Origin of the sequence: Micromonospora sp. NPDC049047 (assembly GCF_040649135.1) — a bacterium.
Classification (GTDB): domain Bacteria; phylum Actinomycetota; class Actinomycetes; order Mycobacteriales; family Micromonosporaceae; genus Micromonospora.
Window position 1 is genome coordinate 225,523 of sequence record NZ_JBEZEY010000006.1, and the last position, 109,503, is coordinate 335,025.

Here is a 109,503-nt window from a genome sequence, read left to right on the forward strand (position 1 = left end):
GGTCCGTGGGGAAGCCGCCGGGAGCCGGGTCGTAGTCGACCACCGGCAGCCCCGCCGGGGCGGGCGCGGCCGGCGGGATCGACTCCTCGGGGCTCTGGTCGACGCTGCTCGGCGTGGGGTCGGCCGCCGCGATCTGTTGGTCGGGGGCCGCCGTGCCAGGCGTCAGGGCCTGCCCCACCAGCAGTGCGGCCACCAGTAGGGCCGGTACGGCGACGGCGGCGACCAACCAGGGGCCACGGCGGCGGTACGGAGACTTTCGGTCAAACGGCACCAAACCACTCTAAGGTGGCGGACGCGTCGAAGCTCCCGGTTCGGTGAGACCCGCCGACCGAACGTCGCGGGCGCGGGCGACCAGGGCGCCCGATGTGGACGCAAACGCACGTCGGCGCCGTTCGGTTCGATCGCGGCCGAGAAATTTTCCGGACTGGTGATCCGCGCGCCCCGTCGGTCCGTACTGGATGGGGGAGCAGGGGTCGGCCGGTGGTACGCCGCCGCGAGACGATCGAGGAGCAGATGGCCCGGGCACAGCAGAACGAGAAGGCGGCCACCGTCCGGACCAGCGCCAGCAGTCGGGGGGTGCGCACACGGTCACGGTCGGCGGCGACCCTGCTGATCGCGTCGGTGCTCGCCGCACTGTGGGCGGCGATCATGTTGACGGGCGCCGGGCAGACGGCGTACGCGTACGGTTTCTTCTTCACCGAGTTCTTCGCCGGGGTGGTCTCGCTTGTCGCGTTGAGCCTGACCGTGATGCTCGGCCTGCTCGCCACCGACCGGCTGGTGCTGGGCATCGCGCACCGGGTGCTGGTGCAGTCGGCCCACCGGGCCACCGGTGTGCTGGGCGTGGCCGGGCTCGGTTTCCACGTCCTAACCAAGATCGCCACCGGGCGGGCCGGCGCGACAGACGCCCTGGTGCCGTTCGTCGGCGGCCGAGGGCTCTACGTCGGGCTCGGGACCGTGGCCGCCCTGCTGATGGTCAGCGTGATCTGGACCGGCATCATCCGGGCCCGCTTCGCCGGCGTCGGTCCGAAGTGGCTGTGGCGCACGCTGCACTCCACCGCGTACCTGGCCTGGCCGTTCGCCGTGTTCCACGGCCTCAACGCCGGTCGGGTCGCGGCGCCCTGGGTGATTTTCAGCTACCTCGGCTGCATCCTGCTGGTGGTGCTGGCCCTGCTGGTGCGGCTGTCGGTAAGCATCGGTCGTCGCAGCCGCGAACAGCACCAGGCGGCGGTGCGCAACGCGGTGATGGTCGGTCGGGCCGACGACGCGAAGACCGTTCGGGTGCTGTTGGGCGGGTTGGGTCGTCGCGGCAAGTCCGCCGCGGAGAAGCGTCCCGCCTGGGCGGAGACCACCACCGCCACCTGGGCCGCGCCGGCCGCGCGGCGGGACTCCGAGCGCTTCACCGTCCCGGTGGTGCCCGAGCCGGGCTCCCTCGTCGAGTCGGCCCGGCCCAGCCGCCGCCGACGTGTCGAGGAGCCCGCCGTCCGCGACACCGACCGGCCGTCGCGGAGCCGGCGGGACGAGGTGGAGCCCGCGACCCGCAGGTCCCGGCGCAGCGTCGAGGAGACCGTCACCCGCGCGCGCGACGAGGAGGAGTCGGCGCCGGTGACCCGGCGGCGCGGCTCGCGTACCCGGGACGAGGCGGTGCCGGCCGGGCGGCGACGCGTCGAGGAACCCGCCGCCGAGCGGTCCAGCCGCCGGAGCCGGGACGAGGACGAGGGCAGCCGGTACTCGGCGCCGCCACTGCCGGCGGCCGAACCGGAGGAGCCGTGGGACAGTCCGCGCCGCTGGCAGGCCGGCGAGCCGGTCTCCGCCGAGCCGATCTCCGCCGGTCCGATCTCGGCGAGCCCCATCTCGGCGACGCCGCGCAGCGGCAGCGGCCGGCACAGCGCCGACGACGACGTGCCGGAGGAGCCGGACTACTGGCGCCCGCCGGCCCGGTACGTGCCGGACGAGGTGCCGCCCGTCGACGACACCCCGACCCTTGTCGACCTGGCCTCGCGCCGCGCCAAGCGGGCCGCCGGCGAGGGCCGCTCCGCCAAACGCCGCAAGGCCAGCGCCGACGCGGTGGACGGGGCGTACTGGGCTGGGCTGCGGGGTGAGGCGAAGTGATGCGGACGGCAGTGCCACCGGTCGCCTGCGTGGGCGAGCCCCGGCTCACTGCCGGCTTCGCCGAGTACGGTCGGCTCGACCTGGCCGCGCACGAGGAGGTGCACGGCCCGATCGGCCCGATGGAACCGGCGCAACTGCTCCGGCTCGCCGAGGGCATGCAGCTCAAGGGCAAGGGCGGAGCGGGTTTCCCGTTCGCCCGCAAACTTCGCGCGGTGCTGGAGTCCTGCGAACGGCAGGACCTCGCCGCCGTCGTGGTGGTCAACGCCACCGAGGGGGAGCCGGCCAGCTGGAAGGACAAGGTGCTGCTCACCCGGGCCCCGCACCTGATCCTGGACGGCGCGGCGCTTGCCGCGTACGCGTTGGACGCCGACGAGATCGTCATCGGGGTGGCCGACGACGGGGTCGGCCGGGACTCGCTGATGGAGGCCCTCGAAGAGCGCCGGATGCCGGTGCTGACCACCATCGTCACAGTGCCGCACCGGTTCATCTCCGGCGAGGGCGGAGCACTCGTCAACGGGATCAACGGGCTGCCGCACATCCCGCCCGGCACCAAGAAGCGGTCAAGCGACTCCGGGGTCAGCGGCCTGCCCACCCTGCTGTCGAACGCCGAGACGTACGCGCAGCTCGCCATCGGCGCGCGCCTCGGCCCGTACGAGTACGCGGCCCTCGGCACCGACGACGAGCCGGGCACCGTGCTGCTCACCGTGACCGGCGCGGCGGGCCGCCCGGCAGTTGTGGAGTGCACCGCCGGCATGCCGCTGCGCGACGTCCTCGACCTGTGCGAGGTCCCGGACGTGCAGGGCATCCTGATGGGCGGCTACCACGGCAAGTGGATCACCCCGGAGGCGGCGGAGACGGCCGAGGTGTCCCGCAAGGGCCTGGCCGCCGTCGGTGGCACCCTCGGCGCGGGCATCATCATCCCGCTCGGCGTCGACACCTGCCCACTCGGTGAGGCCGCCCAGGTGGTGCGCTATCTCGCCGGGGAGTCCGCCGGCCAGTGCGGACCGTGCAAGATGGGCCTGCCGGACCTGGCCCGAGCGGTGGACCTGGCCGTGGCCGGCAGCCAACCGGCCGACGTGGTGCGGGCCGCCGCCGGTGAGGTGAAGGGTCGGGGCGCGTGCAGCCACCCGGACGGCACCGCCCGGTTCGCGCTCTCCGCGATCGAGGTCTTCGCCGACGACCTGCGGCTGCACAGCACCGGCGACGGCTGTGGGCGGCGGGTCAAGGGCACGATGGGGCTGCCGGGCGCACCCGACGCGAACCCGCAGAAGCTCACCCTGGACTGGTCGCGCTGTGACGGGCACGGCCTGTGCGCGCACGTCGTACCGGACTTCATCCGGCTGGACGCGAACGGATATCCCGCCTTCCCCGCCACCCCCGTGCCGACGTGGCTGCGGGAGGGCGCGCTGAAGGCGGTCAAGGTGTGCCCGGAGTTGGCTCTGCGCCTCGCCAAGGCCGAGTAGGGAAAGCCCCGACGCCGCAGGCACAGGAAGGTGTCCCTTCCTGACGAGAACGGAGAAGCGGATGCCCAGTGGCATGGCATGGACGGCAGCCGGGCATCTGCGCCGCGCCGCCACCGCCGGAGCGCTCGCCGTGGCGCTGCTCGGGGCTGCGGCCTGCACCGGCACCGCGCCGGGTGGGCCGGCCGTCGCCGGAGCGGCCCCGACCCCGACCGGTGGACCGACGGGCGCGGCGACGAGCGTGCCGCCCGGCACGGTGCCGGCGCAGGTCCCGGACGTCCTGCGCTTCAGCGGGACCACCCTCACCGGTACGGCGTTCGACGCGGCGCAGCTCGCCGGCAAGCCTGTGGTGCTGTGGTTCTGGGCGCCGTGGTGCGCCACCTGCGCCAGTCAGGCCTGGACGGTGGCGGAGATCGCACCCCGCTACCGGGACACCGTGCCGATCATCGGCGTCGCCGGTCTCGGTGAGCAGCGGGCCATGAAGGAGTTCGTCACCGAGTTCGACCTCGCCGGGACGCCGCAGATCGAGGACCGCAAGGGCGCGCTCTGGAAGCGGTTCAAGGTGACCGAGCAGAGCATCTTCGTGATCATCGACCGGAGCGGCGCGATAGTGCACCAGGGCTTCCTGGACGGTGAGGCGCTCACCGCCAAGGTCGCCGCACTGGCCGGGGCGTGACCGCGGCACTGCTGCTCGCGCTGACCGCCGGCATGCTCGGCGCGGTCAACCCGTGCGGCTTCGCGTTGCTGCCCGCGTACCTCTCGCTGTTGGTCGCCGGGACGTCGGACACCCGCGGCGCGGTCGGCCGTGCGCTCACCGCGGCGGCCGGGCTGACAGTGGGGTACGTGCTGGTGTTCGGCGCGTTCGGTCTGGCGCTCGCGCCGCTGGCCGGCTGGCTGCGGCCCCGGCTGCCGTGGCTGACAGTGGTGCTCGGCGTGCTGCTGGTCCTGGCCGGTTGTTGGCTGCTCGCCGGGCGGCGGCTGCCCGCCCCCGGCTGGTCGGCCCGGGCGCCCCGGCTGACCCGGTCCTGGCCGTCGATGGCGCTGTTCGGCGCGGCGTACGCGTTGGCGTCGCTCGGCTGCGCCATCGCGCCGTTCCTGGCCATCGTGGTGACCAGCCTCCAGGCCGGCTCGACCGGGCGCGGGTTGGCGCTGTTCGGCGCGTACGCGATCGGGATGGGTCTGGTGGTCGCGGTCGCCGCGCTCGGGGTGGCGCTGCTGCGCGACGGCCTGGTGGCCCGGCTGCGCGTCGCCGGCGCGCTGGTGCCCCGCCTCAGCGGCCTGGTGCTGCTGGTGACCGGTGGTTACGTCGCCTGGTACGGCCGGTACGAGCTAAGGCTGGCCGCCGGCCACCGAGACGCGTTGCGCGACCCGGTCATCCAGGCGGCGTCCCGACTACAACACACAGTGGCCAACGCGCTGGACACCGTCGGCCCAACCCTGCTCCTGGCCGCCCTAACCGCCCTCCTGCTCCTGACCGCCCTCCTCCGCAAACGCCCCCACCCCACCCACCCCACCCGCCCCGCCCCCACCCCCCGACGCCCCACCCCGTTGATCATGAAGTTATTGCTACGACACGCCGAGGCGACGGGCAATAACTTCATGATCAACCAGGCGGGCGACCCGAGGGCGGGGGGCCGGGGGGCGGGGGGCCGGGGGGGCGGGGGGGCGGGGGCGGGGGGTCAGCGGGGGGTTAGGCGGTTGGTGCCTAGGCGGTCTTGGAGGACCTCGGGGATCAGGACGCTGCCGTCGGGCTGCTGGTACTGCTCAAGGATCGCCGGGAAGAGCCGGCTGGTGGCCAGCGCCGAACCGTTGAGGGTGTGCACGAAGCGCGTCTGCTTGGCACCGGGCTCGCGGTAGCGGATGGCCGCCCGACGCGCCTGGTAGTCGCCGGCCCAGGAGACCGACGACACCTCCTTGTACTTGCCGGTGCTCGGCATCCACACCTCGATGTCGAGGGTCTTCTTCATCGACGCGCTGGCGTCACCGGCCGAGAGCAGGCTGCGCTGGTAGTGCAGGCCCAGCCCCTCGACCAGGCTCTCGGCGTGGGCGAGCATCTCGGCCAGCGCCGCGTCGGCCTGCTCCGGCAGGGTGAACTGGAAGATCTCCACCTTGTTGAACTGGTGGCCCCGCACAGTGCCGCGCTCGTCCGAATGTGAGCCGGCCGCCTCCCGGCGGTAGCACGGCGTGTACGCGAAGGCCTTCAGCGGCAGCTTCGGGGTCTCCAGGATCTCGTCCTGGTACGCGCCGAGGATCGCCGTCTCGGAGGTGGGCAGCAGGAACTGCCCACGTGGGGCGGACGCCGAATCCAGGTGGTAGACGTCGTCGTAGAACTTGGGGAACTGCCCGGCGGCGAAGCCGGCCGAGTCCAGCAGCAGGTGCGGCGGGAGCAGGAACTCGTAGCCGGCCTTGATGTGCTGGTCGACGAAGTAGTTCAGCAGCGCCCACTCCAGGCGCGCACCGATGCCCGTGTAGATCCAGAAACCGGACCCGCCGAGCTTGACGCCGCGCTCGTAGTCGACAAGGCCCAGCGCGCGGCTCAACTCCACGTGGTCGCGGACCTTCTCGATCACCGGCGGCTCACCGAAGGTCTTGACCACCCGGTTGGCTTCCTTGCCGCCGGCGACGACATCGTCGGCGGGCAGGTTGGGCAGCTCGCTCATCGCGGTGCGCAACCGCCCCTGCACCTCGTCCAGCTCGGACTCCAGCTCGGCGAGCTGCTTGCGACCGGCCTCCGGCGTGACGACCTCCGGCTCGCGGCCGGCGCGCTTCGCCTCCGCGTACGCCCGCGCCTCCGCCTTGCGGCGCTGGCGATCGGCGTCGATCTCCGTGATCAGGGCGCGGCGTTCCTGGTCGAGCCGCTGGATCTCGTCCAGTGCCCGGGTGACCTCGGCGGGATCCAGACGCTTCGCCAACGCGGTCGCCACCGCCTCGCGATCCTTCCGGATCAACTCCATGTCGAGCATGCTGCTCCGTACGCCTCCGTCCGGGGTCACTGGTGAACCACCAGATGCTACCGTCGCGGGCTTTTCCTCCCGGAACGGGGAGTGCGGACGGTCAGCTCAGAGTCGGATCGGCATCAACACCGAATAGGTGTCCACGTCGTCGGTCCGGCGTACGGCCAGCGGGGCGATCGGTCCGTCCAGCTCCAACACGAGCTGCGCCGCGCCGGCCGCGGTCAACGCGTCGAGCAGGTAGCCGCCGTCCACCCCGACCCGCAACGCGTCGGTGCTCAGGTCGGCGGCGGGGAGCAGCCGCAGCCCGCCCTGGTCGTCGACGCCGAGCACGGTGACCTCCCGGGTCGTGCCGTCGTGTTCCCGGGCGACAGTGGGTGCCGCCGGATCGGCAAGCGCCGCGCGCAACGTCGCCACGTCCACCGGGATCCGGCGCGCGGTGGGCCGCTCCCCGACGGCCTTGCGCAGCAGCCGGCGGTAGTCCGGGAAGTCGTACGGCAGCGCGCTGCCGGTCACCGTGCGACCGGCCACCAACACCCGCAGTCGCGCGCCGGTCACGCTCAACCACACCGGCCGGGCGTCGGAGGCGTCGAGTAGCGGCCGGAGCTTGTCGACGAGGGCCACCGGGACGAACACCCGGGCCGGCGGACCGTCGACGTCCGCCGTGGCGCGGGCGAGCGCGAGCCGGTACCGGTCGGTGGCGACGAGCCGCACGCCGTCCGGCTCCACGTCGAGCAGTACGCCGGAGAGCATCGGCAGCTCGGGGTCGACGCCGACGGCGAAGCGCACCGCGTCGAGCGCGGCGGCCAGGTCACCGGGGGAGAGCAGCAGCGTGGTGGTGGCCGGCTGGGCCGGGTCGACCAGGGCCCGGAGTCGGGCGGCCTCCCGGCGGGCGTCGGTGAGCCCGTCGGCCAACCGGCGCAGGTGCGCGTCGAGCAACTGGTGCACCGCCGCCGGCTCGGCGCGGACCGCGGCGGCGATCTCCGGCACCGGCATCCCGATCCGGCGCAGCCCGGCCACCAACCGGGCCGGCGTGACCTGTTCGTCGGTGTACCAGCGGTAGCCGGTCACCGGGTCGACAAGGGCCGGCTCCAGCACCCCCGCCGAGTCGTAGAAGCGCAGCGCGCTGACGGTCAGGCCGCTGGCCCGGGCCAGCTCGCCGATGCTGTGCAGGTCACTCACGCCAGGCATCCTGCCCCCTCGACCGGGTCGAGGGTCAAGCCGAGGGCTCCCGCGTCTCCTGGCTGAGCACCCGGAAGGTGAGCCCGGCCCGGATGAGCCGGTCGAGCAGCGCGTCGCCCATCGCGGCGACCGGGGTGAGCTGGCCGGCGGTCGGTGGCAGCTCGTCGAGCGCCAGGCAGAGCGCCGACTCGGCGAGCATCTTGGCCGTCTCGTCGTAACCCGGGTCGCCGCCGGCCACCTCGGTGACCACCCGCTGCCCGCCGCCGGTGCCCACGAAGCGGATCCGGAACCAGGACGCCGCCCGTTGCTCGGGGGTGGGCCCCTGCCCGGAGGCGAGCCGGCCGAGCAGCCAGCGTCGGGTGGGCGGCAGCCGCACCAGCCCGACGAGCGCACCGAGCCCGACCGCGGCGGCCAGCACGGTGGGCAGCCGCTTCACTGCGGCGAAGTGCCGGTACCGGAAGTCCGGGCCGTACTCCGGGCGGGCCGCCGCCGACCGGCGGACCACCTGCGGGTCGATGGTCGGCAGCGGGACGGTCCAGATGCCCAGCTCGGACGAGCGGGCCAGCCGGCCGGGGACCGCCCGGACCCGGCGGTCGGTGGGGCGCGGCTCGACCGCCCGGCGGTCCCGGGCGGCCCGGCTGGCCGGCCCGGTACGGGAGAACGCGGTGAGCGCCGAATGGTAGGTGCCGGCGGAGAACCGGCCACCGGCGCGGACGTAACCGTCCACTGTGATCGGCGCGTCGGCGGGCAACTGCTTGACGGTGAACCAGACGCCCAGGTCGTGCGGGACGGAGTCGAACCCGCAGGAGTGCACAAGCCGCGCGCCGGTGCGGGTCGCCTCGGCGTGGTGACGCACGTACGTCAGGTCGACGAACTCCGGCTCGCCGGTGATGTCCAGATAGTCGGTGCCGGCCGCCGCGCAGGCAGCGACGAGCGGCTCGCCGTGGTGGACGTACGGGCCGACGGTGCTCGCCACCACCCGGGCGCTGCCCGCCACCGCCCGCAGGGAGTCGGCGTCGGTGACGTCGGCGGTGAGCAGCGGCAGGTCGGCAAGTTTCGGGTCGACCCCGGCGAGCCGGTCCCGGACGGCGGCGAGGCGGTCCGGGTTGCGCCCGGCCAGCGCCCAGCGCAGCCCGACCGGCGCGTGCCGGGCCAGGTAGTCGGCGGTCAGGCCACCGGTGAACCCGGTCGCCCCGAACAACACCACGTCGTACGTTCGCTCCCCAGCCATGCCCAGAGTGTGTCATTCGGGGTCCCCGATGGCAGGTCGCCAGGAGGGCGTCAGGGCGTGAACACGGCTCGCACGCACCCGTCGGCCCGGTCCCGGAACAGCGCGTACCCCTGCGGGGCGTGCGTCAACGGCAGCCGGTGGGTGGCCAGGTGTTCGGTGCGCAGCTCACCGCGGGCCATCCGGTCCAGCAGCATCGGTACGTCCCGCAGGTCCGCCCGACCGGCCCCGCGCAGCGTCAGCCGTCGGTCGGTCACCGCGCCCAACGGGAACGCGTCGACGAATCCGTCCGACCCGCCGAGCAGCACCACCACACCGCCCTTGCGGCACGCGTGCACGGCCTCACGGCTGGCGTCCGGACGGTCGGCCGGGCCACCGAACCGCTCGGACGGCGGCGCGCCGACCGCCACCACGCAGACGTCCGGGCCCCGCCCACCGCTGCGGTCGCGCAACTCGGCCGCGACGTCGGTGCGGCGGTAGTCGAGCGGCTCCGCGCCGGCGTGCCGCTCGGCCATCCGCAACCGCTCCTCGTACCCGTCGACGACAAGCACCCGGGCGGCCCCGCGCAGCACCGCAGCCCGAGCGGTCAACTGGCCCACCGCCCCCGCACCCCAGATCGCCACCACGTCGCCGGGACCCACCGCACCCAACTCGGCGGCCAGCCACCCGGTCGGCGCCGCGTCGGCGGCGAACAACGCCCGGTCGTCGTCGACCGCGTCCGGCACCCGAAACGCGCCCACGTCGGCGTACGGCACCCGCACGTACTCGGCGTGACCGCCGGCGAACCCGCCCGCCGCCCGGGGACGGCCGAAGCAGCCGGCGTCCGAGTGTTCCCATCCGGGGTCGACGCTCGCCGGGTCGGCGCTGCCGTTGTCGCAGCAGGAGTGCAGGCCCTGGCGGCAGTACCAGCAGCCGCCGCAGGCGATGCTCGCGCCGACGACCACCCGATCGCCGTCACGGTGCCGGCGGACAGCGGGACCGACCTCGACCACCTCGCCCAGGAACTCGGCCCCGAGCACGTCGCCGGCCCGCAGCAGCGGGTTACGGCCGGCCAGCAGCGGCAGGTCCGCGCCGGAGGTGGCGCTGCGGCGGACCCGGACGATGACGTCCCGCTCGTTGCGCAGCTCCGGGTCGGGCACCTCGCGTACCGCCAGCTCGCCGGCGGCCACCCAGCACAGCGCCCTCACCTGCGGACCTCGGGGCGGTCCAGCGCGGACCGGTCGGCGCGCAGCACCTCGCCGGCCTCGGCCCGTTGCTTGATCTGGCGCAGCGCCCGGCGGACCAGCAGGCCCGGGTCGTCGCCGACCAGGTGCGCGGCCAACCCGACCGGCGGGGTGGCGCCGGCAAGCGGTCGGGCGGCCAGCTCGGTGCCCCGGTCGCCGGGCGCGGGCCGCACCCGCACCTCGACCGCCCCGTCCAGGCGGCGCAACGGCTCCGGCCACCGGCCACCGGGAAGCACCTGCTCGGGCGGTCGGTCGACGGTCACCACCTCCCACCCGGGCGGGGCGACCGGGTGGCGGTCCGCGCCACCGCGCCCGCGCCACCGGGGTACGCGCCACCGGCGCACCCCGGCCAGCGCCGCGCCGCCGAGGGCGGGTCCCGCCCGCACCAGCCGTCCCATCGCTGCCACCGGTCCCACGTCCTCCCCGTCCACGTCCCCCGATCGTCGGTCGCGGACGGGTGAAGCGTGCTCGCCCGGAAGGGGTGAACCGGCCCGCGCCGGGTAACCGCTCGCCGACCGGGGGCGGAGCGCGTGGTGGGGGTGGGGCCGGGTGCCGGAACAGCAGAGTCGCGTACGCGTCGACACGATGGTGGAGCAGCCACCGCTGCTCGCGTCCCGGCTGACCCCGGCCGTGCCACCGCAGCCGGTGCTGGCCCGGCCCCGGCTGCTGCGCCGGCTCGACGAGGGCACCGCCGGACCGGTCACCCTGGTCGCCGCCCCCGCCGGTTGGGGCAAGACCACGCTGCTCGCCACCTGGGCGCGGCTCGACAGCGCGACGCCCGACGTCGAGCCGGGCGCGGTCGTGCCCGACTCCGGCGAACTGTCCGTGTCGCAGGCGGCCATCCCGGTCCCGGCCTGGGTGTCGGTGGAGGTCGGCGACGACGCCGACCGGCTCTGGGCGTACCTCGCGGCGGCGTTGCGCACGGCGACCGGGTCGGCGGAGGCGGGCCCGGTGCCCGACCGGCCGCCCCGCCCCGACCAGTTGGAGCTGTTGGCCGCCACCCTCGCCGACGCGGACCGGCCGGTGCTGCTGATCCTGGACGACCTGCACCGGGTCACCGACCCGGCGGCGCTCAGCGGCGTGGAGTTCCTGCTGCGGCATTCCGGTCCGGGACTGCGCCTGGTGATCGGGGCGCGGGCCGGGCTGCACCTGCCCCTGCACCGGCTCCGCCTCGCCGGCGAGCTTACCGAGATCGGCCCGGACGAGCTGGCGTTCACCGGCGACGAGGTGGCCGACCTGCTCACCGCGCACGGCGCGGCCCTGCCGGCGGCCGACGTGCACCTGCTGCGCGAACGCACCGGGGGCTGGCCGGCCGCGCTGCGCATCGCCGCTTTGGCGGTACGCGGGCAGCCCGACCCGGGGCGCTGGGTGGGGCAGTTCGGGGGTGACCTGCCGGAGATCGCCGGGTACCTACGCGAGGAGGTGCTGGCGTCGCTCGACGCGGCTGAGGAGGAACTGCTGCGCCGGACCGCCGTCGTCGAGAGCGTCTGCGCCGACCTGGCCGGGGCGCTCACCGGCCGGGCCGACGCCGGGCAGGCCCTTGCCGACCTGGCCCGCACGGGTGGTCTGCTGCACCGGGAGGACACCCGACCGCCGTGGTACCGCTGCGACCCGCTGCTGGCTGACCTGCTCCGCGCCGACCTGGCCCGCCTGCCCGGCCCCGAGCTGCGCGACCTGCACGTGCGGGCGGCCGACTGGTACGCGGGCGACGGTCGGCCGGCCGACGCGCTGCGGCACGCGCTCACCGCCGGCCGGTGGGACCTGGCCGGCGACCTGTTCGTCGCGCACTGGCCGGAGCTGACCCGCTACGACAGTGACCCGGTGCACGCCCCGGCACCGCTCGCCCCGCCGGTGGAGGTGATCCGGGCCGACCCGGAGGTGGCCCTGGCCTACGCCGCCGAGCGCGCGTACGCCGGAGACCTTCCGGCCGCCACCGGTCAGCTGCGCGCCGCCGCCGGGCACGCCGCGGCCCTGCCGGTGCCTCGCCGGCAACGGTTCCTGCGGTTGGTCACCGCGCTGGAGTTGACTGTGGCCCGGCTCGCCGACGACCCGGTGGAGGTGCGGGCCGCCGCCGCCCGGATGCTGCGGACCCGCTCGCCGGGCGCCACACCGACCCGACCGCCGGACCCGGGGTCGACTGGCGGTTCCGCGCCGACGTCCGGTGCGGGTGCCGCCGACGACGCCGACCTGCGGGCGTTCACCGGCACCGCCCTGGGGCTTGTCGAGTTGGCCGCTGGCGCGTTGCCGACCGCCCGGTTCGTGCGGGCCCGGGCGGCCGCGCGGGAGGCGGGCCGGCCGCGTACCGAGCTGGTCGACGCCAGCCGCGCCGCGCTGCTGCTCGCGGTACGCGGTGAGCTGCGGGCAGCCGAGCAGGCGGCCCGGGAGGCGTTGGGCCTGCCGCCCTGTCGGGGCTGGTCCTGCCGGCTCGACTGCGCCTACGCGTACCTGGCGTTGGCGCAGGTGGCGCTGCTGCGTGACCAGCCCGACGAGGCCACCGCGAACCTCAACCTCGCCGCACCGGCACTCGGCGTCGACGGCGGCCGGGGCGACGGCTCAGCGGAAGCTGCGGGCGACGGCTGGCTTGCCGCCGCGCGCGGCGAACCGGTGGCCGCGGCGGTGGCCGCGCTGTGCCGGGCGCAGCTGCACCGCGACCGCGGCGACCCGGCGGCCGGCCAACGACTTCTCGTCCGGGCCCGGGAAGCGCTCGTCGACAAGCCGTCCGCCGCCGAGCTGACAGGTCTGCTGCGCGCCGCCGAGGCCGAACTGCGCGCCGAGCGCGGCGACCTGGACGCCGCCCGCGAGCTGCTTGCCGATCCGGCCGACGCGGACACCGACCCGGTGCTGGCGGTGGCGGCGGCGAAGGTGGCGCTGCTGGCCGGCGACGCCGCTGCCGCCGGTCGCGGGCTGCCCGGCTGGCAGGCGCCGTCTGCCACCGCCTGGCCCCTGCCGGTACGCCTGGACGCGGGCCTGCTCGACGCGGTGCTGGCCCAGCGGGCCGGGGACGGGAGGCGGGCCGGCCGGCTCCTGGAGCAGGTGCTGGATCTGGCCGGGCCGCAGGGTTGTCGGCGGGTCTTCACCCACGCCGGACCGCCGGTGCGGGACCTACTGGCCGCGCACCTGGACGCGGGCACCGCCCACTTCGCCCTGGTCAGTGACCTGGTACGCGGGGCCGGACCGAGCACCACCCGGCCGGACGTCGAGCCGAGGGGACCGCTCGACGAGCCGCTCACCGAGCGGGAGTTGACCATCCTGCGCTATCTGCAGAGCATCCTGTCCAACGTGGAGATCGCCAGCGAGCTGTCCCTGTCGGTGAACACGGTGAAGACCCACGTCCGCAACATCTACCGCAAACTCGACGCGACCCGCCGGCGCGAGGCGGTCCGGCGGGCGCGCGAGTTGCGGCTGATCTGAGCGGGTCGACGGTCAGGCGTTGCTCGCGGCGTCCACGGCGGCCAGCAGCTCGGGCAGGTCGTACCCGCCCTCGTGGCGGACGCCGTTGATGAACAGGGTGGGGGTGCCGTTCACCCCGCTGCGGATGCCGCCGACGAAGTCCCGGCGCACCCGGTCCGCGTGCGCCCGGTTCTCCACCTCGGCGTTCAACTCGTCCGGCGGCAGCCCGACCTGCTCGACGCCGAGCGAGAGGTGCACCGGGTCGAGTTGGTCCTGGTGCTCGTAGAGCCAGTCGTGCATCTCCCAGAACCGGCCGCGGACCGCTGCGGCCTCGGCCGTCTCGGCGGCGCGTTCGGCGTACGGGTGCACGTTGGCGATGGGGAAGTAGCGGTAGACCAGCCGGACGGTGTCGGCGCGCTGCCGCAGCATCTCGTGCAGGTTCGGATAGGCCGCACCGCAGAACTGGCACTGGAAGTCGCCGTACTCGACGACTGTCACCGCCGCGTCGGCCGGCCCCCGGACATGGTCCTCGGTGGTGACCGGGTCCCGGAGCCGGGCGGTCACCTGCAGTGGCGTGGTCATCCGGTCGTCACCTTCCGATCGGCGGCGAGTTGGTCGAGGGCGTCGAAGATGCCGTCGGCACCCGGGTTGACGTCGGGCGGCGAGACGTAGCTCCAGGTCACCTGCCCGGCTGGGTCGAGCACCACGAGGGCCCGGTCCGCCTCACCCTGCGAGTTGTACACGCCGTAGCGGCGGGCCACCTCGCCCTTCGGCTCGAAGTCGGCGAGCAGTGGGAACTCGATACCCCGGCTCTCCGCGAACGCCCGGTGGGACCAGATGCTGTCCACCGAGATGCCGAGCACCACCGCCCGGTACTGATCGAACACGGGTGCCGCCGACTGGTAGAGCGACATCTGGTCGCCGCACACCGGACTCCAGTCGGCCGGATAGAACGCGAGCACCACCGGTCGTCCCCGGAACTGCCCGGGCCCGGTCAGGGCCCCGTCCGGGGTGGCCGGAAGGGTGAAATCGGGCGCGGGGCGTCCCGGTTGAATCAGCCCGTTCGGATCACTCATGCCCCCAGCCTGCTCCAGGGGTGGGTGAGGTCGGCTCACCCACCCCGGGTGGTTTCGCGCTCGCTCAGCGCAGCACCGGCGCGACAGCGATGTGGTTCTGCACCTCCCGGATACCGGGGGCGGACCAGGCCACCTGCTCGACCTCGGCCCGTTCGGGCATCGAGTGGACAAGTCCGGCGAGCACCGCTGTGTCGCCGTGCACCCGGACGCTGATCCGTTCGGCCTCGGTCGCTCCGGCGCGGGCCAGGGCGTCGACGATCCGATCGGCCAGGTTCCGGCCGTCCGGTGGGGCGGCCGGCCGCACAGTGATGCCGTTACTCATCCCGCGTACGCCGGTGAGCCTTCCCACCGCCCGCTCCGCCGCCCGGCGCTGGTATTCCCACTCGACCTCGCCGTGCAGCGTCACCCAACCGGCCGAGACGGTGACCTGGAGCTTCTCGATGGGCACGAACGCGTCCCATTCCAGCGCGTGGCTGGCCGCGGCGGCCAGGTCGGGATCGGCGCGCTCGGTGCCGGCGGCCAGTCGGACGGCCAGGTCGTTGGCGACCGCCCGGACCCGGGCGACCCGGTGGGCGGCCCGTTCGGCTGCCCACTTCTTGGCGTAGCTGTCCACCCGGCCGGTGAGCGTGACGACGGCCTCGGCGACTGTCACGCCGATCTCGTGCGGCTGCACCCGCGGTTCCCAGGTCAGCTCGTCGAGTACGGCGGACTGGATGTCCTGGTCGGTGCGGTCGATCTCGGCGATCGCCATCTGGGCCTCCTCCCTGCGTGGGTGGCGGACCGGTGGCGGCTGCGGCCGGAGGTCCGCCGGGATCCGAGCCTGCCGCCGGCCCGGGTGAATCGTCCTCACCCGCGTCGGGTGAGGAGCCGCAGCTCCGGGTGCGGCGGGGCGGTCCCGAAGGAGACAATGGGAGCGCTTCCAAAGCGAGCGCTTTTCGGTTACCGTAATCGCAGTCCTCGATCGCAGGAGCCGTTGCGTCGGGTGGTGGAAGCCAGGGCAAGCTCCACCTCGTCCCCGTCGTCGTGCTCGTCCCCCGGGCCACGACGTCACCACCGGATCAGCCCCGTCCCCCGTGGCTGCATCCCGCGAGGAAACCGCAGATGCCCGACCACCTCCCGGGCATGGTCCGGTCCGTGCTGGTCACCGCCGCCGCCTCGGGGCGGGGACGCGCTTTGCCCCGGCTTCCGCCCCGGCCACGGCGGATGGCCACCCTCGCCTGCGCCGGTCGCGAGCGGGCGGCGCGGGCGACCATCACCCGAACACCGGTCCGCCGGGCTGCCTGAGGGGTCCGGCACCCGGCGGGCCGGCCCACCGCCCGGCGCCGATCAGCAGCGCCACCGGACCTCGACGCAACTCCATAATGTGATGCGGCGCAGGTCTGCGGCCCCGACCCCGCTACGGCGCGGGTCTGCGGCACGGCGACGGACCCCGCTCGACTGCTTGTGAGCGGGGCCCGCTGTGGTGGTTGTGGACGGGTCGGTCACACCGCCGGAGAGTTGGGCCGGTCCACGTCGACGAACTCCACGTCGTCGACGGCGCGGTCGTCCCGGCTGCCGGCGGCCCGCGCGGCGGAGCCGACGGCCCAGCCAACGGCGACGCCCACCAGCGCGGCGCCGATCAGCAGGGTCCAGGGCAGTGCCGGCTGCCGTCCGGCGAGCGCGTCGAAGGCCAACGAGGCGCGACGTCGCGCCTCCTCGGCGGCGGAGCCCACCAGGTCACCCGCACCGTCGGCGAGGTCGCCGCTGTTGCGACGCGCCGAGCGGGCGGTGTCGCGCACGCTGTCTCCGGCCGAGTTCACGGCGGAGAGCAGCTGCTCCCAGGCATGGTCCGCAATCCGTTCCGGCCTGCTCCGGCGGTCCAGCACGTTGGTTCCGAACATCGTGGTTACCTCCTCGGGTGCCGAAGCCGCCGGCCACTTCGGACTTCGGCGTCTGTTCAGCGCGTCACGGTTCGCCTACCCCGCCAGTGCCCCGGGCCGCCCGGGCGCAAACCCGGTCGGCTGCGGGCCGCCGCCGCAACTCAGCGCAGCACCACCACGGCGACGCCGCGGGCGAAGTCGTCGTCATCGTCGTCATCGTCGTCTCCACCGCCGAAACCGCAGGCCAGTACGAGAGCGAGCAGAACGCCGACGCCGGCCAGGCCGGCAAGTCGTTTGAGCATCGAAGATCCTCTCCGTAGCTGGGGGTGTCCCAGCCCGATGCTAGGTGGCGTCGGCAACAGGGGCGCCGGGGTCGGACGGGTGTCCGTGGCCGACACGCCGGTGGCACGGGGTGAGCCGTCGGTCGGGGGCCGGTTGTCGGGCGCGTCGGGCCCGGGCCGCTACCCTGGTCCGCGGCGTGCCGGTCGCGACCGGTTCGTCGGAGGTCGAATAACAAAAAGTCTTGAGCAATCAGTTACTCAAAAGTACGGATATGGGTGCCTTTGTGGGTGCGGATCCGTGAATTGCTCATCCCGAGGGGTGGCGACCGAGGCCGTCAGAGGAATACTCTCGGTCGCGGCCCGCGTACTGATGAGGCGCCCGGGGGACGGGCGGGTGGAGGTGCTCGCGTGAGCCTGTCGATCGTGAAGTCGGTTTTGTCCGGTGGAGTCGTGGAGATCGCCCCCCGTGGCGAGATCGACGTCGACACAGCGTACGAGGTGCGCGAGGCGATCGCGGAGGTGCTGGCCAAGGGTCGGCCGCTGCGCATCGAGCTGAACATGAGGCTGGTCACCTTCATCGACTCCGTCGGCATCAGCGCCATGGTTGCCGGCTTCCAGACGGCCGAGGTCAGCAACGTCAAGCTGGTGGTCACCGAGCCGAGCCGGTTCGTGCACCGGCAGCTCTGGGTGACCGGCCTGCTCGGCCTGTTCGGTGCCCCCGAGCCCTACTTCGCCGGCGCGGTCACCCCCGAGGTGCTGCCCGGCGCCTGAGCGCCAGCGGGCCGCCGGTCACTGCTGCTCGTCCAGCCCGGTCAGGTCGATGTCCGTCGCCTCGGTGACTGCTCGGATGGCCGTCACCGAGGCGTACCCGGCGGCCAGCAACGCCACGTCCGTGCCGGGCTGCGCCGCCTGCCCCGGCTCCTCGAGTGAGGTACGGACGAACCCGTGGCCGGATTCGGCCACCGTCATCTGCACCTGACCGAAGCTCGCCAGCGTGCCGCGTCGCACCCCGCGCAGCCGCCCGTGCGGCAGGTCCGGGGCGTTTACGTTGAGCACGCTCTCCAGCGGGCCGGAGGTCAGGCGGGGGAGCAGGTCCAGGGCGACGCGCGCCGCGGTGCTCCAGTGCCGCTCGGCGTCGCGTACCCGGGCGGCGGCGTCCACCGCGGCACCGCCGCTGGCTGCCGTCGCCTCGCCCGCGGAGAGTACGTCGAGGGACACCGCCATCGCCCGGCACCCGTTCGTGGCGGCGGTGAAGGCGGCACCCACCGTTCCGGAGTGCAACACGGCCCGCCCCGCGTTGGCACCCCGGTTGATGCCGGAGAGCACCACCGAGGGCGGTGGACCGAACGCGCCGTGCAGCGCGATCAGGGTGATGAAGCCGGGGGAGCCACCCACCCCGTACGCCGGCACGCCCGTCAGGTCCGGCAGCGGGTGGTCGTTCACGACGACCCGCCCGTCGCGCTCCACAGCGCTCATCGCGGCGCTCGTGCCGCTCGCCTCCTCCAGCGGCGCGGCGACCACCACGTCCAGGCCCCGCTGCACCGCCGCCCAGGCCAGGGCCTGAATGCCGGGCGCGGCGATCCCGTCGTCGTTGGTGATCAGCACCCGCAGCATCATCACTCCACCACCCGGTCGGCCAACTCGTCAGGGGTGGTCCGCTCCTGGGGTCGGCTGTCCGCTGGCACCAGCCGGACCCGGTCGACCAGGCCGGTGATCGAGTCCAGTCGTCCGGTGCCGAGACCGTGCCGGGTCACGTTCAGCGCCCCGGCGGCGGCGCCGGTGCGGATGGCGGTCCGGATGTCCCCGCCGCGGGCCACGACGGCGGCCACCCCGGCGGTCATCGAGTCGCCCGCGCCGCGGGGGTCGGCGGCCTCCAGGCGGGGCATCTCGACCTCGAACAGTTCCCCGTCGATGAGCGCCAGCGCTGGCTGCTCGGCCCGGCTCACCACCACCGTCTCGGCGCCGGCGGCGTGGAGTTCGTACATGGTCCGGGTCAGCTCCAGGCTGTCGTCGCTGCGGGCGCGGCCGTCGCGGATCAGCTCCTCGTGACTCACCTTGAGGAAGAACACGCCGCTCTCCAGCACCGCGCCGAGGTGATCACCGGAGAGGTCGACGACCACCCGGCCGCCGTTGGCGGCGAGGTCGGCGGCGAAGCGCCGGTACAGGTCGGCCGGGACCAGCCACGGCTCGTTCGGCCCACTGAGGACGCTCACCGCGGCCTGTAGGCCCTCGCCGAGGGCCAGGTTGTACAGCTCGTCCAACTCGTGCCGGCTCAGCGGCTGCCCGGGTACGTCGGCGATCTCCTGGCGCGAGCCGCCCCGGCGGTCGTGCACGTACCCGCCGCTGCCGGAGTCACGGACCACCACCTTGAGGTCCACTCCCTCGCTCACCAGGAGCGGCTCCAGCACCTGCCCGATCTCGCCGCCGAGGGCGGCGCAGAGCACCACGTCGACACCGAGTGACATGACCATCCGGGCCTGCCAGACGCCCTGCCCGCCGGGGTGCAGGTGCAGCTCGGGGTGGTCGTTCGGCTGGTCCACGGTGACCGTGAGCTGCGGGGTGGGCGCGAAGACCATCACGTGCCCGCTCATCCGTCGTCGCCACTCATGCTGTCGCCCTTCAGTCGGTCGGGTGAATCCTCACCAACCGACCCTAATGGGACAACTGGGGACGCGGCCTCCCATCGACAGGTGTTGGCCCGACATCGGCGGCCGTCGGGCGTTGCCAGCCAGACATCGGTACGGGACGATCGTGCGACAACGACGGTGGGAGACGTGTGCTCAGCAGCGATACCTTCGGCTACACCGTCCAGGCCCGGTGCTCGCCGGACGAGGCGGCGGCGTTGCTCAGCGACCTGACCCGACAGGGCGAGCTGCATCCGCTGATCGTGCGGGTCCGGGAACTGCCGCCCCGACCCGGTGCCCGGGCCAGCTACACGATCAACGACAGGCTGGTGGCCGGCCCGCTCCGCTTCCGGACCACGTACCACGCGGACGTGCTGATCAGCGAGGCCGACGAGATCGTCACGGTGGCCCGCCAGTGGCCCGCCACCACGGTGCGCAACCACACCCGACTGCGCGCCGAGTCGGAAGGCCTGGTCCGGATCGATGTCGAGATCACCCTGACCGCGCCGACGCCACTGTTCCGGTACGCGTTCCGCCAGGCGCGCTCCGCGCACCTCGCCCTCGCCGCCCGGCTCGGCCCGGCCCTCGACCGCGCCGGCGACCCCCCACCCTCGTCCTGACCCCACCCCGCCTCGACCAGCCCACCCCCGCCCTCGCGGCCCAGCTCATGATCGTGCTCGATCGTGGATGTAGTGGCCTGTGGGCGGGAGGATGCCACCGGATCCAGGTTCTAGCGCGGTCGTCGCAGCGCGGTCGTGGCAGCGCGGTCGTCGCAGCATGGACATCGCGGCGCGGCCGGGGCAGCGCGATCGTCGCGCCATCGGCATCGCGGCGCGGGTCAGTGCGGCGTGGTCACCGGGGTGCTCTCACGGGCGGGGCGGGCGACGGGACGTCGGCCCCAGGGCTTGTAGGTGGACAGCACCGTCGCAATGATCATCAGGCTGGTCGAGACGGCGGGGGCGATCACCAGGTCGGCGCGGTCTCGGGTGGGAAGGGCGGCGCCCACCGCACCGGCGTGCCGCAGGTTCGGCGTGAGCAGGAACAGCACCAGTCCGACCATCACGGTGGTGAGCACGAGCTTGGCCAGCACCCAGCGATAGCGCCACAGGCCCCACGGGGTGAGGAGCGCGCTGGCGACCCCGACCAGCCAGACCAGGACGCTCAGCGGCGCGAACAGCACAGTGCCGACCAGCGCCATGACCGGGTAGACCACCGCCGGGTCGGCGCCACGCTGCACGGCGATGCCGAGGGTGAGGAGCACGAGGTCGGCACCGAGCCAGCCGAGCGAGGTGACCAGATGCAGTGCGAGCAGGCCCTTGCGGGTGGTGGGTGGGATCCGAGGCATACCGCGATGCTGCCCGCCGACCCGGGCCGGGTCGTCCGACCGCCGACGTCATCCAGGGTACGCCCGGCGACGTAGCCGGCCCCGGCGACGGCATCGCCCGCCCGCAAGGGTCAACACGACATCACCGACTCCGGGGTATCCCGTTGACCGGATACCCCGGAGTCGGCGAACACGAGCGGATCACCCGCCGGACACCGGGGGTCAGTAGACCGACAGGTGTACGTGGTTGGTGTGGTCGGTGGACGGGGTGCCGCCCGCGCCGCTGTACGACTTCCACCCACTGCTGGGCAGCCAGATCTGCCGGTACCAGATCACGTACAGCACGGCGAGCTGGTCGGCGTTGCGGATGAAGTACGCGGCCAGGTTGTTGCCGTACGTCTTGTCGCCGCCGGTGGCGTTGCCGCCGAAGCCATCCTTCTGGGCCGCGAAGTCGCAGGCCCGGCCCTTGGGGTGTTCGCCGGAGCCGCTGGGGCGGTGGCAGGAGACGTACCTGGTGAAGCCGGCGGCCTTGGCCTGGTTGAGCGCGTGCAGGGTGCGCGGGGTGATGCAGCCGCTGGCGGGGGTGGGGTCGTTGACGCTGCACGATTCGGATGGCCAGGAGCCGTCGGAGTTGCGGGGTGCGGCCTTCGCGTTCGCCGTGGAGGTGCCCCGGTTGGAACCGCTGTCGGCGGTGGTCTGCGGCTTGGGGGCGTTGGCCACGGCCAGCGCCCGTTCGGCCTGGTCCTTGCGCTTGGCCATCACCGCTACCTGCTTGCGCTCTTCGACGATCTCGCCGTTCAGGGCGGCCCGGGTGCGATTGGCCTGGTCCTTGGTGGCGAGTAGATCGCGCAGCACCCGGTCCTCGTTGGCGGCCACCGCCTCCAGCGCGGCGGCCCGGTCCATGAAGCCCTCCGGGCTGTTGCTGTTGAGCAGCGCCGACACCGTGCCGAGCCGGCCGGTGCGGTACGCCACGTCGGCGATCTGGCCGACCTTGCCGTCGCGCTGGGCGAGCTCGACCTCGATGGTCTTCAGCTGGGTGGCGAGCTGCTGTTGCCGCTGCACGGAGGTGTCCAGCGCGCGTTTCGCGTCCAGGTAGCCCTTGCTGGCGGCCTCAAGTTGGGCGCGTAGCGAGGGGGTGCCGCCCTCCTCGTCGGAGTCGGGGGCGGCGGCGGCCCGCAGGCCGGTCGGGGGAGCGGCCGAGGCGGTGCCGGCCGGGAGCGCGACGCCGAGGGCGAACATCGCGACGATCAGGGCCGCCAGTCGGGCGGCGGGTGGTCGTGCTGGTGCCACTGCGCATGTCCTTCCGTCAGCCGCCGACCGGGTTAGCTGTCGGGTTCGGGACGGAAGATCCCTACCGCTGACGCGGATGCACCCCAGGAACGTGGTTCCCCGGTTCGCCCGGCTGGGCGATTAGGCGGCGACCGCCACCGGCGCCTGGAGGGCGCCGCCTGGTGGAGGCCGGGACCGAGCCTACCGGTGCCGGTGGGGCGGCTGCAGCCGTTGTGACGGACGGTGCGTGCGTCGTCACGAACGAATTGTCACCACTCGATCGAGCCGCACGCTCCGGTGGCGGCGCCGGGCTCGATCTGCAACGTCGCGTGTTCGATCCGGAAGTCGTCGTGCAGGGCGGTACGCGCCGCGGTGAGCACCGCGCCGACCTCCGCGTCGGGTGCCATGGTCAGGTGCGCGGACGCCACGTCCATGCCCGAGGTGAGCGTCCAGACGTGCAGGTCGTGCACCTCGACCACGCCGGGGACCGCGGCCAGTCGGTCATGCACGGCGGTCACCTGGAGGTGCTTCGGGGCGGCCTGGACCAGAATCCGGACGGCGGCGCGGGCCAGCCGCCAGGTGCGCGGCAGGATGAACGCGCCGATGGCGACCGCGACGAGTGGATCGGCCCACCACCAGTCGGTGCCGGCGATGAGCAGCGCCGCGCCGATCACGCCCAACGAGCCGAGCAGGTCGCCGAGCACCTCCAGGTAGGCGCCCTGGAGGTTGATGCTCTCCCGGGCGCCGGCGCGAAGCAGGGCGAAGGCGACGATGTTCGCGAGCAGGCCGAGGACGGCCACCGCGAGCATTGGTCCGGTGACGACCTCGTGCGGGTCCCCGAATCGGCGGATCGCCTCGATCAGCACGTAGACGGCGACGCCGGAGAGCAGGACGGCGTTGGCGAGCGCGGCGAGCACCTCGAGTCGGTAGAGCCCGAAGGTGCGCTGCGGGTCGCCGGTGGCCCGCCGGGTCGCGGTGATCGCGGCGAGTGCCATGCCGATGCCGAGCACGTCGGTGAACATGTGCCCGGCGTCGGAGAGCAGGGCGAGCGAGCCGGTGTGCAGGGCGGCCACCGCCTCGACCACCATCAGGGTGGCGAGCAGCCCGAACGCCGCCCAGAGTCGGCCCCTGTGCTGGTGTGCGGCATTGGCGACCGACCCATGGTGGTGGTCATGACCTGCGCCCACGAGATCCACCTTCCGCCGCCGGTCGGGGCCCGGTCAAATGTATGTTCACATCGCTATGTATGCAACTATGAGGTAGACCACCGGCCCAGCAGGCAGGTTTGCCCCGGATCAGTCGGTCGGATCGATTGTGGTGAGCCGCTGCGTGGCCCGGGAAAGCGCCACGTACAGGGTGCGTACCCCCGCGCCCGGATCGGCCCGGATCTCGCTCGGGGCGACGAGCACGACCCCGTCGTACTCCATGCCCTTGGCCTCCAGGCTGGTCACCACCTGCAGGCGCGGCGCGTCGAGCGCGTCGAGCCAACCGGCGACCTCGTCGCGGCGGGGGACCGGAGTGATCACCCCGACCGTGCCCTCCACCTCGGCCAGCAGCCCGGCGGCCGCCTTCACGACGGCGGTCTCCAACCCGGTCGCGGGCACCACCAGCTCGACCGGATCGACCCCGGTGGAGCGCACGGCGGTCGGTAGCGGCAGGTCAGGGTAGAGCCGGCGGATCTCCGCCGCCGCCACCGCGAAGATCTCCGCCGAGTTGCGGTAGTTGGTGGTGAGCGTGAAGTCGTGTCGCTTACGCCGGCCCAGGGCCTGGTCCCGAGCCCGGGTCAGCTCCTCCGGATCACCGGTCCACGCGGTCTGCGCGGGGTCACCCACCACCGTCCAGGAGGCCAGCCGGCCACGCCGCCCGACCATCCGCCACTGCATCGGTGAGACGTCCTGCGCCTCGTCCACCACCACGTGCGCGTACTCCCGGTAGTCCTCCGGGCGCTCCCGGGCCGCCGCTCGGGCCGCGCGCTGCCTGTCGCTCGCGGTGCTCAGCTCGCGTACGCCGCCAGCGAGTTGGAACGGGTCGCGGCGGGCCTTGGCCGGCTGCGCCGGCTTGCCGAGCAACGCGTCCAACTCGTCGAGCAGCGCGATGTCGGCGATGGTCAACCCGGCGGAGTCCAGACTCCGGTACGCCGCGCCGAGCAGCCGGATCTCGTCGGTGGAGAGAATCCCGGCAGCGTACCGGCGCAGCCGCTCCGGCCGGGCCAGCCAACCCAGCACGTGCCGCGGGTGCAGCCGGGGCCACCACGCCTTGAGAAACTCCCGGAACTCGGCCCGCTCGGCGATCTCCGCCTCGAAGGTCCGCTGCTCCGGCAGGCGAACGCCCACCTCGCGGGCCTGCGCCCAGAGCGCGCCGAACACGCCGTCGAAGCCGGCCCGGCGCACCTCGTTGCGGCGGGCGCCGCGGTGCAGCGCGCGGTCCCGGATCCGGTCCAGCTCGTCCCGGTTCAACCGCAGCAGCGTGCCCCGGTAGAGCAGTCGCAGCTCACCCGGGCCGCCCGGCACCGCGTCCCGGACCGCGCGTTCCAGCACCCGGCGCATCCGCAGCGAGCCCTTCACCGCTGCCACCTCGGGCGGGTCGGTACGGGTGGCGGTCATCCCCGGAAAGAGAGTGCCGAGCGAGTGCAGGGTGGCGGTGTCCTCGCCGAGCGACGGCAACACCGAGGCGATGTACTCGACGAACACCCCCGACGGGCCGACCACCAGGATCCCGCCACCGGCGTAGCGGCTGCGGTCGGAGTAGAGCAGGAACGCCGCCCGGTGCAGGGCGACGGCGGTCTTACCGGTGCCCGGACCGCCCGCGACGATCGTCACCCCGGAGCCGGGCGAACGGATCGCCTCGTCCTGCTCCCGTTGGATGGTCGCCACGATGTCCCGCATGCCCCGGCCGGTCGCCTTGGACAGGGTGGCCAGCAGCGCGCCGTCGCCGACGACTGTCATCCCCTCCGGGGCCGCGCTCGGGTCCAGCAGGTCATCCTCGATCCGGGTGACCCGCTCGGCCCGGGACTGGATCGTGCGGCGACGCACCACGTCCAGCGGCTGCGCCGGGGTGGCCTGGTAGAAGGCGGCGGCGGCGGGCGCCCGCCAGTCGACGACGAGCGTGCTGGCGTCCTCGTCGCGGATCCCGAGCCGCCCCACGTGCAGCACCTGCCGGTCGCGCAGGTCCAGCCGGCCGAAGACCAACCCCTCGTACTCGGCGTCCAGGACGTGCCGCCGTTGCGCCGCGTGGAAGACCATCGCGTCGCGCTCGACCAACGCGCCGAACGTGCCCACCCGGGCCATCCGGTAGCCGTCACGCTCGGCCCGGACCGCCGAGCGCCGCAGTTCGGCCAATCGGGCGTACACCCGGTCAAGGTGTCGTTGCTCGACGGCAATCTCCTGCTCAAGGCCGGTCTGGTCGGTCAACGCACGCTCCTTCGAAGGTCGCCGGCAGGGGGCGGGAACCGCGCAAGCCAACCGCAGAAGGGTACGGCCCCAGGCCGGGCCCGCGACGCGCGAGGTGCGCGAACGCGCTCAGACACCCGTTCCGGCGGCGGTCGTGCCGTGCCGGCGGGGCGTCGGTTCGGCGAGCACCCGGCGCAGGACGCCGGTCAGTGCCGCGGTCACCTCGTCCGGCCGCTCCATCATCAACATGTGCCCGGCGCCCGGGCAGACGGTCAGTTCGGTGGCCGGCAGGGCCGCCGCGATCGACTCGGCACACGGCGGCGGGGTCAGCCGGTCCCGGTCGCCGACCAGGGCGGCGGCCGGCAGGTGCGCCAACGCGGCGAGGGTGTCCAGTCGGTGCTGGGTGCCGATGGAGGCCCGGAACCCGCCGATCGACCGCAGCGAGGCCCGAGCCACCGCGGACGTCACCAGCCGGATGTCCGCCGGCTCGCAGCGGTCGCCGAAGAGCATCCACCGGATGCTCGGTTGCAGGGCGTTGAGCAGCGCCCGGGGCGCTCGCCACGAGCCGCAGCGGGCCAGCACTCCGGCACCTGTCGTCTCGGCCAGCCGGATCAGTCGGGCAATCCGGGGCGAGAGCCCGTAGACGGTGTGGGTGTGCCCCTCGGCGGTGGTCGACACGAAGACCAGACCGGCCGCCCGGGCGGCGAAGTGGGCGGGGTGGCGGTGGGCGTACTCCATGATCGTCATGCCGCCCATCGAGTGCCCGACCAGGACCACCGGCCCGACCGGCGCCACCGTGTCGAGCACCGCGGCCAGGTCGTCGCCGAGTTGGGCCAGGGTGGCCGTGGGCAACGCCATGCAACTGGACCGGCCGTGCCCCCGGGCGTCGTAGGTGACCACCCGCACCGACCCGCCGACCGATGCCCCGGTGAGCGCGTCGACCTGCCGGTGCCAGGCCCGCCCGTCCAACGTCCAGCCATGCAGCAGGACGGCGGTGACCTGGGCATCTGGTGGCCCGCTCGCCTCGACGTTCAGCCGTACGCCGTCGGCCAGGGCGACCTCGAACCGATCCGGCATCGCCACCTCCCCAGGGCCGCCCGGCACCACCAGCACCTCCGATACCCGGTGGTAACACCGGCTACCCACCAGGACAGCCCGCCAATCGCGCCGCGGTCAACATTCCCGACCCGACCCGTGGTGGCCGGTGGCGGGCCAAGCTGGACGGCATGGGGTCGTCGGGAGCGCCGATGGGCGACACGTCGGGGCAGCGGCGGCAGGCCGGGGGCACTCCTCGCGCCGCCCTGGCCGACCTGCTCGCCGGCAACCGGCGGTTCGTGAGCGGGCAGCCGATCCACGGGCACGACGTCACGGCCGCCGCGGCCGCCTCGGGCGACCAGCAGCCGTACGCCGTGGTGCTCGGCTGCATCGACTCGCGGGTGCCGCTGGAGGCGATCTTCGACCAGACCTTCGGCGCGATCTGCGTGATCCGTACCGGTGGGCACGTCCTCGACCGGGCGGTGCGCGGGTCGATCGAGTACGTGGTCGGCCAGCTGGGCGTACCGCTGGTGATGGTCCTCGGGCACGAGCGGTGCGGGGCCGTCGGCGCCACAGTGGACGCGGTGCGTGCCGGGGAACGGCCCGGTGGCTCACTGTCGTACCTGGTGGACGAGATCGCTCCGGCGGTGACCGGGGTGGGGATCGACGACCCGGCGGTGCTGCCGCTCGCGATCCGCCGGCACGTAAGGCGGACGGTGGGCACGCTGCGCGCGGACGACCTGCTGGCCGGGCCGGTCGCCGCCGGTCGGGTGGCAGTGGTCGGTGGGCTCTACGACCTGGCCACCGGCGAGGTCGCCCTACTCGACCCGGCCTGAGCCCGGCTCGGCCCGGCGTCCGAGGGCGTGGATCACGCGAACCACCGAGGGCGTGGACCGGCGAAACCGCCGAGGGCGGGCACAACGCGAAACCGCCCGCCGGGAACTGCCGGCGGGCGGTTGGCGATGATGCGGTGAAGCGGGGCTCAGCCCTCGAAGACGCCGGCCGCGACCAGGCGCTTCTCGGTGGCCTCCCAGCCGTCACCCGGGTGGGCGGCAGCCAGGTTGTTGATCTCGGCCCGGATCTTGGCGGCGTGGCCGGCCGCGGCCAGCACGCGGATCTCCTCGACGAAGGCGTCGGAGTCCGTGCGCAGGTGCGCGGTCTTGCCGTTGGTCAGGTTCCGCACGTAGGCGTGCTTGCCGCCGTTGAGCGGGATCAGGTACTTGAACTCGCCCAGCACGCTGAGGGCGCCACCCTGGCCAGCCTGGCCGGCCCGGACGGACGCGCGCGCGGTCTTAGAGGTGTTGCTCGCCACGGAGGTACTCCTTGCAAGACGTACGGGAGGACTGGACGTCCGGGGGCTGTGTGCGGGCCACACTGCGCTCGGCCCGCGAAGATGTAACGCGGCATAAGCCGCCGGTGGAACTGTACAGGACCACGACATCATGCTGGTCGTCGCGGTGTCCTGAGGGGTAACCGCAGCCACCCGTCCGGCTATTCCACCCGGCGTTTTTTCCGATTCCCTGGCGCACCACTGGCCACACAAGTCATCATGTGTTGCAGCAACCACCCGGGTGGACGAGGTCGTAGGGGAAGACGCACCTCGCTCTCCGGGAGGTCACCGTGCCAACGCGTGGCGTCGTATACGTCCACTCGACCCCGCTCGCCGTGTGCTCGCACGTCGAGTGGGCGATCGCGCGCGTCCTAGCCGCGCCGGTCAACCTGCAGTGGACGGCTCAGCCCGTCGACCCCGGCGCACGCCGGGCCGAGTGCGGGTGGACCGGTCGTCCGGGGACGGGCGCCGAGCTGGCTGCTGCCCTACGGCAGTGGCCCATGATCCGTTTCGAGGTCACCGAGGAGCCGAGTCCCGGTGTCGACGGCGAGCGGTTCATGTACGTGCCGGCCCGGGGGCTGTTCCGGGCCACCGTCGGCGTGGCGGGTGACATCCAGCTCGGCGAGGATCGGCTGCGCGCCCTGATGGTCGCCTCCCGGGCGCCCGAGGCGTTGGCGCACGCCCTGGACAAGGCGCTCGGCACCGCGTGGGACACCGACCTGGAGCCCTACCGGTATGCCGGCGACGGGGCCCCGGTGACCTTGCTCACCCGCGTCGGCTGACCTGGTCGCCGGTCCGCTGGCCGTACGCCGTCGGGCCGACCACGACCGGTAAGGTCAAGTTGCCCCGATAAGGGGGAAGCTGGTGGGATGGACGGCGTGTCGAATCGCCCCTGGCGCGCCACCGTCGCAGTCGCCGCCCTGACCGCCCTGCTCCTTTCCGGCTGCTCAGGTGGCCCCGAGCGCCCCGCGCCGACGACCAGTCCGGTCGGCGCGTCCGCCGCCCCGAGCGGCCCCGCCCCGACACCGGCCACCGACCCGGCTGCCCGTGCCGCGACGTTGGTCGCCACGCTGGCCGACGAAGATCTCGTTGGCCAGGTCCTGATGCCGTACGCCTACGGCGACTCGGCGACGAAGGTCTCCGCCGGCTCGGCAGCCGGTAACCAGGCCCTGGCCGGGGTCGACACCCCCGCCGACATGATCAAGAAGTACCGGCTCGGCGGTCTGATCCTGGTCGGCTTCAGCGCCGACGACCCGACCAAGGGCAACCAGGAGACCACGAACGTCGACAACCCGAAGCAGGTGCACGAGCTCACCACCGGGCTGCGTGCCGCCGCCGGTCAGCTCGCCGCCGGCCCCGCGCCACTGCTGATCGGCACCGACCAGGAGTACGGCGTCGTCACCCGGGTGACAGACGGGGTCACCGTGCTGCCCAGCGCCCTCGCGGCGGGCGCGGCCGGCGACCCGAAGCTGACCGAGGCCGCCTGGCGGGCCGCCGGCGCCGAACTGGCGGCGATGGGCATCAACGTCGACTTCGCCCCGGTGGCCGACGTGCTGGCCACCCACAGCACCGTGATCGGCTCCCGTTCCTACGGCGCCGACCCGAAGCAGGCCGCGGCGCAGGTGGGGGGCGCCGTCCGTGGCCTCCAGGCGGAGGGTGTCGCGGCCACCCTGAAGCACTTCCCCGGGCACGGCCACAGCGCCGACGACTCGCACCAGGACCTGCCGGTGCTCACCCAGTCTGCCGCGGCGTTGCAGAGCGGCGCCTGGCCGCCGTTCACCGCCGGCATCGACGCCGGGGCGATGGCGGTGATGTCCGGGCACCTGGACGCCCACGCGATCGACCCGGGGACCCCGGCGACCTTCTCCCACAAGCTGCTCACCGACGTGCTGCGCGGTCAGCTCGGTTTCCAGGGCGTGGTGATCACCGACGGGATGAACATGCCGCCAGCGAAGCGCTGGGCTCCCGGCGAGGCGGCGGTCCGGGCGCTCAACGCCGGCAACGACCTCATCCTGATGACCCCGAACGTCGGTCAGGCGTACGACGGGCTGCTCGCCGCGCTGCGCGACGGGTCGCTGCCCCGCACCCGGCTGGTCGAGGCGGTCACCCGGGTGTTGACCATGAAGTTCCGGCTCGCCCAGACCCCGGCCGCGCAGATGGCCACGCTCAACGCCCCGGCTCACCGCGCCGCGGCCGACGCGCTTGCCGCCGCCGCCGTCACAGTGCTGCGCGGCACCTGCGGTGGCCCGGTACGCGGGCCGGTCACCGTCACCGCCTCCGGCGGCCGGGACGGCACCCGGGCCGCGCTCACCGCCGCGTTGACCGCCGCCGGGGTGAAGGTAAAGGCCAGCGGGGGCACGATCGTGCACCTGGTGGGCTACGGCGACGGCGCCAAGGACCTGCGCGCCGACGCGGCGGTGACGGTCGCCATGGACACCCCGTACGTGCTGAGCGGGGCGAAGTCACCGACGCTGCTCGCCACGTACTCCTCCAGCCGGGCGTCGATGACCGCGCTGGCCGCCGTGCTGGCCGGCAAGGCCCGGCCGGGCGGCCGATCCCCGGTGGCCGTGCCCGGCCTGCCGGCCACCACCTGCGGCAGTTGACCGCTCGCTCCCGACAGGTCAGCGCTCGCCGCCTCTAAGCCCTCAGGTACGTGAGGACCGCTAGCACACGCCGGTGGCTGTCCTCGGTCTGTGGCAGCTGGAGCTTGTAGAGGATGCTGCGGATGTGCTTGGCCACGGACGCCTCGGCCAGACTCAGACCGGTCGCGATGGCAAGGTTCGACCTGCCCTCCGCGACCAGCGCGAGCACTTCGCGCTCGCGGACGGTCAACGCCTCGAGAGGGTCCCGGTGTCGGCGCAGCATCTGACGGACGACCTCGGGGTCGACGACGGTGCCGCCCTCCACCACCCGACCCAGCGCCTCGACAAAATCACCGACGTGACCGATCCGGTCCTTGAGCAGATAACCGACGTGGGTGCCCTCGCCGACGTTCAGCAGCTCCGTCGCGTACCGCGTCTCGACGTACTGGCTCAGCACCAGAATCGGCAGCCGCGGACGGGTCTGTCGCAGCTCCACCGCCGCACGCAGGCCCTCGTCGGTGAAGCCCGGGGGCATCCGGACGTCGGTGACCACCACGTCCGGATCGTGCTCGGCGACCGCCTCCCGCAGGCTGTCGCTGTCGGAGACCCCGGCGACCACCTCGTGGCCGAATCTGCCCAACAGGCCCACCAGCCCATCGCGCAGCAGGACGCTGTCCTCGGCCAGGACTACGCGGAATCGGGAAGGGTCTGACAAGGGATCTCCACAACTACTCGTGTCGGCCCGCCGGGCGGGCTGGACAGGGAAAGTCTGCCGTCCACGACGGACACCCGATCGGCCAGCCTGATCAGCCCGGTGCCGGTTCCGATGTCGGCGCCGCCGCGCCCGTCGTCGTGCACCTGGACCGTCAGGATCCCCTTCGCGTAGGCGCCGAAGATCCGTCCGCGGTCGGCGCCGGAGTGCTTGGCCATGTTGGCGAGGGCCTCGGAGACGACGAAGTAGGCGGCCGACTCGACAGGCCGGGGGAAGCGTTGCGTGACGCCGAAGTCGACGTCGACGCGAATCGCGGACCGGGTCGCCAGGTCGGTGACTGCCGCCTCCAGCCCGAAGTCGGTGAGCAGCGGCGGATAGACGCCACGAATCAGCTCACGCAGCTCGATCAGCGCCCGGCCCGCCTCGTCCTGCGCGCGGGAGAGCTGGTCGGCCAGCGGGCCGGGCGGGACGTCCAGGCGCGCGACGCCCAGCATCATGGTGAGGGCCACCAGCCGTTGCTGCGCGCCGTCGTGCAGGTCGCGCTCGATGCGGCTGCGCTCGGCCTCGAAGGCGTCGGTGAGGCGGACCCGCGAGCGGGTCAGCTCGACGACCTGCCGGTCGAGCCAGCCGGCGGCCGGAGCGAGGATGGCCCGGGCCAGCTCGGCGCGGAGCCCGGCGAGCATGCCCAGCCCGTAGGCACACACGGCCAGCGCCGCGACGCCCGCCAGACAACTGGCCCAGGCGCCCGGCCAGGAGGTCACCGCGTACGCCTTGAGGACGTTGACCTGATCCTCGTCGCCGATCGTGGCGAACAGCACCGGGGTGGCGAGCAGCGCCAGTGGCACGGTGACCCCGAGGACGAACGCGAGCAGATCGAGCGGCCAGAGCACCAGGGCGCACAGAGACACGTAGCCGAACTCCCGCCAGGTGCCCGGCTCGGTGTAGCGGGTCCGCAGCCAGGATCTGAGGCCGGGACGTGGCGGAACCCGATGACCGTGCGGCACCGGCTGCCCGTCGACCAGCCTCAGGAGACGGCGTTCGAGCCCGGCGGCCGGCAGGCCGATCAGCGGCAGGGCGGCCAGCAGCGGAATCCCTATCACCACTACGGTAAGCAGCCCGCCGACCGCGATCACGAGCAGCGCGGCCACCAGTACCAGCAGGCCCAGCACCCCGGTGCCGAGCAGGTAGGCGGCCGACCGCACGGGCCACCAGGACCATACGAAGCCGAGCCGGGCAAGGGCTTGCCAGACATTGCGGGGTCGCACCGGACCACCGTAGAGGACAACCGGTGCGGGAAGCCCGGGGCCCGTGGCAGCCGGTCAGCGGTGACCCGCCCGGTTGAAGGCCGCGAAGGTATCCCTAGCACTACCGGAAAGACACCATCTCGCGGGGATGTGGCCGGCCCTGCCCTCCGACAGGCTGCACATATGACCCGGGACGCCATTCGCCTGCGCCGTGTCGTCCGGACCTTCGGTTCCGGCGACCCGGCGATCACCGCGCTGCACGACCTCTCGTTGTCCTTCGCGGAAGGCACCTTCACCGCCGTCATGGGACCATCCGGATCCGGCAAGTCGACGCTGCTGCAGTGCGCCGCTGGCCTCGACCGGCCCACGTCCGGCTCGGTGCTGCTCGGCGACACCGACCTGACCACGCTCAACGAGCACAAGCTGACGCTGCTGCGGCGCGAGCGGATCGGCTTCGTCTTCCAGTCCTTCAATCTGCTGCCCACCCTGACCGCCGAGCAGAACGTGGCGTTGCCGCTGCGGCTAGCTGGGCGCCGGCAGTCCCGCGGCGAGGTCCGCGACGTGCTGGCGCGGGTCGGGCTGAGCGGCCGGGCCGGGCACCGCCCGAGCGAGCTGTCCGGCGGCCAGCAGCAGCGGGTCGCTATCGCCCGCGCCCTGATCACCCGCCCCGACGTGTTGTTCGGCGACGAGCCGACCGGCGCGCTCGACTCGTCGACCAGCCGGGAGGTGCTGCGGATGCTGCGCGGAATGGTCGACGACGAGCGGCAGACCATCGTGATGGTCACCCACGACCCAGTCGCCGCCGCCTACGCGGACCGGGTCGTGTTCCTGGCCGACGGCCGGCTCAACGGCGCCCTGGACGCGCCGTCGGCCGAGGCGGTCGCGAACCGGATGACCCAGATGGAGCAGACCGCATGCTGATCGTGACGCTCAGCAGCCTGCGGGCCCGCTGGGTGAGCCTGGTCGGCACGTTCGTCGCGCTGGGCCTTGGTGTCGCGCTTATCGCCACGATGGGGCTCGGGCTGGCGTCTACCCTGGCGGCTCCACAGCAGCACCCCGAGCGGCTCGCCGGCGCGGTGGTCGTGGTCCGCGGTGCCGACGAGCTGCGGGTGCCGTCCCGGATCGGTGTCCGGGTCCAGCCGCTCACGCAGCCGCAGGCGGTTCCGGAGGCCCTCGCCAAGAACCTGGCGAACCTCGGGACGGTTGTCGCGGACCGGTCGTTCCCGGTCCGGGTCGACGGCAAGGACGCCGAGCTGGTCGGGCATCCGTGGCCCGTCGCCGGTTTCGGCGGCAACCGGATCGTCGCCGGCCACGAGCCGCGCACGGCCACGGAGATCGCGATGGTGGCGGATCCGGCCCTGGTCGGCCGTCAGATCGAGGTCCGTACACCGACTGGGCGGGCGGTCTTCACCCTGGCCGCGGCGCTGGCACCGGTCTCGTACGAGAAAGCGGTCTTCTTCAGTGAAAATGCCGCGGCGGAGATATCACCGCGGATCGACAACCTCGTCGTGCATGCTCCGGCGGAGGCCGTTCAGGCCGCGGTCGCCGGCACACCCGGAATCCAGGTGCTCACCGGCGACGACCGGCGACGCGCGGACCCCGACCCGGATCGCGACCGGGAGGCGCTGATCGCGATGAACGCCCTGCTCGGCACGGCCGGCGGGGTGACCACCTTCGTGTCAGTGTTCGTGGTCGCCTCCACGTTCGCGTACGCGGTCGCCCAGCGTCGCCGCGAGATCGGCCTGATGCGCACCGCCGGCGCCACCCCACGCCAGGTCCGGCGGACGATGCTCGCCGAGGCGGGGGCGGTCGGCGTGGTGGCGTCGGCAGCCGGCTGCGCGCTGGGCTCCCACGGGGCGCCGTGGCTCGGAGAGATCCTGGTCGACGAACGGCTGGCGCCGAGCTGGTTCACCATCGGCGACTACCAGTGGCCCTACCACGTGGCGTTCTGGACCGGTCTGATCGTGGCGCTGGCCGGGGTCGCCGTCTCGACGGTCCGGGCCGGCCGGATCCGCCCGACCGAGGCACTGCGGGAGGCGTCGGTCGACACCCGGGCGATGACCCTGGGTCGCTGGATCTTCGGTGCCGGGCTGCTCGCCACCGGGCTGGGCATGCTCTGCTGGCGGCTGCTCAGCGACCCCGGCGACGCGTTGCACCGCAAGACGTACACCACCCAGCCGATGCTGCTGATCACCGCGATCGCGCTGCTGGCGCCGATCCTGGTGGGGCCGCTGACCCGGCTGATCGCCTGGCTACCGGCTCAGCTGTCGGGCGCGACCGGCATGCTGATGCGTGAGAACGCAAGCGCCGGGGTGCGGCGCACGGCCGCTGTCGCCGCGCCGGTGCTGGTCACCGTCGCGCTGGCCGGCTCCCTGCTGGGCGCTACCGCGACGATCAACGCGGCGAAGGCGGCCGAGATCCGTACACAGATCGCCGCCGACCTGATCGTCGACGGCACCAGTTTGGACGAGTCTGCCGTGGCCGCCGTCCGGAGGGTTCCCGGCGCGAAGGTGATGACCAGCGCCTCCAGCGCGTTATACACGCTGGAGGAGGGCGTCGCGCTGATCCGCTCGGATGCCCAGGCGGTCGACCCGGAGACGCTGGCCGCGGTGCGCCACCTGCCGGTCCGGGCCGGCCGGATCAGTGACCTCGACGACCAGAGCATTGTCGTCAACGAGGAGTGGGCCGTGCACACCGTTGGCCGGCAGGTCACGGTCTGGCTCGGCGACGGGACCGAGCGCTCGCTGCGCGTCGTGGCGGTCCTGGCTACCGGCACCGGGAGCAACGGCGTCTACGTGACCGGGCACAACGCGGGCGGCGCGGTGGTGGACCACATCGAGTTGTCGTGGCGGCCGGGCACGGACGTCTCCGCCGGCGAGGCCGCCGTCCGCTCCGCGCTGCGCTCCTCCGGCGCCCAGGTGCAGACCCGCGCCGAGTGGCTCACCGAGCAGCTGCCTGCCAGCGGCCGACAGACCACTGTGGGCTATCTGGTCGTGCTCGGCATCGCGTTGACCTACACCGGAATCGCGGTGGCCAATACGATGGTGATGGCCACCTCGGACCGGGTGCGGGACCTGGCCGTGCTCCGGCTCGCCGGGGCCACGAAGCGGCAGGTGCTGCTGTTGGTGATGGCCGAGTCCCTGACCATGGTGGCGGTCGGCGCGGTCTTGGGCGTGCTGGCGACGCTGGTGAACCTGCTCGGGATCTGGGGTGCGCTGGGGGCACTCTCGGTCTGGACGGCGATCGTCGTCCCCTGGCAGATCCTCGGCCTGACCCTGGTGGCCTGCGCGGTCGTCGCGCTCCTGGCCACGCTGGCGCCGACGATCGGCGCGATGCGCACTCGACCCGTGGAGCTGGCCGGCACCAAGGAATGACGGGCCCGCGAACGCTCCGGACGAGCCGTTCACGAGCTCGTTCGTGCGGGCTCGTAGTTCCCACCAAGCGGCGGTGCCTAATCCAGGACCTCGGCGGTCAGCCGACGGGCCAGCACCCCCAGCGGATGGCCCGCGCGAAGCAGTACTGCCGAGCCGGTGCCGGGCGGGAAACCCGTCGCGTCGTCGGCCGTGGCACTGGCAGCATGTCGGTCATGGGTCAGGCACAGGGCTTCAGGTACGACCACCGTGCGGACGGCTTGGTGGTGATCACGCACCACGGGCGGGTGGCGGGCACCCTGCGCGGCGCCCGCGCGGCGCAGTTCCTCGCCGAGGTCGACGACGACCCGCAGTTGGTGATGGCCCGCTGGACGGGCAACTACCGCCACGGCAACGAACGCACAGCGAAGCGGCATCCCCGCAACCGGACGTGAACGACGCGAAGGCCCCTGCTCGTCGCCGCGCGACGAGCAGGGGCCTTGCCTGCTGCGGGGTCCTGCGGGTTTCTCAGGGCCGGGCGAAGACCAGCGCCACGTTGTGACCGCCGAAGCCGAACGCGTTGTTCAACGCGGCGGGGATCTCCATGTGGCGTGCCTTGTGCGCCGCGACATCGAGCGTGAGACCGGGCTCCGGGTCGTCGAGGTTGATCGTCGGAGGCACCACACTGTCGCGGATGGCCAGGATGGTGGCGATCGACTCCAGCGCGCCGGCCGCACCGAGCAGGTGACCGGTCATCGACTTCGTAGCGGTCAACACCGGGTGGTCGCCGAGCGCCTTGTGCAGCCCGCCGATCTCCAGCATGTCACCGATCGGCGTCGAGGTGGCGTGCGCGTTGACGTGCACGATGTCCCGCTTGGCCACGTCCGCGTCCGCTATCGCCTTGGCGATGGCCCGGATGGCACCCTCGCCCTCGGCGTGCGGCTGCACGATGTCGTACGCGTCGGACGTGATGCCGGCCCCGGCGAGGCGCGCGTAGACCCGGGCGCCCCGGGCCGCGGCGTGTTCGGCCCGCTCCAGCACCACGATGCCGGCACCCTCACCGAGGACGAAGCCGTCGCGGCCGGTGTCCCACGGGCGGGAGGCGTGCTCCGGGTCGTCGTTGCGGGTGGACATCGCCCGCATCGAGCTGAAGCCGGCGATCGGCAGCGGGTGGATGACCGCCTCGGTGCCACCGGCCACCACCACGTCGGCCCGGCCGGAGCGGATGATGTCCAGACCGAGAGCGATCGCCTCGGCACCGGTGGCGCAGGCGCTGGCCATCGAGTGCACCCCGGCCTTGGCCCCCAACTCCAACCCGACCCAGGCGGCCGGACCGTTGGGCATCAGCATCGGGATGGTGTGCGGGGACACCCGCCGCGGCCCGGACGCTTCGAGGATGTCGTCCTGCGCGAGCAGGGTGGTGGCACCGCCGATGCCGGAGCCGACGCTGACGGCCAGCCGCTCCCCGTCGAGGTCGGACCCGGCCAGGCCGGCGTCCGCCCAGGCCTGCTGGGCCGCGATGATCGCGATCGCCTCGGAGCGGTCCAGTCGGCGCAGGCGGACCCGGTCCAGCACCTCGGACGGTTCCACGGCCAACTGGGCGGCGATCCGGACCGGCAGTTGCGCGGCCCACTCCTGGGTGAGGGCACTCACCCCGGAGCGGCCGGCGAGCATGGCGTCCCAGGTCGACGCGACGTCCCCGCCGAGCGGGGTCGTCGCGCCGAGCCCGGTGACGACGACGTCAGGACGACTCATGATCAGGACTGCGCCGCGATGTAGCTGACGGCGTCACCGACGGTCTTGAGGTTCTGCACCTCGTTGTCCGGGATCTTGACGCCGAACTTCTCCTCGGCGGCCACCACGACCTCCACCATGGAGAGCGAGTCGACGTCGAGGTCGTCGGTGAAGGACTTCCCCTCGGCCACGTCGTCCGGGTTCACTCCGGCAACCTCTTCGAGGATCTCGGCGAGGCCGGTGGTGATCTCGTCACGGGTCATTGCGGTTGGTTCCTTTCATCGGGGTTGTCCGACGGACGGCGTCGCCGACCGCCACTCCTCGACGCGTACGCGCCGAAGGGGGTCTTCAGGGGCAGCGGACGACCTGACCGGCGTAGGTCAGGCCACCGCCGAAGCCGAACAGCAGCACCGGTGCGCCCGAGGGCACCTCCCGACGCTCGACAAGCTTGGACAGGGCCAGCGGCACGCTCGCGGCGGAGGTGTTGCCGGACTCGACGATGTCCTTCGCGATGATCGCATTGGGGATGTTGAGCCGCTTGGCGATGCCGTCGATGATCCGGGCGTTTGCCTGGTGCGGCACGAACGCGGCCAGCTCCGACGGGTCGACCCCGGCCCGCTCGCAGGCCTGTAGGGCCAGCGGGGCCAGCTCGGTGGTGGCCCAGCGGAACACCGCCTGCCCCTCCTGCTGGACGTACGGGCGCCAACCCTCGATGCGCACCGCGTCGCTCTTCTCCGGCACCGAACCCCAGACCACCGGGCCGATCCCGGCCGGCTCGTCGTCGGCGGTGGCGGTGACCACCGCCGCACCGGCGCCGTCGGCGAAGATGATGCAGGTGGACCGGTCGGTCCAGTCGGTGAAGTCGGACAGCTTCTCCGCGCCGATGACTATCGCGTTGCGCGACGCGCCGGCCCGGATGGCGTGGTCGACGGTGCCCAGCGCGTACGCGAAGCCCGAGCAGGCGGTGTTCACGTCGTACGCGCCCGGGGCGGTGATGCCCAGCTTGGCGGCGACCCGGCAGGCCACGTTGGGGCTGCGGTCGATCGACGTGCAGGTGGCGACCACGACCAGGTCGATGTCGGCGGCGGTCAGGCCCGAGTTGGCAAGCGCCTTGCCGGCGGCGGCAGCGGCCATGTCGGCCACCGTCTCGGTGTCGGCGATCCGCCGGCTGACGATGCCGACGCGGTCGCGGATCCACTCGTCGTTGGTGTCGACGAGCTGGGCGATGTCGTCGTTTGTCACCACCCGCGAGGGCTGGTAGTGCCCCATCGAGACGATGCGACTGCCAGTCATGAGCGACCTCCGATGCGGGCGATCAGGTCCCGTGCGGCCGGCAGGTCGTCCGGGGTGTTCAGGGTGACGATCTCCGGGGCGCCATCGCCCTTGAGCTCCCGCTTGACCAGCCCGGCGAGAGTGCCGGCGGGCGGCAACTCGATCACACCGGTGACCCCGAGGTCGGCCATCGTACGCATGCACAGATCCCAGCGCACCGGCGCGGTCACCTGGCGGACCAGGCGTTGCACCAGCTCCTGGCCGTTGTCGACAGCGGTGCCGTCGAGGTTCGAGAGCAGGATCCGGGCCGGGTCGGCGGGGGTGATCCCGGCGGCGACCTCGGCGAGCGCGGTCGCCGCCGGGGCCATGTACGGGGTGTGGAACGCGCCGGCCACCTTGAGCCGGATGATCCGGGTCCGGGCGGGCGGCTCGGCGACGAGCTTGTCGAGCCCGGCCAGCGCGCCGGCGGCGACGGTCTGCCCGGCGCCGTTGCGGTTGGCCGGATACAGCCCGTGCGCCTCGATGGCGCTGAGCACCTCGTCCGGGTCACCACCAAGCGTCGCGGCCATCCCGGTCGGCTCCAGCGCGCACGCGGCGGCCATCTCCCGTCCGCGTACGCCGGCGAGGGTGATCGCTGCTTCGGGGGTCAGCACACCGGCGACGACCGCGGCACCCAACTCGCCGACGCTGTGCCCGGCGGTGAGCCCGACGCCGTCAAGTGGCAGGTGCTCGGCCGCGAGCATCGCCGCGGCGACGAGCAGCGGCTGGGTGCGGGCGGTGTCCACGATTTCGTCCGCGTCGGCGGTGGTGCCCAGGTGCACCAGGTCGACCCCGGCCAACGCCGACCACTCGCGCAGCCGCGCCTCGGTGCCGGTCAGGTCGAGCCAGGGGGTCAGGAAGCCGGGTTTCTGAGAACCCTGGCCGGGACTAAGTACGGCGAGCACGCCTATGACTCTCCCGGATTCGCCTCGGTAACGCTGTGCCGCCTCCGACCAAACCGCACTAGAACCTTTGGAGGTTTCTTACAAAAATCGGCGAGGATCATCCTCGTTATGCGCGATTTTCCGGCTGCCTGGGGTGATTGTCTGGGTCGGCACGGCCGAGGCGAGCGGGACGACCGGATCCAACCGACCCACTGTCAGCGCCACCTGGAGCGCGAACGCGTCCCGGGGAGACAGCGGCGAGAAGCCGGTCACCTCGGCGATCCGGCGCAACCGGTAACGCACCGTGTTCGGGTGCACGAACAGCGCCCGCGCGGCGCTCTCCAGCGTGCCGCCGGCGGCGAGGAACGCGTCAAGGGTCGCCAGCAGTTCGCCACCGGCGCGCACAAGCGTCGCGTACACGTCGTGCCGCAACCGCCGGCGGGCCTCCGCGTCGCCCGCCAGGGCCCGCTCGGGCAACAGGTCGGCGGCCGGCACCGGGCGGGGGGCACCGGGCCAGGCCGGCGCCGCCCGGAAACCGGACAGCGCGGCCCGCGCCGACTCGGTCGCCTCGTCCAGGCTCGGTACGGCCGGACCCACCACCACCGGTCCGTCGCCGAACGCGCTGAGCAGCTTGGCGGTGGCGGTGAGCGGGTCCGCCGCACCGCCCAACACGATCACCAGGCGGTCGCCGTGCACCCCGCCGATCACCTCCACACCGATCCGGCGGGCCTGCCGGTAGACCACGTGCAGCACCGCGGAGACCTCACCGCCCGGCGATCGACCCACCGCCACCGCCACCGGCGGCGCGTCCGCCCAGCCGAGCGCGGCGGCCCGGCTGGCCAGCACATCGGGTGAGTCCCCGCGCAGCAGCGCGTCGACAAGCAGGGCCTGCAACCGGGCGTCCCACGCGCCGCGTGACTCGGCTGCTCGCGCGTACACCCGGGCGGCGGCGAACGCGATCTCCCGGGAGAAGCGCAGCACCGCTTCGCGCAGTTGCTGCTCCTCACCCTCGGCGGCCAGGTGCGACACCTGCTCCTCGACCACGTCGATGGTCACCTTGATCAACGCCACGGTCTGCTGGAGGGTGATCGACCGGGCCAGCGCCTGCGGGGCGGCGGCGAAGACCTCGTCCGAGACCTCCTGGGTGCTGTCCGCCGTGCCGCCGCCGTCCTGCAACCACTGCACCAGCGACCGGGCGCCCGCCTGGGCCACCAGCATCACCCAGGAGCGCTGGTCGGCCGGCAGCGCCCGGAACCACGGCAGCGTCTCGTCCATCCGGGCCACGCTGGAGGTGGCCAACGCCCCCGCCGAACGCTCGATCCGGCGCAGCGTGGCCGCCAGCTCTCCACCCCCCGGCGTACTCACCGCCCTAGCCTGACACGTCGTGAGCAGGCCAACCACGCCGGCACCGGTCGGCGGGCCGTCGGCAGCACCGTTGCCGGGCATCAGCTGGTCGGTGAGTCCCTCGACCTCCGGCCCGCCCGCCAGCTGCTGGCGAACCCGGTGGCCTGCGGCCCGTGCGGCACCGACACGCGCCGAAGGGGACTACGCGGCACCCGGTCCGCCAGCGCCATAATGATGATCATGATTGATCGGGAGAACCTGGCCGAGCTGGCTCGCGAGATCGACAACACCTGCCGCCTGACCGGCACGTTCGTGCTCCGGTCCGGGCGGACCGCCGACGAGTACTTCGACAAGTACCGCTTCGAGGCCGACCCACGTCTCCTTGACCGGGTGGCCGCCCACCTCGTGCCCCTGGTCCCCACCGGCACCGAGGTGCTGGCCGGGTTGGAGTTGGGCGGCATCCCGGTGGTGACCGCGCTCGGCCGGCACACCGGGTTGCCCTGCGCCTTCGTCCGCAAGAGCGCGAAGGCGTACGGGACGGCCCGGCTGGCCGAGGGGGCGGACCTGGCCGGGCGGCAGGTGCTGGTGGTCGAGGACATCGTCACCTCCGGCGGGCAGGTGGTCATCTCAACCGGCCACCTCCGCGAACTGGGTGCCCGGGTGGAGCACGCCCTCTGCGTCATCGACCGCGCCGAGGGTGGAGCCGAGGCGCTGGCCGGTCACGGCGTGGCGCTGCGGGCGCTGCTGCGCCGAGCGGATCTGGAGGCGCACCGCGCGTGCTGAGCGCCGCCCCGATCGGGCTGCGGCCCGCGCGTGCTGAGCGCCGCCGGCCGGGCTGCGGCCCGCGCGTGAACGGCACGGGAAGAGGCGGTGAACTGCGCGACCTGGTTCCGCGCCCACCGTCGTCTTCGTGAGCTGGCCCGTGCCGACCGCAGGTACGCGGCGCGCGGCCCGTCGGGCCCGGCCAGTACGGTGACAGGGGCACGTCGGGGGAGCACCCGGGTGAGGCGAGCGTGAGGAGACCGGGAATGGCGCACGGGGAGGCCGAGCACGGCTGCGCCCAGGGCGAGCCCTGCCGGCCGGGGCACCACGACCCGCAGGTGGCTGGCAAGCACCGTCGGCCGACCGCCGGCGCGCCGTCGCACCCGGTGGAGCCGCGGCCCGACGACGAGATCACGCTCCCGCGCCAACGCGGCGCGGAGGGCTCCGCCCGGACCGAGCCCGACGCAGACGTTCCCGCTGGTTGCCTGAGCGAACTTGACGGCTGGGCCGGGGCCCATCGGCACGGCCCGGTCCGGCCGCGCCCACGGGCCGCCCGCCGGGAGCGCCCACCACGCCGCTGGTGCTGAGCCGGCGACCTCGGCGCCAGCGGCCGGGAGTTAACGGGTACGACGCGCCAGCGGCCGGGAGTTAACGGGTACGACGCGCCAGCGGCCGGGAGTCAGCGGGTACGACGGCGGATCAGCAGGGCGATCCCGGCGAGGCCGATCGTGATCGTCAGCATCACTCCGACGTTGAGCAGCAGCAGGCGCTGCAGGTCGCCGAGCGCGTCGTCGAGGTCCTTCGCCGGGTCGAGCGTGTCCTCCGGGAGCACCCGTTCGCCGCCGCCCGCGCCGCCACTGACCGTGTCGAACTGCCGCTCCAGCGGCACACCGGCGGTGCGCAGGGTCTCGGACATGCTGAGCCGGCCCAGGAACCAGCCAGCACTGATCTTGCGGGCGTCCGGCTGCTTCGCCGGCCGGTAGACCCGCGGGCCGCCGACCGCCTTGGGATAGAGGTCGTACGTCTGCTGCGGCGTCTCACCGGCGAACACCACGACCGTGTACTTCGGACCGAGGTCGGCCGGCTTCGGCCCGGTCGGCATGCCGGTGCGCCCGAGGAAGTTGACCTGGTCGATGACCGCGCCCACATGGGCTGGTTGCGTGTCCACCCGCAGTCGCAACGGCGCGTCGAGCCCTTCGCCGGTGATGTCCACCCCGGCTGGTGCCGGCTTCGGCGCCGCCAGGGCCGGGCCGGCGGTGCCGAGCGACAGCAGCGCTGCCGCCAGCGAGCCCGCCACCACGGTGGCCAACCACCTCATGTGTCGGACCATCCCGCCTCCTCGCCCCGTTCGATGGATGGCTTCGGTGTGACGCCTGGAGCGGTCTGCCGATGCGACGCCGACCGGAGGGTCGGTCCTACACCTACAGACTCCGCAAAACGTCGATGAGTTGCAGCCTTTGGAACAGTAATTGGAACTATCTGCGATCTCTGCTCGACTAATGAGGAGCTGTTTGATCAGCGGGCGGATCGTACCCTTACGGAGGGGTTCATGGGGGGCAGGGTTACACGTACGGTGCGGGTTGTGCCAGGGGTGCTCGGCGTGGCGTTCGGTGTGTCGTTTCTGCTACCTGCCGCTCCGGCTGCCGCGCACAACTCGCTGACCGGCAGCGATCCGCGCGACGGCGCCCGGGTGGCGACGGCCCCTGCCCGCATCGAGCTGCGGTTCCTCGCCAAGCCCGCACCGACTACGACGAAGATCACAATAACCGGACCGGACAATGTGGTCGCCGGCGGCCCGCCCGTCTTCGCCGGCAGCCGCGTCCGGGTGCCGTTCACACCGGCCGCCGCGGGGCTCTACATCGTCGGGTATCAACTCGCGTCAGGCGACGGTCACCCGGTGAAGGGCGAGGTGCGGTTCACCCTCACGTCAGGGACCACCGCCAGCCCGTCGGTGCTGCCGTCGACCGGCAGTGCCGCCGTGACGCCGGAAGCCGCGGCCGCCTCGCCGTCGGCCGGGCCGGCCTCGACCACACCGAGCGTCACCCCGACGGCGGTCGTACCGCTGGCACAGGAGCGGCGCTGGTGGCCCGGGGCGCTCGGCGCGCTGTTGCTGCCAGCCGCCCTCGCCGCCGCCCTACTGCTCCGCCACCGCCGCAAAACCCCCTAACCCCGCCACGTACCGCAGTCGATCATGGAGTTGTGGTGCTGGACAAAGCCCCCCGAAAGGGGTCTATCCAGGCACCACAACTCCATGATCGACAGGGCTGGGGCGTCAGACCAGGCGGAGTCGGGCTGCGCGGATTCGGGTCAGGGTGCGCTCGCGGCCGAGCACCTCAAGGGACTCGAACAGCGGCAGGCCCACGGTGCGGCCGGTGACCGCGACCCGGACCGGTGCCTGCGTCTTGCCGAGCTTCAGGCCACGCTCGGCACCGACGGCCTCCAGCGTCGACTTCAGCGACTCGGCGTCCCAGGACTCCAGCGCCTCGAACGCCGCGACGGCGGCGTCCAGCAGGTCCGCCGAGCCGTCCTTCATCGTCTTGGCCCAGGCCGCCTCGTCGATAAGCGGCGAGGCGAGGAACAGGAAGTCGACGTTCGGCACGATCTCGCTGAGCAGCGCGAGCCGGGTCTGGGCCAGCGGAGCCACCGCGGCGAACGCGTCGGCGTCGAACTCCGCCGGCTGCCAGGGCGGCGGCGCGATGGTCCCGGTGCCGGTCAGCCACGGCTGGCAGGCGTCGATGAAGTCGGGCACGGACAGCGCGCGAATGTACTCGCCGTTGAACGCGCGCAGCTTCTTCTCGTCGAAGAACGCGGGGGAGGGGTTGACCTCCTCCAGCCGGAACTCGTCCTCGATGACCGACCAGGGCACGATCTCCCGGTCGCCGGAGGGCGCCCACCCGAGCAGCATCAGATAGTTGCGCATCGCACCGGCGAGGTAGCCCTCCTCGCGGTACGCCTCCAGGGCGACCTTGTCCCGGCGCTTGGAGAGCTTCTGCCGCTTCTCGTTGACCACCACCGGCACGTGCGCCCAGATCGGCGGCTTGACCCCGAGGGCGTCCCAGAGCAACTGCTGCTTGGGGGTGTTGGGCAGGTGCTCCTCGGCCCGGATCACGTGGGTGATCCCCATGGTCATGTCGTCGACGACGTTGGCCAGCAGGAAGACCGGCGAGCCGTCGCCCCGGGCGATGACGAAGTCCTCGATGAGCTTGTTGTCGAAGGTGGGCTCACCACGGATCAGGTCGACCACCACCGTCGCGCCCTCGTCGGGCGTCCGGAAGCGCAGTGCGTGCCCCGGACCCGGGCCGAGGCCACGGTCGCGGTGGTAGCCGTCGTAGCCCTGGTACTGCGAGCCGGTGCGGGCCTGCACGTCCTCGCGGGTGCAGTCGCAGTAGTAGGCGCGCCCTGACTCGTAGAGCCGGGTGGCGGCGGCCCGGTGCTCGCCGGCGTTCTCGGACTGGAAGTACGGGCCCTCGTAGCTGCCCCGGGAGATGCCGATCCAGTCGAGTGCGGAGAGGATGCCCTCGGTCCACTCGGGCTTGTTGCGCGCCGCGTCGGTGTCCTCGACCCGCAGCACGAACACCCCGCCCTGCTGCTTGGCGAAGATCCAGTTCTGCAGTGCCGAGCGGGCACCACCGACATGGAACATACCGGTCGGGGAGGGGGCGAAGCGCACACGTACCGTCACGTCCCCCAGCCTACGGCGACCCTCCACCGCTTTTCGCCACGCCCCCTCACTCACGGCACCGAGCGGATCTTGACGACCAGTGCGCTGCCGAGCAGGGTCACAGCGGCGGTGACGGCGTAGAGCGTGGGATAGCCGCCCAGGTACACCACCAGCGGGGCGGACAGCGCCGGGCCGAGGACCTGCGGCGCCGAGTTGGCGATGTTGATGACGCCGAGGTCCTTGGCCCGGTCGGTGGCCCGGGGCAGCACCTGGGTGATCAACGCGGCGTCCACCGAGAGGTACACGCCGTAGCCGGCGCCGAGCAGCAGCGCGGCGACGATCGCCATCGGCCAGACCGGCGCGACGGCGAGCAGCAGCGCCGCCACCGCCATGATCAGCCCGGACACGATGACGTAGATCTTGCGCCGGCCGGAGCGGTCGGACAGCCGACCGGCGACCACAGCGGTCAGCATCATGCCGAGCGTGTAGAGCAGGATCAGCACCAGCAACGAGCCCTCGGGGTCGGGGTGGCGCACCCCGTCGGTGAGGAAGTACAGCAGGTAGAGGGTGCCCAGGGCGTTGCCGAGCTGGACCAGGAACCGGGTGATCCAGGCCCAGGCGAAATCCGGGTGCCGACGCGGGCTGACCCACATCGAGGCCAACAGCGCCCGCGTAGGCAGCGCGGGTCGATGCGTACGCGGCAGCGGCTCGTCGGGAGTGAACAGCGCGAACGGCAGCGACAGCAGCAGGATGGCGACCGCGATGGCCAGATAGCCGGCGGCGTTGCCGGTGACCACTGCGGTGACCAGCACCGCGCCGAGCACCAGCCCGAGCGCCTGCGGGATGCCCACCCAACCCGAGACGCCGCCTCGCTGCGTCACCGGCACCCGGTCCGGGACGGCCGCGCTGAGGCTGGCCAGCATCGCGTTGAAGCAGACCTGCGCGGCCACCCAGCCGAGCGCGACCCCGAGGATGGTCCGCTGCTGGGCCAGCAGCACCAGGGCCGCCGCGCCGAGCAGCGCCCCGCCCACTGTCCAGACGTGCCGACGGCCGAACTCGCGCCCGGCGATCCGCAGGCAGGTGCGGTCGGAGAGCGCGCCGGCCAGGGGGTTGGCGAGCACCGCGGCCAGCGCTCCGAGGCCGGTGACCACGGCCAGCATGTTCTCCTTGTCGCCGGGTGCGATCTGCTCGATCTGCTGCGGCAGCAGCACCTGGATGGGCGTGAAGAACGCCATCCAGACGCCGAGGTTCGCCGCGAAGATCAACCCGATCCAGCCGCGCCGCACCGGCACTGTCGGCTCGGCGAGCGCCGCCGGCAGCGCAGCCGGCGGCGGGTCGAGGGTGGTCACCGCGCCGACCCGGCCCGGGAGGCCGCGATCACGTCCCGCAACCAGGTGTACGACGACTTCGGCGTACGCGTCTGGGTGGCGTAGTCGACGTGCACCAGCCCGAAGCGCTTGGTGAAACCCTCGGCCCACTCCCAGTTGTCGAGCAACGACCAGATGAAGTACCCGCGTACGTCCACCCCGTCGTCGATGGCCGCCCGGACTGCCCGCAGGTGCCCGTCGAGGTACGCGATCCGCTCCGGATCCGCCACCTGCCCGCCGGCGTCCGGCGCGTCGTCGTACGCGCAGCCGCTCTCGGTGATCTCGATGGGCGGCAGGGCGTCGCCGTAGGTGTCCCGTAGCCAGCTGAGCAGCTCGTGCAGCCCGTCGGGGGCCACCGGCCAGTCGAAGGCGGTCCGCGCATAGCCGTCGAGCGGCACCAGGTCGAACGGCAGGGGCGAGCCCTCCTCGGCGGCCCGTACCCCTGTGGGGTTGTAGTAGTTGATCCCGAGCACGTCGATCGGCGCGGCGATGGTGTCGAGGTCGCCGGGGCGGACCACGCCCGGGTCGAGACCGGGCAGCTCCGGGTAGCCGCGGCCGAGCAGCGGGTCGGTGAAGAGCCGGTTGTGCAGGGCCTCGTACGCCGCCCCGGCGGCCCGGTCGGCATCGCGGTCACCGAGCACCCGCACCGGGGAGTAGTTGTTGGCGATCGCCACCGGGCTGCTGGTGCGGGCGCGCAGCGCGGCGACCGCGAGCCCGTGCCCGAGCAGTTGGTGGTGGGCGGCCGGAAAGGCGTCGAAGAGCAGCGTCCGGCCGGGGGCGTGCTCGCCCGTGCCGTACCCCATGCTCATGTGGACGAACGGCTCGTTCAGGGTGATCCAGAGCCGGACCCGGTCGCCGAGCCGGGCGGCGGTCAGGTCGGCGTACTCGGCGAACCGGGCGGCGGTGTCGCGGTGCAGCCAGCCGCCGGCGTCTTCGAGGGGTTGCGGCAGGTCCCAGTGGTAGAGGGTGGCCACCGGGTCGACACCGGCGGCCAGCAACTCGTCCACCAGCCGGTCGTAGAAGTCCAGGCCGGCCGGGTTGGCCGGGCCGGTGCCGGTGGGGCGCACCCGGGGCCAGGCGATGGAGAACCGGTACGCGTCGACGCCGAGGCCGGCCAGCAGCGCCACGTCCTCGCCGTGCCGGTGGTAGTGGTCGCAGGCCAGCGCACCGGTGCTGCCGTCGCTGATCCGTCCCGGCGAGTGCGCGAACGTGTCCCAGATGGACGGCCCACGCCCGTCGGCGTCGGTGCCGCCCTCGATCTGGTGGGCCGATGTGGAGACGCCCCAGCGGAAGCCGGTGGGGAACTGGGGCACCGGTGCGGTCGACATGCGCCCTCCCGATCAACGTGAAACGTGTTCGGGACTTTAGAACGCTCTCGATGAATGCGCCATAGGCCAGCCCGGCGCAATCCGCAATGGTTGATCGGCGTGTCTTTTTCCGAACCCGTCCCGGTACGTCCGATTTAACGCATAGAGTGCCGATATCGTGGGATGTCCTCACCGGAGGAAAGACGGAAATGATCCTCGTGGAACGCAGTGCGCACGTGGCGGCGCCAATTGAAGTGGTCTGGGATGTCGTACAGCGGGCCGAGCAGTTGCCGGCCTGGCTGGCCGGGGTCCGCGCGGCCGAAGTGCTCTCGGGAGAGGGCTTCGGGCGGCGACAACTGGTCCAGGCTGGGCGCGGCTCGGCGCATGAGGCCGAGGTGATCGCCTACCAGGAGCCGACGCTTATCGGCTGGCGGGAACGGGCCAAGGGTGCCGGTGCTCGTGCGGAGGCGCGCACCGAGATCTACGTCCAGCTCACCACCGACGAGGAGGAGGGCGGGACGATAGTTCGCCTCATCGTGGTCCGTTGGCCGGCCGGCCCGGTCAAGGCGGCCCTGCTGCGCCTCGGACTGCGGCGGGTCGGCGCCGACCTGGAGGACTCGCTGGCCCGGCTCACCGACCTGGCCGCCGTCGGCTGACGAGCGCCCATCCTCCCGGCGTCACCCGCGACGGCGGTGGCCCGGCGTCCCCACCAGGAACGTCGGCCCACCGCCGCCCCGTGCCCGCCCCTGGACCGCGTCGATCATGGAGTTGTGGTGCCCGGAACGGGGTGACTTAACCGCTACGTCCCCCACCACAACTCCATGATCGACGCGGTGGGGGTGGGGTGGGGACGGGGACGGGATGGGGGACGGGAAGGGCCCGGCGCCAACGCGCCGGGCCCTTCCTCAGGTTGTGCGGGTTTAGCTGTCGCCGCCGGTCTCGCCGACCGGGGCGGCGTTGACGTCGTCGATCGCGTACTTCTTGGCGGCCTCCGCCGGCACGCTGGCTGGTACCGCACCGCTGCGGGCGAGCTGCCGCAGCGTGGCCACCACGATCGACTCCGCGTCGACGTGGAAGTGCCGGCGCAGCGCGTGGCGGGTGTCCGACATGCCGAACCCGTCGGTGCCGAGCGACGTGTAGTCACCGGGCACCCAGCGGGCGATCAGGTCCGGTACCGCACGCATGAAGTCGCTGACCGCGACCTTCGGGCCGTCCGCGTCGGCCAGCTTCTGCGCGATGTACGGAACCTTCGCCTCGGCGCCCGGGTTGAGGAGGTTGTACTCCTCGGTCTCCACCGCGTCGCGGCGCAGCTCGGTCCAGGAGGTCACCGACCAGACGTTGGCGCCGACCCCCCAGTCCTGGGCGAGCAGCTGCTGCGCCTTGAGGGCCCACTGCATGCCGGTGCCCGAGGCCAGCAGGTTGGCCTTCGGGCCGTCGACCTGCGGGGCCGGCGAGTAGCGGTAGATGCCCTTGAGTAGGCCTTCCACGTCCACGTCGGCCGGCTCGGCCGGCTGCAGCGTCGGCTCGTTGTAGACCGTCAGGTAGTAGAAGACGTTCTCCTGCGCGTCCCCGTACATCCGGTGCAGGCCGCTTTCCAGGATGTGCGCGATCTCGTACGCGAACGCCGGGTCGTACGCCACCACTGCCGGGTTGGTGGCCGCGATCAGCAGCGAGTGCCCGTCCTCGTGCTGGAGGCCCTCACCGTTGAGCGTGGTCCGACCGGCGGTGGCGCCGAGCAGGAAGCCCCGGGCCATCTGGTCGGCCGCGGCCCAGAGCCCGTCGGCGGTCCGCTGGAACCCGAACATCGAGTAGAAGATGTACATCGGGATCATCGGCTCGTCGTGCGTGGCGTACGCCGAACCCGCGGCGGTGAACGAGGCGACCGAGCCGGCCTCGTTGATCCCCTCGTGCAGGATCTGCCCGGTGGTCGACTCCTTGTACGACAGGAACAGCTCGCGGTCGACCGAGGTGTAGCGCTGGCCGTGCGGCGAGTAGATCTTCGCGGTCGGGAAGATCGAGTCGAGGCCGAAGGTGCGGGCCTCGTCCGGGATGATCGGCACCCACCGCTTGCCGAACTCCTTGTCCTTCATCACGTCCTTGAGCAGGCGGACGAAGGCCTGTGTGGTGGCCACCTTCTGCTTGCCCGAGCCGCGCTTGATGTCGGCGAACCGCTCCGGGCCCGGGATGGCCAGCCGCTTGGTGCTGGTCCGCCGGGACGGCAGGTAGCCGCCGAGCTGCTCGCGCCGCTCCTTCAGGTACTGAATCTCGTCGGACTTCTCACCCGGGTTGTAGTACGGAGGCAGGTAGGGGTTGTCCTCCAGCGCCTTGTCCGGGATGTCCAGGTAGAGGCGGTCGCGGAAGGTCTTCAGATCCTCAAGCGTCAGCTTCTTCATCTGGTGGGTCGCGTTGCGGCCCTCGAAGTGCGAGCCGAGCGTCCATCCCTTGATCGTCTTCGCCAGGATGACGGTGGGCTGACCGGTGTGCTCGGTGGCCGCCTTGTAGGCCGCGTAGAGCTTGCGGTAGTCGTGCCCACCCCGCTTGAGGTTCCAGATCTCGTCGTCGCTCAGCGGGTCGACCATCTTGCGGGTCCGCGCGTCGCGGCCGAAGAAGTGCTCCCGCACGTACGCGCCGGACTCGGCCTTGTAGGTCTGGTAGTCACCGTCGGTGGTGGTGTTCATGAGGTTGACCAGCGCGCCGTCGGTGTCCGCGGCGAGCAGCGGGTCCCACTCGCGGCCCCAGACCACCTTGATGACGTTCCAGCCGGCACCCCGGAAGAACGCCTCCAACTCCTGCATGACCTTGCCGTTGCCCCGGACCGGGCCGTCCAGCCGCTGGAGGTTGCAGTTGATCACGAAGGTGAGGTTGTCCAACTCCTCGCGAGCGGCCACGCCGATCGCACCAAGCGTCTCCGGCTCGTCCATCTCGCCGTCGCCGAGGAACGCCCACACGTGCTGCTGCGAGGTGTCCTTGATGCCGCGGTGCTGCAGGTACCTGTTGAACCGGGCCTGGTAGATCGCGTTCAGACCGCCGAGACCCATCGAGACGGTGGGGAACTCCCAGAAGTCCGGCATCAGCCGCGGGTGCGGATACGACGGCAGCCCGCCGCCCGGGTGCGACAACTCCTGGCGGAACCCGTCGAGCTGGTGCTCGCTGAGCCGCCCCTCCAGGAACGCCCGCGCGTACATGCCGGGGGAGGCGTGGCCCTGGTAGAAGATCTGGTCGCCGCCGCCGGGGTGGTTCTTGCCCCGGAAGAAGTGGTTGAAGCCCACCTCGTAGAGCGACGCCGAACTGGCGAAGGTCGAGATGTGTCCGCCGACGCCGATCTCCGGGCGCTGGGCCCGGTGCACCAGCATGGCGGCGTTCCACCGGACGTACGCCCGGATCCGCCGCTCGACGTGCTCGTCACCCGGGAACCACGGTTCGCGTTCCGACGGGATGGTGTTGATGTAGTCGGTGGTGGTCAGGGGCGGTACCCCGACCTGGCGCTCACGGGCCCGCTCCAGCAGGCGCAGCATGACGTAGCGGGCGCGTTTGGCGCCGCGTTCGTCGATGACACCGTCAAGCGACTCGACCCATTCGCTTGTTTCTTCAGGGTCGATGTCCGGAAGCTGGCTCGGTAGGCCGTCGCTGATCACCGGGCGCTTGCGTTCCGTAGCCACAGGCGTTCCCTCGGTTGTGTGTGGGATAGGTCTCTAGCGCCATCCTGCCCCCTGGTGGCACCCCTCGTCACGTCTAGGTGCCCCGGACGCGATGCTGAACACAGGTACTCGCCGGTAACTTAGCGCTACCGAACGCTTCGGGCCTTGTTCGAGCCTCCTACCGTGACGGCATGAACGGGCGACGAGTGGTTGTCGGCGGTGCGCTCCTGGCGGTCGGGATGCTCGCGGCGATCCCCGGAACCTGGGTACTGCTGTCGGGTGATCCCGCCGTACTCCCGGTGGTGATCTTCGGCTTGACCGCCGTGGCGTTCGGCGCGGTCCAGGCACGCGGCGGCCTGCGGGCTCCGGCCGCCGGGCGGGCCGGGCCGCTACCCGGTCAACGCCGCAGGCACGCCGGCACCTACAGTCCGCCGACCTACTACGGCACGGACACGGGCGGGTACTTGTCGGACGGTGGCTCGTCCGACGGCGGCGGTTGGTCCGGCGGTGGCGGGGACTCGGGTGGCGGTGGTTGGTCCGGCGGTGGCGGCGACTCCGGTGGCGGTGGCGGCGGCTCCTGACCCGCAGCTGCGGCAGAATGCGACGTATGCGCAGCGACGTGATCACTGTCCAGACCGGGTCCCGCCCGACCGTGCGGGACATCACCGCAGAGGCCCAGCAGTTCGTCTCCAGCGAGGGCGACGGCCTGCTGCACGTCTTCGTGCCGCACGCCACCGCCGGACTGGCGATCATCGAAACCGGGTCAGGCTCCGACGACGATCTGATCGGCGCGCTTAACGACCTGCTGCCCACTACTGATCGCTGGCGACACCGGCACGGCTCGCCCGGCCACGGCCGCGACCACGTGCTGCCGGCGTTCGTCCCCCCATACGCCACACTGCCGGTGCTCGGCGGACGGCTGGCGCTCGGCACCTGGCAGTCCATCTGCCTTGTCGACACCAATGGCGACAACCCCACCCGCCAGGTCCGCTTCTCGTTCCTCCCCGGCTGAGCGCGCCTCGCGCCACGATCGTGCTCGATCCTGGTTGTGGTGGTATCGGGCGTACCGGAGGCCACAACAACCAGGATGTTGCGGCGCGCGAGTCTCGCCCGCCCTTGATTCCTGCCTCGGCCCTGGATTCAGCCTTCGCCGAGCATCCGGCGCAGCTCGCCGGGCGGGTGGTCCAGGTGGGCGCGCAGCGTCCGGGTCAGGTGCGCCTGGTCGGCGAAGCCCAACTCGGTGGCCAACGCGGCCAGACTCGGTGCCCCCTCGGCCAGTCGGTCCAGTGCCCGGCCCACCCGCAGTCGGTTGCGGTAGCGGGTCAGCGGAACCCCGACCAACGCCTGGAACGACCGGCTCAGCCGGTACGGGGACACGCCGATCGAGCGCGCCAGAGGCACCAGTCCGTCGGTGTGCGGCCCACCGTCGTGCAGCGCCGAGCGGGCTGCCTCCACCACCGGCCGGTCCCGCTGGGGTGCGTCCGCGGCCGGGCCGGTCGCCGCGCCCACCAGGCGGACCAGCCGCTCGGCAGCGGCGAACCCCGCGTCACCGCGCCGCGCTGCCTTCACCAACAGCCGATGGGCCAGGTCGATCCGGGCGTCCAGGTGCACCACCGCCGGTGCCGACCGGCCGGTGAGCAACTCCCGCCACAGCCGGCTTGAGACGTGCACCGAGGTGCATTCGTCGCCGCCGGACGGGTGGGCGAACTGCTCCTCCTCGCCCGGCGCCGTCACATAGCCCATCGTCGGGTCGACGTACTCCTCGCCGCCGCGACCGCGTCGGCGGAAGCCGCCGCGTCGGGCCAGCACGATGCCGTACGCGGTGGCCGGCTCGGGACGCGACCAGCCGGTGTGGTCGTCGCGGCAGCGCACCGCGTGAACCGCGAAGTCCGGTTCGCGCACGAGGGTGCGGCTGGCGAGCATGCCAGCCAGGGTAGGCGCGCACCCCGACCGGCCGCCGCCCTCCAACCGCCGCGTGTCGTCGCGTCACACGGGTCGCGCCGCACGGGTCGCGCCGCACGGGTCGCGTCGCACGGGTCGCGCCGCACGGGTCGCGCCGCACGGGGCGCGCGCTCCAAGATCGCGCGCTGCGCGGGCGTGCGCCGCAAGGATCGTCAAGACGGGTGGCCCCGGCGGCGGCAGGGTGGCCGGCATGACGACCACTACCGGGCCGAGTCGCCGCGCGCCGCTCCTCGTGCTGCTCACCGGGCAGGCGATGGCCTCCATGGACACCTCGATCGCGGCGGTCGCCGCTCCTACGATCAGGGCCGACCTGTCCGGCCCGCCCGCGCTTACCCAACTGGTGCTGGCCGGCTACACGTTGGCCTTCGCCGTGCTGGTGGTCACGGGTGCGCGGCTCGGTGCCCGGCACGGGCCGGCACGGGTCTTCCTGCTCGGCCTGACCGGGTTCACAGTCGCCTCGCTGGCCTGCGGTCTGGCTTTCGGTCCGGTGACGCTGATCGTCGCCCGGGTCGTGCAGGGCGCCACCGCCGCGCTGATGGTGCCGCAGGTCCTCGCACTGATCCAGGCCACGTACACGGGCGCGGCCCGGGGGAGGGCGCTCGGGGCGTACTCGATGATTCTGGCGCTCGGAGTCGCGGCCGGGCAGGTTGCCGGCGGGCTCCTGGTCACGCTGGACGCCGGTGGCCTCGCCTGGCGGACCGCCTTCCTGGTCAACGTGCCGGTCGGCGCGGTGCTGCTGGTGGTCGGCCGGCGGGTGCTGGCCGCCGTGGCGACGCCGCCGGTCCGGCCCGCCGCGCTCGACCTGCCGGGGGTGCTGCTGTTGGCCGCCGCCATGCTCACCCTTGTCGCGCCCGCGGTGCTCGCTCGGGATCTCGGCTGGCCCGGTTGGACGGTGCCGGCCGGAGTGGGTGTGGGCGCGGTCGGGTTCGGTCTCTTCCTGCGCCACGAGACCCGGCTGACCCGGCGTGGCGGCGCGTCACTCCTGGACGTCGCGGTGCTGGCGCGGGCCGGCGTCCCGGCCGGTCTGCTCGCCGGATGTCTGGTGATGGGCTGCTACGCCGGCTTCCTGTTCACCCTCACCCTGCGGTTGCAGGACGGGCTCGGCTTCTCCGCGCTCGCGGCCGGCCTGGCCTTCCTCCCGTACGCCGGAGGGTTCGCGCTCTGCGGGCTGGCGGTGCCCCTGCTGCCTGGGTGGCTGCGCGGCGCGCTTCCGCTGCTCGGCCCGCCGGTGCTGGCCGCCGTGGTGGTGGCGGTCGCCGTGCTCACCCGCCAGGGCTGGCCGTGGCTGCCGGGCAGCCTGCTGCTGGTGGTGGGTGGCGCCGCGCACGCCAGCGGGTTCAGCCCGCTGATCGACAGGCTCGCGGCGGCGTTGCCTGCCAGCGCCGCCACGGCGTTCTCCGCGATGATCTCCACTGGCACCCTGCTCGCCGCGGTGCTCGGGGTGGCCGCGATCGGCGGCGTCGAACTGGCCCTGCCGGGCACCCCGGCCGCTGCCTTGTTGACAAGCGGCCTGCTGGTGGCCGCCCTCGTCGCGGCCGGCCGGTGCGCCCACGTGCTACGCCCCGCTGGCGTGCCGCCTGCCGGCGCGCCGACCGCCGATTCGCCGTCCCCTGGGCCCGCCCCGGTCGATCGCGGCGCGAAGGGCGTCGCCCCTGGGGTGGCGTGCGGGAGGCTGATCGCTGACCGGCGCCGTGCGTACGATGTGGCGGTGACGCAGGAGGTGCGTTCGGCAGCAGGTGCAGCTGTGGACCGGGCTTGCCTCGCCGACGATGTGGTGCGCCGGATGGCGCAGGTCACCACCGCGCTGCGACACCGGCAGGGTGCCGCGTTCGCCGAGTTGGGGCTCACCCCCGCCGCGGCTCGGGCGTTGCACGAGCTGGACCCGGACCGCCCACTGCCGGCCCGCGATCTCGCCGAGCGGTTGGGCTGCGACCGGTCGAACGTGACGATGCTCGTGGACAAGCTGGAGCAGGCCGGGCTGGTCCAGCGGCACACCGGCCCGACGGACCGTCGGCAGAAGACGTTGGTGGTGACCCGGGAAGGTCGCGGCGTACGGGACCGGGTGACCGAGGTGATGTCCGACTCCCGACTGCTGTCCGGGCTGACCGACGGGGAGCTGAGCACCCTTCGTGACCTGGTGCGGAAGCTGCCCGGCGGGGACTGTCCGGAGCCCTTCGGGCCGGAATGAGGCGATCCGCGCCGACCGTGTCCCACTGGGCGACCAGGGCTCTCGTCGGTAATGCTGTCCCTCGTGACAACCCCGCAAGATCTCGACGACCGGTTCCGGGAGACGCTGGCGGCGCTGCCCGCCGTGGCGCGGAGGCGTGACCCCGCCGACCCGGTCAGCGACGATGCCCCGCTGACCGGCGCGCAGGTGCTCGACCTGTTCGACGCGCAGGTGACCAGTCGGCAGCTCGACCTGGCCGGCCGTTGGCTGCGCAGCTTCGGGGAGGGCTTCTACACGATCGGTTCGGCCGGTCACGAGGGCAACGCCGCGGTCGCCGCCGCGCTGCGCCCCACCGATCCGGCGCTGCTGCACTACCGATCCGGGGCCTTCTACTGCGTCCGGGCCGCACAGGCCGTCGCCGGCCCGGCATCGACCGCCGACCCGGAGTCGCCCAAGTCCGTGCCGCAGGGGTCCGTGCCGCCCGGTTCCGTGTCGCCCGACCCCGCCCAGCCGACCGAGCGGTCGACCGACCCTGAGCGGCTGGATGACCCTGAGCGATCGACCGACCCGGAGCCGACCGACCTTCAGCCCACCGGGGCCGAGCCGCCCATCGGCGGGTTTGCGCCGTACGCGGACGCGGCCCGGGACGTGCTGCGCGGAATGGTCGCCTCCAGCCAGGAACCGATCGCCGGCGGCCGGCACAAGGTGTTCGGCCGGGCCGATCTGGCCATCGTGCCGACCACCTCCACCATCGCCTCGCATCTGCCCCGCGCCGTCGGGATGGGACTGGCCGTGGAGCGGCTACGCCGGCTGGACAGCGCCGGGCGGCGTACCGGGGCCGGGGCGCGGGTCGGCAGTGGGTCGGCGGCCCCGTGGCCACCGGACGCGATAGTGGTGTGTTCGTTCGGCGACGCCTCGGTCAACCATGCCAGCGCCACCGCCGCGTTCAACACCGCCGGCTGGTACGACCACGCCGGGCTGCGCATCCCGGTGCTCTTCGTCTGCGAGGACAACGGGCTGGGCATCAGTGTCCGCTCACCCGAGGGCTGGGTCGAGGCGACCCTGCGGGCCAGGCCGGGCATCCGCTACTTCAGCGCGGACGGGGCCGACCCGGTGCGGACGTACGAGGTGGCGGCGGAGGCTGCCGCCTGGGTGCGCCGCAACCGGCGGCCGGCAGTGCTGCACCTGCGCACGGTACGGCTGATGGGACACGCCGGGGCGGACGCGGAGTCGGCGTACCGTGCCCCGGCCGAGCTGACCGAGGACCTGGAGCGGGACCCGGTGGTCGCCACCGCGCGGCTGCTCGTCGACGCCGGGGTGGCCACCGGCGAGGAGCTGCTGGCCCGCTACGACGAGACCGGTTGGCAGGTACGCCGGTTGGCCGAGGAGGTGCTGGGCGAGCCGAAACTGGCCTCCGCGGCCGACGTGGTGTCGGCGCTGGCACCCCGCCGTCCGGTGCGCGTGGCGCGGGCGGTGGCCGACGCCGCGGCGCAGGCCAGCGGGCCGGGTGCCGGTGCACGGGCGGAGGCGTTCGGGGGCAAGCCGCCGGAGCTGGCCGGACCGATGACCCTGGCGCAGAGCATCAACGCGGCGCTCGCCGACGGGATGCTCGACCACCCGCAGATGGCGGTCTTCGGCGAGGACGTGGCCGCCAAGGGCGGTGTGTACGGGGTGACGAAGGGCCTTCGTGACCGGTTCGGGGCGGCCCGGGTGTTCGACACGTTGCTCGACGAGACGTCGGTTCTGGGGTTGGGGCTGGGCGCGGGCCTGGCCGGGATGCTGCCGGTGCCGGAGATCCAGTATCTGGCGTACCTGCACAACGCGGAGGACCAGCTGCGCGGCGAGGCGGCCACCATGCAGTTCTTCTCGCGGGGGGCGTTCCGAAACCCGATGGTGGTCCGGGTGGCCGGGCTGGCGTACCAGGAGGGGTTCGGCGGCCACTTCCACAACGACAACTCGGTGGCCGTACTCCGGGATGTGCCCGGTCTGGTTGTCGCGGTGCCGGCGCGGCCGGACGACGCGGCGCCCATGCTGCGGACCTGCCTGGCCAGCGCGGCAGTGGACGGCAGCGTCTGCGTGTTCGTGGAGCCGATCGCGCTCTACCATACCCGCGATCTGTACGCCGACGGTGACGGAGAGTGGATGGCCGGCTACCCCGAGCCGGGGGCGTGGGTCGCCGGGCACGTGCCGATCGGCCGGGCCCGGGTCTACCGGGTCGGCTCGGCCGACGACCTGACCATCATCACCTTCGGTAACGGGGTGCGGATGTCGCTGCGGGCCGCGGCGGCCCTCGCCGAGGAGGGGGTGGGCACCCGGGTGGTGGACCTGCGCTGGCTGGCGCCGCTGCCGGTGGCCGACATCATCCGGGAGTCCTCGGCGACCGGCCGGGTGCTGGTGGTGGACGAGACGCGCCGCTCCGGCGGGGTGGGGGAGGGAGTCATCGCCGCCCTGGTCGACGCCGGATATGTCGGTGCCGCGCGGCGCGTGGCGGCAGTTGACTCGTTTGTACCATTAGGTCCGGCAGCACGTCAGGTTCTGGTCTCCGCGGAAGCCATTACCGACGGTGCCCGTACGCTGCTGGCACGGTAAATTCCGTTCCACCCGGTGCGCCACTTGCGCGCGGACGCACAACTGTGTGGACTTTGCCTGACGGCGTCGCACCGACGCCGCGAGCAGGGACGAGATGAGGAGGCACGCGACAGTGAGCGCGACCGCTGGTCAGGCCGCCGACGGGGTACGCAGCCTGGCGGACCGGTTCGGGATCGAACCGGGGATGGTCGTCATGGAGATGGGGTACGACGACGACGTCGACCAGGATCTCCGGGACGCCCTGACCGACCGCTGTGGAGATCTGGTCGACGAGGACACCGACGAGGTGGTCGACGCGGTGCTGGTCTGGTACCGCGACGGCGACGGTGACCTCTTCGAACTTCTCGTCGACGCCCTCGGCCCGCTGGCCGACAACGGGGTCGTGTGGCTACTCACCCCCAAGGCGGGGCGGGACGGGCACGTTGAGCCGAGCGAGGTCGCGGAGTCAGCGCCCACCGCCGGTCTTCAGCAGACCTCGACAGTCAACGCCGGCCGGGACTGGAGCGGGGCACGGCTGGTGCTGCGCCGAGGGGCCAAGGCCAAGAAGTAGCCCGCGCCGCTTCGCCGGCCCGGCGGCCCGCACCGTCGGGTGGCAGGCTGGTGCCGTTTCCCGACTCGACCCCCAGGAGAGTACGCATGCCCATCGAGGTTGGTGCCGAGGCGCCGGACTTTGTGCTGAAGGACCAGAACAACCAGGAGGTCCGACTCTCGGACTTCCGGGGCAGGCGCACGGTCCTGCTGGTCTTCTACCCGCTCGCCTTCACCGGCACCTGCCAGGGTGAGCTGTGTGAGGTACGGGACAACCTCGACGCGTACGTGAACGACGACGTGCAGGTGTTGACGGCGAGCGTCGACTCGGTCTACAGCCACAAGATCTGGGCCGACCGGGAGGGTTACCAGTTCCCGATGCTTGCCGACTTCTGGCCGCACGGCGGCGTCGCGCAGGCGTACGGGGTCTTCAACGACACTTCCGGCGTCGCCAACCGGGGCACCTTCGTCATCGACAAGGCCGGCATCATCCGCTTCGCCGAGATGAACGGCCCGGGCGAGGCCCGCGACCAGCAGGCCTGGCGCAAGGCCATCGCCGAAGCGGCCGGCTGACCGGAGTACGCCGTGCGCCGGGGCCGGCGGCGAACAAGGTAAGCTTGCCAGCCACCGGCCCGCCGCAGGGCGATCCGGGCGCGTAGCTCAGTGGGAGAGCACTCGCCTTACAAGCGAGGGGTCGCAGGTTCGAAACCTGCCGCGCCCACCTTCAACTGTGGTGCCCTCCTGGGGCACACCTCATGGTCGGGTGCTCGGTACCCGTGCCGGCGGGTTCAGGACTGGGTGCGGGTCCACTGCTGGTTGGTGCCGCTTCCGCAGGTGTACTGGGTGATGTCGGTGCCGTCTGCGGTGCCGCCGCTCACCACGTCCAGGCACTTGCCGCTGTGCCGGGCGCGCAGCTGGTAGTAGTTGCCGGTGGCGACCCACTGCCACTGCTGGTTGGTGCCCCCGCCGCAGCTGTACTGGATGACGTTGGCGTTGTTGGCGGTCGAGGCGTCGGCGACGTCGAGGCATTTGCCGCTGTTCTGGTTGACGATCCGGAAGTAGCCGCTGCCGGCGTCGCGGAACTCCCACTTCTGGTTCGCGCCGCCGTTCCAGGACCATTGCTTGACTTCGGCGTTGTCGGTGACGGCCCTGTCCAGCACGTCCACCACCTTGCCGCTGTTGCGGTTGGTGATGCGGTAGTAGGCCGGCGCCTGCCCGGTGACGGTGCCTGCGGCGGCGTCGATGGTGATGGTGGGATACCAGGTCAGGCTCATGGTCGTGGCGGAGGGGAAGTCGATGGGCAACCACACGTACTGGGAGTCGTTTACCGGCCCGCCCCAGGCGCCGGCCCAGCGGTCGCCGAGGTAGAGGTAGCTCGTCGTCGACGTGCCCTGGATGGGGAGCACGAAGGCCGACTGGGAGCGGAAGGTGGTCGAGTCGCCGACGTTTGTCATGCCGGTCCACGGACCGGAGATGCTGGACGCCGTGGCGTACCTGGCCTGGTTCGGGCTCCAACCGGTAAGGCCCGAGGTGAGCAGGAAGTAGGTGCTACCGCGCTTGAACAGGGCCGGTGCCTCACGGTTGCCGTCGTTCCAGAAGTTGCCGACAAGCGTGGCCACGGTGAGGTAGTCGGCGGTGAGGCGGTAGATGAGCAGGTCGCGGTTCTCGTCGCCGGCGGAGATCATGTAGGCCGTACCGCCGTCGTTGTAGAGCGTGATGTCCCGCGACATGTTTCCCAGCGGCCGGAAGCTGCCGTGGTAGGTGTAGCTGCCGTCCACGGTGGCCGAGGAGGCGACGGCGGCCCTGGCCTCGCCGTAGTCGCTGCCGTTCTCCTTGTGCATCCACATCACGTACCGGTTGGTGCTGGCGTTGTAGACGACCTTCGGCCGCTCGATGTTTGCCGACTGCAGTTCCGCCGCCGACGACTGGGTCAGCACGTTGTTGCGGAACTCCCAGTCGCGCAGGTTGGTGGAGCGGTAGACGGAGACGGCCCGGAAGGTGTTGTTGGCGTTCCGGTTCTCACCGAACCAGTAGTAGTAGTCGCCGACCTTGAGCACCCCACCGCCGTGCGCGTGCAGCAGGTTGCCGGTGGTGTCGGTGAACTGCGTGCCGTTGGGGATCGTGACCGGTGCGGCCTGGGCCGGGGCGGCGGCCATGGTGGTGACCGCCACGATCGCCGTTCCGACCAGGGTGAGCGCTGCCACCAGGGATGGAAGCCATCTGTTGCGTCTCACTACGTTCGTCCTTCCGTGGGCGGGCGGCGACGGCCGCCGGCATCGGAGCGACACCCTCGGACTCCGGTGCGATCCTCCGAATCAATTCGTTCATCAATGTACATCTATCGTTATCGTCAACGACCTGGTCCGCCGGGCTGGTGCCGTTGAGGGTTCGCGGACGAGGTTCTGTGCGGCAGTGGTGCAGGATGCAGCGGTGACGTCGATCTACCGGACTCCCGAGGGCAGAGACACCATCGGCCGGTGGTGTGCGCAGCAGTTCGACGCGTGGGCGATCCCGCACGAGCGACGCGTCATCCGGGCCCACGGCCACGACACGCACCTCCTCACCGCCGGCGCGGGCCCGGTGACGGTCGTCCTTGTCGCCGGTGACCGCTTCAGCCCGGCGGCCTACCTGCCGCTGCTCACCGCCCTGGCGCGGCAGTACCGGGTGGCCGCCGCCGACATCCCGGGCCAGCCGGGGCTGAGTTCCGACGCGGCGGACGTCGCCGGTGGCGGGCTCACCTGGTACGGCGCATGGCTGAACGCCGTCGTCGAGGAAGCCACCACCGGTCCGGTCGTGTTGTTCGGGCACTCGTTCGGTGGCGCGGTGACGCTCGCCGCCGAGCACCCCCGGGTCAGCGGGACTGTCGCGGTGGCACCCGGAGGACTGTGCCGGCTCACTGTCACCCCTCGTGTCCTGCTGGCGTTCCTGGGTTGGCTGGTACGGCCACGGGCCGCGTCGAGCCTCCGGTTGCTGCGGCTCCTGTCCGCACCCGGCCGCACGCCCCGCGCCGAGTTGGTGGAGTGGATGACGCTCGTCGCCCGACACACCCGCCCGGTGAGTGCCGACGATCTCGTGCCGGCGGCGACTCGCACGGTGCCGGTCGTGATCGCGAGCGGACAGCACGACGTGTTCCTACCCCCGGACCGATTGCGGTCGGCGGCCGAGCAGCGACTTCAGCTCGACGTCGACATCATCCCCGCCGCCGGTCACCTGGTCACCGACGAGCACCCCGACACGCTCGCCGCCCTGGTGGGCCGGTTTGTCGACTGATCTGGCACCCTCTCGTAGTCGACCCGGTGCCGCCATGGCTGGGGAACAGCGGCATCGCGTACCCAATCGACGGGCTCCCGTTCGTCGGCGCGGAGCAGGCGCATGGCCGTCGGGTCCGCGAAGCGACCGGGAGCGATCAGGCCGTCCGCCGCCGCGCGGCCCTGGCAGACGAGCACCGCCGTACGGCTCGCGGCTCGCGTCTTCGGCATCGCTCGCGCTCCTGTCCGTGTCCCGGCATCGGCTCTGCGTGCCGACCGTACCGCCGCGCGGAGCCGGTGGGCCGCGATCATCACTTGACCGCGCCGGATAGCCTTCGCGGCTATGGGCGCGATCAAGCCGTGGCATCTCGCGATTCTCAGTCTCTGTTGTCTGCTTCCCTTCGCGGCGGCCGTCGCCGGTGGAGTCTGGGCCGTACGCCGAAGTCGCAGTCGACGCTGAGTCGCGGCGGCGGTGGATCCCGGCCGCGGCACCGCCCCGGGCGGCGACTTCTCCCGCCTCAGCGACTGCCCGGGCGACACGTCGAGGGTGTCCCGAGCACCCACCTGGCCGCGCTACTCAGGTCCCGGGGCGACGAGCGCGAAGTGTCGCGAGAACTCGACAGCTTCGTCCAGGTGGAGGGTGGCAACCGGCGACTCGGCAAGCGGTGGGGTGTCCGGGCGGACTGCGAAACGGGTCCGTACCAGCGTGTCATCCGGACCCTCCTCGTCGATGGCCACCAGCTCGGGAGGCGTGCCCGGACGACCGGTGCCCGACGCGGTCCAGCGGTATCGCAACTCCAACTCGCCGTCCTCGACGCACGTCCAGGTCAGTTGGCTTATCGATGCGCCACCGGCGGCATTGGCCCACGCGCTCCAGCCGGTGCCGTCAGTCCGGAGACACACCCAGCTGGATTCCATCGCTCCGTAGTCGTAGGGGCCGCTGTCCCACAGCCCGACGAGGCGACCGTCCCGCATCAGAGGCTGCCCAGGTTGAGCCGTAGGGCGTGCATGGCCACCTCCTCGAACGAGGTGTCGAACAGCTCGACGCTCACGTCGTCGGCGAGGACCTCGACGAGGTCTTCGTGGCAGACCACGAGGAAGTGGCGTAGCTGCCCCCAGCGCGAGGAGGTCTGGTCCGGGAACCGCACCCGGTTCTGCGCCGCCAACCGGCCGGGCCACGGCGACCCCTGCACCTCGTAGCACCCGTACTCCCAGTCGGGGTGGTAGAGCGGGTGACCGGGCAGTGCCTCGTCATTCGGATAGCCGAAGAGCGCCTGCGCGTAACCGGCGAAGGTTGCCATCGCCACGCGGTGCGGTTGCTCGGTGGCGAAGACGAGCCGGCAGCTCCGCTCGTCTGTCAGCAGCAGCTCGGCCGACCCGGAGGGCGACGGGATCACGCCCAGATCCAGCCGGACCACGTGTGGCGTCACCTGCCGATGGTAGCCCTCGTCATCGTCGTCGTTCACTGTGGAACCTGCGGTTCAGCTTTCCGGGCGCAGCGCCCGGAGCAGGACGGTGCGTAGCGCGTCGGCGGCTTCGCCCGGCGGCATCCGGCCGGCGTCCACCTCCTCGCCGGCGGCGTGCCCAATCTTGATGGTGACCGCGGCGAGCCATTCGGCCGGCAGTTCGTTGTCGAACTCGCCGCTGGCCTGACCACGCCGGATCACTCGGCTGATCCGGTCGGCGATCGGCGCGTGGCGATCCTGGTCGGCCTGCGGGCTCACCGGGACCGACGCGATCTGCTGGACGAGGGCCGGGTGGCGTCCCGCGATCCCGCTGCCGGCCCGCAGGACGCGGATCAGCGCCTCCGCTGCCGGTCCGCTGTCCGGCTCGGCGGCGTCCATGGCGGCGACTGCCTCGTCGGTGATCCGATCGACGACTGCCGCCAGCAGGTGTTCGCGCGACGGGAAGTGGGCGTAGACGGTCTGCCGGGTCACCCCGGCGGCACTGGCGATGGCGTCGAGGCTGGCGTCCGGCTGTGCGTCGAGCAGACGCAGTGCCGCGTCGACGATCGCGCTGTTGTTGCGGCGGGCGTCGGCACGGCGGTGGTGGCGGTCCGCAGAACCACTCATCTTTTACACCTTGCCAAGGTTTCTCGGATGTCGATATATTACAGACCGTAAAGTTTTGTTCGGAGATCACGGGCTGGCGGTGGGTAGTATGCGCGCTCTCGATGGCACCGATCCCAGGCAGTTCATCGCCGACTTCTTCACCTCCTTCATGGCCGACCTGGTCCGCGGCGACGAAGACACGGCGCTTGTCGTCGACAGGTACCACACGCCGGACATCGTGCAGATCGCCGATGGCAGCCGGATGGATCGCGCCAAGCTCATCGCGCACGCCCGGCCGGCGCAGAAACACCAACCCGACGCCAGGTGGGAGGTGCACGAGGCGCTTGCCGACGGCGACCGGATCGCCGCCCGCTACACCCTGCACTTCCAGAACCGGAAGCGGGAGGGCAGCGTGGAGGTGCACTTCTTCGGGGAGTTCGCCGACGACGGGCGGATGCGGCGGGCGCACCTGCTCACCCGGACCCTTCCCGTCCGGCCCACCTCGGCACCACCACCGCCGGAAGCGCCCGCCGACGGCCAGGTCCCGGCATGACCGTCGGCGTCTACCGCGTGGCGGGCATGGCGTGCGGCCACTGTGAACGCTTCGTCACCGAGCAGATCGAACGAATCCCCGGCGTCACAGGCGTAGCCGTCGATGTCGAACTCGACACCGTCACGGTGACGAGCGACCGACCTCTCGACGTCGGCGAGGTGCGCGCCGCCGTCGAGGAAGCCGGCTACGAACTTCCCTGACGCGGCCCGAAAACGGCCACCTGGTCCGGCTCCGGTCGGCCCACTAACCTCGACCACCATGACCAACTCCGACGAGCACGGTCACCCCGAACCGCCGATCGCGGGCGACGAGACCGCCACCCTGTTGGGCTCCCTGGACCGCCAGCGCGCCACCCTGGCCTGGAAGACCGGCGGGCTCGACGCCGCCGGTCTGCGGGCCACGCTCGGCCCGTCGTCGATCACCCTGGGCGGGCTGCTCAAGCACCTGGCCCTCGTCGAGGACCTCTACTTCTCGCTCAAGCTGGCCGGGCGCTCACCCGGACCACCGTGGGAGACGGTCGACTGGGACGCCAACCCGGGCTGGGAGTGGCGCACGGCCGCCGAGGACACCCCCGAGCAGCTCTACACGCTGTGGCGGGAGGCTGTGGCCCGCTCCCGGGCCACCGTCACCGAACTGCTCGCCGACGGCGGCCCGGAGCAGTTGGCCCGGGGCGGGTGGCCCGACGGTCGGGTGCCCAGCCTGCGCCGGGTCCTTGTCGACCTCATCGAGGAGTACGCGCGACACGTCGGGCACGCCGACCTGATCCGGGAGTCGGTGGACGGGCTCACCGGCGAGGACCCGCCCCGCTGACGGTTCACGCCCGCTCGGCGGGACATGATTCAGGGGCGGCACCGCCGGCGGCTGCGGCGGCGCCGCCCGGGTTCGTCAGGTGGTGAAGCCACCGTCCACATTGATGAGCGCGCCGGTCACGTAGCCGGCCTCGGGGCTGGCCAGGTGCGCGACGGTGGCGGCGATGTCGGCGGGACGCGCGTAGCGGCCGACGGCGGTGAATCCGCTGATGGCTGCCGCGTCCGGTCCGTCCGCCGGGTTGGCGTCGGTGTCCGTCGGCCCGGGGTTGACCAGGTTCACGGTGATGTCCCGTGGACCCAGCTCGCGGGCCAGGCCCCGGGTCAGCCCGACCAGAGCGGTCTTGCTCATCGAGTAGAGCGTCAGCCCGGGAAAGACGGTCCGTTCACTGACGATGCTGCCGATGCTGATGATCCGTCCACCTTCGCTCAGGTGCCGCAGCGCCGCCTGCACGGCGACGTACGGTGCCCGGATGTTCACCGCGATCGTCTGCTCCACCTCTGCCGTGCCGAGTTCGCCCACGGCACCGACCAGGAAGACCGCCGCGTTGTTCACCAGGATGTCCAGCCCACCCAGTTCGGCGGCCACCCGGTCCACCGCCCCCCGTACGGCACTCGGGTCGGCGCCGTCGGCCCGGAGAGCCAGCGCCCGCCGGCCCAGCGCCTCGATCTGCCGCACCACTGTCGCGGCGCGCTCCGCGTCCTGCCGGTAGGTAAGCGCCACGTCGGCCCCGTCCTGGGCCAGGCGGAGGGCGATGCCGGCCCCGATGCCGCGGGAGCCACCGGTCACCAGGGCGACCTTGTCCTTCAGTGTTCTCATGTAAACGATCATGTAGCCGCGCCGACCTCGCCGTCTGGCGGCGATCGGACCCCTCGTTCCCACTCCCAGGTCCGATACCCGCGCGCCCGCCGACCCGCGCTGACTGGCGAACCGGATGGCGTACCCGGGTGGGATCTGCTGAACTCGGCGACGACGAAGGGAGGCTCGGTGGCTGAGCTGACGCTGACGCCGACGACGGAGCAGGAGCTGACCCGCCTGCTGGGGCCGCTGCAGCAGGGGTACGCCGAGGACCTGGCGGCCCACCGGGGGATGACCCCGGACGCGGCCCTCGAACGGGCGGTCACCCAGATCCGGGAGTTGCTGCCGGCCGGCGCGGCCACCGACGGGGTCGTGCTGCGGGCGGCCCGGGTCGGCGAGACCGAGGTCGGCTGGATCTGGGTGACACTGCCGACGCCGGCCGCGCCGAACCAGGCGTGGATCCACAACATCGAGGTGCACGAGGAGCATCGGGGACGCGGGTACGCACGGCGGATGATTCAGCTCATCGAGGTCGAACTCGCCCACCTCGGCGTGCCCGAGCTGGGTCTGAACGTCTTCGGTACGAACACCGTGGCGATCGGCCTCTACCGCAGTCTGGGCTTCGAGGTCACCGCGCAGCAGATGGCGAAGCGCATCGACCCGACGGGCTGAGCCGGGACGGTCCCCCCGGCAGGACTGTTCACCTCCCCAGCGGGAAACCGGCGCGGACCGCACCTGGGGAGGAGCGACGGATGACGCACGGTGCCGGACTGACCATCGGTGTGCTCGGCTCGTACGGTGGGCGAAACCTCGGCGACGAGGCCATCCTCACCGGCCTGCTCACCGATCTGCGGACGCAGGAGCCGAACGCCCGGATCATCGTCTTCTCCCGTAACCCGGAGCACACCCGGGCCGCGCACCCGGACGTCGAGGCGGTGCCCTGGGAGGGCGTCAGCCGTACCGACTCGGCCCTGGTCCTGGCCCAGCTCGACCTGCTCATCCTCGGCGGCGGCGGGATCCTCTACGACCGGGAGGCCCGCCGTTACCTGCGGGTGGTCCGGGTCGCCCAGGAGCGCGGCCTGCCCCTGATCACGTACGCGGTGGGGGTCGGGCCGCTCAGCGACGCGGTGGACACCGGCATGGTCCGGGAGACGCTGGCCAGCGCCACCCAGGTGACGGTCCGGGACCAGGAGTCCCGGATGGTGCTCGAGGAGGCCGGCCTGCTCAACCCGATCACGGTCACCGCCGACCCGGCGTTCCTGTTGCAGCCGGAGGACTTCCCGGCCCACCTGCTGGCCGAGGAGGGTGTGCCGGTCGGTAAGCGGTTGGTCGGGATCAGTGTGCGGGAGCCGGGGCGGGCCGCCGAACGGCTCGACGTGGACGGCTACCACCGGCTGCTGGCCCAGATCGGCGACTTCCTTGTCCACCGGATCGACGCGTACGTGCTGTTCGTGCCGATGGAACGCGACGACATCCGGCACGCCCACGGGGTGCTCTCGCACATGGTGGCCGCCGATCACGGCCGGATCCTGCACGGCACGTACTCGCCGCAGCAGGTGCTCGGGCTGATGCGCCACTTCGACCTGGCCGTCGGCATGCGCCTGCACTTCCTGATCTTCGCGGCGATGGTCGGCACACCGTTCCTGCCCCTGCCGTACGCCGGCAAGGTCTTCGACCTGGCCCAGCGACTCGGCGTGCCGGCACTACGCGGCGTGGAGCGGGAGGTCGAGGGGCCGCTGCTGGCCGAGGTCGACCGGCTCTGGGACGAGCGGGAGCAACGCGCGGAGGCCACCGCCCGGCGGGTGGCGGAGGTGTGCGAGCAGGCGCGGGGCACCTCGGAAGTCACCCGCGGTGTGCTGGAGGGCCTACGCAGCCAGGCGCTCACCCGGGTCTGAGTGGACGCTCACACCGCGGGGCCGGTCCACCGGTACCGCCACTCGCTGGCTTCCTCGTGAGCGCTCTCCAACTCGTAGATCTGTGCCTCCGCCAACCCACCCGGGCCGAGGTGGTGGTGGGTGAGCGGCGGACGGCCGTTGCTGTCCAGTTCGACGGTGATGGTCTGCCCGTCCGCCGTGCCGCCGACGAGCAGGATCCGTACGGATGAAGCCATGCGCCCATCCTGCCCGTCGGGCCGCCCGCTCGCAGCGGATAGCGGGGCAGCGGGCGACCCGACCCGTGGCTAGGGTCGGCGGATGGAGCAGACGATCGATCCGACGCTCGGTCCGGTGCTCGCCCGCACCGGTGACGAGCGCGCAGTGCTTGACGCGTTTCTCGACTTCCACCGCAGTGTGCTGCTGCGCAAGCTGCGCGGCCTCTCCGACGCCGACGCCGGCCGGCGGCTGGTGCCCTCGGCGACCACGCTCGCCGGGCTGGTCAAGCACCTGACCCTGGTCGAGCGGAACTGGTTCCCGACTCTGCTGGCCCCTGAGCCGGGCGACGTCTACCTCACTTCGGAGGAGGACGCGCTGGCGAGCTTCACGCTCGGCGACCAGGACACCGTCGCCGGGCTCGTCGAGGCGTACGAGGGGGCCTGCGCCCGGTCCCGGGCGGTCGCCGCGAGCTTCGACCTCGACCATGTGGTGCCGCACCCGCAGCTCGGCGAGGTGTCGGTGCGCTGGATCCTGGTGCACATGATCGAGGAGACGGCCCGACACGCGGGTCACGCCGACATCCTGCGCGAGCTGACCGACGGCGAGGCCGGGGCGCTCTGACCCGTCGCGGCCACCCCAGTCGGCCGCGATGCAACGATCCGCTTGATCAATTGATGAAAAGCAGGCCCCAGAGCCCGTCCAGACCTACTTTTCAGCAAATGATCACCGCAGGGCCAACCACGACACGTGGTGGCCCTGGTGGGCGTGGGTCGTTACCCGCCAGGGCCGCCTATCCTGGGCGCGGGCGGCGACGAGGGGGAGCAGGTGTTTGTCATCCACGGGCTGTGGCTGCCCGGCGACGGCTCGACCGGCGGGCTCGCCGTCTGGGCCGAGGACAGCGCCGCGCCGCCCCCGCCGACTCGCCCCGGCCGGCCGCCCCGGGTGCGCCCGCATCCCTTCGCGGCCGGGCACGCCGACCTGGCCGCCGTCCTCGCTGACGCCGCCGAACCCGCCCGCCCGGACACCGTGCTGCTCACCCTGCCCACCCGGGCGGGCGCACCGACCGACTCACCCGAGCTGATCCGGACCGCCGTCGCGCCCCCGGTCCGCGGCCGGCTCACCCTGGCCGGTTGGCGGGTGCCCGTGCTGGTGTACGCCCCGGACGACGCCCTCCTGCTGCTGCGCCACCTGGAAGAACTGCCGGCCCTGGCCGGGGCGACCCTGCGTCACCTCGCCGGGTTGGCTGACTTCGCCGCCGACCTGGTGACCCGTGGCCGCGTGCTGCCCGGTGTCCGCACGACAGTGGGTTCCCAACTGCCCGGCGCTGCCGCCCCGGTGCCGGCGGGCGCTGCTGCCCCGGTGCCGGCGTGGGCGGTCTGGCGACCGCTGCTGACCGGTACCGACGCCGGTTGGGCGCGGTCGCTCGCGCTGGCCCTGCCACCGGCCGCCCGAGCCGCAGTCGTGCAGCCCACGCCGACCACCGCCCCAGCGGCCACCGCGTCAGCGACGGCGGTGCCGGCAGCCGCCGCGTCACCGGCTGTCGCCCCGGCGGCCAGCACCTCGGTGACGGCCACCGGGCCGGACGGGGTCGAGCTGACGGCTGCCGCGCTTGTCACGGAGGCGCTCGACGCGCTCACCGACGCCGCCGCACGGGCTGCTCTGGCGACCACCACGCTGGCTCGGGGGCTGCGCCCAGGTGGTCCGGCGCCGGCCTGGTTGGCCGCGCTCGCCGGCCCTCGACGCGACTTCACCATCGAACCGGCCGCCCTGGCCACTCTCCAGGCCGAGCTGGACGTCTGGCAGCGCGACGCCGCCGGTGGCCCGGTGCGGGCCAGCTTCCGGCTCGTGGAACCGGCTCCCGACGAGGTCACCGAACCCATCCTGGCCACCCGCCCGGTACCGGGCGACGGCGTGCCAACGGCGGCGGGAGCGGGCAGCATGCCGGTGGCGGGGCCCGGGTCGGGCAGCATGCCGGCGGCAGCAGCAGTAGCGGGGCCGACGTCGGGGTCGGGGTCGGACAGCGGGCCGGTGGTGGCGGGGAGCCCTCCGGTGCCGGTCGAGTCGGTCGGTGCCGGGCGTTGGCGGCTGGAGTTCGGATTGCAGGCGGCCGACGAACCCGGCCTGCACGTCGACGCCGGGCAGATCTGGCGGGCGCCGCAGACGCTCGGCGGCCTGGCCGGCCGGACGACAAGCCCGCAGGAGACGCTGCTCGCCGAGCTGGGCCGGGCCAGCCGGCTCTGGCCGGACCTGGACGCCGCGCTGCGTACCGCCGCTCCGGAGGCGATGGAACTCGACGTTGAGGGGGCGCACCGGTTCCTCAGCGAGGGCGCCCCGGTGCTGCACGCCGCTGGTTTCGGGGTGCTGTTGCCGTCGTGGTGGCAGCGCCCGTCGGCGCGGCTCGGCGCCCGGCTCCGGGCCCGCAGCCGCACCGCGCCAGGCACTGTGGGTGGTACCGATGCCGGTGTCGGCCTGGATGCCCTTGTCGACTACCGCTGGGAGATCGCCCTCGGTGACCAGCCGCTCTCCGCCGAGGAGTTGGCGGCGCTGGCCGAGCTGAAGACCCCGCTGGTGCGGCTGCGCGGCAGGTGGGTCGAGCTGGACCCGGGGCGGCTCGCGGCCGGTCTGCGGCTGCTCCGCTCGGCCGGCGAGCTGACCGTCGCCGATCTGCTCCGTCTCGGGTTGGCCGACGGCGACGCCACCGGTGCGCTGCCGGTGCTGGAGGTGAGCGCCGACGGGGCGCTCGGTGACCTGCTCGCCGGTGCGGTGGAGCGCCGACTCACCCCACTGGACCCGCCGCCGAGCTTCCAGGGCACGCTGCGGCCGTACCAGCAGCGCGGACTGGCCTGGCTGGCGTTCCTGCGCTCGCTCGGCCTGGGTGGCGTGCTCGCCGACGACATGGGGCTGGGCAAGACCGTGCAGCTGCTCGCACTGCTCGCCGGGGATCCGCCGGAGGCCGGGCCGACCCTCCTGGTCTGCCCGATGTCGCTTGTCGGCAACTGGCAGCGGGAGGCGGCCCGCTTCACGCCGACGTTGCGGGTGCACGTACACCATGGGGCGGAGCGGGCGCGGGGGGCGGAGTTCACAGCGGCCGCGCACGGCGCGGACCTGGTCCTGACCACCTACTCGGTGGCGGCCCGCGACGCCGTCGACCTGGCCAGCATCGACTGGCACCGGGTGGTGGTGGACGAGGCGCAGGCGATCAAGAACGCGTCGACCCGGCAGGCCGAGGCGGTCCGCGCGCTGCCCGCGCGGCAGCGGGTGGCGGTGACCGGTACGCCTGTGGAGAACCGGCTCGCCGACCTGTGGTCGATCATGCAGTTCGCCAACCCGGGGCTGCTCGGCCCGGCGGCGACGTTCCGCAAGCGGTTCGCCGAGCCGATCGAGCGCAACGGCGACGCCGAGGCCGCCGAACGGCTGCGCCGGATCACCGGCCCGTTCGTGTTGCGCCGGCTCAAGACCGACTCGTCGATCATCTCGGACCTGCCGGAGAAGCTGGAGATGGAGGTGCTCTGCAACCTCACCGCCGAGCAGGCCGCCCTCTACCGGGTGGTGGTCGACGACATGCTGGCCCGGATCGAGTCCAGCGACGGCATCGAGCGACGCGGGCTGGTGCTTGCCACCATGACCCGGCTCAAGCAGGTCTGCAACCACCCGGCCCAACTGCTGCGCGACGGCTCGCCGCTGGAGGGCCGCTCCGGCAAGCTGGCCCGGCTCACCGAGATCATGGAGGAGGTGCTGGCGGCGGGGGAGCGGGCACTGCTGTTCACCCAGTACGCCGAGTTCGGCGCGATGCTGCGCGGTCACCTGTCGGCGCGGTTCGGCCGGGAGGTGCTGTTCCTGCACGGCGGCCTCGGCAAGGCCGAACGGGACGCCCTGGTGCAGCGCTTCCAGTCGGCCGACGGTCCGTCGCTGTTCGTCCTGTCCCTCAAGGCCGGTGGCACCGGGCTCACCCTGACCGCCGCGAACCACGTGGTGCACGTGGACCGGTGGTGGAACCCGGCGGTGGAGGACCAGGCCACCGACCGGGCGTTCCGGATCGGGCAGCGCCGCCGGGTGCAGGTGCGCAAGTTCGTCTGCGCCGGCACTGTGGAGGAGAAGGTGGCCGCGATGATCGCCGACAAGCGCAGTCTGGCCGAGCGGGTGGTCGGCACCGGCGAGCAGTGGATCACCGAGCTGTCCACCGGCCAGTTGCGTGACCTGTTCGCCCTGGAAGCCGGAGCGGTGGTGGAGTAGTGCGCGAGCCAACCAGCGGACCCCGCAGCGTGCCGTCCCGTGCCGGCGTGAGCACCGACCGGTTCGCCGACTACGGGCGCCCCCGCCGCGTCGACGGGGGTCTGCGGGCGCGCAGCGCCCGGGGCGCGATCGGCACGTCCTGGTGGTCGCGGCGTTTCCTGGAGGTGCTGGAGTCGTTCGCGCTCGGCACCCGGCTGACCCGGGGCCGGTCGTACGCGCGAGCCGGTCAGGTGCGCACGCTCGACATCGCGCCCGGACGGGTGAGCGCCGTGGTGCAGGGCTCCCGACCGCAGCCGTACCAGGTGTCCATCGCGTTGAAGCCGTTTCCGGCCGCGCTCTGGTCCCGGATCGAGGCGGAGTTGGCCGGCCAGGCGTTCTTCAGCGCCCGGCTGCTCGCTGGGGACCTCCCCGACGAGTTGGAGGAGCTGTTCGTCTCCGCCGGTGCGCCGCTCTTCCCGGCCAGCGTCGACGAGTTGACCCAGCGCTGCAACTGCCCCGACTTCGCGGTGCCGTGCAAACACCTCGCGGCGACGTTCTACCTACTCGCCGAGGCGTTCGACGCGGACCCGTTCGAGCTGCTGCACTGGCGCGGCCGATCCCGTGCGGAGTTGCTCGACGAGTTGCGGGCCCGGCGGGCCGAGGCCACCGGAGCCGCCCCCGCACCGGAGCCGCCGGGTCCACCGTCCGAACCGGACGGTCGAGAGTCGGCAGTGGCCGTTCCGGCACCCGTCGGCGCGGCCCGCGCGCTGGCCGGACTGCCGGCAACCACGCTTGCCGAGTCGGCGGACCGGTTCTGGACGCCGCCGGTGCCGCTGCCCGATCGGCCACCCCGATTGGCAACCGGCCCGGACCTCCTGCTGCGCCAGCTCGGAGCACCGGCGCCGGCCATCGGCGGGCCAGGACTGCTCGAACGGTTGCGCCGCGCGTACCGGGCGTTCGGCCCGGCCGAGCGGTGAGCCGTCACGTCCACCGGCGGCGGAACCGCCACATGATGGCGGCGTTGGCCACCAGCACCACCGCGCAGATCGCGCCGGTCAACCGGCCGGCGAACACGGCTACCGCCGGCAGCGACGCCCACAGCACGATGGTCAACAACATCAGATAGCGGCCCCTGCGGGCCCGGGCCCGGTGGTCCAACCGGGCGAAGAAGGCCGGGTCACTCTCCCGGAGCTGACGGGTGATCTGGTCGAACCTGCGCTGATCCTCTTTGCTGAGCATGGCGCTGCCTTCCCCTCACGCGTCCAGCGGTTCGGCGGCATACCCGCTGCTGCGGCGGCTCACGCTCACCCGCTGCTCCTACTTTTCCGCCACGCGAGTTCACCTCATGTCCGGCTTACCCGAACCTTAAGTTTGCCTGTGGTGGTGAACAGCGTGGAACGTGTCGCGTATGGCTCTGCGGTCGGGTCTGTGCCCAGCTGCCGCGCGTACGCCCTGCTGGGAAGGTCCGCGCCCGGCCACCGCCCGTCGCCCGCTCGCGATGCGGCACTGAGCGCTGTCTTAAGTGCCCTCGCGAGGGCGTTCAGCCCACCTTGAAGGCACCTGAGCGCTTGGTTACCTTGCCGTAGCAACCCCCTCAGGCAACAGTCGCCGCACCTGTCGCACCTGCCCGGTCGCAGCTTTCGGCGCTCATCAGAAATCGGGATTGGTACATGGCCGACCAGAATGTGCCACCACGTCGACCGCGGGACGACCGCGGTTGGGACGGACGCCAGCACCACAGCGCGGACGGCTACGGCGACCCCAGCACGTCCGCGCCCTACGGGTACGACTCGCCCCACCCCTACCAGGGCGGCTACCCCGCGCAGGCCGACCCGCGCGAGCAGTACGGCGACGGTTACGCCCACGCCGGACAGCCGGCCCCCGGCCCGCGCGGGCCGCAGTGGGTCGGCCCGGAGGGCCTCGGCCGGCCGGCGCCGGCGCGACCGGCGGGTGTTGGACTGCCCGCTCTGGACGATGACGATGACTCCGATCGCAAGGTCGGCCGGCGCAAGGCGATCGTCGCCCTCGGCGGCACCGCCGCCGTCGTCGCCGGTGGTGCCGCGCTCGCCATGACCCCGCAGTTCCGGGGCCTCTTCGGCGACGAGGCCGCGGCGGCTGGCGACGCGACCGGCAGCACGGTGACCGACGGCACCGCGGCGCGGCCCAGCGGCCAGCAGCCCAGCACGGTGCGTACGTACACCGAGCAGAACGAGAGCTACATGGGCTCCCGGGCCGGTGAGGCGCTGAAGAAGAACGCGCCCACCACCGGGCGGACCCTGTCCGGTCCGGCCGCCGCCGCCGCGGCGACCAAGGTGACGGTCAAGACGGTGCTGGCCAAGGACCCGATCCTGCACCTGGCCCGCCGCGCCACCTTCGGGCCGACGCCCGCGGTGATCGCCGACATCAAGAGCCAGGGCATCGACGGCTGGATCCGCGCCCAGTTGGAGCCGGACAAGATCGAGCCGAGCAAGGCCGAGCTGAAGCTCTCCGAGCTGCCCACCCTGAAGCTCACCCCGCAGCAGTTGCGCGCCCAGCGCGACCAGCTCAACGAGCAGGGCGCCCAGCCGGAGCGGGAGATGGTGGACGCCACCCTCGCCCGGCAGATCTGGTCCAAGCGCCAACTGTTCGAGGTGATGGTCGACTTCTGGAACGACTTTCTGCACGTCGCCGCCGACTTCGACGGCGGTGAGCCCTACCGCAACTCGTTCGACCAGGAGGTCGTGCGCCAGCACGCGTTGGGCAGCTACCCGGAGATGCTTGTCGCCGCGAACAAGCACCCCGCGCTGCTGATCTACCTGAACCAGAAGGACTCCCGCAAGGACGCGATCAACGAGAACCTCGCCCGGGAGAACCTCGAGCTCTACTCGGTGGGCGTCGACGGTGGTTACGGGGAGCAGGACGTCCGGCAGGCGGCGATGCTCCAGACCGGCCGCGGCATCGACCGGGACGGCAAGTACGTCTTCAAGCCGGAGCAGCACTACGTCGGCAAGGTGAAGATTCTCGGCTTCACCCACGCCAACGACTCCGCGGACCCGAAGAAGGCCGATGCGGCGATCGACGCGTACATCGCCTACATCGCGCTGCACCCGTCGACGGCGAAGTACGTGGCGCAGAGCCTGGCGACCCGGTTCGTCTCGGACACCCCGCCGAAGTCCCTTGTGGACCGGCTGGCCAAGACGTACACCACGAACAACGGTCTGATCAAGCCGGTGCTGATGGCGCTCTTCTCCGCCTCGGAGTTCTGGGCCGGCGTGGGCCAGAAGGTGCGCCGGCCGATGGAGTACCTGGTCGCCACGTACCGCACCCTGGGTGTCTCTCCGGAGGCGTCGCCGAAGCACAACAACGGTGACAGCAAGCGCACCCCGTACGCCCGGGGCCTGCGGCAGATCCACGACAAGCTGCGCGAGCTGGGCCACTACCCGATGGGGCAGCCCACCCCGGACGGCTACCCGGACGTGTACGTCGCCTGGACGTCGGCCGGCACCATGGTCAACGGCTGGAACGAGGCCGGCGAGATCATCGCCGGTTTCCGCACCACCTTCACGTACACGGCGCCGGAGAAGCTGATCGCCGCTCCGCCGGCCACCGCCGGGGCGTACGTGGACGCACTCTCCCAGCGGCTGGTGGGTCAGAAGCTCAGCACGCGGGAGAAGAACCTGATCCTCGGTGTGGCCGGTGTGCCGGCGACTGCCAAGGTCGACGCCACATTCAACGGGGCCATCACCGCCGTCGCGCGGGCGATCCTCGCTTCCCCCCAGCACCACCTCAGGTGAGGCACCCGATGGAGAAGACTGTGTACAACTCTTTCCCCCTGCACCCCGAATGCCCCGACGTGCGACGGCTGGCCGACAACCCGGCCGAGGCGTTGCTGCGCGCGGAGGCGGACATCGTCGCCGCCGAGAGCGCCGCCGAGCGGGACCGCTACCGCACGCTGGAGAACCTGGAGGAGGCCCAGCAGGACGGTCGCGGCGTCACCCGGCGGACCTTCGTCGCCGGTGCCGCGGCCACCGCCACCGCCCTGGCCACCGCCCAGTTCGTCACCACGTCGGCGTCGTTCGCGGCGACCCCGACCGGCACCCTGATCCACGTGTTCCTCTACGGGGGCCTGGACGGGCTGAGCCTCGTCGCGCCGGACAACGACCCCGTGCTCGCCAAGGACCGTCCCGACCTGCTGCTCGGCAACGACTCGCTGGCCCTGGACCGGGGCTTCAAGCTGACGAGCGCGTTCAAGCCGTTGGAGAAGTGGCTCACGGCCGGTCAGTTGGGCTTCGTACCGGGCACCTCGGACCCGCGGCTGTCGCGCAGCCACTTCCAGGCCGCGGACGCCTGCAACCTGGGCGGCCTGCCGAACGAGACCGGCGGCCGGGGCTGGCTCGACGGTCTGGTCGACCACCTGGGCAAGGGCACCGCGTTCCGCAGCGTCGGCATCGGCAGCACGTTGCCCCGCTCGCTGGTGGGCACCAACGGCGCGCTGTCGCTGAACAACGTCGGGTCGCTGCGGCTCAACGGCGACCAGCGGTTCCGGGCGGCCACCGAGGCTGCCATCAAGGGGCTCTTCACCGGGATCAACCACCCGGTGGAGGAGGCAGTGCAGGAGGGCATGGGTGCGCTGGCCACCGCCCAGCAGTTGGCCGCCAAGCCGTACCAGCCCGCCGAGGGCGTCACGTACGAGGGCGTCGGCAACTCGTTCAAGCAACTCGCCCAGCTGATCAAGGGCGGCGCGAACGTCCGGGTCGCCACTGTCGGGATGGGCGGCTACGACACCCACGAGAACCAGGGCACCGCTGCGGGCGGCCAACTGCACCGCCGGTTGAACGAGCTGGCCAAGGCGATGGCTGCCTTCTTCACCGACCTCGGCCCGCAGGCCGCCGACGTGACGATCATGGTGTCCAGCGAGTTCGGTCGCCGGATCCGCTCCAACACCGGTGGCACCGACCACGGGCACGGCGGGGTGGTCACGATCCTCTCCGGCAAGAAGCTCGCCGGTTCGTTGCTCGGCAACTGGAACGGTCTGGACAAGCCGGACTCCGGTGACGTGCCGGAGTACAACAACATGTTCAACGTGTACGGCGCGGTGGCCCAGGGCCGGTTCGGGCTCACCAACGCGGAGGTCGAGAAGGTCTTCCCCCGCCAGAAGTACGCCCCGATGAAGCTGTACGCGTGACGTACCCGCACACTCACGCCGCCGGCCGTCGTACCGGGACCTCGTCCCGGCACGACGGCCGGTCGGCGCTACCCGTACCCCCGCAGGTCCCGGACCGGCGCGGACCCGGCGGCCGACGGCTGCTGGGCCTGCTGCTGCTCGTCGGCCTGCTCGCCAGCGTGCTGCCGTGGTGGCTGGGCACCCCCGCCGGTTCGCTGCGCAGCACCGCGGCCACCGTCACCGCGGCGGGCCGGATCACCGGTCTGATCGCCGGTTACCTGCTGCTTGTGCAGGTGCTGATGATGAGCCGGCTGCCGGTGTTGGAACGGTGGATCGGCGGCGAGCAGATGGCCCGCTGGCACCGTGACGTCGGCGCGACGCTGCTTGTCGCCGTGCTGGCGCACCTGTCGCTGATCCTGGTCGGCTACGCGGACCTGCGCAACCAGTCGATCCTCGCCGAGGTCGGCACGCTGCTCGGCGACTACGAGGACATGCTCTCGGCGTTCGTCGCCACCGGCCTCATGATGCTTGTCGGGTTCAGCAGTGTCCGGGCGATCCGGCGCGCGTTGCCCTACGAGCTGTGGCACCTGCTGCACCGGTCCAGCTACCTGATCCTGCTGCTCGGCTTCGGCCACCAGTTCACCCACGGCGCACAGTTGTACAAGCCCGGTCCGGTGCGTACCGGCTGGATCGCGCTCTACCTGCTGGTGGTCGCCGCCCTGCTCTGGGGTCGGGTGCTCGCGCCGCTGGCGTTCAACCTGCGGTACAAGCTGCGGGTCGCCGACGTGGTCGCCGAAAGCCCCGACACCATCTCCATCTACCTCACCGGCGAGCGGCTCGGCCGGCTGACGATGCTCGGCGGCCAGTACTTCCGGTGGCGCTTCCTCACCCGGGGCTGCTGGTGGCAGTCGCACCCGTTCTCCGTCTCCGCCGCCGCGAACGGCCGCTGGTTGCGACTCACCGTCAAGGTCGTCGGCACGCACACCGCGGACCTGCGCGAGGTGGCCCCGGGCACCCGGGTCTGGGCGCAGGGCCCGTCGGGCACCTTCACCGCCGCGCACCGGGTCCGCGAGCGGGCCCTGCTGATCGCCGGCGGCAGCGGCATCACGCCGATCCGGGCGATGCTCGAGGAGCTGCCGCCGGGCGCGGCCCTGATCTACCGGGCCCGCACCCCCGCCGACGTGCTGCTCAGCCGGGAGTTGGACTGGCTGGCGCAGGAGCGCGAAACATCGGTCTGGTACGTCATCGGCTCCCGCGACGACCCCGGCCCCCGCCAACTGATGAGCCCCGACGGGTTGCGGCAACTGGTGCCCGACGTGGCCCGGCGCGACGTCTACCTGTGCGGGCCACCCGGCCTGGTGGAACAGTCGGTGCGCGCGCTGCGCCGCGCCGGCGTGCCCCGACGGCAGATCCACCTGGCCACGTTCGAGTTGTAGGAAGGCATCCCATGCGTCGCGCGTTGCTCGCGATCACCGGCTTGGCGGCCAGCACCACCGCGCTCGTGGTGTTCAAGGGCTCGCCGGGCGCCACCCAGGTCGCCCAGAACCTGCCCACCGCCCAGCCGGTGAATCCCACCCCGCAGGACGTCGACCCGGGCACCGGCCCGACCGCCGACCCGGTGGCCGGGGCACCGACGCCGTCGGTGGCGCCCAGCGCGCCGGCGTCGGCCAAACCGAGCAAGAGCACCGCCCGGCCGCCCGGCAGCCCCCGCGCCACCACGAAGGCGCCGACCGCGCCGCGGACCACCACCAAGGCACCGCAGTCGACCACCCGGCGGGTCACCGGGCCGGGTGTGGACAACGAGTACGGGTTCGTGCAGGTGCAGATCGTGGTATCCGGCAACCGGATCGTCGATGCCGTCTCGCTGTCACTGCCCAGCGGCGGTGAGTCCGACATCCACAGCGACGACGTCAGCAGCAGGTACGACGGTACCGGCGGCGAGGTGGTGCAGAAGCAGAGCGCCAACGTCAACACCGTCTCCGGCGCCACCGAGACCAGCAACTCCTACAAGCAGTCGTTGCGGGGCGCGATCGAGCAGGCCTTCTGACATGCCGGCTGCGACGATCCGACCGGGGCTCTGCCGGGTCGAGCAGATAATGGGTACGGCGATCACAGTGGACCTGGCCGACGACCTGCCGCCGGCGACGCTGCGCGAGTTGGCCGACGAGGTCTTCGCCTGGATGCGTGAGGTGGACGCCCGGTTCAGCACGTACCGGCCGGACAGCGAGGTGTCCCGCTTCGACCGGGGCGAGGTGCTGCTGTCCGAGGCGTCGGCGCCGCTGCGGTTCGTGTTGGAGGCCTGCGCCGACCTGTGGGGTGCCACTGACGGGTTCTTCGACGCGTACGCCACCGGGCGGCTCGACCCGTCCGGCTTCGTCAAGGGCTGGGCCGCTCAGGTCGCCTCGGATCGCCTGCTCGCCGCCGGTGCCGCGAACCACTGCGTGAACGCCGGCGGCGACGTGCGGGTACGCGGCTGCGCCCCGACCGGGGCACCGTGGCTCGTCGGCATCCGGCACCCCTGGGACGCCATGGCGACCTGCCTGGTGCTCACCGGCACCGACCTCGCGGTGGCCACGTCCGGTGTCTACGAACGGGGCCGGCACGTGCTGGACCCGCGTCGGGGCGCCCCGGCCAGCGGGCTGCGCTCGGTGACGGTGGTGGGCCCGGATCTCGGTGTGGCCGACGCGTACGCCACCGCCGCCCTCGCCATGGGGGCCGCCGGTCTCGGCTGGCTTAACGGCCTCGACGGCCACACCCACGCGGTGGTGACCGACGACGGCCGCCAGTACCACTCCACCGGCCTCCCGGTCACCGACTAGCGGATCGGGCGATGGGTGCCGGCTGGGCGGGAGCCGGTCGGGCGTGGGCGGCCGGGGCGCGAGCCGGCCGGCCTGGTGCCGGCCCACCGGTGGCGTGGGTGGCTGCGTCGGGGCGGTTCGGTGCCGCCGGGATGAGGCGCCCTGCCGTTCGTGGACATCGTTCCCCCGTTCGTGGCGCGCGTCGGCGCCGTCTCCCTGTCAACGAGGACCGGCGCCCTGGCGACGCTGTCGGGCACCGGATCGAATCGTCGGCCGGGTCGGTCTCACATGCCCCTGCGGGGCAGTGGCAGGTGACCGGGGAGCAGGTCCACGGTGAGGGTCACCCCGGCGGCCCGCAGCGCTCCGATCACCGTGTTCTGCACGAGGTACGAATCGGGCAGTTGCCAGCGGGCCTGCTCGGGGGCGACCGCCCAGCGGACCGTGCCCTCCGGCAGCCGGGTGGGCGGTGCCGGGACCCACGAGCCCGGCCCGTGCCGGACCACGTGGAAGCAGTGCTCCAACTCGGGCCGGAGCGGGTCGCCGGGGCGGACCAGGAACATCCACCGCCCGGTGGGGGTGACCAGCACCGGCCCGCGTACGCCGGTGCCGGCCGGGTGGATCTGCACCGCGTCGAGCACGTGCCGGCCCAGGTGGGCGGGCACTTCCAGCACGTCGAAGGCCCGGCCGGTGGGCAGCAGCACCCCGTGCGGGCGGTTCCGCCACCAGGTGGCCACCCGGGCCGGGTCGGCGCTGGCGGCCAACTCCCAGTTTTCCAGGGCGGGGTGGCAGCCGACTGTGGGACAGCCGGCCCGCCCGCAGACGAAGCGACTGCGGGCCAGACAGGCCCCCGGGGTGACCTCCCACCCGTGTGCGGCGTACCGCATGGCGACCCGGCGCAGCCGGACTCGTTCCAGCGGCGACAGTTCGGCCACGCGCGGTCCGACGTTCCCCCACATGTGTGCCATCTCCCCTCGTCGGGCCCGGCGATCGCCAGGTCGCATGTCGAGCACCGTCACTGCCGTAACCCACGATCGTTGAGGTTGACGAACGGCTCGTGCAACTTGCACGAAAAGTACGAGTACTGGCTGTACGGCTGACGTACATCGTGTGCGACCAGCGAAAACCTGAAAGTGAACGACAGTCGCGCCGCACCCGCGGACATCGCCCCGGCTCGATCGGTCGGCGGCGGCAGGGGAGGATGGGCAGATGGACGAGCTACCCATAGGACGGCGAGTGGCTTACTGGCGGGGGCGCCGCAAGATGTCGCAGCAGGTCTTCGCCGACCGGCTGGGTAAGTCCAAGAGTTGGGTGGACAAGGTCGAACGCGGCGTCCGCCGGTTGGACAAGTTCTCAGTGCTCTACGAGATCGCCGACATCCTCCAGGTCGACGTGCAACTCCTGCTGGGCAAGGATCCGGAGCGGCGCACCGACGCGCTCAACTGCATCGACCAGATCGAGGTGCAGGAGATCCGGGCGGCGCTGGAACGCTACGACTCGATGAGCGCATACTTCGACGCGGTGCCGTGTCCGCCGCCGCTCGAGGACCTGCGCAAGGCCGTCAACCACGCCTGGCTCACCTACCAGTACGGGCGCTACGGCATGCTCACCCGGGCGTTGCCCAAGCTGCTGCGCGACGCGCAGGCCGCCGACGCCGCCTACGGCGGTGACCGGGCGCCCGAGGCGGCCCACCTGCTCGGGCAGGTCTACCAGATCGCCTCTTCGGTGCTGCGCAAGCTCGGCGAGTGCGAGCTCGCCTGGTTGGCCGCCGACAGGTCGATGGCGGTGGCCCAGCGGGCCGACGACCCGCTGCTGGCCGGCATCGCCACCACCCGGGTCTGCAACGCGCTCGTCGCGATGGGCCGGGCCCGCCCCGCGCTGGAGTTGAACGTCCAGATCGCCAACCGGCTGGCCCCGGGCGGGAGCAACGAGGTCACCCCGGCCCGGCTCTCCGTGTACGGGATGCTGCTGCTCCAGGGCGCGATGGCCGCGTCGCGCATCGGTGACACGGCAAGCGTCGACGACCTGATCAACTGCGCGCAGGAGGCCGCCACGCTGCTCGGCGGCGACCACAACCACTACTGGACGTCGTTCGGCCCGACAAATGTCGAGCTGCACCGGGCTGCCGCCGCGGTGGAGCTGGGTGACGGGGGCCGGGCCGTTGAGGTGCACCAGCTGCGCATCGCGGAGCCCGCCTTCAACGCCCTGCTGCCCGAACGTCGCGCCCATCACCTGCTCGACATCGCCCGCGGCTACGCCCAACTGGGCGACGTGGCGAACGCCGGCGAGATGCTGCTGCTCGGTGACCGACTCGCGCCGTCGGAGATCCGCTGCCGGCCGATCGCCCACGAGGTGATGTCGGACATCCTTCGTCGCACACGTGGTGCGCCGCCTTCTCCGGTAGCGGAGTTGGCTGAGCACATGGGAGTAGGGGTATGAGCGCGGAGCCGGTTTGATGGCCGGCTCGCCACAGCACAGCGCGCACCACCGCGTGCTCTACGTCATCGCCTGCGGTTCACCGCTGGCCCGGCACGTCGGCCGGCTGGTCGACAGTGCCCAGCAGGATGGTTGGGACGTCTGCGTGGTCACCACGCCGGACGGGGCGAAGTTCGTCGACCAGGCCGCGCTGGCCCGACAGACCGGCCACCCGGTGCGGACGCACTACAAGAATCCCGGTGACCCGGACGTGTTGCCACCCGCCAACGCCATGATCGTCTGCCCGGCCACCGTCAACACTGTGAACAAGTGGGCGGCCGGGATCACCGACACCCTGGCGCTCGGGCTGCTCGTCGAGGCGCAGGGCAAGGGCATCCCCATCGTCGCGGTGCCCTACACGAACGCCGCGATGGCCGCCCACCCCGCGTTCCGTGCCGGGGTGGCCCGGCTGGCCGAGTGGGGCGTCACAGTGCTCTTCGGTGACCACGTGATCGCCCTGCATCCGCCCGGCACGGGCGAGCAGCACCTGCACGCCTTCCCGTGGACGATGCCGCTCACCGCGCTGCACACCGTCTCCGCGAGCGCTGCCTAGCGCGCACCCGCCCGGTGCGGCCGGGCCGGGTGTCACCGCTGGACCGCCCCGCGCCGGTAAGCTGGCCCGCCGTGAGCACTAGCAGATCCGCCCCCACGGTGACCGACGTGGTGGCCGAGCTGGAACGGCGCTATCCACCGGCCTGGGCCGAGGAATGGGACCGGGTGGGCCTGGTGCTCGGGGAGCCGACCGCCCCGGTCCGCCGGGTGCTCTGCGTGGTCGACGTGGTGCCCGAGACGGTGGCCGAGGCGCTGGCTGCCGAGGTGGACATGATCGTCGCGCATCACCCGTTGCTGCTGCGCGGGGTGTCGTCGGTGGCTCCGACGACAGTCAAGGGTCGGATCATCCACCAGCTGATCCGGGCCGGCATCGCGCTCTACGCGGCGCACACGAACGCCGATGTGGCCGCCCCGGGTGTCTCCGACGCCCTCGCCGCCCGATTCGGGTTGACCGGGCTGCGCCCGCTTCAGCGACCCGCGCCCGGCTCGGCCGCGCACGGCGACGACCGGGGCTTCGGCCGGATCGGGGAGTTGCCCGAGCCGATGACTCTCGCCGAGCTGACCCGGCACGCGGCCGCCGTGCTCCCCGTCACGTCCTGGGGAGTTCGCGCGGCAGGGGATCCCGGGCGTATGGTTCGTACCCTCGCCGTCAGCGGCGGGTCGGGGGACAGCTTCCTCGGCGCCGCGACCGCCGCCGGGGTGGACGCTTTTCTCACCTCCGACCTGCGGCACCACCCGGCCGGCGAGCACCTCGCCGCCGATGGTCCCGCGCTGATCGACGCCGCCCATTGGGCGACCGAACGACCGTGGCTGGACGACCTGGCCGCCCTCCTGCGGGCGGCGCCGGGCGTCGAGACGCTGGTGTCCGACCTGGACACCGACCCGTGGACCGTGCACGCCGCCGCACCCGCTGTGGACGACAAGGAGCCCGACCGTGAAGGCTGACCCTCAGGTGCAGCGCCGCCTGCTCGACCTCCAGGCGATCGACACCAACCTCGCCCAGCTCGCGCACCGCAGGCGAACGCTTGCCGAGCGGGCCGAGCTGGAGTCGCTGGCCCGGGAGTTGTCGTCGTTGGAGGACGAGCGGGTCCGCGCCCAGGTGGCGGTCGACGACCTGGACCGGGACATCGCCCGGCTGGAGAAGGACGTCGAGCAGGTCCGGGCCCGCAAGGAGAAGGACGAGAACCGGCTCGCCGCCGGCACGGGCCCGGCCCGCGAGTTGGAGGCGCTCCAACACGAGCTGGTCTCACTCAACCGGCGCCAGGGCGACCTGGAGGACGCCGAGCTGGAGCTGATGGAGCAGCGCGAGACCGCGCAGGGCGTCCTGGACGGCGTGGAGCAGCGACTTGCCGACACCCGCGACAAGCGGGCCGCGACCGAGCAGCGCCGCGACGACGCGCTCGCCGAGATCGCGAAGGAGGAGGAGTTCAAGCGGGGCGCCCGTCAGCCGCTCGCCGCCGACCTCCCGGCCGACCTGGTCACCCTCTACGACAAGATCCGGGCGGACACCGGGTTGGGTGCCGCGCTGCTCACCGCGGGCCGCTGCGGCGGCTGCCGGCTGGAGCTGTCCGGTGCCGACCTGGCCCGGATCCGCAAGGCCGCCCCGGACGACGTGGTCCGCTGCGAGGACTGCCGGCGGATCATGGTCCGCACCAACGAGTCGGGCCTGTAGGTCGTGGCCCCGCGGGTGGTAAGCGTCGAGGCCGACGGCGGTTCCCGGGGCAATCCCGGCCCGGCCGGCTACGGCGCGGTGGTGCGTGACGCGGAAACCGGCGAGGTGCTCGCCGAGCGGTCCGAGTCGCTCGGCACCGCTACCAACAACGTCGCCGAGTACCAGGGACTCATCGCCGGGCTGACCGCCGCCGCCGAGCTGGGCGCCGCCGAGGTGGACGTCCGGATGGACTCCAAGCTGGTGGTCGAGCAGATGTGCGGCCGGTGGCAGATCAAGCACCCCGGCCTGCGGCCCCTCGCGGCCGAGGCCGCCGGGCTGGTGGGCCGGTTCACGGCGGTGCGGTTCGCGTGGATTCCGCGCGAGCAGAACCGGCACGCCGACGCGCTCGCCAACGCCGCGATGGACGCCGCCGCTGGCCGGCCCACGCGGACCCCGACGACGGGCCAACCTCCGGCGGCGACCGCGCCGGGCAGCGACCCGGCGACCGCGCCGGCCTCGTGGGAGCCACGGCCGACCTTCACCGCCACCCGGCTGATCCTGGTCCGGCACGGCGAAACCGAGTACACCGAGCAGCGCCGCTACTCCGGGCGCGGCGACGTGCCACTCTCCGCGAAGGGCCGGGCCCAGGCCCTGGCCACCGGCGCCCGGGTGGCCGCGCTGGCCCCGTCCGTCGCGGCAGTGGTCAGCTCACCGCTGTCCCGGTGTACGGCCACCGCGGCGGCGATCACCGCAGCGCTCGGCGGCGACGTGCCGGTCCGCACCGAGGACGACCTGATCGAGTGCGACTTCGGTCAGTGGGAGGGGCGGACCTTCGCCGAGGTGCGCGAGCAGTGGCCGGGGGAGATGGACGCCTGGCTCGCCTCACCCCGGATCGCCCCGCCGGACGGCGAGTCGTTCACCCACGTCGCGGAACGCGCCCAACGTGTCATGGCAGGGCTGCTCACCGCGTACCCCGGGGAGACAGTGGTGGTCGTCTCGCACGTCTCGCCGATCAAGCTGGTGCTGCGCGACGCCCTCGCGGCCGGCGACGGGTTCCTGCATCGGCTCTTCCTGGACGCGGCCGGCATCTCGGTGCTCGACAGGTGGCCCGACGGCGGCGTGGCCGTGCGGACGGTCAACGACACCGCCCACCTCGCCGCGCTCTGATCCTGGCTGGTGGTGGCCGGGCCTACCGGCTCGGCCCGTCAACCGATCGAGCCGGTGGCCCGGTGGCGTCGCTCCGGTCGCCGGCCACGTGACCCACCCACCGGAACAGGTAAACCGCCGGCATGGCGAGACCGAGACCGAGCAGCGCCATCGCGATCCGGATCAGACCTGGCATCTCGCCGTCGAGCGCGAGGCGGCCCAGTAGCAGGACCACGGGGGCGAACCCGACCAGCAGGAGCGCGCGGTTGGCCCGGGGGGACCGCCGGCTCACCGCGGCGCGTCCGCGTCGCCGGTGTCGACCGCGCGACCCGGCCCGGAAAGTGCGCATCTCGACACGTAATCACCTCACAACCGTTTGTGGTCACAGGCTAGCGACCAGGGGCGGTCCGCGCTGTCCCGTGCGGGCGGCCGTCATTCGGCGCACCGCACTCGCCGCTCGGCGCACGATTCGACGCCCGGGACACGTGACGGCCGTCACGGAGTCGTAGCCTCCGGCCGTTATATCGAGAGCTACGACTCCCCGGAGGTGTGTCAGATGGCTACACCGGAACCGGAGGCGCCCACCACGGCGCCGGCCAGGGCGAAGGACCACAGCCCCTGGAACTGGTTGCTCTTCATCCCGATCGTGGTGCCGCTGATCCCGGTCTTCTTCAATGGCGACTCGCCCCGGTTTCTCGGTTTCCCACGCTTCTACTGGCTGCAACTGGCGTACATCCTGCTTGGTGTCTCCACCACGACGCTTGTCTACCAGATGACGAAAAAGCGGGGAGGCCGCTGATGTGGCGCGACCATCTCACCGAGATCATCGTCTTTTCGTTCCTCTTTCTGCTGGTGAGCGTGATGGGCTTCGTGGCCGCCCGGTGGCGGGCACCGAAGGACATGGCGCACCTTGACGAGTGGGGGCTGGGCGGGCGCAGCTTCGGCGGTTGGATCACCTGGTTCCTGGTCGGTGGTGACCTCTACACCGCGTACACCTTCGTGGCGGTGCCGGCGTTGATGTTCGGCGCCGGAGCGGCCGGATTCTTCGCCGTGCCGTACACCATCGTGATCTACCCGATGGTGTTCCTGGTGCTGGTCCGGCTCTGGTCGGTGTCGCACCGGCACGGGTTCGTCACGCCTGCCGACTTCGTCCGCAACCGGTTCGACTCGCCGGTGCTGGCCCTGCTGATCGCGATCACCGGCATCGTGGCCACCATGCCGTACATCGCGTTGCAGTTGATCGGCATCGAGGCCGTCCTCAAGACGATGGGCGTCACCGGCGACAACGCGGTGGCCCGACACCTGCCGATCATCATCGCCTTCGCGATCCTGGCCGCCTACACGTACCAGTCGGGGCTGCGCGCTCCGGCGCTCATCGCGTTCGTCAAGGACAGCCTGATCTACATCGTCATCCTGGTGGCGATCGTCTACCTGCCGTACAAGCTCGGCGGCTGGGGGGACATCTTCGCCGCCGCCGACGCGAAGTTCGACGCCTCACCGAACCCGAACGACGGCATCCTGCTCAACGGCAACAACCAGCTTCAGTACGTGACGTTGGCGCTCGGTTCGGCGTTGGCGCTCTTCCTCTACCCGCACAGCATCACCGGTGTGCTGGCCAGCCGGAACCGCGACGTGATCAAGCGGAACATGTCGGCGCTGCCCGCGTACAGCCTGCTGCTCGGGCTGATCGCGTTGCTCGGCTACATGGCCATCGCGGCCGGCGTGAAGCCGTTGCCCGGCGCGAAGGAAGGCACTGTCGACAACAACACGATCGTGCCGTTGCTGTTCGACCAGCAGTTCCCGGACTGGTTCGCCGGGGTGGCGTACGCGGCTATCGGCATCGGTGCGCTGGTGCCCGCGGCGATCATGTCGATCGCGGCGGCGAACCTGTTCACCCGCAACATCTACAAGGAGTACCTGAAGCGGGACGCCTCTCCGGCCCAGGAGGCGAACGTCTCGAAGATCACTTCGTTGGTGGTCAAGGTCGGCGCGGTGGCCTGCATCGTGTTCCTCGACCCGCAGTTCTCCATCGACCTCCAGCTGATCGGCGGCGTGATCATCCTGCAGACGCTGCCGGCGGTGGCGCTGGGTCTCTACACCCGCTGGTTCCACCGCACCGGCCTGATCGCCGGCTGGGCGGTCGGCATGGGGTTGGGCATGTGGATGCTCTACCAGGTGGCCAGCCCGACGAAGAAGCACTTCGGTGGCTCGGCGTTCCCGCTCTCCGAGTTCGGGTTCGACACCACCAAGACGATCTACGTGGGCATCGTGGCGGTAGTGGTCAACCTGGCTGTCGCGGCGCTCGTGACGCTCGCGCTGCGGGCCGCCAAGGTGGCGGAGGGGGTCGACGGCACCACGCCGGACGACTACTTCGCCGACGAGGGCGATCCCCGGGTCACCCCGGGCACCGAGAGCGACGCCGCCTCGGCCCGCGAGCCGGTCGCCTGACCTCAGGTACGCGCCCGGGTGCCGACGTCCGTCGGTGCCCGGGCGGCACCACGCCATGCGACCGGAGTCGTGCCCGACTCGACCCGACCCGGCCCGGGCCGTCCGCGCTGCGGGCACCCACCTCCAAGATCGCGCTCGATCATTGTTCTAGTGGTGTCGGAGTGCGTGGGAGGGCACTACAACAGGGATTCTGCGTGATCTTGGCGGGAGGGCGCGTGCTGCGTGCCCCGCGCGTGTGTGCCTGCTTGCTGCGTGCGTCGGTGGGCGGTCAGCGGCGGCGGTTGCGGTTGACCAGGGCCTGGTTGAGGCGACCCAGCAGGCTCGCCAGGGTGGCCCGGTCCGCGGTGCTCCAGTCGGCCAGCATGTCGCCGTAGAGCCGGGTGCGGGCGGCCTGCACGGCAGCCATCCGTTGCAGGCCGGCCGAGGTGGGGGAGATGACCGTCCCCCGGCCGTCGGACGGATCCGGAGTGCGGGTGATCAGGCCGTCGCGTTGCAGGGCGGACACCTGCCGGGTCACCGTCGAGCCGTCCAGGTTGAGTCGGGCGGCGAGCGCGGAGACGTTCTGCGGGCCGGCGTCGGCCAGGTGGCGCAGGATGACGTACGCCGCGCGGTCCAGCACCCGGTGCTCGGCGGTGCCGGTGGCCCGCCGGGTGGCCTCGCCGAAGCGCATCAGCAGGGCCACCTCGGTCTCGATCTGGCCGAGGGTGCGCTCGTCGTCGTCATCCATAGCTGTATGATACAGGATAAGTACCTGTACGATACAGCTAATTGGGGAGTCGGAGTGGATCGGCGCACCGAACCGAACCGCAGTGCCATCTACGCCACCACACTGGTGGCCTTCCTCGCCATCGCCGGCATCGCCGTCGTCGACCCGATCCTGCCGGCCATCGGCGAGGCGATCGGCGTCACCGCCTGGCAGGTCGAGTTGCTGTTCACCGCGTACATCGCGGTCATGGCCCTCGGCATGATCCCGGCGACGCTTGCCAGCGGCCGCTTCGGCTTCAAACCGGTGCTCATCACCGGCGTCTCCGTGGTCGGCCTCGCCGCGATCCTCGCCTCGTTCAGTGACAACATCGTGCAACTCTCCGTGCTGCGCGGGGTCTGGGGGTTGGGTAACGCGATGTTCTTCGCCACCGCCATGGTGGTGCTTGTCAACCTGGCCGTCGACCGGGAGTGGGTGGTCGGCCTGTTCGAGACCGCCCTGGGCATGGGCTTTGCCGTCGGCCCGCTGATCGGCGGCCTGCTCGGCGAGATCAGTTGGCGGCTGCCGTTCTTCGTCTGCGGTGTCTTCATGGTCCTCGCCCTCGCCGTGGCCTCCCGCAAACTCCGCGAGCCCACCAACCGGCAGGCCCCGGTACGCGTCGGCCAGATCCTCGCCACCTACCGTCGGCCGGCGTTCATCGCCCTCTGCGTGGTGACCGCCGCGTACAACTTCGTGTTCTTCGTGGTACTCGGCTACACGCCGCTCTTCCTCGGTCTGGACGTCATCCCGCTCGGGCTCGCCTTCACCGGCTGGGGCCTCGGCCTGGCCGCCGGCATCATGGTGATCGGCCACCGGCTGGCCCACCGGATCGGCGCGGTACAGACCGTCGGCGTAGCTATCGCCGGGCTGCTGGTCTGCATGGTCCTCTTCGCCACCTCGCACAGCACCGCGGAGGCGCTCGTGGTGCTGGTGCTCGCCGGCCTCTGCATGGGCCTGGCCAACGCCAACCTCACCGACCTGGCGCTCGGCCTGGGCTCCACCGACCGACGGGTCGCCACCGGCGCGTTCAACCTGGTCCGCTGGGGCGCCGCCGCGCCCGCACCGATCATCTCCGGCAAGCTCGCCGAACACTCGCTGGCGCTGCCGTTCTGGGTCGGCTTCGGAGTGCTCGCCGTCGGCGTGCTGGTCTACCTGGCCTGCGCGCACCTGATGGCCGCCGGCTACGGCGAGCGGGTGCTGTGGTCCCGCTGGAACCGCACCGCCGCCGACAGCGAACACGCCGCCGAGGAGCCGGTCGGGGAGGCGTACTGACCGGGGGCTCGCTTCAAGATCCGCGCACTTTCGGGGAAACTGCTGCCTCAGCGTCGTGGGAGGCAGCAGTTTCCCTGTAGTTGCGCGGTTTCGGACGTCGGGGCGCGTCAGCGCAGGGCACGCTCGCCACCACGGGCGAAACCCTCAGCGACCAACTCACCGCCTTCGAGCAAGCATGTGCCGCCTACGAGGGCGCATGGGGTGACGACACCATCGGCACCTACATCGGCACCGCCTACACGGCGGTCTCGGCGTGGGCATTTGACTGCTGGCACAGCGTCGCCGAGGAACTCGTCTCGGCTGGCGATGACCTCGTCGGCATGGGCGAAGCCTACGAACAGGCCGAATCCGACATCCGATCCATGATCACCGCTATCGGTGAGGGCCTCAGCTAATGGGCCTTCAACTTCCCGGTGAGCTTGTCGGCCTCCTCGGCATGCGAGGGTCTGAACCTTGTCCCCGATGGACGCCAACCTCAACGGGGGTGCTTGGAAACGGATGGAAAACGCGTGGGCCCGCGCCCTCGACCGAGGCTCCTCCGTCGAGGTCCACGGCACTGTGCACTACGATTCGGACTCGGCCTCTCGAAGACCTGTCCGCTTCGAAATCGCCGAATCGGTCAATGGTGGGCCAATCGAGAGACACCGTTTCCGAAACCGACCAGGAGGCTGACCGAATGCTCACGAGCCGTGATGCCGAGTTCACGAACCGGATCGGTGGTGCCCTTCTCAGCGCGCTCCCCGACCGGGCGAGGTTGATCACCGCTCGGTGCGAGGCGGACGCCGACTACGCCTCGGTACAGCTGACCTTCATCAACGACGACGGTTCAGCGGGGCACTTCACGTTCGACAACGAGCCGGTCGACGCCAGCGACGAGGTCAACGAGGCGGTCATGGACTGGTGGGATGCCACGAAGAACGAAGGCAAGGCACCGTGGTACGGCGTGACCATGACGGTAGAACGTGACGGGAACTTCGACGTGAATTTCTCGTACGACCCGCCGCAGGACTAACAGCGGACCCCACCGTGCGGGGGAGCGCTGAGGCTCAAGCTCTCGAAGGCCGGTTCTCCTATGACCCCGAAGGTGGAATGTTTTGTGCCTACGGGATTGATCGTTAGGCGCTGGAAGAGCTGTAAGCACGAATGACGGTGGTCGCCCACCACGTGCGCAACCCCGAGCTGCCCTACCGGCGCCGGTTTTCGGCGCTGAGGTCTTGCGTGCAGCTGTACCGGCCGATCGGCTTCCACGCCACGCTGAACTTCCTGGAGGAGATCGCGGGGCCGTTTCAGCGCGACGAGGCGGCGTTGCTGCGCGCGTTGGACGCTCTGGTGGCGAGTCGTGCGGGCTGGCATGCCGAGCTCCGTGACTACGCCGCCGAACGGAAGCTCGCCAAGCGCCGTGGCCAGCGAAGCCCTCGCCCGACCGATCCGAACCCGAACGGCTTCCCCCGGTGCTGGTACGGCGCCCCCGGACAGGCTGCCCTACACGCCGTGCGGTACTGGCGTCGGCACGAGGCCCCTGCGCTGCTGGCAGAGCCGGACTCGACCACGTTGGACCTTGCCGCCTGCGTCACCGCATCCCTGAGCAGGTCGATGGACTGCCGGCGCGGTAGAGCCGCGTTTCGGACGCTCTCCCACCGTGCCTGAAGCGTAGCTACCTCATCGTCCTTGTCGATGACGTCCCCGCCCGTCCGCGCCGTCGGCCCGTCCGCGGGCGTCGGGGCGGTCGGGCGGCGGGCGGCCGGGTCAGTTCAGGGCACGCCAGAGCAGGTACAGGCCGATCGTCGTGCCGAACACCACGATCAGCGTCTTGAGCACCACCGACGGCAGCCGGCGCACCAGCCGGGCGCCCGCGTACCCGCCGATCAGGGTGGCCGGCGCGACCACCGCGACGGCCGCCCAGTTCACCGGGCCGAACAAGGCGAACACCACAAGCGTGGTCAACCCCACCACTGCGGACAGCAGATTCTTTATCGCGCTGACCCGCGCCAGGGTCGCGTCCAACACCAGGGCCAACCCGGCCACCAGCATCACCCCGAGCGCCGCCCCGAAGTACCCGCCGTACACCGCGCCAAGCGCGACCATCGTCTGCACCGCGACCGTCCGTCGCCGTGGTGACAGGTCCCGGGGATGACCGACCAGCCGGCGCAGCGGATCCTGGAAGGCCAAGACCGCGGTCGCGCCGAGGACCAGGAACGGTACGACCAACTCGAACGCGCGGGCCGGAGTGGCCAGCAACAGCAACGCCCCGAGGATCGTGCCGACGATCGTCGTCGGCACCAGCGTGGCCAGGGCGCGAGGGCGCGGCAGGTCCTGCCGACTGCCCGCCACACTGGCCACGTACCCGGGGAACACGGCGATCGAGTTGCTGACATTCGCCGGCACCGGGGGCAACCCGACAGCGATCATCGCCGGGAAGGTGATGAGCGAACCACCACCGGCCACCGCGTTGACAGTGCCAGCGGCGAGACCGGCGGCGAGCAGCAGCGCGGCGTGGGAGAGATCCATAGCCCCACGAGGCTAACTGCCGCCCGCCGAGATGGCTCCCCCGGCCGCCCCTGAGCAGCGTGATCTTGCCCAGGTGGGGCGGCAATACCGGCGGCACGTCCGTCGTTAGGATGAGAGCGCGACGGACGAGTCGACCGGGCGGTCGCGTCGGCGGGCTCCGGCCCGCCGCCGAGGAACGTCCGGACTCCACAGGGCAGGGTGGTTGTTAACGGCAACCCGGGGCGACCCGCGGGACAGTGCCACAGAAAACAGACCGCCGACCCCAACGGGGACGGTAAGGGTGAAACGGTGGGGTAAGAGCCCACCAGCACCCCGGGTGACCGGGGTGGCTTGGTAAACCCCACCCGGAGCAAGGCCAAGCAAGGGCCGTCACCGCAAGATGACGACCCGGCGCAGACGCTTGAGGGCTGCCCGCCCGATGTCTGCGGGTAGGCCGCTGGAGCCTGCCGGCAACGGCAGGCCGAGATGGATGGCCGCCGCCGGCGCAAACCCCTCGGGGTACGCGCCGCGCACAGAATCCGGCGTACAGGTCGACTCGTCCGTCGCCCACCAGGTCAGCCGCCCCTCACGACCCACGACGTTCAGATGTTGGTCTTCCGTCCCGTCTGCCATCGGCCCGCCCTCTTGGGGAGCGGGCCGGGCGGTGGTCTGCTCGGCTCAGGGGTCGATGACAGACAGCGGGATGGTCGACACCCTCACCCGCCACGGATCGTTTGGTCCGCCGATGTTGCTCACTGCTCTGCGTCGTTGATGTGGCTGCATCAGAGATGGCCGCCGTCATTTAGGGGATGCAAAGCAGACCAGCAGCGATAGCCTCCCATATGAAATCGAACCCTCTTGCTTGCTGCATCGCGAAGCGCCGTTCCATGGGTAAATGATGGCAGTGATGCGGCCAGACGACGGATGAGAGCAAGGAGTGGATTTTGGATCTGACCGATATTTGCTGACATCCAGGCAGTCTCCTGCCTCTAGGCGAACTTTGTCCTCAATTAATGGCCTGAACTCCTGAAAGCTTAGGAAAACGGCAAGGCTGGTCGCCAGCGTAAGTGCCGCCACGATGAGGGTGTTGCCCCGGGCGGGAGAACGTCCTGCCCAGCCGACGTAGGTGATGGCCGGGATCAGGAGTGCTCCAAAAGTGAATTGGAGAACTCCCTGCGATAGCATTAGCGGCGTCCAGTCAATGGTACTTGCCTGCCAGTAGAGCAGATTTGGCTCGGCGTACTGCGAAAGCTCTCTGTAGATGAGCACAACAAACAAGCAACCTGTAAGGATGAACAGTGATCCACTGGATATGAATCGGTAGATTGCTGTCTGTGGGTCCACGTTCCAGTTGGCTAGCACCTGAAATTCTGGATACGAATACAGCATCGCAACATATAGCATAGTCACGAGCATCATCCATGCTCCGATTATTTGAATGCCGGCCGATCTTTTGAAGGTGTGCCCTGGGCTGTTGGTCTCGAATCCGTGCTGCCCTGCGTGGTCGCCGTTCTGAATATACTCGATCGTCTCTACTGCAGGTTTTGCGGCTATCTGATGCGCAGGTCTACCGCCCTGCCGCATGGCTACGACCAAGGCCATGATTGCGACGGCCGCAGCGACGACTGATGAAATTTTGTCTGCCACGTCGAGCATGAGCACGAACGCAGTGTAGCCAAATACGACCGACTTGAGCTGATGGGCATTGGAAGATGGTGCTAGATGGAAGGGGCAAAACCCGCCTACCAGTAATAAAGGGGCAGTTCGAGCGTCTATGCAATTGACCGAATGCGGTGTGTGGCGAATGCAATATGGCAAAACAGGCGGTTTGTCGCAGGTTGTTGACTTGCCTGCAAGCGGGTTGACCCGCATCTACGGTGCGAACCGGAAGCGGTTCGGGCCTGGGTACGCGAGCGGATGGTGGCCTGATGAGGGCATGTCGAGGTTCGCTGGTACAAGACTGTTCACCACCCGGGTGGGCGATGGAACGGGTCAAGACGAACCTGCTCGGCAAAGGGGCAGCCCAGACGACGCCCGGCGGTGTGCTCAGCGGTCGACGACGCCGATCACGTTTTCCACCGGCACCGGGCCGTTGTGCGAGGAGTCGTTGGCCGCCTCTCGGTAGTCGCCGAGGAGGTAGACCGTGCCTGCGGGCACGGTGGTGGACTCGAACGCCGCAGGGGCCCCGAAGGCCGGCTCATTGACGTAGGGCTCGTCCTGGGCGGTGGCGTTACGGATGATTCGGCCCTGAGCGTCACAGCAGGCGATGGTGTCACCAGGCACCGCCACCACTCGTAAGATCCGTGGCCGGCCATCCGGATTCCAGTCGTGGCTGTCCGGTGGATCGAACACAACGATGTCACCCGTGCGCGGCTGGTATTCGCCCGACTTCACCACCTTGGCGGAGACCACCGAACCTTCGGTGATCGTTGGCTCCATGGTGGGGGAGTTGACCTCGTAGCGCTTGTTCCGGGCACCGTCGCCGAACGCCCCGCAGCTGGTCAGCGTGACGACGAGTCCGATCAGGACGATCATCTTCCGCACGCCTGGATCCTGCCAGGCCGCTTGGCGGGTTGTCCGACCCCGTCAAGGCCGAGCTGCCGCCTGGCTGCGCTTCCTCAGGCGACCGGCTCGACCTCCGCCGGGACGGGGCGGCGCAGCCAGATCCGGTCGCGGGCGTCTACCTTTCACATCTCCTTGAGGACGCCGCTGCTCGTCAGCCCAGACGGCAACGGGTTCGACTCACTCGCTGCGCTGGCCCCCGGCGTCTTGGGCTGTTCAGGGCTGGTCGCTGGTCAACGTCACCTCACGGCGTCGGGTGCCCCCGGGACTTCCTCGATCTCCTCCTCAATCCGGCCGCACATAACCTCGATGTCGCCGGACCGGATCATCTCGTCAACTGCCGCCACCATCGCAGCAACACCAGGCTCGGGGACGATCACCTGATCCGAGCACCAGAAGTAGCGGCCACCGCCGGTTTCTCCGGTGTTCGCGTGTCTACGCAGGATCTCCCGTACTGCGTCGAGGGTGAAGAAGGTGGCGTACCGGTGGCTGCCGTCGGCAAGGTGGAGGTGCGCATCAACGTTGTCGACCGTCTCGGGATCTTCGCCGCCGCCGAGCATGAATTGCACGACAGCGCCCTCGCTCTCTACGACGTGTCCGTACCCGTCATCAAGCAAGCCGTGCGCCTCGTGCCTTCCGTCACCTACCATGGCGCGCACTGTAGCTCCCAGTTCGTGCCGGGGACCCACCCTGCCTCAGCCGCCCGCAGCCCGCCGGGCTCCCGCTCTCCGCGCCGGCCGCCGGCCACCGGGCGTCCGGCGTGACGGCCACAGGGCGACAGCGGCAGCGGCGCTGAGCTGGACGTTTCTGCGGTGCCGTTGGTAGCAGGCTGATCGATCACGGGGAGGGAGAAGTTGAGGCCCGATTTGTCGGACGAGTGGGTGCAGGTGTCGTTTCTCCTGCCGCCTGGCAGCAACGCGACGAGCATGGGGATGGGCGCGGAATGGGTGGCGCCAGGTCGGGTTCGGCTGCCCAGCGCACCATGGGCCGAGCTCGACGCCGCGAAGCACGACGTTTTTCGTGTCGAGCGCGACCGCGACGGCCAGTGGTGGGTCAAGGAGAAGCTCGCGGCGTCGGGCTACTGCGCGGTCCGCGTCTGGCCCGGTGATGACGACGACCTCGCACGCTTCACGGACGGTGTCCTGGCTGAGTTCGCCCAGCTGCAGGTGAGCGGGTCGGGCATGTTCGGGCTTGTCGTCCTCGATGTTCCACCGACAGCGGATCTGCCCCGGGTGCGGCGGCTCCTCCATCACGGCGAACGCGCTGGCCGCTGGACCGTCGACGAGTTGTGTGTCACCGCGGCTTGGCAGGCAGCCGCTCCATGATCAGTGTTCGTCGGCGGTGAACTGGGGTCCACGGCTCGCCGGCGGCACGACGACTACCTGATCGTTGCTCCGTTGGCTGGCGGCAAGGATCCGGACAATGCCCAGGTAGAAAAGTGTGAGGAACGCGCCGACGATCGCCGAGGTCACCAGAGTCCACGGATCGCCGAGCAGGAGCCGCACGAGGGCGAACGACCCAAGAGCCACAAGCGCGACCAGCAGCAGCCAGCTGTGCGCCTTGAGGATCCGGTTCGTCCTGGTGCGGCGTGCCTGAGAGATGAACGTACCGTCACTGCCTGCTCGGCTGTACAGGATGCTGCCCACCAGGACGACGATGGACAGTTGGGTGAGCGCGCCACCAATGGCGAACGGCAGCCCGCGTATCTCGCCGGTGCGCACCATGGCGGTCCCGCTCGCGGTGAAGCCGGTGAGGCCGAGGAGGAGGAACGCGCTGATCGTGACGCTCCTGCGGACACCGCGTCGCGCCGCCGTCGGGTCGACGAGGGGTATCCGGTCGTCGCCTGTGTGCATGGTTCGGGTCTCCGTCAGTTTTCGATGTTGCAGTCGTGGCCACGCCCGGGGGAGAGGTCGGGTCTCAGCGTCGACCAGTCGTCGCCGGGCAGGCCGTGGCTGTTGCGGTGTAGGTGCTGGTCCAGGTCTCGCAACTGCGTCCACTGCGGTGTCCGACGGGTGGTGACCGGCAACGGCCCGGAGTTGATCGACGTGTGGCTGGGCTCCACAACCTAATGTGCTCGGGCCACCCCCGTTGACCCTCGATCGGCGGCCGGGCATGGTCCCCGGCCCGCCCACCGGGTGGCAGCATGGCTTCGGTGACCGCCGCTACCGACTGGCACGACTGGCACCTGCCCTACCGCGACGACACGTCGCCGCTGTCACGGCGGCTCCGGATCGTGCAGCGGCACATCACCGACTGGCTTGACGAACGGTCGGACTCCTCGCTCCGGGTCGTCAGCATCTGCGCGGGACAGGGGCATGACCTCATCGGCGCCCTCGCGTCACGACCGGACACCTATCGGGTACGCGCAGAGCTGATCGAGTACGACCCTCGCAACGTGGCCGCCGCCCGCAGGGGCATCGTCGCCGCCCAGCTCACCGGGTTCACCGTGACCCACGCTGATGCGGGCGACTTCGCCGCGTACCGCACGGCTGCCCCTGCTGATCTGGTTGTTCTCGCCGGGGTGCTGGGCAACATCAGCGAGGAAGACGTGCGGGCAACAGTGGACGCACTGCCTCGGCTGTGCGCATCCGACGCCACGGTGATCTGGACCAGGACCCGCCGTGCCCCCGATCTCACCCCGGCGATCCGCTGCTGGTTCGCCGCCGCAGGCTTCGCCGAGCAGGCCTTTCACGCGCCGTCCGACGTGCTGTTCTCGGTTGGCGTTCATCGGTTTCGCGGACAACCGCAGCAGGCACCACCGGGCGGCAGAATCTTCACGTTCGCCCGGTGAGGCTGAGTTGCCGCTCTCCTGGCGTGGGCGCTTTCCCGGCAGCTCACTCAGAGGGAGCGGGTTTCCTCCAGGACGACCCGGCCGCCAACCTCGACGGTGCCGTTCGGGCCCGGTCGGGTCAGGATCTGCGATCCCCGGCCCTGCGTGATGTCCAGCGCACGGCGCAGTTCGGCGGTGAGCACGATCGCGGACGCTCCGGTGGCCTCGTCCTCGACGATGGCGTCGCCACGGCGGGGAAACCCCCTGGTACGCACCCGACCGGCGGCCCGGTCCTGCCACGCCCACGCGTACAGCCACCCGTCACCGGGCGGCGGAGCCGGCAGCGCGTCGACCTCCTCGGTCGAGGCGTACTGCTGCATGCGCCGGTCGGGCGCCCACTGCGCACGACCTCTGATCCAGGTGAACTCGCCGTCCTGCCAGGTTGGCACCGGACCCGCCGGCGGTTGCAGAAGTGCCGGCCTGGTTCGGAGTCGACCCAGCAACCAGGACGTGCCCACCAGGGGGTGCCCGGCAAACGGCAGCCGCACGCTCGGTGTGTGGATGTCGACGACCCCGGTGTCGACGTCATCGACGAAGACGGTTTCGCTGAAGCCCAACCGCGCGGCCACGGCTTGTCGATCCTGCCCAGCGGCGACGGCAGAGCCGTCAAGAACAACGCCGAGCTGGTTGCCGTGCCGACCGCCGGGACCGCAGAACACCCGAAGTACGTGGAAATCTGTCACGAGCGATGCTATCCACCGCAGGTGTCCTGGGCGGCGGAGGCCGCTACCGAGGCGCGGCGCGCGGCATTCCGCCGGACCAACGGCGTCCCCCACGGGAGTGAGTTGGCCGCGCCTGTGGCGCAACCATCACGGGTACGCTGTCACTGTTGCCGGAGCAGGTCGGAGGACGCGGTGAGTTGGGACGTGCTCATCGTCGCCGCCCCGCCCCACACCGGATCTGTTGACCAGCTTCCGCAGGACTTCGATCCGCCGCCCCTGGGCACCGGACCGGAGATCAGGCGGCGGCTACGGGAGAACTTCCCCGATCTCGACCTAGCGGATCCTGCGTGGGGGCTGCTGGGCGGCCCGACGTGGAGCATCGAGTTCAACATCGGGTCGGACGATCCAGTGGACTCGATCATGTTGCACGTGCGCGGCGGCGACGACGTTCTGCCCGTTGTCGCACGGGTCGTCGCCGTGACCGGTGGTCGCGCCCTCGACATCTCGACCGGCGTCTTCCTGACCGACGATTGCGCTCGATCCGCTGGGTGGCACGGCTTCCAGCAGTACCGGGACGACATCCTCGGTCGTGGCTGACGTCGGTCACCGGCTGGTGATCCGGCGGCTCCGCCAGGTTTCTTGGTGGCGTGATCCGGAAGCTGGGTGTGGGCTAGAGGGATGTCCTCGCATCTGGATTTCTTCGCCGACTTCGCGGTGACGAGTGGGTTTGTGCTTGCGGCAAGGTCATGCTCTCGTCGATCTCCGAATACCAGTTGGAAGACTTCCCCGCGCTGCGGCTCGGGGACGTCTTTGAGGTGTCCACCGCCACCGGCGTCGACCTTCCGGCGGAGCTGCTGACCAGGTATCGCTGATGGCGGATCACGTCGTCCGCACCTGATCTGCGGGCGCCACTTCTGAACGTGGCGCCGCACGGAATCCGGGGTACCTGTCGACTCGTCAGTCGCCGTGCGAACAACAAAACGACGGTGCGGGCCGCCTCCAGGCGGCCCGCACCGTTACCGAACGCCGGGCGCGTTACGCCCGTCTGCTTTGCTGATGGGTGGGAGTTCCCGGCCTACAGGTCGGCCTTCGTCACGCGGGAGGATTCGTAGGTCGTGGAGGCCCGGAGGAGGCCCGGCACGGTGGTGACGCCCTCGACAAGCATGCCGGTCTTGGCGTCGACGGTCAGCACCTCCTTGCCCTCGCCGCCGAACACCTCGGGACCGGCGGTGATCGTCAGCGTGGCCTTGCCGTTGGTCGTCGAGTCCTTGACGCTGACCGCGGAGATGGTGGACAGCAGACGCAGCACACCGACCCGGACCCGCGTGTTGCCGTCGCCGGCGGACAGCGCCTCGGTGCTGAACGTCCACAGGGCGTTGTCGAAGTGCCGCTCAACGGCCTCGGGGCTGTACGGCTTCGGCGCGGCGTTGCCACCCTTCTGCTTGATGATCACCTGGGCGGCCGCCTGCTGCCTGTCCCACTCCGCCTTCTGCGCCGCCGGGTCCAGGCCCACAAGCGGATCCTTTGCTGCCTTGAGCATCTGGGTCCGGCCGTCGGCCGGGCTGCTGTCCGCCGCGGCGACGGCCGCCTTGAGCAGCGGAGCGTAGCCGCCGTCGTTCATCTGGTCCTGGTGACGCGCGATCGCACGCTTGATGTCCTGCACGCTGTTGCCCGTGTAGATCGCGTGATCGTCGGTGTACAGCGTGTAGACGACCTGCATGGTCTTGGTGCCGTTGACCTGCGTCGCCTTCACCAGCCACGCGTCGCCCCCGGACGGGGCGACAGTCGTGATGGACCCGGCCAGGGTCATCAGCGGCGTGCGCTCGGCGGGCCCCTCGACGGTGGTCGAGCCCGAGGTGGCGGCCGCCGAATTCGTGCCGGCCTCCGTGCCCCCGGTTGGCGGCGAGTTGAGCGCCACAGCGACGACTGCCGCCGCGGCGGTAACCGCCACCCCGGCACCGATGCCCAGTCGGCCCGCGATACCGATCCGCCGGCGGCCCTGAATCGCCGGGCTGGATTCCTGGTCCCGCGTGGTTGTCGTCGTTTCCATTGTTGACGTCGCCTCCATGGTTGTGTCCTCCGCTGATGTCGCGCCCAGCAGCCGGACGGTTCCGGGGTCGGCCATCGCCGCCCGCAGCACCGCTCGCGCCCGCTGATACGCCTCCGGGCGTAGTGGTTCTGCGCTGCCCAAGGCACCGACCAGATCGAGTTCGTCGGTCATCGGTGTCTCTCCTTCGCGCTGTTGCGGTCCTTCAGAAGCGCGGACACCCCTGGCGCGTCGCGCAATGCCGTCCTGGCCTGGCTCAGCAGCCGCCGTGCGGTGCCGGCCGGTATGCCGAGTGCCCGTGCGGCGTCGGCTGCCGTCAGGTCCTCCCAGGCGACGAGCCTCAGGACCTCCCTCTCTTCGGGCTTGAGTCGCATCAGGGCCGACCGGAGCACCGCGCGGGCGTCCACGCCGAGGTCCACCGCCGACCACGGATCCGATCCGACAGCCACGTCCGGCACCTCCGCGACCAGGTCTTCGACCGGCCGGGAGCGCCAGTAGCGCCGCAGGCGATTCAATGCCACCCCGTACAACCACGGCCGCGCATCGTGGTACGACCGGTCGTACGATCGCCGCGACTCGAACGCCGCAACCCACACCTCGCCCAGGAGGTCCTCAGCGGCATCGCGCCCCGCCCGGCGAGCGAGGTACGAACCGACGGCGGCTTCATGACGCTCGACCACCTCCACGAAGGCGTCGACATCGCCATCCAGCGACCGGCCTATCAAATCCGCATCCGAAGCCATGGCCCTCCTCGGCAAAATCCGCGCTTCACCCTGACATTGCCGATGGGGCGGCAAAGTGTTCAGGCGCCGCGGCCGGGGCGCTACGGTGTCGCCGTTTGCGCAGGTGGGCCGGGGCGAGCAGGACCTGGCGGCCTGGGTTCAGCCGCCTCCGTCGGGATGTGCGCTGCTGGCGGTGGTAGCGGATGCGGTCCTACCGGAGCCTCGGTGGGAACGGCTCGGAGCGGACGGCGACAACCCTCACACGTAGTCACAGTCAGAATTTGGCCTCGACGTCATGTCGATGATGTCGTCGAGCCTGTCCCGGGCGATGATCAGTTCGGCGATCTGCGTATTGATCCGGTCTCGCTCCGCCGCCAGCCGTTCGCGCGACTCCGGAGTGCTGACCTTGGCGTCCACGCACGGCAGGAGTTCCGCGATCGTCTTGCTGGACAGCCCCGCGCTGTACAACTGCTGGATCAGCCGCACCCGGTTGACGGCTGTGGCCCCGTAGAGTCTCTGCCCGCTCTCGGACCGCGTCGAGGCCAGCAAACCCTGTTCCTCGTAGTACCGCAGCGCGCGAACACTCACCCGTGTCCGGGTCGCCAGGTCCCCGATCCGCACAGTGACCCACCTCGCAATACTTGCCTCTGACGTCAACGTCAGGTTTTAGTCTAGCTCCATGCAGATCAAAGGTACGAAAGCACTGGTAACGGGCGCCAACCGTGGGCTCGGTAAGGCCTTTGCCGAGGCTCTGCTCGCTCGCGGCGCCACCACCGTCTACGCGACCGCCCGCCGCCCCGAGCTCATCAACATTCCGGGCGTCGTTCCCCTCCACCTGGACATCACCGATCCGGCGTCCATCGCCGCCGCGGCAGCCGAGGTGGGCGACCTTGATGTCCTGATCAACAATGCTGGCATCTCGACGAACGCGCCCCTGCTCGGGCCCTCCACGGAGAACGTCCGCCGCGAGTTCGACACCAACTTCTGGGGCACCCTCGACGTCGTCCGCGCCTTCGCTCCCCGGCTTGCCGGGGGTGCCATCCTCAACGTCATCTCAGCGCTGAGCTGGTACACCTTCGCCCCCGCCAGCAACGGCTACGCCGCCTCGAAGGCCGCGGAGTGGTCTCTCACCAACGGCATCAGACTCGAACTGGCTGGTCAGAAAACCCAGGTCACCGCCCTGGCCCTGGCCGTCGCCGACACCGACATGATGGCCGGCTTCGACATCCCCAAACTTCCACCCCACGAGGTGGTCGCCATGGCGCTGGACGGCCTGGAGGCCGGCAAACTCGAAGTGATCGCCGACGGCCCCACCGCCAACGTCAAGGCTTCGCTCTCCCGCGATCCCGCCCTCTTCTACGCCGACATTCCCGGGGCACTCTTCGGCTGACACCACCGCCTCCGCCGCAGCCGGCCAGGAAAGGTGCGGCCGACCTGCGGTGACGGGACGGTCTTGTCCCTGGACGTCAGCAGCCACCGCCGAGTCTCGAAGGTTCTGCGGAACCACGACGAGGCGGTGGCTGCCGCCCACAGGACAGCTGCCGAACGATGCTCTGGAATGCCAAAAAGCCTTGATTCCCACCCCGGGCGCGGCGCCGAGGTCGCGCCGGTCAGAGCCGCGCGGCGACCCGAGCGACGAACGCCTGCCAGGCCGCCGGCCCGAAGGTCAGGGCCGGACCGGCAGGATCCTTGCTATCGCGTACGCCGACGACGCCGGGCAGGTTGTCGGCTACCTCGACGCAGTTGCCCCCGGACGAGCCGCTGCGCCGGGACTTGCGCCAGATGGCGTTAGTGAGGTCCATGGTGGCTGTGCACTTCCTTCATCAGCTCGTTGGACTGTCGGCGCGGGAGTGCTTCGTTCCTCACGTTCTCCCACCTCGCATGAAGAGTATGGAGCCCATCCTCGTTGTCGACCACGATCCCGCCCAGCTGATTTTCGAGGTGCCCGACCCAGGTCCCGTCGCCAGCCCGCGCCAGCGCGAACGGCCCGGACAGCCCGATGTGCAGGCCGGCGCCTGCAGGGATCACGTGGATGTGGACGTGTGGCAGATCGGCGACGGTGATGAGGTGGGCAACCTGCTCGGCCATGATGCCGGCGTGCTCGTCGCCCGCGCGGTGAAGCGTGGACTCGTCCAGCACGGCCACCACCTGTGGCGGGCTGTCACCAGTGAGGATCTTGTGTCGGCTCATGCGGGCGCTGACCTGCTGGTCTACCTCGGTGGCCGACATGAGGTCGTTCAAGCGCATCACGACCCGGGCATAGTTCTCGGTCTGGAGTAGACCCGGAATCAGGAGTGGCTCGAAGAGGCGAAGCTGTCGCGCCCCGCGCTCGGCGTCCAGCCACGGCAGAAACCATGACGGTGCGCCGAGTTTCACCACCAGACGTCCGAACAGTCCGTCGTTGTTGAAGGCGCGGTCGGCTCCCCGGATGAAGTCCATCGTCAGTGCTCTGGTGCCACTCTCCACGGCGCTGACATGCGAAGCGCTGAAGCCGGCTGCCCGACCGAACGACTCTTGCGTCATGCCGGACGCCCCGCGAGCGCGGCGGATCTCGCTCACGATGAAATCCGCCAGCGGATTCGGCACGTCAGCCATTCAAGACTCCTCACATCGGAGATCGACTACCCGCGGTGCCACAAGCCGTGGGCTTGTCTGCCAGCTCCGGCCCGGGTGCCTGGAATGCCTTCCGAGCGTAGTGGTCTCCACAGCAGAGTGTCACGAGACGGCGCGGCTGACAGGGACCACGAAACCCGGTGGTCGCGTTCGTGGCGGGGCCGCTCCCGCCGGGCGAGCACTCACGGGAGCGGTCCCTTCCGATCACCACGAAGGGGGAGACAGTGCCCGACGACGAGCCCGCGATGCGCAAGCCGCCACGCCCGCCGGCCGCAAGCCCGGAGGCGTCGACTGCCCCGTTGTCACACGCGACGATTCCGCGTGGTCCGGGCGCGAGCCGCGCTGACCCGTACCCCTGGGGGTTGTGGTGATCGGGGCGATGACGGCAGGTGACGTGATCTGCCTGACCACCGCGGCGAGCGTGCAGTTTCTGCGCCCGATCGTCGTGCGCGTGATCCGCGAGTTGCCCGAGCGGCACACGTACGACGGGTGGGTCTGGATCGAGGGTTACCAGCTGAACGCGGTCGGCGACGCTGTGGCGCGGCGCGAGTTGTATGTACGGCGGGCAGGCGTGCGGATGCAGGCCCTGCCAGCCAAACGACGGCGGCGTCCGGTGCGGGTCGGATGACCGCCCGCCCTCGCCCGCACCTGCCGATGCGCCCGGCGTGGCTGTGCCGCAACTGCGCCGCGCCCTGGCCGTGTGGCCCGGCTCAGCTCGCCCTCGTTACCGAGTTCTACTGTCACTCGATCGCGCTGGCGTTCTACCTGGCCGCGTCGTTGCGGGAGGCGATCGACGACGCGTACACCCTTGGGCTGCGCCCGGACCCGGCCAGGATGCACGCGCGGTTCCTCGGCTGGTTGTCGTTGACTCGGCGGGCACGCTCACAGCCGGGTGACGCACCGGCCGGGTGGGTTGCCCCACCCGGCCGGCGTCTCGATCCCTAAAACCTCAGTGCTTCTTGAACACCGGCATGGTGTCCAGCGTTGTGGTGATGTTCTGCGTGGTGCCGCCCCGGTACGTCTTCCCGGTGAAGATGTCCGTCCAGGTGTTGCCCGGCGGGAACCACACCGACGTCGTGGCGGTGCTGCCCGGCGTCGTCACAGGTGCCACCAGGTAGTCCGGGCCGTAGAGGTACTGGGAACCGGCGGTGGCGTAGGCGGCCTGCTCGTTCGGGTACGCCAGGTACATCGAGCGGACGATGGGCGTACCCGTGCGGGTGGCCTCCTCGGCGGCGGCGTAGGTGTACGGCTGCAGTTCCTTGCGCAGGTTCAGGAACTTCTTTGCCGACGCGTTGGCCGCCGGGCCGTATATGGAGGAAATGAGTCGATGACAACGCTGTCACTCGCCGGAAACGCCTGTCAACGGGCCTCGGAGGGTGTCCCTTCTCTCTTTCGCCAGCGGCCGTACCCATCCGGCAGTCTGGGGTCGCAGCCCAGAGGGTCAGTCAATTGATGCGCTCAGTCGACTGATGACTCGAAGCAGCTCGTCCCGATTGTCGGCGGCCTTGAGCCAGTTCGGCAGCCGTGCCACCAGCGTCATGCCACCTGGCGCCGAGCCCCGCTCCCGAAGTCGAGCGCCGATGTATCCGGACAACAGGTCAAGGTGGGTGCGGTTGAATGCCCAGAGCGTGTGCCCGCCGCAGCACTGGGCCCTCAGCCACAAGGGCAGGTGGAAGAACGGATCGACTGGACCGTTCCAGGACGAGACCTCAGATCCCCGTGGGGACCAGGACGCTGAGTACGCGCACCCCGGGCACGTGAGTCGACGGGGCCAGGAGGCCACCCACCTACTGCCATCTGGCTGTGGGGAGTTGACCGCCCGATGCCCGCAGCGTGGGCAGACGACGTAGATGTCCTCGGCCGCCAGCTCGTACAGACTGACCAACGGATCGCGGAACCGATCCTGCTCGTCGCCCTGGCTTTCGTTCACGACACCGACTCCGCCGCATCTCGGCCGGCCGGCTTTCGTCGGCGATGAGGCTGGTGGACCGAGGCCGGCTTGAGGTCTTCATGACCTAGTCGGTCTGCGATGGCCTGGGCTTGAACGTCCGGGTCGGTACCGTCGACCGGAAAGGTCACGACATAGCTGCCCGGTAGGGCATAACGCTGCCCGCTCAGGTCGCGGGCGTAGTAGCTGATCTCGACCACGTCCGGGCGATCCTCGGGCGCGCGGATCGCTACGTAGCCGCGGATCCAGGCTCCGCCGTCCTGGTCCCACCCCTCACGCCACAGCGTGGCCTGAAGGTTCTCGGCAACCAACCGCGCTGGCCACGTCCGGGTAGTGCGCTCCGTCGCCTGGGCCAACTCCTCCGCGTACGCGTGCGAGTCGAACCGGAAGCTGCCCAGCCCGAGCTCCGGCCCTTCCTTGTGCACCCTGTCGAGGACTGTGAGACGCCAGCAGTCCCAGATCACTTCAGAGCCGGCCTGACGTACGCGGACCGTCAGCCGGTCCTCGCCCATGTCAGAGCCGCCTACCGCAACCTCTCGGGCTTCCGGTGCGACAGCGAGTCCGCCCGGTCCTAGTACCGATGAGGGCGTGAATCCCGCTACCGGCTGTCCATGAAAGCCGTCGGCCGGGTACGCCGTCGCAACGACGTCGAGTCCGTTGACGAGGATCCGCATGCGGTGCGACGTGAACTCGGCGGGGAACAGCAGCGGTTCCAGCCTCAGGACGTCGACCACCGGGGCAGTCTAGTCGGCGCAGACTTCGGCCAGCCGCCGCTTGTTGCGGCACCGCGACCGGGTCACTCAAGACCAGGCGGTCAGCAGCGGGGGCGGTCGAGTGGAGCGGCGGCACCCGCGAGCGCTTCGATTGTCGCCGTCGGTGCGACAGACTCCGTCGGGGTCGGCGTAGCGCTGGGGCTCGGCGGGGCCGGGGGTGGGCTGCTGGGCGTGGGCGGGACGCTGGCGAGGGTGGCCGTGCTGCGTTGCAGCTGCCTGGTGACCAGGCGGATGCCGGTGGCTGTCGCCTGGCGTCCGTACACGTCGGTGACCCTGATGCTGTACGGCCCGGGACCGATCCCGCCCTCGATGGTCCAGTGGTTGTCGCTCTGCCGGGCGGCCTTACGGAAGCCGCCGCCCGGCCCCTTCGCCTCGACCGAGCGCAGCGGGTTGCCGTGGTTACCGACCTGCACCGCGAACCAGTATGTCGAGGCGCCGCCCTTCATCCGGAAGGTCAGCCCGCCGTCGAGCGGCGGGTTCACCACCGCCCGGTACGTCACGGGTGCGATGCCCTGCGACCGGTCGGCGATCTTGGTGAACGCCTCGGTGGAGAGGTCGATCTTGCTGGGTCCACAGCCGCCGCACTGGTCCATGACCATGACCCGGACCTTGCCCTTCGGGCCGGTCACCTCCAGGTAACTGCCGCAGGCCGCCGATCCGGAGTACTGGGACGCACCGAGTGCCACGTAGAGCCGGTCCGCCGGCGGACCCGGGAAGGAGCAGTTGCCGCCCGAGCGGCCCGCGTCGTAGAAGCTGGCCTTAGCGTGGTGGACGGCGTTGCCCGTCGGCGGCGCGGCGCAGGCCGGGGTGGCACCGCCGCGCACGGCGAGGCTGACGCCGAGGACGGCGGCCAGGACGGTGACCCCGGCACCGGCCAACCAGTGTCGGAGCCGTCGACTCAGCCGGGGCGTGCGGGCCGGAATATCGTTGCCGGAGGCCGTGCCTGGTGCCGTCACGGCGGATGATGTTGCCGCAGCACCTCGCGGCGGCGCAACAACGCCCGAGCGGACCGCCCCGGTCGGTACGGTTGCGGTACCCCGCCGTGACGGAGCGCGAGCCTCAACGCGAAGGAACCACACCGAGGGGGACAAGCAGCATGACCGACGTCAACAGCGCCGCCGCTGGCATCCCGGACGACGACCCGACCCGAAGTCTGACGGTGGCCAACCCCGACGACCCCGCGACCACCTACATCTCCCTCGCCGGGGGCACCTACGCCATCCTGGTCACCGGCCAGCAGACCAACGGGCAGTACTGCCTCATCGACATGCGCGTGCCCGACGGCGGCGGCCCGCCGCCACACCGGCACGACTTCGAGGAGATGTTCACCATCCTCGAGGGCGAGATCGAGTTCACGTTCCGCGACGAGAAGCGCAGCGTGCGGGCCGGGTCAACGGTGAACATCCCGGCCAACGCCCCGCACAACTTCCGCAACGTCTCCGGCGCTCCCGCGCGCATGCTGTGCATGTGCACCCCGGCGGGTCAGGACGAATACTTCATGCGCGTCGGCGACGAGGTCGCGAGCAGAGACGCGCCGCCGCCGCAGCTCACCGACGGGGAGAAGGCGGAGCGCCGGCAGCGCGCCGCCGACCTGGCTCCCGGATACCGCACCGAGATGCTCTGACAGGTGGGCCAGTGCCGGCCCGGCAGCGCCCCTGCCTGCCGGGTCGCCTGGTGCCGCCGTTCGCTGGCGCGCAATCCCGTGACGTGCGCGGCCCCGCAGGGCTGGTCAGCCGGCAGACCCCCGGGGGCGGCGCAACCCGCCGAGGGCGGTGCTGACGACGAGGTCGGCGTACTCGGGGGTGAGCGGCCCGCTGCGCTGCAGCCAGCGACTGAACAACGGACCCCAGATCAGGTCCACCGCCACGTCGAGGTCGATGTCCTCGGCGATCTGGCCGGACTGCTGGGCGCTGCGCAGGCGCTGCCGTTTGGCCTCCTTCAACGGGCCGTCCAGGCGTTCGGCGTACGCCGTGGCCAGCTCGGGGTCGAGCGCGATCTCGGTGG

General features: G+C 71.6%; 115 protein-coding genes, 1 tRNA gene, 1 other RNA gene, 2 pseudogenes and 1 riboswitch (2 of these 120 cut by a window edge). Of the genes and pseudogenes, 60 read left to right on the top strand and 59 right to left on the bottom strand.

Features of this window, described 5'->3' with window-relative positions:
- Positions 1–271, bottom strand: the 5' portion of a protein-coding gene (locus AB0B86_RS12645) for a L,D-transpeptidase (protein ID WP_357405813.1). It extends 638 nt beyond the left edge of the window; 271 of the gene's 909 nt are visible here — the first part of the coding sequence; it begins with the start codon at positions 269–271; the stop codon falls past the left edge of the window.
- 209 nt (positions 272–480) lie between these two features.
- Between AB0B86_RS12645 and AB0B86_RS12650 the strand changes: the two genes are divergently transcribed.
- The 4 genes and pseudogenes from AB0B86_RS12650 to AB0B86_RS12665 form a co-directional block, all read left to right on the top strand.
- Complete coding sequence (locus AB0B86_RS12650; protein ID WP_357417826.1) at positions 481–2,109, top strand: hypothetical protein; 1,629 nt, start codon at positions 481–483, stop codon at positions 2,107–2,109.
- Positions 2,109–3,572 (top strand): NADH-ubiquinone oxidoreductase-F iron-sulfur binding region domain-containing protein, encoded by a 1,464-nt coding sequence (locus AB0B86_RS12655; RefSeq protein ID WP_357405817.1) that lies wholly within the window; start codon positions 2,109–2,111, stop codon positions 3,570–3,572. Before AB0B86_RS12650 ends, AB0B86_RS12655 begins: the two co-directional genes overlap by 1 nt.
- Before the next feature lie 61 nt (positions 3,573–3,633).
- Positions 3,634–4,245 (top strand): redoxin domain-containing protein, encoded by a 612-nt coding sequence (locus AB0B86_RS12660; RefSeq protein WP_357405819.1) that lies wholly within the window; start codon positions 3,634–3,636, stop codon positions 4,243–4,245.
- A 32-nt stretch (positions 4,246–4,277) separates the two neighbouring features.
- Positions 4,278–4,865 (top strand): annotated as a pseudogene (locus AB0B86_RS12665) (cytochrome c biogenesis protein CcdA); the annotation flags it as partial.
- A gap of 383 nt (positions 4,866–5,248) precedes the next feature.
- Here AB0B86_RS12665 and serS read toward each other — a convergent pair.
- The 5 genes from serS to AB0B86_RS12690 all read right to left on the bottom strand — a co-directional run bounded on the left by serS (position 5,249) and on the right by AB0B86_RS12690 (position 10,584).
- Entirely contained in the window at positions 5,249–6,532 is a 1,284-nt protein-coding gene (serS, locus tag AB0B86_RS12670; RefSeq protein WP_357406060.1) for a serine--tRNA ligase, read from the bottom strand.
- A 96-nt stretch (positions 6,533–6,628) separates the two neighbouring features.
- Positions 6,629–7,711: a MerR family transcriptional regulator gene (locus AB0B86_RS12675; protein ID WP_357417829.1), complete on the bottom strand. Its 1,083-nt coding sequence runs from the start codon at positions 7,709–7,711 to the stop codon at positions 6,629–6,631.
- Positions 7,712–7,736: 25 nt separating this feature from the next.
- The gene (locus AB0B86_RS12680; RefSeq protein WP_357417831.1) at positions 7,737–8,933 is read right to left on the bottom strand and encodes a saccharopine dehydrogenase NADP-binding domain-containing protein; all 1,197 of its coding nucleotides are present in this window, start codon (positions 8,931–8,933) and stop codon (positions 7,737–7,739) included.
- A gap of 50 nt (positions 8,934–8,983) precedes the next feature.
- Positions 8,984–10,117, bottom strand: a complete 1,134-nt coding sequence (locus AB0B86_RS12685) for an alcohol dehydrogenase catalytic domain-containing protein (RefSeq protein WP_357417834.1) — start codon at positions 10,115–10,117, stop codon at positions 8,984–8,986.
- Positions 10,114–10,584: a hypothetical protein gene (locus tag AB0B86_RS12690; protein ID WP_357417836.1), complete on the bottom strand. Its 471-nt coding sequence runs from the start codon at positions 10,582–10,584 to the stop codon at positions 10,114–10,116. The genes AB0B86_RS12685 and AB0B86_RS12690 overlap by 4 nt, the downstream gene beginning before the upstream one ends.
- 154 nt (positions 10,585–10,738) lie before the next feature.
- Here AB0B86_RS12690 and AB0B86_RS12695 point away from each other — a divergent pair, with 154 nt between their 5' ends.
- The gene (locus tag AB0B86_RS12695; RefSeq protein WP_357417944.1) at positions 10,739–13,564 is read left to right on the top strand and encodes a LuxR C-terminal-related transcriptional regulator; all 2,826 of its coding nucleotides are present in this window, start codon (positions 10,739–10,741) and stop codon (positions 13,562–13,564) included.
- Between the two features lie 12 nt (positions 13,565–13,576).
- On the opposite strand, the gene AB0B86_RS12700 is transcribed toward AB0B86_RS12695, so the two are convergent.
- The 3 genes from AB0B86_RS12700 to AB0B86_RS12710 form a co-directional block, all read right to left on the bottom strand.
- Entirely contained in the window at positions 13,577–14,125 is a 549-nt protein-coding gene (locus AB0B86_RS12700) for a DsbA family protein (protein WP_357405831.1), read from the bottom strand.
- Entirely contained in the window at positions 14,122–14,619 is a 498-nt protein-coding gene (locus tag AB0B86_RS12705; RefSeq protein ID WP_357405833.1) for a redoxin domain-containing protein, read from the bottom strand. Before AB0B86_RS12705 ends, AB0B86_RS12700 begins: the two co-directional genes overlap by 4 nt.
- Positions 14,620–14,683: 64 nt before the next feature.
- On the bottom strand, positions 14,684–15,370 hold the full coding sequence (locus tag AB0B86_RS12710; RefSeq protein WP_357405835.1) for a BON domain-containing protein: 687 nt from the start codon (positions 15,368–15,370) through the stop codon (positions 14,684–14,686).
- Between the two features lie 350 nt (positions 15,371–15,720).
- Between AB0B86_RS12710 and AB0B86_RS12715 the strand changes: the two genes are divergently transcribed.
- A complete protein-coding gene (locus tag AB0B86_RS12715; protein ID WP_357417838.1) occupies positions 15,721–15,903 on the top strand; it encodes a hypothetical protein in 183 nt (60 codons plus the stop codon).
- Positions 15,904–16,100: 197 nt separating this feature from the next.
- Here AB0B86_RS12715 and AB0B86_RS12720 read toward each other — a convergent pair whose 3' ends face one another.
- Both AB0B86_RS12720 and AB0B86_RS12725 read right to left on the bottom strand, forming a co-directional pair.
- The gene (locus AB0B86_RS12720) at positions 16,101–16,499 is read right to left on the bottom strand and encodes a hypothetical protein (RefSeq protein WP_357405837.1); all 399 of its coding nucleotides are present in this window, start codon (positions 16,497–16,499) and stop codon (positions 16,101–16,103) included.
- Positions 16,500–16,639: 140 nt separating this feature from the next.
- Positions 16,640–16,780, bottom strand: coding sequence for a hypothetical protein (locus AB0B86_RS12725; RefSeq protein WP_357405839.1), 141 nt, complete (start codon positions 16,778–16,780; stop codon positions 16,640–16,642).
- A 387-nt stretch (positions 16,781–17,167) separates the two neighbouring features.
- On the opposite strand from AB0B86_RS12725, the gene AB0B86_RS12730 reads away from it, so the two are divergent.
- Positions 17,168–17,530 (top strand): STAS domain-containing protein, encoded by a 363-nt coding sequence (locus AB0B86_RS12730; protein WP_357417840.1) that lies wholly within the window; start codon positions 17,168–17,170, stop codon positions 17,528–17,530.
- Between the two features lie 18 nt (positions 17,531–17,548).
- Here the strand turns inward: AB0B86_RS12730 and AB0B86_RS12735 are convergent, their stop codons facing one another.
- Together AB0B86_RS12735 and AB0B86_RS12740 are read right to left on the bottom strand one after the other, a co-directional pair.
- Positions 17,549–18,376: a 5'/3'-nucleotidase SurE gene (locus AB0B86_RS12735; protein ID WP_357405843.1), complete on the bottom strand. Its 828-nt coding sequence runs from the start codon at positions 18,374–18,376 to the stop codon at positions 17,549–17,551.
- On the bottom strand, positions 18,376–19,350 hold the full coding sequence (locus AB0B86_RS12740) for a PfkB family carbohydrate kinase (protein ID WP_357405845.1): 975 nt from the start codon (positions 19,348–19,350) through the stop codon (positions 18,376–18,378). The genes AB0B86_RS12735 and AB0B86_RS12740 overlap by 1 nt, the downstream gene beginning before the upstream one ends.
- Before the next feature lie 185 nt (positions 19,351–19,535).
- Here AB0B86_RS12740 and AB0B86_RS12745 point away from each other — a divergent pair, with 185 nt between their 5' ends.
- Positions 19,536–20,003 (top strand): SRPBCC family protein, encoded by a 468-nt coding sequence (locus AB0B86_RS12745; RefSeq protein WP_357405847.1) that lies wholly within the window; start codon positions 19,536–19,538, stop codon positions 20,001–20,003.
- A gap of 218 nt (positions 20,004–20,221) precedes the next feature.
- Here AB0B86_RS12745 and AB0B86_RS12750 read toward each other — a convergent pair whose 3' ends face one another.
- The 5 genes from AB0B86_RS12750 to AB0B86_RS12770 form a co-directional block, all read right to left on the bottom strand.
- Positions 20,222–20,728 carry a hypothetical protein gene (locus AB0B86_RS12750; RefSeq protein ID WP_357417843.1) on the bottom strand — a complete coding sequence of 169 codons (507 nt, stop codon included), beginning with the start codon at positions 20,726–20,728 and terminating at the stop codon, positions 20,222–20,224.
- 201 nt (positions 20,729–20,929) lie between these two features.
- Positions 20,930–21,946: a hypothetical protein gene (locus AB0B86_RS12755; protein ID WP_357406064.1), complete on the bottom strand. Its 1,017-nt coding sequence runs from the start codon at positions 21,944–21,946 to the stop codon at positions 20,930–20,932.
- A gap of 56 nt (positions 21,947–22,002) precedes the next feature.
- Positions 22,003–22,134: riboswitch (cyclic di-AMP (ydaO/yuaA leader) on the bottom strand.
- Between the two features lie 111 nt (positions 22,135–22,245).
- Positions 22,246–23,163, bottom strand: coding sequence for a cation diffusion facilitator family transporter (locus AB0B86_RS12760; protein WP_357405851.1), 918 nt, complete (start codon positions 23,161–23,163; stop codon positions 22,246–22,248).
- A 108-nt stretch (positions 23,164–23,271) separates the two neighbouring features.
- The gene (locus AB0B86_RS12765; RefSeq protein WP_357405853.1) at positions 23,272–25,386 is read right to left on the bottom strand and encodes an AAA family ATPase; all 2,115 of its coding nucleotides are present in this window, start codon (positions 25,384–25,386) and stop codon (positions 23,272–23,274) included.
- 108 nt (positions 25,387–25,494) lie between these two features.
- Positions 25,495–26,442 (bottom strand): alpha/beta hydrolase, encoded by a 948-nt coding sequence (locus AB0B86_RS12770; RefSeq protein WP_357405855.1) that lies wholly within the window; start codon positions 26,440–26,442, stop codon positions 25,495–25,497.
- Positions 26,443–26,612: 170 nt separating this feature from the next.
- On the opposite strand from AB0B86_RS12770, the gene AB0B86_RS12775 reads away from it, so the two are divergent.
- Positions 26,613–27,236 carry a carbonic anhydrase gene (locus AB0B86_RS12775; protein WP_357405857.1) on the top strand — a complete coding sequence of 208 codons (624 nt, stop codon included), beginning with the start codon at positions 26,613–26,615 and terminating at the stop codon, positions 27,234–27,236.
- A 146-nt stretch (positions 27,237–27,382) separates the two neighbouring features.
- On the opposite strand, the gene AB0B86_RS12780 is transcribed toward AB0B86_RS12775, so the two are convergent.
- Positions 27,383–27,712 (bottom strand): hypothetical protein, encoded by a 330-nt coding sequence (locus AB0B86_RS12780; RefSeq protein WP_088988216.1) that lies wholly within the window; start codon positions 27,710–27,712, stop codon positions 27,383–27,385.
- A gap of 308 nt (positions 27,713–28,020) precedes the next feature.
- Here AB0B86_RS12780 and AB0B86_RS12785 point away from each other — a divergent pair, with 308 nt between their 5' ends.
- Together AB0B86_RS12785 and AB0B86_RS12790 are read left to right on the top strand one after the other, a co-directional pair.
- The gene (locus AB0B86_RS12785) at positions 28,021–28,512 is read left to right on the top strand and encodes a DUF3145 domain-containing protein (protein WP_357405859.1); all 492 of its coding nucleotides are present in this window, start codon (positions 28,021–28,023) and stop codon (positions 28,510–28,512) included.
- Positions 28,513–28,599: 87 nt separating this feature from the next.
- Positions 28,600–30,333: a glycoside hydrolase family 3 N-terminal domain-containing protein gene (locus AB0B86_RS12790; protein ID WP_357405861.1), complete on the top strand. Its 1,734-nt coding sequence runs from the start codon at positions 28,600–28,602 to the stop codon at positions 30,331–30,333.
- Between the two features lie 34 nt (positions 30,334–30,367).
- Here the strand turns inward: AB0B86_RS12790 and AB0B86_RS12795 are convergent, their stop codons facing one another.
- Complete coding sequence (locus tag AB0B86_RS12795) at positions 30,368–31,027, bottom strand: response regulator transcription factor (protein ID WP_357405863.1); 660 nt, start codon at positions 31,025–31,027, stop codon at positions 30,368–30,370.
- Positions 31,000–32,289, bottom strand: coding sequence for a sensor domain-containing protein (locus tag AB0B86_RS12800; protein ID WP_357405865.1), 1,290 nt, complete (start codon positions 32,287–32,289; stop codon positions 31,000–31,002). The genes AB0B86_RS12795 and AB0B86_RS12800 overlap by 28 nt, the downstream gene beginning before the upstream one ends.
- A 162-nt stretch (positions 32,290–32,451) precedes the next feature.
- On the opposite strand from AB0B86_RS12800, the gene AB0B86_RS12805 reads away from it, so the two are divergent.
- The 3 genes from AB0B86_RS12805 (at position 32,452) to AB0B86_RS12815 (ending at position 36,073) form a co-directional block, all read left to right on the top strand.
- Positions 32,452–33,189 carry an ABC transporter ATP-binding protein gene (locus tag AB0B86_RS12805; protein WP_357405867.1) on the top strand — a complete coding sequence of 246 codons (738 nt, stop codon included), beginning with the start codon at positions 32,452–32,454 and terminating at the stop codon, positions 33,187–33,189.
- A complete protein-coding gene (locus AB0B86_RS12810) occupies positions 33,183–35,642 on the top strand; it encodes an FtsX-like permease family protein (protein ID WP_357405869.1) in 2,460 nt (819 codons plus the stop codon). Before AB0B86_RS12805 ends, AB0B86_RS12810 begins: the two co-directional genes overlap by 7 nt.
- A gap of 212 nt (positions 35,643–35,854) precedes the next feature.
- Positions 35,855–36,073, top strand: coding sequence for a hypothetical protein (locus AB0B86_RS12815; RefSeq protein WP_357405871.1), 219 nt, complete (start codon positions 35,855–35,857; stop codon positions 36,071–36,073).
- 73 nt (positions 36,074–36,146) lie between these two features.
- Here AB0B86_RS12815 and fabF read toward each other — a convergent pair whose 3' ends face one another.
- The 5 genes from fabF to AB0B86_RS12840 all read right to left on the bottom strand — a co-directional run bounded on the left by fabF (position 36,147) and on the right by AB0B86_RS12840 (position 41,035).
- Positions 36,147–37,373, bottom strand: coding sequence for a beta-ketoacyl-ACP synthase II (gene fabF / locus AB0B86_RS12820; RefSeq protein ID WP_357405873.1), 1,227 nt, complete (start codon positions 37,371–37,373; stop codon positions 36,147–36,149).
- A gap of 2 nt (positions 37,374–37,375) precedes the next feature.
- Complete coding sequence (locus tag AB0B86_RS12825) at positions 37,376–37,615, bottom strand: acyl carrier protein (protein WP_030330276.1); 240 nt, start codon at positions 37,613–37,615, stop codon at positions 37,376–37,378.
- Positions 37,616–37,700: 85 nt separating this feature from the next.
- Positions 37,701–38,645 (bottom strand): beta-ketoacyl-ACP synthase III, encoded by a 945-nt coding sequence (locus AB0B86_RS12830; protein WP_110565639.1) that lies wholly within the window; start codon positions 38,643–38,645, stop codon positions 37,701–37,703.
- Complete coding sequence (locus AB0B86_RS12835; protein ID WP_357405875.1) at positions 38,642–39,568, bottom strand: ACP S-malonyltransferase; 927 nt, start codon at positions 39,566–39,568, stop codon at positions 38,642–38,644. The genes AB0B86_RS12830 and AB0B86_RS12835 overlap by 4 nt, the downstream gene beginning before the upstream one ends.
- A gap of 78 nt (positions 39,569–39,646) precedes the next feature.
- A complete protein-coding gene (locus AB0B86_RS12840; RefSeq protein ID WP_357406066.1) occupies positions 39,647–41,035 on the bottom strand; it encodes a helix-turn-helix domain-containing protein in 1,389 nt (462 codons plus the stop codon).
- 96 nt (positions 41,036–41,131) lie between these two features.
- Between AB0B86_RS12840 and AB0B86_RS12845 the strand changes: the two genes are divergently transcribed.
- Together AB0B86_RS12845 and AB0B86_RS12850 are read left to right on the top strand one after the other, a co-directional pair.
- Entirely contained in the window at positions 41,132–41,674 is a 543-nt protein-coding gene (locus AB0B86_RS12845; RefSeq protein WP_357417852.1) for a phosphoribosyltransferase family protein, read from the top strand.
- A 245-nt stretch (positions 41,675–41,919) separates the two neighbouring features.
- Positions 41,920–42,240, top strand: coding sequence for a hypothetical protein (locus tag AB0B86_RS12850; RefSeq protein WP_357405879.1), 321 nt, complete (start codon positions 41,920–41,922; stop codon positions 42,238–42,240).
- Between the two features lie 92 nt (positions 42,241–42,332).
- On the opposite strand, the gene AB0B86_RS12855 is transcribed toward AB0B86_RS12850, so the two are convergent.
- A complete protein-coding gene (locus tag AB0B86_RS12855; RefSeq protein ID WP_357405881.1) occupies positions 42,333–42,983 on the bottom strand; it encodes a hypothetical protein in 651 nt (216 codons plus the stop codon).
- A gap of 243 nt (positions 42,984–43,226) precedes the next feature.
- On the opposite strand from AB0B86_RS12855, the gene AB0B86_RS12860 reads away from it, so the two are divergent.
- Entirely contained in the window at positions 43,227–43,820 is a 594-nt protein-coding gene (locus AB0B86_RS12860; RefSeq protein WP_357417854.1) for a copper resistance CopC family protein, read from the top strand.
- Between the two features lie 105 nt (positions 43,821–43,925).
- Here AB0B86_RS12860 and gltX read toward each other — a convergent pair whose 3' ends face one another.
- Genes gltX through AB0B86_RS12875 form a run of 3 tightly spaced genes read right to left on the bottom strand, consistent with a single transcriptional unit; the run spans position 43,926 to position 48,009 of the window.
- Positions 43,926–45,335: a glutamate--tRNA ligase gene (gltX, locus tag AB0B86_RS12865; protein ID WP_357405885.1), complete on the bottom strand. Its 1,410-nt coding sequence runs from the start codon at positions 45,333–45,335 to the stop codon at positions 43,926–43,928.
- Positions 45,336–45,385: 50 nt separating this feature from the next.
- Entirely contained in the window at positions 45,386–46,663 is a 1,278-nt protein-coding gene (locus AB0B86_RS12870) for an MFS transporter (protein WP_357405887.1), read from the bottom strand.
- Positions 46,660–48,009: a GH1 family beta-glucosidase gene (locus AB0B86_RS12875; protein ID WP_357405889.1), complete on the bottom strand. Its 1,350-nt coding sequence runs from the start codon at positions 48,007–48,009 to the stop codon at positions 46,660–46,662. Before AB0B86_RS12875 ends, AB0B86_RS12870 begins: the two co-directional genes overlap by 4 nt.
- Positions 48,010–48,197: 188 nt before the next feature.
- On the opposite strand from AB0B86_RS12875, the gene AB0B86_RS12880 reads away from it, so the two are divergent.
- The gene (locus AB0B86_RS12880; protein WP_269682909.1) at positions 48,198–48,644 is read left to right on the top strand and encodes an SRPBCC domain-containing protein; all 447 of its coding nucleotides are present in this window, start codon (positions 48,198–48,200) and stop codon (positions 48,642–48,644) included.
- 264 nt (positions 48,645–48,908) lie between these two features.
- Here AB0B86_RS12880 and aceE read toward each other — a convergent pair whose 3' ends face one another.
- Positions 48,909–51,647 (bottom strand): pyruvate dehydrogenase (acetyl-transferring), homodimeric type, encoded by a 2,739-nt coding sequence (gene aceE, locus AB0B86_RS12885; protein WP_357405892.1) that lies wholly within the window; start codon positions 51,645–51,647, stop codon positions 48,909–48,911.
- Between the two features lie 170 nt (positions 51,648–51,817).
- Here aceE and AB0B86_RS12890 point away from each other — a divergent pair, with 170 nt between their 5' ends.
- Positions 51,818–52,207, top strand: a complete 390-nt coding sequence (locus AB0B86_RS12890) for a hypothetical protein (protein ID WP_357417859.1) — start codon at positions 51,818–51,820, stop codon at positions 52,205–52,207.
- A gap of 26 nt (positions 52,208–52,233) precedes the next feature.
- Positions 52,234–52,638, top strand: coding sequence for a YjbQ family protein (locus AB0B86_RS12895; protein WP_357405896.1), 405 nt, complete (start codon positions 52,234–52,236; stop codon positions 52,636–52,638).
- 128 nt (positions 52,639–52,766) lie between these two features.
- Here AB0B86_RS12895 and AB0B86_RS12900 read toward each other — a convergent pair whose 3' ends face one another.
- Positions 52,767–53,549 (bottom strand): helix-turn-helix domain-containing protein, encoded by a 783-nt coding sequence (locus AB0B86_RS12900; RefSeq protein ID WP_357405897.1) that lies wholly within the window; start codon positions 53,547–53,549, stop codon positions 52,767–52,769.
- Between the two features lie 229 nt (positions 53,550–53,778).
- Here AB0B86_RS12900 and AB0B86_RS12905 point away from each other — a divergent pair, with 229 nt between their 5' ends.
- The 5 genes from AB0B86_RS12905 to AB0B86_RS12925 all read left to right on the top strand — a co-directional run bounded on the left by AB0B86_RS12905 (position 53,779) and on the right by AB0B86_RS12925 (position 59,593).
- Entirely contained in the window at positions 53,779–55,776 is a 1,998-nt protein-coding gene (locus AB0B86_RS12905) for an MFS transporter (protein WP_357417861.1), read from the top strand.
- A gap of 51 nt (positions 55,777–55,827) precedes the next feature.
- Positions 55,828–58,344, top strand: coding sequence for a thiamine pyrophosphate-dependent enzyme (locus tag AB0B86_RS12910; RefSeq protein ID WP_357417863.1), 2,517 nt, complete (start codon positions 55,828–55,830; stop codon positions 58,342–58,344).
- Positions 58,345–58,456: 112 nt separating this feature from the next.
- Complete coding sequence (locus AB0B86_RS12915; protein WP_007463483.1) at positions 58,457–58,894, top strand: DUF3052 domain-containing protein; 438 nt, start codon at positions 58,457–58,459, stop codon at positions 58,892–58,894.
- Positions 58,895–58,980: 86 nt separating this feature from the next.
- Positions 58,981–59,445: a peroxiredoxin gene (locus tag AB0B86_RS12920; RefSeq protein WP_357417865.1), complete on the top strand. Its 465-nt coding sequence runs from the start codon at positions 58,981–58,983 to the stop codon at positions 59,443–59,445.
- Positions 59,446–59,521: 76 nt separating this feature from the next.
- Positions 59,522–59,593 (top strand) — tRNA-Val (locus AB0B86_RS12925).
- Positions 59,594–59,660: 67 nt separating this feature from the next.
- Here AB0B86_RS12925 and AB0B86_RS12930 read toward each other — a convergent pair.
- A complete protein-coding gene (locus tag AB0B86_RS12930) occupies positions 59,661–61,106 on the bottom strand; it encodes an RICIN domain-containing protein (RefSeq protein WP_357405906.1) in 1,446 nt (481 codons plus the stop codon).
- Between the two features lie 196 nt (positions 61,107–61,302).
- Between AB0B86_RS12930 and AB0B86_RS12935 the strand changes: the two genes are divergently transcribed.
- Complete coding sequence (locus tag AB0B86_RS12935; protein WP_357417867.1) at positions 61,303–62,142, top strand: alpha/beta hydrolase; 840 nt, start codon at positions 61,303–61,305, stop codon at positions 62,140–62,142.
- A 551-nt stretch (positions 62,143–62,693) separates the two neighbouring features.
- On the opposite strand, the gene AB0B86_RS12940 is transcribed toward AB0B86_RS12935, so the two are convergent.
- From AB0B86_RS12940 to AB0B86_RS12950, 3 genes are read right to left on the bottom strand one after another with little or no spacing between them, the layout of a single operon-like run.
- A complete protein-coding gene (locus tag AB0B86_RS12940) occupies positions 62,694–63,095 on the bottom strand; it encodes a hypothetical protein (protein ID WP_357417869.1) in 402 nt (133 codons plus the stop codon).
- On the bottom strand, positions 63,095–63,586 hold the full coding sequence (locus tag AB0B86_RS12945; protein WP_357417871.1) for a hypothetical protein: 492 nt from the start codon (positions 63,584–63,586) through the stop codon (positions 63,095–63,097). The genes AB0B86_RS12940 and AB0B86_RS12945 overlap by 1 nt, the downstream gene beginning before the upstream one ends.
- Before the next feature lie 15 nt (positions 63,587–63,601).
- Positions 63,602–64,192: a TetR/AcrR family transcriptional regulator gene (locus AB0B86_RS12950; RefSeq protein WP_357417874.1), complete on the bottom strand. Its 591-nt coding sequence runs from the start codon at positions 64,190–64,192 to the stop codon at positions 63,602–63,604.
- 88 nt (positions 64,193–64,280) lie between these two features.
- Between AB0B86_RS12950 and AB0B86_RS12955 the strand changes: the two genes are divergently transcribed.
- The 3 genes from AB0B86_RS12955 to AB0B86_RS12965 are packed head-to-tail and all read left to right on the top strand — an operon-like array spanning position 64,281 to position 65,534.
- A complete protein-coding gene (locus tag AB0B86_RS12955) occupies positions 64,281–64,724 on the top strand; it encodes a nuclear transport factor 2 family protein (protein WP_357405916.1) in 444 nt (147 codons plus the stop codon).
- On the top strand, positions 64,721–64,924 hold the full coding sequence (locus tag AB0B86_RS12960) for a heavy metal-associated domain-containing protein (protein ID WP_357405918.1): 204 nt from the start codon (positions 64,721–64,723) through the stop codon (positions 64,922–64,924). Before AB0B86_RS12955 ends, AB0B86_RS12960 begins: the two co-directional genes overlap by 4 nt.
- Before the next feature lie 58 nt (positions 64,925–64,982).
- A complete protein-coding gene (locus tag AB0B86_RS12965) occupies positions 64,983–65,534 on the top strand; it encodes a DinB family protein (RefSeq protein ID WP_357405920.1) in 552 nt (183 codons plus the stop codon).
- Positions 65,535–65,609: 75 nt separating this feature from the next.
- Here AB0B86_RS12965 and AB0B86_RS12970 read toward each other — a convergent pair whose 3' ends face one another.
- Positions 65,610–66,350, bottom strand: a complete 741-nt coding sequence (locus tag AB0B86_RS12970) for an SDR family oxidoreductase (RefSeq protein WP_357405922.1) — start codon at positions 66,348–66,350, stop codon at positions 65,610–65,612.
- 168 nt (positions 66,351–66,518) lie between these two features.
- Between AB0B86_RS12970 and AB0B86_RS12975 the strand changes: the two genes are divergently transcribed.
- Positions 66,519–67,001: an N-acetyltransferase gene (locus tag AB0B86_RS12975; protein WP_357417877.1), complete on the top strand. Its 483-nt coding sequence runs from the start codon at positions 66,519–66,521 to the stop codon at positions 66,999–67,001.
- An 80-nt stretch (positions 67,002–67,081) separates the two neighbouring features.
- The gene (locus AB0B86_RS12980; RefSeq protein WP_357405926.1) at positions 67,082–68,224 is read left to right on the top strand and encodes a polysaccharide pyruvyl transferase family protein; all 1,143 of its coding nucleotides are present in this window, start codon (positions 67,082–67,084) and stop codon (positions 68,222–68,224) included.
- Positions 68,225–68,232: 8 nt separating this feature from the next.
- Here the strand turns inward: AB0B86_RS12980 and AB0B86_RS12985 are convergent, their stop codons facing one another.
- The gene (locus AB0B86_RS12985; RefSeq protein WP_357405927.1) at positions 68,233–68,439 is read right to left on the bottom strand and encodes a hypothetical protein; all 207 of its coding nucleotides are present in this window, start codon (positions 68,437–68,439) and stop codon (positions 68,233–68,235) included.
- An 82-nt stretch (positions 68,440–68,521) separates the two neighbouring features.
- Between AB0B86_RS12985 and AB0B86_RS12990 the strand changes: the two genes are divergently transcribed.
- The 3 genes from AB0B86_RS12990 to AB0B86_RS13000 all read left to right on the top strand — a co-directional run bounded on the left by AB0B86_RS12990 (position 68,522) and on the right by AB0B86_RS13000 (position 73,608).
- A complete protein-coding gene (locus AB0B86_RS12990; protein WP_357405929.1) occupies positions 68,522–69,040 on the top strand; it encodes a DinB family protein in 519 nt (172 codons plus the stop codon).
- Between the two features lie 204 nt (positions 69,041–69,244).
- Positions 69,245–72,652 carry a DEAD/DEAH box helicase gene (locus AB0B86_RS12995; RefSeq protein WP_357417880.1) on the top strand — a complete coding sequence of 1,136 codons (3,408 nt, stop codon included), beginning with the start codon at positions 69,245–69,247 and terminating at the stop codon, positions 72,650–72,652.
- 47 nt (positions 72,653–72,699) lie between these two features.
- Positions 72,700–73,608: an SWIM zinc finger family protein gene (locus tag AB0B86_RS13000; RefSeq protein WP_357417883.1), complete on the top strand. Its 909-nt coding sequence runs from the start codon at positions 72,700–72,702 to the stop codon at positions 73,606–73,608.
- Positions 73,609–73,612: 4 nt separating this feature from the next.
- Here AB0B86_RS13000 and AB0B86_RS13005 read toward each other — a convergent pair whose 3' ends face one another.
- Positions 73,613–73,870, bottom strand: coding sequence for a DUF3040 domain-containing protein (locus AB0B86_RS13005; RefSeq protein ID WP_357417885.1), 258 nt, complete (start codon positions 73,868–73,870; stop codon positions 73,613–73,615).
- Between the two features lie 431 nt (positions 73,871–74,301).
- On the opposite strand from AB0B86_RS13005, the gene AB0B86_RS13010 reads away from it, so the two are divergent.
- The 5 genes from AB0B86_RS13010 to AB0B86_RS13030 are packed head-to-tail and all read left to right on the top strand — an operon-like array spanning position 74,302 to position 80,593.
- On the top strand, positions 74,302–76,404 hold the full coding sequence (locus AB0B86_RS13010; RefSeq protein ID WP_357417887.1) for a DUF1800 domain-containing protein: 2,103 nt from the start codon (positions 74,302–74,304) through the stop codon (positions 76,402–76,404).
- A gap of 8 nt (positions 76,405–76,412) precedes the next feature.
- Positions 76,413–77,795, top strand: coding sequence for a DUF1501 domain-containing protein (locus tag AB0B86_RS13015; protein WP_357405938.1), 1,383 nt, complete (start codon positions 76,413–76,415; stop codon positions 77,793–77,795).
- Positions 77,792–79,210, top strand: a complete 1,419-nt coding sequence (locus tag AB0B86_RS13020; RefSeq protein WP_357405940.1) for a ferredoxin reductase family protein — start codon at positions 77,792–77,794, stop codon at positions 79,208–79,210. Before AB0B86_RS13015 ends, AB0B86_RS13020 begins: the two co-directional genes overlap by 4 nt.
- Before the next feature lie 11 nt (positions 79,211–79,221).
- Positions 79,222–79,821: an FMN-binding protein gene (locus tag AB0B86_RS13025; protein ID WP_357405942.1), complete on the top strand. Its 600-nt coding sequence runs from the start codon at positions 79,222–79,224 to the stop codon at positions 79,819–79,821.
- Positions 79,822–79,870: 49 nt separating this feature from the next.
- Positions 79,871–80,593: an FAD:protein FMN transferase gene (locus AB0B86_RS13030; protein ID WP_357417946.1), complete on the top strand. Its 723-nt coding sequence runs from the start codon at positions 79,871–79,873 to the stop codon at positions 80,591–80,593.
- 263 nt (positions 80,594–80,856) lie between these two features.
- Here AB0B86_RS13030 and AB0B86_RS13035 read toward each other — a convergent pair whose 3' ends face one another.
- Positions 80,857–81,528: a bifunctional DNA primase/polymerase gene (locus tag AB0B86_RS13035; protein WP_357417948.1), complete on the bottom strand. Its 672-nt coding sequence runs from the start codon at positions 81,526–81,528 to the stop codon at positions 80,857–80,859.
- A gap of 250 nt (positions 81,529–81,778) precedes the next feature.
- Here AB0B86_RS13035 and AB0B86_RS13040 point away from each other — a divergent pair, with 250 nt between their 5' ends.
- The 5 genes from AB0B86_RS13040 (at position 81,779) to AB0B86_RS13060 (ending at position 86,414) form a co-directional block, all read left to right on the top strand.
- Positions 81,779–83,008 carry a helix-turn-helix domain-containing protein gene (locus AB0B86_RS13040; protein ID WP_357417889.1) on the top strand — a complete coding sequence of 410 codons (1,230 nt, stop codon included), beginning with the start codon at positions 81,779–81,781 and terminating at the stop codon, positions 83,006–83,008.
- 16 nt (positions 83,009–83,024) lie between these two features.
- Positions 83,025–83,597 carry a flavoprotein gene (locus AB0B86_RS13045; protein ID WP_357417892.1) on the top strand — a complete coding sequence of 191 codons (573 nt, stop codon included), beginning with the start codon at positions 83,025–83,027 and terminating at the stop codon, positions 83,595–83,597.
- Between the two features lie 71 nt (positions 83,598–83,668).
- Positions 83,669–84,541, top strand: coding sequence for a Nif3-like dinuclear metal center hexameric protein (locus AB0B86_RS13050; protein WP_357417894.1), 873 nt, complete (start codon positions 83,669–83,671; stop codon positions 84,539–84,541).
- A complete protein-coding gene (locus AB0B86_RS13055; protein ID WP_357405952.1) occupies positions 84,531–85,268 on the top strand; it encodes a C4-type zinc ribbon domain-containing protein in 738 nt (245 codons plus the stop codon). Before AB0B86_RS13050 ends, AB0B86_RS13055 begins: the two co-directional genes overlap by 11 nt.
- 3 nt (positions 85,269–85,271) lie before the next feature.
- A complete protein-coding gene (locus AB0B86_RS13060; protein WP_357417897.1) occupies positions 85,272–86,414 on the top strand; it encodes a bifunctional RNase H/acid phosphatase in 1,143 nt (380 codons plus the stop codon).
- A gap of 22 nt (positions 86,415–86,436) precedes the next feature.
- Here AB0B86_RS13060 and AB0B86_RS13065 read toward each other — a convergent pair whose 3' ends face one another.
- Positions 86,437–86,685 carry a hypothetical protein gene (locus AB0B86_RS13065; RefSeq protein WP_357405957.1) on the bottom strand — a complete coding sequence of 83 codons (249 nt, stop codon included), beginning with the start codon at positions 86,683–86,685 and terminating at the stop codon, positions 86,437–86,439.
- A 264-nt stretch (positions 86,686–86,949) separates the two neighbouring features.
- On the opposite strand from AB0B86_RS13065, the gene AB0B86_RS13070 reads away from it, so the two are divergent.
- Both AB0B86_RS13070 and mctP read left to right on the top strand, forming a co-directional pair.
- Entirely contained in the window at positions 86,950–87,192 is a 243-nt protein-coding gene (locus AB0B86_RS13070; protein ID WP_357405959.1) for a DUF3311 domain-containing protein, read from the top strand.
- Complete coding sequence (gene mctP, locus AB0B86_RS13075) at positions 87,192–88,841, top strand: monocarboxylate uptake permease MctP (RefSeq protein WP_357405961.1); 1,650 nt, start codon at positions 87,192–87,194, stop codon at positions 88,839–88,841. Before AB0B86_RS13070 ends, mctP begins: the two co-directional genes overlap by 1 nt.
- 268 nt (positions 88,842–89,109) lie before the next feature.
- Here the strand turns inward: mctP and AB0B86_RS13080 are convergent, their stop codons facing one another.
- Positions 89,110–89,568 (bottom strand): MarR family transcriptional regulator, encoded by a 459-nt coding sequence (locus AB0B86_RS13080; protein ID WP_357405963.1) that lies wholly within the window; start codon positions 89,566–89,568, stop codon positions 89,110–89,112.
- Between the two features lie 54 nt (positions 89,569–89,622).
- Here AB0B86_RS13080 and AB0B86_RS13085 point away from each other — a divergent pair, with 54 nt between their 5' ends.
- The 5 genes from AB0B86_RS13085 to AB0B86_RS13105 all read left to right on the top strand — a co-directional run bounded on the left by AB0B86_RS13085 (position 89,623) and on the right by AB0B86_RS13105 (position 92,502).
- On the top strand, positions 89,623–90,855 hold the full coding sequence (locus tag AB0B86_RS13085) for an MFS transporter (protein ID WP_357417900.1): 1,233 nt from the start codon (positions 89,623–89,625) through the stop codon (positions 90,853–90,855).
- Positions 90,856–90,935: 80 nt separating this feature from the next.
- Entirely contained in the window at positions 90,936–91,250 is a 315-nt protein-coding gene (locus AB0B86_RS13090) for a hypothetical protein (protein ID WP_357417902.1), read from the top strand.
- 67 nt (positions 91,251–91,317) lie between these two features.
- Positions 91,318–91,527 carry a DNA/RNA non-specific endonuclease gene (locus tag AB0B86_RS13095; protein WP_357405969.1) on the top strand — a complete coding sequence of 70 codons (210 nt, stop codon included), beginning with the start codon at positions 91,318–91,320 and terminating at the stop codon, positions 91,525–91,527.
- Between the two features lie 4 nt (positions 91,528–91,531).
- Positions 91,532–91,867 (top strand): immunity protein YezG family protein, encoded by a 336-nt coding sequence (locus AB0B86_RS13100; RefSeq protein ID WP_357405971.1) that lies wholly within the window; start codon positions 91,532–91,534, stop codon positions 91,865–91,867.
- A gap of 206 nt (positions 91,868–92,073) precedes the next feature.
- The gene (locus AB0B86_RS13105) at positions 92,074–92,502 is read left to right on the top strand and encodes a hypothetical protein (protein ID WP_357405973.1); all 429 of its coding nucleotides are present in this window, start codon (positions 92,074–92,076) and stop codon (positions 92,500–92,502) included.
- A 99-nt stretch (positions 92,503–92,601) separates the two neighbouring features.
- Here AB0B86_RS13105 and AB0B86_RS13110 read toward each other — a convergent pair whose 3' ends face one another.
- Complete coding sequence (locus AB0B86_RS13110; protein ID WP_357405975.1) at positions 92,602–93,363, bottom strand: sulfite exporter TauE/SafE family protein; 762 nt, start codon at positions 93,361–93,363, stop codon at positions 92,602–92,604.
- A 126-nt stretch (positions 93,364–93,489) separates the two neighbouring features.
- Here AB0B86_RS13110 and rnpB point away from each other — a divergent pair.
- An RNA gene (gene rnpB, locus AB0B86_RS13115) (RNase P RNA component class A) lies at positions 93,490–93,905 on the top strand.
- A 235-nt stretch (positions 93,906–94,140) separates the two neighbouring features.
- Here rnpB and AB0B86_RS13120 read toward each other — a convergent pair.
- The 3 genes from AB0B86_RS13120 to AB0B86_RS13130 all read right to left on the bottom strand — a co-directional run bounded on the left by AB0B86_RS13120 (position 94,141) and on the right by AB0B86_RS13130 (position 96,554).
- Positions 94,141–95,004, bottom strand: a complete 864-nt coding sequence (locus AB0B86_RS13120; RefSeq protein ID WP_357417904.1) for a hypothetical protein — start codon at positions 95,002–95,004, stop codon at positions 94,141–94,143.
- Between the two features lie 384 nt (positions 95,005–95,388).
- Positions 95,389–95,877: a signal peptidase I gene (gene lepB / locus AB0B86_RS13125; protein ID WP_357406070.1), complete on the bottom strand. Its 489-nt coding sequence runs from the start codon at positions 95,875–95,877 to the stop codon at positions 95,389–95,391.
- Positions 95,878–96,143: 266 nt separating this feature from the next.
- The gene (locus AB0B86_RS13130) at positions 96,144–96,554 is read right to left on the bottom strand and encodes a hypothetical protein (protein ID WP_357417907.1); all 411 of its coding nucleotides are present in this window, start codon (positions 96,552–96,554) and stop codon (positions 96,144–96,146) included.
- Positions 96,555–96,785: 231 nt separating this feature from the next.
- Here AB0B86_RS13130 and AB0B86_RS13135 point away from each other — a divergent pair, with 231 nt between their 5' ends.
- Positions 96,786–97,229 (top strand): DUF4265 domain-containing protein, encoded by a 444-nt coding sequence (locus AB0B86_RS13135; RefSeq protein WP_357417909.1) that lies wholly within the window; start codon positions 96,786–96,788, stop codon positions 97,227–97,229.
- Here the strand turns inward: AB0B86_RS13135 and AB0B86_RS13140 are convergent, their stop codons facing one another.
- Positions 97,230–97,757 carry a hypothetical protein gene (locus tag AB0B86_RS13140; protein WP_357405987.1) on the bottom strand — a complete coding sequence of 176 codons (528 nt, stop codon included), beginning with the start codon at positions 97,755–97,757 and terminating at the stop codon, positions 97,230–97,232.
- A gap of 14 nt (positions 97,758–97,771) precedes the next feature.
- Positions 97,772–97,966 (bottom strand): hypothetical protein, encoded by a 195-nt coding sequence (locus AB0B86_RS13145; protein ID WP_357405989.1) that lies wholly within the window; start codon positions 97,964–97,966, stop codon positions 97,772–97,774.
- A gap of 90 nt (positions 97,967–98,056) precedes the next feature.
- On the opposite strand from AB0B86_RS13145, the gene AB0B86_RS13150 reads away from it, so the two are divergent.
- A complete protein-coding gene (locus tag AB0B86_RS13150) occupies positions 98,057–98,695 on the top strand; it encodes a class I SAM-dependent methyltransferase family protein (RefSeq protein ID WP_357405991.1) in 639 nt (212 codons plus the stop codon).
- A gap of 47 nt (positions 98,696–98,742) precedes the next feature.
- On the opposite strand, the gene AB0B86_RS13155 is transcribed toward AB0B86_RS13150, so the two are convergent.
- Positions 98,743–99,417 (bottom strand): PhzF family phenazine biosynthesis protein, encoded by a 675-nt coding sequence (locus tag AB0B86_RS13155; protein ID WP_357405993.1) that lies wholly within the window; start codon positions 99,415–99,417, stop codon positions 98,743–98,745.
- Positions 99,418–99,588: 171 nt separating this feature from the next.
- Between AB0B86_RS13155 and AB0B86_RS13160 the strand changes: the two genes are divergently transcribed.
- Positions 99,589–99,993, top strand: coding sequence for a hypothetical protein (locus tag AB0B86_RS13160; protein WP_357405995.1), 405 nt, complete (start codon positions 99,589–99,591; stop codon positions 99,991–99,993).
- A gap of 149 nt (positions 99,994–100,142) precedes the next feature.
- Positions 100,143–100,268: a hypothetical protein gene (locus AB0B86_RS13165; RefSeq protein WP_357405996.1), complete on the top strand. Its 126-nt coding sequence runs from the start codon at positions 100,143–100,145 to the stop codon at positions 100,266–100,268.
- A gap of 203 nt (positions 100,269–100,471) precedes the next feature.
- Here AB0B86_RS13165 and AB0B86_RS13170 read toward each other — a convergent pair whose 3' ends face one another.
- The 4 genes and pseudogenes from AB0B86_RS13170 to AB0B86_RS13185 form a co-directional block, all read right to left on the bottom strand.
- On the bottom strand, positions 100,472–101,617 hold the full coding sequence (locus tag AB0B86_RS13170) for a hypothetical protein (protein ID WP_357405998.1): 1,146 nt from the start codon (positions 101,615–101,617) through the stop codon (positions 100,472–100,474).
- Positions 101,614–102,186: a sigma-70 family RNA polymerase sigma factor gene (locus AB0B86_RS13175; protein WP_357406000.1), complete on the bottom strand. Its 573-nt coding sequence runs from the start codon at positions 102,184–102,186 to the stop codon at positions 101,614–101,616. Before AB0B86_RS13175 ends, AB0B86_RS13170 begins: the two co-directional genes overlap by 4 nt.
- A gap of 97 nt (positions 102,187–102,283) precedes the next feature.
- Positions 102,284–102,376 (bottom strand): annotated as a pseudogene (locus tag AB0B86_RS13180) (IS5/IS1182 family transposase); the annotation flags it as partial.
- Positions 102,377–102,423: 47 nt separating this feature from the next.
- Complete coding sequence (locus tag AB0B86_RS13185) at positions 102,424–102,786, bottom strand: MerR family transcriptional regulator (RefSeq protein WP_357406002.1); 363 nt, start codon at positions 102,784–102,786, stop codon at positions 102,424–102,426.
- A gap of 58 nt (positions 102,787–102,844) precedes the next feature.
- Here AB0B86_RS13185 and AB0B86_RS13190 point away from each other — a divergent pair, with 58 nt between their 5' ends.
- The gene (locus AB0B86_RS13190) at positions 102,845–103,555 is read left to right on the top strand and encodes an SDR family oxidoreductase (RefSeq protein ID WP_357406004.1); all 711 of its coding nucleotides are present in this window, start codon (positions 102,845–102,847) and stop codon (positions 103,553–103,555) included.
- Positions 103,556–103,775: 220 nt separating this feature from the next.
- Here AB0B86_RS13190 and AB0B86_RS13195 read toward each other — a convergent pair whose 3' ends face one another.
- Positions 103,776–103,967: a DUF397 domain-containing protein gene (locus AB0B86_RS13195; RefSeq protein ID WP_357406005.1), complete on the bottom strand. Its 192-nt coding sequence runs from the start codon at positions 103,965–103,967 to the stop codon at positions 103,776–103,778.
- Entirely contained in the window at positions 103,954–104,760 is an 807-nt protein-coding gene (locus tag AB0B86_RS13200; protein ID WP_357406007.1) for a helix-turn-helix transcriptional regulator, read from the bottom strand. Before AB0B86_RS13200 ends, AB0B86_RS13195 begins: the two co-directional genes overlap by 14 nt.
- A gap of 397 nt (positions 104,761–105,157) precedes the next feature.
- Here AB0B86_RS13200 and AB0B86_RS13205 point away from each other — a divergent pair, with 397 nt between their 5' ends.
- Both AB0B86_RS13205 and AB0B86_RS13210 read left to right on the top strand, forming a co-directional pair.
- Positions 105,158–105,406, top strand: coding sequence for a hypothetical protein (locus AB0B86_RS13205; RefSeq protein ID WP_357406009.1), 249 nt, complete (start codon positions 105,158–105,160; stop codon positions 105,404–105,406).
- Complete coding sequence (locus AB0B86_RS13210) at positions 105,403–105,723, top strand: hypothetical protein (RefSeq protein ID WP_357406011.1); 321 nt, start codon at positions 105,403–105,405, stop codon at positions 105,721–105,723. The genes AB0B86_RS13205 and AB0B86_RS13210 overlap by 4 nt, the downstream gene beginning before the upstream one ends.
- A 4-nt stretch (positions 105,724–105,727) precedes the next feature.
- On the opposite strand, the gene AB0B86_RS13215 is transcribed toward AB0B86_RS13210, so the two are convergent.
- The 3 genes from AB0B86_RS13215 to AB0B86_RS13225 form a co-directional block, all read right to left on the bottom strand.
- Positions 105,728–106,099, bottom strand: coding sequence for a hypothetical protein (locus AB0B86_RS13215; protein WP_357417950.1), 372 nt, complete (start codon positions 106,097–106,099; stop codon positions 105,728–105,730).
- Positions 106,100–106,704: 605 nt separating this feature from the next.
- Positions 106,705–107,460, bottom strand: coding sequence for a hypothetical protein (locus AB0B86_RS13220; RefSeq protein ID WP_357406015.1), 756 nt, complete (start codon positions 107,458–107,460; stop codon positions 106,705–106,707).
- A gap of 80 nt (positions 107,461–107,540) precedes the next feature.
- Positions 107,541–108,455, bottom strand: coding sequence for an expansin EXLX1 family cellulose-binding protein (locus AB0B86_RS13225; protein WP_357417912.1), 915 nt, complete (start codon positions 108,453–108,455; stop codon positions 107,541–107,543).
- A 140-nt stretch (positions 108,456–108,595) separates the two neighbouring features.
- Between AB0B86_RS13225 and AB0B86_RS13230 the strand changes: the two genes are divergently transcribed.
- On the top strand, positions 108,596–109,123 hold the full coding sequence (locus tag AB0B86_RS13230; RefSeq protein ID WP_357417915.1) for a cupin domain-containing protein: 528 nt from the start codon (positions 108,596–108,598) through the stop codon (positions 109,121–109,123).
- Between the two features lie 105 nt (positions 109,124–109,228).
- Here AB0B86_RS13230 and AB0B86_RS13235 read toward each other — a convergent pair whose 3' ends face one another.
- A protein-coding gene (locus AB0B86_RS13235) for a TetR/AcrR family transcriptional regulator (protein ID WP_357417918.1) crosses the window boundary here: on the bottom strand, positions 109,229–109,503 show its 3' portion. The gene runs 331 nt beyond the window's last position; only the last 275 of its 606 coding nucleotides appear in the window; its start codon lies beyond the right edge, outside the window; the stop codon is at positions 109,229–109,231.

Bases quoted from the DNA above. Each gene is read 5' to 3' on its own strand.
- AB0B86_RS13175 (WP_357406000.1), bottom strand. From the start codon at position 102,186: ATGGCTTCGGATGCGGATTTGATAGGCCGGTCGCTGGATGGCGATGTC.
- AB0B86_RS12680 (WP_357417831.1), bottom strand. From the start codon at position 8,933: ATGGCTGGGGAGCGAACGTACGACGTGGTGTTGTTCGGGGCGACCGGG.
- AB0B86_RS13010 (WP_357417887.1), top strand. From the start codon at position 74,302: ATGGCCGACCAGAATGTGCCACCACGTCGACCGCGGGACGACCGCGGT.
- AB0B86_RS13070 (WP_357405959.1), top strand. From the start codon at position 86,950: ATGGCTACACCGGAACCGGAGGCGCCCACCACGGCGCCGGCCAGGGCG.
- AB0B86_RS13035 (WP_357417948.1), bottom strand. From the start codon at position 81,528: ATGTGGGGGAACGTCGGACCGCGCGTGGCCGAACTGTCGCCGCTGGAA.
- AB0B86_RS12810 (WP_357405869.1), top strand. From the start codon at position 33,183: ATGCTGATCGTGACGCTCAGCAGCCTGCGGGCCCGCTGGGTGAGCCTG.
- AB0B86_RS12770 (WP_357405855.1), bottom strand. From the start codon at position 26,442: ATGCCGGATCGGTTCGAGGTCGCCCTGGCCGACGGCGTACGGCTGAAC.
- AB0B86_RS13045 (WP_357417892.1), top strand. From the start codon at position 83,025: ATGGCCGGCTCGCCACAGCACAGCGCGCACCACCGCGTGCTCTACGTC.
- AB0B86_RS12775 (WP_357405857.1), top strand. From the start codon at position 26,613: ATGGGCGACACGTCGGGGCAGCGGCGGCAGGCCGGGGGCACTCCTCGC.
- AB0B86_RS13165 (WP_357405996.1), top strand. From the start codon at position 100,143: ATGCTCTCGTCGATCTCCGAATACCAGTTGGAAGACTTCCCCGCGCTG.
- AB0B86_RS13195 (WP_357406005.1), bottom strand. From the start codon at position 103,967: ATGGACCTCACTAACGCCATCTGGCGCAAGTCCCGGCGCAGCGGCTCG.
- AB0B86_RS12790 (WP_357405861.1), top strand. From the start codon at position 28,600: ATGGACGGCGTGTCGAATCGCCCCTGGCGCGCCACCGTCGCAGTCGCC.
- AB0B86_RS13100 (WP_357405971.1), top strand. From the start codon at position 91,532: ATGCTCACGAGCCGTGATGCCGAGTTCACGAACCGGATCGGTGGTGCC.
- AB0B86_RS12985 (WP_357405927.1), bottom strand. From the start codon at position 68,439: ATGGCTTCATCCGTACGGATCCTGCTCGTCGGCGGCACGGCGGACGGG.
- AB0B86_RS13200 (WP_357406007.1), bottom strand. From the start codon at position 104,760: ATGGCTGACGTGCCGAATCCGCTGGCGGATTTCATCGTGAGCGAGATC.
- AB0B86_RS12965 (WP_357405920.1), top strand. From the start codon at position 64,983: ATGACCAACTCCGACGAGCACGGTCACCCCGAACCGCCGATCGCGGGC.
- AB0B86_RS13170 (WP_357405998.1), bottom strand. From the start codon at position 101,617: ATGACCGACGAACTCGATCTGGTCGGTGCCTTGGGCAGCGCAGAACCA.
- AB0B86_RS13025 (WP_357405942.1), top strand. From the start codon at position 79,222: ATGCGTCGCGCGTTGCTCGCGATCACCGGCTTGGCGGCCAGCACCACC.
- AB0B86_RS12805 (WP_357405867.1), top strand. From the start codon at position 32,452: ATGACCCGGGACGCCATTCGCCTGCGCCGTGTCGTCCGGACCTTCGGT.
- AB0B86_RS12705 (WP_357405833.1), bottom strand. From the start codon at position 14,619: ATGAGTGATCCGAACGGGCTGATTCAACCGGGACGCCCCGCGCCCGAT.
- AB0B86_RS13080 (WP_357405963.1), bottom strand. From the start codon at position 89,568: ATGGATGACGACGACGAGCGCACCCTCGGCCAGATCGAGACCGAGGTG.
- AB0B86_RS12700 (WP_357405831.1), bottom strand. From the start codon at position 14,125: ATGACCACGCCACTGCAGGTGACCGCCCGGCTCCGGGACCCGGTCACC.
- AB0B86_RS13205 (WP_357406009.1), top strand. From the start codon at position 105,158: ATGACGGCAGGTGACGTGATCTGCCTGACCACCGCGGCGAGCGTGCAG.
- AB0B86_RS13130 (WP_357417907.1), bottom strand. From the start codon at position 96,554: ATGGTAGGTGACGGAAGGCACGAGGCGCACGGCTTGCTTGATGACGGG.
- AB0B86_RS12660 (WP_357405819.1), top strand. From the start codon at position 3,634: ATGCCCAGTGGCATGGCATGGACGGCAGCCGGGCATCTGCGCCGCGCC.
- AB0B86_RS13190 (WP_357406004.1), top strand. From the start codon at position 102,845: ATGCAGATCAAAGGTACGAAAGCACTGGTAACGGGCGCCAACCGTGGG.
- AB0B86_RS12655 (WP_357405817.1), top strand. From the start codon at position 2,109: ATGCGGACGGCAGTGCCACCGGTCGCCTGCGTGGGCGAGCCCCGGCTC.
- AB0B86_RS12850 (WP_357405879.1), top strand. From the start codon at position 41,920: ATGGCGCACGGGGAGGCCGAGCACGGCTGCGCCCAGGGCGAGCCCTGC.
- AB0B86_RS12720 (WP_357405837.1), bottom strand. From the start codon at position 16,499: ATGTTCGGAACCAACGTGCTGGACCGCCGGAGCAGGCCGGAACGGATT.
- AB0B86_RS13030 (WP_357417946.1), top strand. From the start codon at position 79,871: ATGGGTACGGCGATCACAGTGGACCTGGCCGACGACCTGCCGCCGGCG.
- mctP (WP_357405961.1), top strand. From the start codon at position 87,192: ATGTGGCGCGACCATCTCACCGAGATCATCGTCTTTTCGTTCCTCTTT.
- AB0B86_RS12990 (WP_357405929.1), top strand. From the start codon at position 68,522: ATGGAGCAGACGATCGATCCGACGCTCGGTCCGGTGCTCGCCCGCACC.
- AB0B86_RS12845 (WP_357417852.1), top strand. From the start codon at position 41,132: ATGATTGATCGGGAGAACCTGGCCGAGCTGGCTCGCGAGATCGACAAC.
- AB0B86_RS13230 (WP_357417915.1), top strand. From the start codon at position 108,596: ATGACCGACGTCAACAGCGCCGCCGCTGGCATCCCGGACGACGACCCG.
- AB0B86_RS13140 (WP_357405987.1), bottom strand. From the start codon at position 97,757: ATGCACACAGGCGACGACCGGATACCCCTCGTCGACCCGACGGCGGCG.
- AB0B86_RS12970 (WP_357405922.1), bottom strand. From the start codon at position 66,350: ATGAGAACACTGAAGGACAAGGTCGCCCTGGTGACCGGTGGCTCCCGC.
- AB0B86_RS12825 (WP_030330276.1), bottom strand. From the start codon at position 37,615: ATGACCCGTGACGAGATCACCACCGGCCTCGCCGAGATCCTCGAAGAG.
- lepB (WP_357406070.1), bottom strand. From the start codon at position 95,877: ATGATCGTCCTGATCGGACTCGTCGTCACGCTGACCAGCTGCGGGGCG.
- AB0B86_RS12895 (WP_357405896.1), top strand. From the start codon at position 52,234: ATGCGCAGCGACGTGATCACTGTCCAGACCGGGTCCCGCCCGACCGTG.
- AB0B86_RS12695 (WP_357417944.1), top strand. From the start codon at position 10,739: ATGGTGGAGCAGCCACCGCTGCTCGCGTCCCGGCTGACCCCGGCCGTG.
- AB0B86_RS12830 (WP_110565639.1), bottom strand. From the start codon at position 38,645: ATGACTGGCAGTCGCATCGTCTCGATGGGGCACTACCAGCCCTCGCGG.
- AB0B86_RS13040 (WP_357417889.1), top strand. From the start codon at position 81,779: ATGGACGAGCTACCCATAGGACGGCGAGTGGCTTACTGGCGGGGGCGC.
- AB0B86_RS12740 (WP_357405845.1), bottom strand. From the start codon at position 19,350: ATGAGCGGGCACGTGATGGTCTTCGCGCCCACCCCGCAGCTCACGGTC.
- AB0B86_RS12750 (WP_357417843.1), bottom strand. From the start codon at position 20,728: ATGCCTCGGATCCCACCCACCACCCGCAAGGGCCTGCTCGCACTGCAT.
- AB0B86_RS13095 (WP_357405969.1), top strand. From the start codon at position 91,318: ATGGACGCCAACCTCAACGGGGGTGCTTGGAAACGGATGGAAAACGCG.
- AB0B86_RS12815 (WP_357405871.1), top strand. From the start codon at position 35,855: ATGGGTCAGGCACAGGGCTTCAGGTACGACCACCGTGCGGACGGCTTG.
- AB0B86_RS13110 (WP_357405975.1), bottom strand. From the start codon at position 93,363: ATGGATCTCTCCCACGCCGCGCTGCTGCTCGCCGCCGGTCTCGCCGCT.
- AB0B86_RS12855 (WP_357405881.1), bottom strand. From the start codon at position 42,983: ATGGTCCGACACATGAGGTGGTTGGCCACCGTGGTGGCGGGCTCGCTG.
- AB0B86_RS12880 (WP_269682909.1), top strand. From the start codon at position 48,198: ATGATCCTCGTGGAACGCAGTGCGCACGTGGCGGCGCCAATTGAAGTG.
- AB0B86_RS12735 (WP_357405843.1), bottom strand. From the start codon at position 18,376: ATGATGCTGCGGGTGCTGATCACCAACGACGACGGGATCGCCGCGCCC.
- AB0B86_RS12890 (WP_357417859.1), top strand. From the start codon at position 51,818: ATGAACGGGCGACGAGTGGTTGTCGGCGGTGCGCTCCTGGCGGTCGGG.
- AB0B86_RS12910 (WP_357417863.1), top strand. From the start codon at position 55,828: ATGCTGTCCCTCGTGACAACCCCGCAAGATCTCGACGACCGGTTCCGG.
- AB0B86_RS12920 (WP_357417865.1), top strand. From the start codon at position 58,981: ATGCCCATCGAGGTTGGTGCCGAGGCGCCGGACTTTGTGCTGAAGGAC.
- AB0B86_RS12875 (WP_357405889.1), bottom strand. From the start codon at position 48,009: ATGTCGACCGCACCGGTGCCCCAGTTCCCCACCGGCTTCCGCTGGGGC.
- AB0B86_RS13015 (WP_357405938.1), top strand. From the start codon at position 76,413: ATGGAGAAGACTGTGTACAACTCTTTCCCCCTGCACCCCGAATGCCCC.
- AB0B86_RS12725 (WP_357405839.1), bottom strand. From the start codon at position 16,780: ATGCTCAAACGACTTGCCGGCCTGGCCGGCGTCGGCGTTCTGCTCGCT.
- AB0B86_RS12715 (WP_357417838.1), top strand. From the start codon at position 15,721: ATGCCCGACCACCTCCCGGGCATGGTCCGGTCCGTGCTGGTCACCGCC.
- AB0B86_RS12675 (WP_357417829.1), bottom strand. From the start codon at position 7,711: ATGCCTGGCGTGAGTGACCTGCACAGCATCGGCGAGCTGGCCCGGGCC.
- AB0B86_RS12755 (WP_357406064.1), bottom strand. From the start codon at position 21,946: ATGTTCGCCCTCGGCGTCGCGCTCCCGGCCGGCACCGCCTCGGCCGCT.
- AB0B86_RS13210 (WP_357406011.1), top strand. From the start codon at position 105,403: ATGACCGCCCGCCCTCGCCCGCACCTGCCGATGCGCCCGGCGTGGCTG.
- AB0B86_RS12980 (WP_357405926.1), top strand. From the start codon at position 67,082: ATGACGCACGGTGCCGGACTGACCATCGGTGTGCTCGGCTCGTACGGT.
- AB0B86_RS12710 (WP_357405835.1), bottom strand. From the start codon at position 15,370: ATGGCGATCGCCGAGATCGACCGCACCGACCAGGACATCCAGTCCGCC.
- AB0B86_RS12900 (WP_357405897.1), bottom strand. From the start codon at position 53,549: ATGCTCGCCAGCCGCACCCTCGTGCGCGAACCGGACTTCGCGGTTCAC.
- AB0B86_RS12950 (WP_357417874.1), bottom strand. From the start codon at position 64,192: ATGAGTGGTTCTGCGGACCGCCACCACCGCCGTGCCGACGCCCGCCGC.
- fabF (WP_357405873.1), bottom strand. From the start codon at position 37,373: ATGAGTCGTCCTGACGTCGTCGTCACCGGGCTCGGCGCGACGACCCCG.
- AB0B86_RS12940 (WP_357417869.1), bottom strand. From the start codon at position 63,095: ATGCGGGACGGTCGCCTCGTCGGGCTGTGGGACAGCGGCCCCTACGAC.
- serS (WP_357406060.1), bottom strand. From the start codon at position 6,532: ATGCTCGACATGGAGTTGATCCGGAAGGATCGCGAGGCGGTGGCGACC.
- AB0B86_RS12905 (WP_357417861.1), top strand. From the start codon at position 53,779: ATGACGACCACTACCGGGCCGAGTCGCCGCGCGCCGCTCCTCGTGCTG.
- AB0B86_RS12955 (WP_357405916.1), top strand. From the start codon at position 64,281: ATGCGCGCTCTCGATGGCACCGATCCCAGGCAGTTCATCGCCGACTTC.
- AB0B86_RS12960 (WP_357405918.1), top strand. From the start codon at position 64,721: ATGACCGTCGGCGTCTACCGCGTGGCGGGCATGGCGTGCGGCCACTGT.
- AB0B86_RS13005 (WP_357417885.1), bottom strand. From the start codon at position 73,870: ATGCTCAGCAAAGAGGATCAGCGCAGGTTCGACCAGATCACCCGTCAG.